The organism is Pseudomonas sp. DW-iso3 (assembly GCF_058725305.1).
In genome coordinates this window covers 1-111,357 of record NZ_JBZXDZ010000008.1, presented here as the reverse complement: position 1 = coordinate 111,357, position 111,357 = coordinate 1, and the positions used below count along the sequence as shown (strand labels likewise).

Here is a 111,357-nt window from a genome sequence, read left to right as displayed (position 1 = left end):
ATCGAGCCCTCGGATCTCTCTATACGCTGGGAACAATGGGCGGTTAACCCATTGAAAGTCCTCGATACCAATGTGGGAAAGATACCGGCTCCTGACCATAAGGAAAAGGATCAGCCGACGCATGCGCTGCCGTAAACTCCTGTGTCTGATGTCAGATGCCTTCTGGAACCCCCGACCTTGATGAGCGCCATGTCTGTTCTTCCCAATTACTTGCGCAGCGCACTTCCCTCTCTGTTGATCATGGTGGTGGGTTCGGCGGGCGCTGCCACAAAGGTTCGAGCGCCTTACATCGACGATGAGTTTCTGTGCCGGGTCCAGCCTCTGCCTGCGGTGGTCCAGCATCTCACTGGAGAGGCCTGGAAACTCGATACCAAGGGCAAGGCGACGCCTTTGCTGGAAGGCATGACTGTTGATGAACAGGAAGGTGTGAAGACTTCGGCTTCGGCGTTTGTCAGTCTGTTGCTCGGTGATGGATCCCGAGTGGTGTTGCCTTCTGACTCCCAGGTGCGGTTGCGCTTGGAGAAGAAACTGTCGATCCCCCAGGTGGTGCTCGAACAAGGCCAGGCGGAGGCGTATGTGATCAAGCGCGCCAGCGATCATGATCGCTTTCAGATCGTGACGCCGGTCGGTGTGCTGGGCGTGCGGGGCACGCATTTTCGGGTGCGCAATGACGCTGAGCGATCGCTTGTGGAAGTGTTGGACGGCCAGGTCGCCGTCAATCGCGATCGCACAAGCGAGATCAAAGTGGCCGCTCGCCAAGGTCTGCTCTTCAGGAAACTGGGCGACCTCAATCCTGTGGAGCTGCTTGCGGCGCCGAAGCTTATCGGCCAAGACGGCCAGAAAGGTGACGCGCCAGTCTGGAGTTTGTACCTTCGCCCGTTGCCCGGCGCCCAGCGATACCGTGCCCAGGTCGCCACCGACAAAGCCTTTATGAATATCAAGCAGGAAAACTTCTCCAGCATGCCGAAAATGAGCTTCACTGGGCTCAAAGCCTCGTTCTATCACGTGCGCTTGTCGGCTTACGACGAACACGGCCTTGAGGGAGAAACCGGGGTCTATGACATCTTCTATTACCCACCCACTGTTCAGGTGCGTTGACCGATGATGCTCTGGGGCAAGGCCGAAAAACGTCAACCTACCCATGCTCAGCGGCTGTTCCACGGCCTGGTGCGTGAGTGGTTGTGGATTGGTTTATTGCTGTTGCCTATCACCGCCTACCTGTCGTTGAGCCCCGGCTTGGCCTTGAACAATCCGTTATACGACAGTTTGCGTCGCCTCAGCCCGCTGCCGGTCGACCCACGCATCCTGCTGGTGACGATCGATGACGCCAGTTTGAAAAAGCTTGGCCGATGGCCTTGGCCACGCGGCTTGCACGCCGACCTGATCGATCGCTTGAGCGCCGCGCAACCGGCGGGCATTTTGTTCGATGTGATCTTCAGTGAGCCCGGTGACCCGGCCAATGACAAACGCCTGGCCGAGTCGGTCTGCAACGCTGGCAATGTCTTGCTGCCTCTGGTGCGTGAAGGTGCTGCGAACTACAGCCAACCGGACGCACAGATGATGCCGCTGCTCAAATGTGCCAAAGGCGTGGGCCACATCAATGTTGAAGCAGACAGCGATGGCGTGGTCCGCAGCCTCTATCTGCGTGAAGGCCCGCCTGATGCCAAGGCGCCGCAATTGGCCTGGTTGGCCTATGAGATGAGTGGCGAGCTGTCTGAGATGCCGGGCGAGCCTCAGCAATCGGTCACCCAGCAATGGCATCGCGAACATGCCATCCGTATCCCCTTCATCGCACCTCATACGCGCTTTCCCAGTGTGTCCTACGTCAGCGTCCTACACGGTGAAGTCGCGCCTGAGCGACTACGTAACCGCCTGATCCTCGTCGGCTCGACGGCTTCCGGCATGGGCGATCGTTTCGTCACGCCTCTTTCCTCCACGGTGGGCACCACAGCGGGTTTGGAGATACAGGCCAACGTGCTCAATGGTTTGCTCCAAGGCCGCAGCATCGTTGATCTACCGGGCTGGCTCGCCGCATTGATCGCTACCGCATGGGTGGCGTTACTGCTGGGGTTGCTGCTCTACCGGCCGCGCTATGCGCTGTGGATGACCCTGAGCTGCATGGCTGTCGCTTTGCTCGTGTCCTTGGCCTTGTTGCGCCTGGGCCACTGGTGGTCGCCTGCGGCCTGCCTGATTGGTTTGCTGCTCAGTTATCTGATCTGGAACTGGCGCCGCCTCAGCGTGATCCTCGCCTATTTCGGTTGGGAGCTGGCACGCCTGGACAATGAACCCAAAGTCCTGCCCGAACGGCGCCGTGCACCCGCCAGCAAAGGCGATGTACTGCAGGCGCGTATCTTCGCCCTGGAGCAAGCCGTCAGCCGTACGCGTGACACACGACGCTTTATGGCCGATGGCCTGGAATGCCTGCCGGTGGCGACGCTGATTACCGATCCCATGGGCAATATCCTGCTGGCCAACCGCATTGCCCGCGAGGTGTTCGGTAATGAGCTGGTCACGCAGAACCTGCTGGAGCAGTTGGCCGACTTGGGCTACCCGCCGCTGCACAATGGCGTGCGCCCTGCCCTATCAGCGCTGGAGCTTGTAGAGTTCCGGGACATCCACCAACGCAGCCTGCGCATGGAGCTTGCGCCCTTGCTGCCGGCTGAAGGCGATGTCGCCCTCGGTTGGCTGCTGAGCCTGACGGATTTGAGTAAGGAGCGCGACGCCCAGCAACACCGCGAGACCATGTTGCGGTTCCTCTCTCACGACCTGCGTGCGCCCCATTCAGCGATCCTCGCGTTGCTGGATGTGCATAACGGTGAATCCCCGGTCTTTGCCCAGATCGAACAGCAGGTTCGCCGCGCCTTGGGCCTCACCGAATCCTTCGTGCAACTGGCGAAGGCCGAGGCTGACGGTTATCAGTTCCAACCGACGTTGTTCGCTATGTTGGTCATGGATGCCTTTGATCAAGTAGCGCTGATCGCCCAACTTAAAGGTATTCACCTGGTCCACGATTTGGATGAGGCCGATGAAGGCATGGTCTCTGCCGACCAGTCACTGCTCACACGGGCGTTGTTCAACGTGCTGGAGAATGCCATCAAGTATTCGCCTTCCGGGACGACCGTGAGGTTGAGGCACAGTAGCGAGCAGGGTTGGTTGGAGTGCCGTATCAGCGACCAGGGCCCGGGGATTGCTGCAGAGGACCTGCCGGAGTTGTTCAACCAATACCGTCGTTTCGATTCGTCCCAAGGCAGTGAAGGACTGGGCTTGGGGCTGACGATGGTCAAGGCCGTGGTAGAGCGCCACGGTGGACGCATCAGCTGCGAAAGTGAGGTGGGGAAAGGCACCACATTCAGCCTTCGACTGCCGCTGCTGGACGACTGAAAAACGTACTTTTCAGTTGTGCATAAAAAACCGGTCGCAAGGACCGGTTTTTTTATGCGGAAAAAACTTATGCACCTTTTTCGTGATTTTATTATGTTGGGAAATATGTAATAAAATCAGATTCTTACAAGACAAAAAAGGCGATTCGCCAACAAACCGTGCACAGGTTATCCACAGATACTTAGATAATGGGCGTGTCGACTACAACCGGCTCCGGCGGCAGCGAACCCATGGCCCTCTGCTGTGCTTCATTCCAGGCCTGGGCACGGTCATTCAGCGCTGCAATGGCGCGGGGTCCTTCACCTTCGGCGTACATCGGTTTACCGATGACCACCGTGATGGTGCCTTCGCGCTTGGCCCAGCCCATCTTCGGCCAGAACTTACCGGCGTTATGCGCAATCGGTAGCACTGGCAGATGCGCATTGACCGCCAATGCCGTACCACCGCGTGAGAACTTGCCTACCGTGCCGAAGGGCACACGCGTGCCTTCCGGGAATATCAGCACCCAAACACCATCCTTGAGCAACTCGTCGCCCTTCTTGGCCACATGCTTGAGCGCAGCCTTGGGGTTGTCACGGTCGATGGCGATCGGACGCAACATGGCCATGGCCCAGCCGAAGAACGGCACATACAGCAATTCACGCTTGAGCACTTGGCTCAACGGGGAGAAGTACGCCGAGAGAAAGAACGTCTCCCAGGTGCTCTGGTGGTTCGACAGAATCACACAGGGCTGGTCCGGAACGTTTTCCGCACCCTTGACCTCAAAACGAATGTTCAGGAACACCTTGGTCAGCCACAACGCGCAGCGGCACCAATAAACGTTGATAAAGCGATAGCGCGCCTTGAACGGCAAAAAGGGCGCAATAAAAAAGCTCAGGGTGCACCAGAGAAACGAACTGGTGCCCAGCAGCAGGTAAAAGAAAAAGGTTCTGATGGCCTGCAAAATCGACATGGCGGCATTTACCGTTGCGGGACACGGCCCGCCTGCTAAAAGCGCACTCCCGAACACTCCTTGGTCAGGAAGTCGAGGGCGGCTAGTTGTTGATAAGTTCTGCGGCAACGGCCGCCAGATCGTCAAAAATCAAGGTGCCTACCGGCAGGTTTTTCGCCTGGGTCTTGTCGCCTTTCCCGGTCTTAACCAAAACTGGCTGAGAGTCGACGGCTTTGGCCGCCTCCAGGTCACCGAGGCTGTCCCCGACGAACCATATCCCAGCTAACGGCACGTTGTAATGTTCTGCAATGGTTTTCAACATGCCAGGCTTGGGTTTGCGGCAATCGCAGCCCTCATCCGGCCCGTGGGGGCAGTACACCACCAGCCCCACCTCACCGCCCTGCTCCGCCACCAACGTGCGCAAGCGCGTGTGCATGGCGTCCAGGGTGGCGATGTCGTAGTAGCCACGGGCGATGCCGGACTGGTTGGTGGCGATCGCCACCGTCCAGCCGGCTTTGCTCAACTGCGCAATGGCCTCGATCGAGCCAGGCAAAGGAATCCACTCCGCCACCGACTTGATGTAAGCGTCGGAGTCGTAGTTGATCACCCCGTCCCGATCGAGAATCAGCAGTTTCAACATGGTCAGCTCAGCGTCGAAATGTCAGCGATGTTGACGAACAAGCCACGCAGACGCGCCAGCATGGCGTAGCGGTTTTTCCGCACGCCGGCATCTTCGGCATTGATCATCACCGCCTCAAAGAACGCATCCACTGGCTCACGCAAGGTCGCCAGGCGAGCCAATGCTTCGGCGTAGTTGCGTTCAGCGATCAGCGGCTTCACGGCGTTTTCAGCCTTGGCGATGGCCGAGTTCAGCGAGAACTCCTTGGCATCCGCGAACAGGCCAGGGTCGACGTCGGCATTGCCCAGGCCTTCGGCCTTGCTCAGCAGGTTCGACACACGCTTGTTCACGGCGGCCAGGGCATCGGCTTCCGGCAGTTTGCGGAAGGCCTGCACGGCCTGTACGCGCTGGTCGAAGTCCAGCGCCGAACCCGGCTGCAGGGCACGCACCGACAGGTACACCGACACGTCCACGCCTTCGTCTTCATAACGCGCACGCAGGCGGTCGAACACGAACTCCAGCACTTGCTCGGCCAGGCCGGCCTGCTTGACCTTGGCGCCGAACTGGCCGACGGCAAACACCACGGCCTGGGTCAGGTCGAGGTCCAGCTTCTTGTCGATCAGGATGCGGAGTACGCCCAGGGCCGCACGACGCAAGGCATAGGGGTCTTTGCTGCCGGTTGGCAACATGCCGATACCGAAGATACCCACGAGGGTGTCCAGCTTGTCGGCGATCGCCACGGCTGCACCGGTCAGGGTGGTCGGCAGTTCAGCGCCGGCACCGCGCGGCATGTACTGCTCGTTCAGCGCCAGGGCCACATCGTCCGGCTCGCCGTCGTTGAGGGCGTAGTAGTAGCCGGCAACGCCTTGCATCTCCGGGAACTCGCCGACCATCTCAGTGGCCAGGTCGCATTTGGACAGCAGGCCTGCGCGCGCAGCCCAGGCGGAATCACCGCCAATGCGTGGCGCAATGTAGGCGGCCAGCTTGGAAACCCGTACGGCCTTGTCGTAGACGCTACCGAGTTTTTCCTGGAACACCACGTTTTGCAGGCGCTGGTTGAAGTCTTCCAGCTTCTGCTTCTTGTCTTGCTTGAAGAAGAACTCGGCGTCGGTCAGGCGCGGGCGAACGACTTTCTCGTTACCGGCGATGATCTGCTGCGGATCCTTGCTTTCGATGTTGGCCACGGTGATGAAACGCGGCAGCAACTTACCGTCCACGTCCAGCAGGCAGAAGTACTTCTGGTTGTCCTGCATGGTGGTGATCAACGCTTCCTGCGGTACGTCGAGGAAACGTTCCTCGAACGAACACACCAGCGGCACCGGCCATTCAACCAACGCCGTCACTTCGTCGAGCAGGTTTGGCGGCACGATGGCGGTGCCTTCCTGCAGACGGGCCAGCTCTTCGGTACGCTTGCTGATCAACTCGCGACGCTCGTTGGCGTCAGCCAGCACGTAGGCAGCACGCAGGTCGGCGGCGTAGTTGGCCGGCGAGGTGATGCGTACGGCTTCAGGGTGATGGAAGCGGTGGCCACGGGAATCACGACCGGCTTTCTGGGCGAGGAGGGTGCAGTCGATGACTTGGTCACCGAGCAGCATCACCAGCCACTGGGTCGGACGTACGAATTCTTCCTTGCGAGCACCCCAGCGCATGCGCTTCGGGATCGGCAGGTCGTTCAACGAGTCTTCAACGATGGTCGGCAACAGGCTGGCGGTCGGCTTGCCGGTGATGACCTGGCTGAAACGCAGTTTCGGTCCGCTCTGGTCGATCTCGCTCAGCTCGACGCCACACTTCTTGGCAAAACCAAGGGCGGCCTGGGTCGGGTTGCCTTCGGCATCGAAAGCCGCCTGGCGCGGCGGGCCGTCGAGGTTGATGCTGCGGTCCGGCTGCTGGGTTTCCAGCGCGGTCAGCAACACCGCGAGGCGACGCGGTGCGGCGTAGACTTTCTTCGTTTCGAACTTCAGGCCAGCGGTCTGCAGGCCTTTTTCGATACCGGCCAGGAAGGCGTCGGCCAAGGTGTTCAGTGCCTTGGGTGGCAGCTCTTCGGTGCCCAGTTCAACCAGGAAATCTTGAGCACTCATTGTGCAGCCTCCAGCTTAGCCAACACTTCATCACGCAGGTCCGGGGTTGCCATCGGGAAGCCCAGCTTGGCGCGAGCCAGCAGATAGGCTTGGGCGACGGAACGCGCCAGGGTGCGTACACGCAGGATGTATTGCTGGCGCGCGGTTACCGAGATGGCACGGCGGGCGTCCAGCAGGTTGAAGGTATGGGAGGCCTTCAACACCATTTCATAGCTCGGCAATGGCAGCGGCTGGTCGAGTTCGATCAGGCGCTTGGCTTCGCTTTCATAGAAGTCGAACAGTTCGAACAGCTTGTCGACGTTGGCGTGTTCGAAGTTATAGGTGGACTGCTCCACCTCGTTCTGGTGGAACACGTCGCCGTAGGTGACTTTGCCGAACGGGCCGTCAGCCCACACCAGGTCGTAGACCGAGTCCACGCCTTGCAGGTACATGGCCAGGCGCTCAAGACCGTAAGTGATTTCGCCGGTCACCGGGTAGCACTCGATGCCGCCCGCTTGCTGGAAGTACGTGAACTGCGTCACTTCCATGCCATTGAGCCAGACTTCCCAGCCCAAGCCCCAGGCGCCCAGGGTCGGCGACTCCCAGTTGTCTTCGACGAAACGGATGTCGTGGACCAGTGGGTCCAGGCCCACGTGCTTGAGCGAGCCCAGGTACAGTTCCTGGAAATTGTCCGGGTTCGGCTTCAGTACCACCTGGAACTGGTAGTAGTGCTGCAGACGGTTCGGGTTTTCGCCGTAGCGGCCGTCAGTCGGGCGACGACTGGGCTGCACATAAGCGGCGTTCCAGGTTTCCGGGCCAATGGCCCGCAGGAATGTTGCGGTGTGGAAAGTGCCGGCGCCTACTTCCATATCGTAGGGCTGAAGTACCACACAACCTTGCTCGGCCCAGTATTGCTGGAGGGCGAGGATCAAGTCTTGGAAGGTACGCACGGCTGGCGTAGGCTGGCTCACAAAATTCACCTGTTACTTGGGCTGCGATTTAAAGAGCGGGAGTATACCCGATTCGGCCCTGCCACCACTCCCTGGAGCCTTATGCCACGCTGCTTTTGGTGTTCTGAAGATCCGCTGTACATGGCTTATCACGATCAGGAGTGGGGAACGCCGCTGCGCGATGCGCAGGGTTTGTTCGAGTTGCTTTTGCTCGAAGGGTTCCAGGCGGGCCTTTCCTGGATCACCGTTTTACGCAAACGCGAGCATTATCGAAAGGTCTTGTTCGGTTTTGATGCGCAGCGTCTGGCCCAACTGAGCGACGCCGAGATCGAAGCGCTGATGCTCGATCCGGGTATCGTGCGTAACCGCCTTAAACTCAATGCCACCCGCCGCAATGCCGCCGCCTGGCTGGCGCTGGAGGACCCGGTGGGGTTGCTCTGGTCCTTCGTCGGCGGCAAACCCAAGGTCAATCACTTCAAGGACCGCAGCGAAGTACCGGCGATTACACAGGAAGCTGAAGCCATGAGCAAAGCCCTGAAAAAAGCCGGTTTCACCTTCGTCGGCCCGACCATTTGCTACGCGTTCATGCAGGCCTCGGGCATGGTCATGGACCACACTCAGGACTGCGACCGTTACGCGGACCTGGCCAACGCCGGTTAGAATGCCGGCTTTGCGCACCACACACGATCAGGAGTGACCTGTGGAAAAGTTGAAAGGCGCCTTGCTGGTAGGCGCTCTCCGGTTATTTGCCCTGCTGCCCTGGCGCGCCGTTCAGGCCGTCGGCACCGCGATTGGCTGGATCATGTGGAAAACCCCCAACCGTTCCCGTGACACGGTGCGGATCAACCTGTCCAAGTGCTTCCCGGACATGGACCCCGCGGAGCGCGAAGCGCTGGTCGGCCGCAGCCTGATGGACATCGGCAAGTCCCTGACCGAAAGCGCCTGCGCCTGGATCTGGCCGGCCCAGCGTTCCATCGACCTGGTGCGTGAAGTCGAAGGCCTGGAAGTGCTGCACGAAGCCCTCGCCTCAGGCAAAGGCGTGGTTGGCATCACCAGCCACCTGGGTAACTGGGAAGTGCTGAACCACTTCTATTGCAGCCAGTGCAAACCGATCATTTTCTACCGCCCACCCAAGCTCAAGGCGGTGGATGAGTTACTGCGAAAACAGCGCGTGCAGTTGGGCAACCGCGTGGCCGCGTCGACCAAGGAAGGCATCCTCAGTGTGATCAAGGAAGTGCGCAAAGGCGGCCAGGTGGGAATCCCGGCCGATCCCGAGCCGGCGGAATCCGCGGGGATCTTCGTGCCGTTCTTCGCCACCCAGGCGCTGACCAGCAAGTTCGTGCCGAACATGCTCGCCGGCCACAAGGCGGTGGGTGTGTTCCTGCATGCGCTGCGGCTGCCGGACGGTTCGGGTTACAAAGTGATTTTGGAAGCGGCGCCGGAAGACATGTACAGCACCGACACCGCCACGTCCTGCGCCGCGATGAGCAAGGTGGTGGAGCGTTATGTCGGCGCTTATCCGAGCCAGTACATGTGGAGCATGAAGCGCTTCAAGAAACGCCCGCCGGGTGAGGCGCGGTGGTATTGATTCCATACTGACTCCGGTTCGCCGCGAAACCCATGTGGGAGCGGGCTTGCTCGCGAAAGCGGTATGTCAGTCACTGAATGTGACGCTGATACACCGCTTTCGCGAGCAAGCCCGCTCCCCCATTGTTGATCGCCATTCACCCCTGGCGGTCGAGTTTTTTCAGGAACACGGTCATCTCTTTTTCGGCCTGTTTGTCGCCATGGGCCTGGGCGGCTTCTATGCCCTTCTGCCACGCCAGCCGCGCCGCAGCACTATCCCCCAGTCCCTGATGCGCCTTGCCCAGCAGCTTCCACGCCGCTGAATACTTCGGGTCGAACTCGACGCACTTGTGCAGATGCTCCGCTGCCTTGGCGTTGTCTTTCAGGTCCAGATAACCCTTGCCCAAACCAAAGCGCAGCAGGGAATTATCCGCACCTTTGGCGAGCATTTTTTCCAGGGACTCCAGCATCGGTTCTCTCCGTTCGATCAGAAAAAGCTCAGGCCCACGTGGAACAGTTTCTCCACATCGCGGATATGTTTCTTGTCCACCAGGAACAGAATCACATGGTCCCCGGTTTCGATCACTGTATCGTCGTGGGCAATGATCACTTCTTCGTCACGAATGATCGCGCCAATGGTGGTGCCCGGCGGCAAGCCGAGATCGCGGATGGCCTTGCCGATCACTTTGCTCGACTTTGAGTCACCATGGGCAATCGCCTCGATGGCTTCCGCCGCACCCCGGCGCAGGGAGTGCACGCTGACGATATCGCCACGGCGCACGTGGGCCAGCAAGGTGCCGATGGTGGCCAACTGGGGGCTGATGGCGATGTCGATATCGCCGCCCTGGATCAGGTCCACATAAGCCGGGTTGTTGATGATGGTCATCACCTTCTTCGCCCCCAGCCGCTTGGCCAGCAGGGAAGACATAATGTTGGCTTCGTCATCATTGGTGAGGGCCAGGAAAATGTCGGCGTCGGCGATATTCTCTTCCATCAGCAGGTCGCGGTCCGAGGCACTGCCCTGGAGTACGACCGTGCTGTCGAGGGTGTCGGACAAATGCCGGCAGCGTGCCGGGCTCATCTCGATGATCTTCACCTGGTAGCGGCTTTCGATGGCTTCGGCCAAACGCTCGCCGATTTGCCCGCCGCCGGCGATGACGATGCGTTTGTAGGTCTCGTCGAGGCGGCGCATTTCGCTCATGACTGCACGAATATTCGCTTTGGCAGCGATGAAAAACACTTCGTCGTCGGCCTCGATCACCGTATCGCCCTGGGGCAGGATCGGACGGTCACGCCGGAAAATCGCCGCTACGCGGGTTTCCACATTCGGCATGTGCTCACGCAACTGGCGCAGCTGCTGGCCCACCAGCGGGCCGCCGTAATAGGCCTTCACCGCGACCAGCTGCGCCTTGCCGCCGGCGAAGTCGATCACCTGCAGGGCGCCCGGAATTTCGATCAAGCGCTTGATGTAGTGGGTGACCACTTGTTCCGGGCTGATCAGCACGTCGACGGGAATCGCGTCGTTGTCGAACAGCCCGGCGCGGGTCAGGTAGGCCGCTTCGCGCACACGGGCGATTTTGGTCGGGGTGTGGAACAGAGTATGGGCAACCTGGCAGGCGACCATGTTGGTTTCGTCGCTGTTGGTCACGGCCACCAGCATGTCTGCGTCGTCGGCACCGGCCTGGCGCAGCACTGTTGGGAACGACGCGCGGCCTTGTACGGTGCGGATGTCGAGGCGGTCGCCAAGGTTGCGCAGACGCTCGCTGTCAGTGTCGACCACGGTGATGTCGTTGGCTTCGCTGGCCAAATGTTCAGCCAGCGTGCCGCCGACCTGCCCTGCCCCAAGGATGATGATTTTCATCCGGTCACTCCCTTAAATCATTCAGCCGCGCGCGGCGGCGATCTTGATCAGTTTGGCGTAGTAGAAGCCATCGTGTCCGCCTTCTTGCGCAAGCAATTGGCGGCCGTGGGGCTGCCTGATGCCGGCCGTGGTGGCGAGGTCCAGCTCCCGCGCGCCGCTGGTGCGGGCGAGGAAGGCTTCGATCACCTCGGTGTTCTCTGTCGGCAAGGTCGAACAGGTGGCGTAGAGCAGGATGCCGCCGACTTCCAGGGTGGGCCACAGGGCGTCGAGCAACTCGCCCTGCAGCACGGCCAAGGCGGCGATGTCGTCGGGTTGGCGGGTGAGCTTGATGTCCGGGTGGCGGCGGATCACGCCTGTGGCGGAGCACGGCGCATCGAGCAGGATGCGCTGGAACGGTTTGCCGTCCCACCACGTGGCGGTGTCACGACCGTCGGCCGCGATCAGCTCGGCGCTGAGGCCCAGGCGAGCCAGGTTCTCGCGCACGCGCACCAGGCGCTTGGCTTCCAGGTCGACGGCAACTACACCGACCAGGTCTTTTTCGACTTCCAGGATGTGACACGTCTTACCGCCCGGCGCGCAACAGGCGTCGAGTACGCGTTGGCCCGGTGCAAGGTCGAGCAGGTCGGCAGCCAGTTGCGCGGCTTCGTCCTGCACGCTGATCCAGCCCTCGGCAAATCCCGGCAGGCCGCGCACATCAGTGGCGGCTTCGAGCACGATGCCGTCGACGCTGTACACGCACGGCGTGGCGCCGATACCTGCGTCGGTGAGCAATTGCAGGTAGGCGTCACGGCTGTGATGACGACGGTTGACCCGCAGGATCATCGGCGGGTGCGCATTGTTCGCTGCGCAAATGGCTTCCCATTGCTCCGGCCAGAACGCCTTCAGGGACTTTTGCAGCCAGCGCGGGTGGGCGGTGCGCACCACCGGGTCGTGCTCCAGTTCAGCCAGCAGTGCTTCGCTTTCGCGCTGGGCGCGGCGCAGCACGGCGTTGAGCAGGGCCTTGGCCCAGGGTTTTTTCAGCTTGTCGGCGCAACCGACCGTTTCGCCGATAGCGGCGTGGGCGGGCACGCGGGTGTAGAGCAGTTGATAGAGGCCGACCAGCAGCAGCGCCTCGACATCCGCGTCGGCCGCCTTGAACGGCTTCTGCAGCAACGTGGCTGCCAGCGCCGACAAGCGTGGTTGCCAGCGCGCTGTGCCAAAGGCCAGGTCCTGGGTAAAACCGCGATCGCGGTCTTCGACCTTGTCCAGTTGGGTGGGCAACGAACTGTTCAACGACGCCTTGCCGCTGAGGACGGCGGCGAGAGCCTTGGCGGCGGCCAGACGTGGGTTCATTGGGCTACCACCCCAAGGACCGTGCCCAAGGCAAATTTCTCACGGCGGCTGTTGAACAAATCGCTGAAATTGAGCGCCTTGCCACCGGGTAATTGCAGACGGGTCAGACACAACGCCTGTTCACCGCAGGCGACCACTAGGCCGTCCTTGCTGGCGCCGATGATTTCACCGGGCGCGCCTTTGCCTTCGGCCAGGGTCGCGGCCAGCACTTTCAAGGCTTCGCCGTTAAGCGTGCTGTGGCAGATCGGCCATGGGTTGAAGGCGCGCACCAGGCGTTCAAGCTCCACGGCCGGGCGGCGCCAGTCGATGCGCGCTTCGTCTTTGTTCAGTTTGTGGGCGTAGGTGGCCAGGCTGTCGTCCTGCACGTCGCCTTGCAGGGTGCCAGCAGCCAGACCGGCGATGGCCTGGATTACAGCCGGTGGGCCCAGCTCGGCAAGGCGGTCGTGCAGGCTGCCGCCGGTGTCTTGGGCGGTAATCGGGGTGGTGACTTTCAGCAGCATCGGGCCGGTGTCCAGGCCTGCTTCCATGCGCATCACGGTCACGCCGCTTTCGCTGTCGCCGGCTTCCACGGCGCGCTGGATCGGCGCCGCACCGCGCCAGCGAGGCAGCAGCGAGGCGTGGCTGTTGATGCAGCCCAGACGGGGGATATCCAGCACGACTTGCGGCAGGATCAGGCCATAGGCCACTACCACCAACAGGTCCGGCTTCAGCGCCGCCAGTTCTGCCTGGGCTTCGGCGTTGCGTAGGGTCGGCGGTTGCAGCACAGGGATGTCGTGTTCCAGCGCCAGCTGTTTGACCGGGCTCGGCATCAGTTTTTGCCCACGACCGGCCGGGCGATCCGGCTGGGTGTATACCGCGACGATGTCATAAGGGCTGGCAAGCAGGGCCTTGAGGTGTTCGGCGGCAAATTCAGGAGTGCCGGCAAAAACTATGCGCAGTGGCTCGGTCATGGGAGGTCTCGGTTAAAAGCAGTCACAAAAGAAAAAGGCTTGCCGCAGCAAGCCTTTGGAAGGAGGGCATCAAGCTTGCTGGCGATGCTTTTTTTCCAGCTTCTTCTTGATCCGGTCGCGCTTGAGCGTGGACAGGTAATCGACAAACAGCTTGCCGTTGAGGTGGTCGCATTCGTGCTGGATGCACACCGCCAGCAGGCCTTCGGCAATCAGCTCGAACGGCTTGCCGTCGCGGTCCAGGGCCTTGATCTTCACGCGCAGCGGGCGCTCGACGTTCTCGTAGAACTCCGGCACAGAAAGGCAGCCTTCCTGGTATTCGCCCATCTCGTCGGTCAGCGGTTCGAACTCCGGGTTGATGTACACCTTCGGTTCGCTGCGATCTTCCGACAGGTCCATGACCACGACGCGCAGGTGCACGTTGACCTGGGTCGCGGCGAGGCCGATACCCGGGGCTTCATACATTGTTTCAAACATGTCATCGACCAACTGACGAACCTTGTCGTCCACTACGGCCACCGGTTTGGCGATCGTGCGCAGGCGCGAGTCGGGGAATTCGAGGATGTTCAAAATAGCCATAAGCGTAATTGCTGCACATGTGAGGTAGAGGCAAATCGGCGTTGGGATGGACCCACACGACCGGTGTGAAACCCTTAAAAGCCGCTAAGGCCCAGGCATTTCACGCGAACGCACATAATAAAGGAGATTCACCCTATGAGGAAATCGCTACTCGTCTTGCTGCTGTGGGCCCCGTTTTCCATGGCCCTGCTACCCCAGCCCATCCAGCGTCTGGACCCACCGACACAACACGCTATCCAGCGCTTCCTGCTGCATAACCGCATTCTCGATACACCCCAGGACCTGGACAACGCGCCCTACATCGTCGCTGCCGATGCTGGCCGCGTGCTTGGCGCCAATGGCGAGCGGGTCCACGCCAGGGGCGACCTGGAGCCTTCCCAGCCGAATTACGGCATATTCCGACGTGGCAAGGTCTACACCGACCCGCAGACCCGAGAGCTACTGGGGATCAACGCCGACGACATTGGCACCGCCCGTTTCGTCACGGCGGGCGACCTCACCACCCTCGCTGTGCAGCGTGTCACCCAGGAGGTGCGTCCCGGTGACCGCTTGCTGCGTGCGCAAACACCCGTCGACCCGGCAGCCTTTGCCGTCACGCCAGCAACGCGCTTTATCAAAGGGCAGATCATCGATATCCCCAAGGGCGTGACCCAGATCGGCGTGCTGGATGCCGTAACCCTGAATAAAGGCCGTCGTGACGGCCTGGTCGAAGGCCAACTGCTCAGCGTAATCAAGGCTGGCGCCACGGTACGCGACAGTCTGACGGGCACGCCGACCCAACTCCCTGATGAACGCGCCGGCACACTGTTGGTGTTTCGCACCTACGAAAAACTCAGTTACGGCCTGGTCCTCAATGCCTCACGGCCCCTGGCCGTAATGGACCGTTTCGAGACTGCCCATCAAACGCAATAAATAGCCTGCTAAATAAGTTACCAACAGAGTTATCCACAGCTTGTTCCGGTCAAGGATGATCAGATGTATCCGACAAAAAACCACGAAATCTCCCCCTCAGAACTGGAAGCGCGTCTACGCTTGCACAGGCTGCCGGAACTGGGTCCGAAGCGTTTTCGCTTGTTGATCGAGGCGTTCGGCTCTGCCTCAAAAGCCATCAGTGCGCCTGCCAGTGCCTGGCGTTCGCTCGGGTTGCCTTCCATCAGCGCCGATGCCCGACGCAGTCATGAAATCCGCGACGGTGCGAGCGACGCATTGGCCTGGCTGGCGCGTCCGGCCCAGCAATTGCTGATGTGGGACCAGCCGGACTACCCCGCACTGCTTGCCCAGATCGATGATGCGCCGCCACTGTTATTCGTCGCCGGTGACCCTTCGATCCTGGAAAAACCGCAACTGGCGATAGTCGGCAGTCGTCGTGCATCGCGCCCCGGCATGGACACGGCGGCAGCGTTTTCACGCAGTCTGGCGAGCGCCGGTTTTGTCATCACCAGCGGCCTTGCGCTGGGCATTGACGGTGCAGCCCATCAGGCGGCATTGGATGTGGGCGGCCAGACAATCGGCGTGCTCGGCACGGGGCTTGAAAATTTTTATCCACAGCGCCACCGGCGGCTGGCGGCGGCGATGATTGACCAAGGCAGCGCCGTGGTTTCCGAGTTCCCCCTGGACGCGCCGCCCCAAGCGGGTAACTTCCCCCGACGCAATCGGATCATCAGCGGGCTGTCCCTGGGGGTGTTGGTGGTGGAAGCCAGCATGGCCAGCGGTTCGCTGATTACCGCGAAACTGGCGGCCGAGCAGGGGCGCGAGGTGTATGCGATTCCAGGCTCAATCCATCATCCCGGCGCCAAGGGCTGTCACCAGTTGATCCGCGATGGCGCGGTGCTAGTGGAAACTATCGAGCACATCCTGGAAGGGTTGCGTGGCTGGCAGGCATTGTCTCGTCCGGCGCCGATGCCGGTGGTCCACCCGCTGGTGGCGCTGCTGCACGCGGCGCCCCACACCAGTGAAGCCCTGGCGATTGCCAGCGCAAGGCCGTTGTCCCAAGTGCTGGCGACCCTGACGGAGCTTGAGCTGGAAGGCCAGGTCATCTGCGAGAGCGGGCGCTGGCTTGCGCGCCGCTAGGTTTTGTAAAGAAGATCGGTAAACTGAGCAGAGCTTTAGTCTGGAGAGTGAACAATGGTCAACCGGTGGCGTGTGCTGGAAACCGCACGAGAAATTCGCGCAGGCGCGGTGATTGCCTATCCAACCGAAGCGGTTTGGGGCTTGGGCTGCGACCCGTGGAACGAAGAAGCAGTGGACCGTTTGCTCGCCATCAAGAACCGTTCGGTGGACAAGGGCCTGATCCTGGTGGCGGACAACATCCGTCAGTTCGACTTTCTGTTCGAAGATTTCCCACAGGACTGGATCGACCGCATGGCCAGTACCTGGCCAGGGCCGAATACTTGGTTGGTGCCCCATCAGGACTTGTTGCCGGAATGGGTCACGGGGGTGCACGACACCGTGGCGCTGCGGGTGACTGACCATCCGCTGGTGCGGGACCTGTGTTCGCTGGTAGGGCCGCTGATTTCCACATCGGCCAACCCGCAGGGCCGTCCGGCGGCGCGCTCGCGGATTCGCGTGGAGCAATACTTCCGTGGCCAGGTGGACCTGGTGTTGGGTGGCGCCCTGGGTGGGCGCAAGAACCCGAGCCTGATTCGTGATCTGGTGACGGGTGAGGTGGTGCGGCCCTCCTGAGACCGAGTCGTGGCCTTCGCGAGCAAGCCCGCTCCCCCGTTCGATCGAGTTCCTCCAGTGGGAATCCGATCAACATCTGGGAGCGGGCTTGCTCGCGAAGAGGCCTCACTGACCCCGGAGAGCTGTAGCCTTATGGCAGGAGAATGGTCGAACCGGTAGTCCGCCGCCCCGACAACTCGGTCTGCGCTTTGGCCGCATCCGCCAGCGCATACCGCTGGTTGATATCAATGCGCACCTTGCCGCTCTTGATCATCGAGAACAAGTCATCCGCCATCGCCTGCAGGTTATGTGGGTTGTTGGCGTAGGTCGCCAGGGTCGGCCGAGTGACGTAGAGCGAGCCCTTGGCTGACAGAATCCCCAGGTTCACCCCATCCACCGCGCCCGACGCATTACCGAAACTTACCACCAGCCCACGCGGCGCCACGCTGTCCAACGAGGTCAACCAGGTGTCCTTGCCGACGCCGTCATACACCACCGGTACCTTTTTACCGTCGGTCAATTCCAGCACGCGCTGTGCGACGTTTTCCTTGCTGTAGTCGATGGTTTCCCAGGCGCCGAGGGATTTGGCCAGGGCGGCTTTTTCCGGCGAGCTCACGGTACCGATCAACTTCACACCCAGGGCCTTGGCCCATTGGCAGGCCAGCGAGCCCACACCACCGGCAGCGGCGTGGAACAGGATGGTTTCACCGGCCTTCACTGCATAGGTCTGGCGCAGCAGGTACTGCACGGTCAGGCCCTTGAGCATGGCGCCGGCGGCTTGTTCGAAGCTGATCTCGTCCGGCAGATGCACCAGATTGGCGGCGGGCAGCACGTGCAGTTGGCTGTAGGCACCCAATGGACCACTGCCGTAGGCCACACGGTCGCCAACCTTGAATTGGGTGACTTCGCTGCCGACCGCATCGACCACGCCGGCGCCTTCTGCGCCCAAGCCCGATGGCAGGGCTGGCGGCGCGTACAGACCGCTGCGGAAATAGGTGTCGATGAAGTTCAGGCCGATCGCCTCGTTACGCACGCGCACTTGCTGCGGGCCAGGCTCCGCTGGGGTGTAGTCCACATACTCAAGCACTTCGGGACCGCCATGGGCGCTGAACTGGATACGTTTTGCCATCTGCCTTCTCCTTGGGTCGAACTCGCGTAGCCGCCTATCGAACTCCTAAGCTTGATCTTCGTCAACTGCGGCGCAACCGGGTGCAGTGGTATCCTGTGCGCCCATTTGCCGCCGACGCCCAATGGCCTCGCGTAGCTTTGCCCGATTCAAGGTGATGCCATGACTACCCGCACCGAGGCTGTAAAGGCCTACCTGCTTGACCTGCAAGACCGCATTTGCAGCGCCCTGGAAACCTTCGAGACGGACACTCGCTTTATCGAAGACGCCTGGACCCGGCCTGCCGGCGGCGGCGGTCGCACCCGTGTGATCGAAAACGGTTCGGTGATCGAGAAAGGCGGCGTCAACTTTTCCCACGTGTTTGGCAGCGGTCTGCCACCGTCCGCCAGCGCGCATCGGCCTGAGCTGGCCGGTCGTGGCTTTGAGGCCCTGGGTGTGTCGCTGGTGATCCACCCGCACAACCCCCACGTACCAACGTCCCACGCCAACGTGCGCTTTTTCATCGCTGAAAAAGAAGGCGAAGAACCGGTGTGGTGGTTCGGCGGCGGCTTCGACCTGACGCCTTACTACGGCAACGAAGACGATTGCATCCACTGGCACCGCGTGGCCGAGCAGGCCTGTGCGCCGTTCGGGCCGGACGTGTATTCGCGCTACAAAGCCTGGTGCGACACCTACTTCCACATCAAGCACCGCAACGAACCGCGCGGTATTGGCGGCCTGTTCTTTGATGACCTGAACGAGTGGGACTTTGACACCTGCTTCGCCTTCATCCGCGCCATCGGTGACGCCTACATCGACGCCTACCTGCCGATCGTGCAGCGCCGCAAGTCCACCGCGTACACTGAGCAGCAGCGCGAATTCCAGGAATTCCGCCGCGGCCGCTACGTTGAATTCAACCTGGTCTACGACCGTGGCACCTTGTTCGGCCTGCAATCGGGCGGGCGCACCGAGTCGATCCTGATGTCGCTGCCGCCGCAAGTGCGCTGGAGCTACGACTGGAAGGCCGAAGCCGGCAGCGAAGAAGCGCGTCTCACCGACTACTTCCTGCAAGACCGTGACTGGCTGGGCCTTGCCGCGCCCAAGGCGGCTGTCTGATGGACCGCTATGTCGTGTTCGGCAACCCCATCGGCCACAGCAAGTCGCCGCTGATCCACCGGATGTTCGCCGAGCAGACGGGCGAGCAACTGGACTACAGCACCCTGCTGGCGCCATTGGAGGATTTCTCCGGCTGTGCTCGTGAGTTTTTTCAACAGGGTCGTGGCGCCAACGTCACTGTGCCGTTCAAGGAAGACGCTTACCGCCTGGCCAACAGCCTCACCGAACGCGCTCAACGTGCGGGTGCGGTGAACACCCTGAGCAAGCTGGCCGACGGCAGCCTGCTGGGCGATAACACTGACGGCGCCGGCCTGGTGCGCGACCTCACGGTCAATGCCGGCCTGAACCTGCAAGGCAAGCGCATCCTGTTGCTGGGCGCCGGCGGCGCGGTGCGCGGCGCATTGGAACCGTTGCTGGCCGAACAGCCTGCTTCGCTGATCATCGCCAACCGCACCGTGGAAAAGGCCGAAATGCTCGCCGAGTTGTTCGACGATCTGGGCCCGGTGTCCGCCAGTGGTTTCGACTGGCTGCGTGAGCCGGTGGATGTGATCATCAACGCCACGTCCGCCAGCCTGTCAGGCGATGTACCGCCGATTGCCAGCAGCCTGATCGAACCGGGCAAGACGTTTTGCTACGACATGATGTACGCCAAGGAACCGACCGCGTTCTGCCGCTGGGCCACTGAGCATGGCGCATCCGTGGCGATGGATGGCCTGGGCATGCTGGTGGAGCAGGCGGCGGAAGCCTTCTACTTGTGGCGCGGTGTGCGTCCGGATTCTGCGCCGGTGCTGGCTGAGCTGCGCCGGCAGTTGGCTTGACGCTATTTGAGGTGGGCACGTCCAGCTCCCACAGCGTTAAGGGTGTTCAGTCTTGGCAATGGATGCTTGGAAATGGATGGGGCAATTGTCGGCCCCTTCCAGCTTCCTCAACTCCTCCACCACCTGCGGCCTGGCCCGGCGCAGCGTCAGACTGCGTCCCAACCCACGCAAGCGCCGCGCCTCCTGGTGCAGCATCTCCACCCCGGAATAGTCGATAAAGTTGATCTGCTGCGCCTCGATCACCACCCGTTTGCCCTGCAGGCTTTGCAGGCGCACTTGCAGGTAGTGGCTGGCGCCGAAAAAGATCGAACCGCCCACGCGCAGAACGTCCTCATCGCCATCGCGCCATTGCTGGACACGTGGCTGCGAAGTGCGCTTGAGGTAGAAAAACAGTGACGCCAGCACCCCGGCGTAAATCGCTGTTTGCAGCTCCAGCAGCAAGGTGGCGACGCAGGTCAGGCTCATCACCACAAACTCGGCGCGACTGACGCGGAATAACGCCCGAATACCGCGACGGTCCACCAGCCCCCAACTGATAAGCAAGATGCTCGCCGCCATGCTCGGGATCGGAATATGGGCGATCAGCGCCGCGCCAAACAGTGCAAACAGCGCCACCCATAAGGCAGAAAACACGCCAGCCAACGGCGAACAGGCGCCCGCCTCATAACTGAGGCCGGAGCGGGTAAAGGAGCCGGCTGACAGATACCCGGAGAAAAATCCGCCCACGATGTTGGAAAAACCCTGCGCACGGATTTCCTGGTTGGCATCGAGCAATTGCTGCGAGCGCGCTGACAGTGAACGGGCAATCGACAGGCTGGTGACCAGCCCCAGCATGCCCACCGCCACGGCGCTCGGCAGCAGACGCAGGATCACGTCCAGGTCCATTGGCAACGGGCTGAACGGCGGCAGCTTGCCGATAAAGGAACTGACCAGCGCCACATGCCCGAACATTGCCGGCCACAACCAGGTGACCAGGCTGCCCAGCGTCAGGGCGATCAACAGGGTCGGCCAGCGCGGTACGAGGTATTTGAGCAACGCACCCACCAGCAAGGTACCGAGCCCGAGAATGACGGACGCAGGGTCCCATTCGCCGCTGTGATGGATCAGTGTCAGCAGGTTGTTGATCGCCGTGGCCTGGCTCGGCAAATCCAGCCCCAGCAGATTGGGCAGTTGCCCGAGCGCAATCACCACAGCGGCTCCCAGGGTGAAACCGAGCACCACTGAATGGGAGACAAAATTCACCAGCGCACCAAAGCGCAGCATGCCCAGCAGCCACTGGAAAACACCGGCGAGAAAGGTGAGCAACAGGATCAGGGTGATGTAGTCCTGCGATCCCGGCACGGCCAGCGGGCTGACGCTGGCATAGAGCACAATGGAAATCGCCGCTGTGGGGCCGCAGATCAAGTGCCAGGAGGAACCCCAGAGGCAGGCGATCAGCACCGGGATGATCGCGGCGTACAGGCCGTATTCGGGTGGGAGGCCGGCGATCAGCGCGTAGGCAATAGACTGTGGCAAGGCGAGCACTGCGCCGCTGAGGCCCACCATCGCATCTCGGCCGACGCTGGCGCGGGTCTGGCGCGGGAGCCAGGCGAGGAAGGGGAAAAGTGTATGGCGGTTGGGCCAGGGCATCGGACTGCTCTAAATACTGTAGGAGCTGGCTTGCCAGCGAAGGTGGGTAACGATAACGCGGGTTGTGTGAAAAAACGCGGCGTTTTCGAGGGCTTCGCCGGCGAGCCGGCTCCTACAAGGGGTTGTGTATCGTTCAGAGTTTGGCTTTTACAGCGGCCAGCGCGTCCTTGCCATCCACGGTCTTCACGCCCTCCAGCCATTTATCCAACACCGCCGGATTGGCTTTGATCCAAGCTTTCGCCGCATCGGCATTGCTGACCTTGTTGTTGGCCACCTCGGCCATGATGCTGTTTTCCATTTCCTGGGTAAAACTCAGGTTGGTCAGCAGTTTTCCAACATTCGGGCAGGCCTGTGCGTAGCCCTTGCGGGTCAAGGTATACACGCTGCCGGTGTCACCAAAATATTTCTCGCCGCCTTTGAGGTAGCGCATTTTCAACTGCACGTTCATCGGATGCGGCGTCCAGCCGAGGAAGGTCACGAATTTCTGCTTCTTAACGGCCCGCGATACTTCGGCGAGCATCGCCTGTTCACTGGACTCCACCAGTTTCCACTGGCCCAGCTCGAAGTCGTTCTTCTTGATGATTTCCTGCAGGGAGATATTCGCCGGCGCGCCGGAGCCGATGCCGTAGATCTTCTTGTCGAACTTGTCGGCATGGTGGTTCAGGTCGGCAAAGTCATGCACCCCGGCATCCCATACGTAGTCGGGCACGGCGAGGGTGAACTCGGTGCCGTCGAGGTTTTTCGCCAGTTGAACCACGTCGCCATTGGCCACGAACTTGTCATAGAAGCCCTGCTGCGCCGGCATCCAGTTGCCCAGGAACACATCCACCTGGCCGTCCTTGAGCCCGCCAAAGGTGATCGGCACCGCCAGGGTGTCGACTTTGGGTTTGTAGCCCATGCCCGTCAGCAGAAAACCGGTGATGGCATTGGTGGCCGCGATATCGCTCCAGCCCGGATCGGCCATCTTTACCGTTTCACAACTGGCGTCGGCGTAAACATTGGCGCTTCCCAGCGCCAAGAGCCCCAGCATCACAGTTAACTTTTGCATGGCCTTCCCTCAGTGTTATTGGTTTTGGCAGGGTTGTGGATAACGTGCCTTGCGCTCCAGGTCGTCGAGGTCGATATGGTTGCGCATGTATTGCTGACTGGCGTCCACCAGTGGCTGGTGATCCCAGCTCTTCAGCTTGCCCTGGGTCAATGCTTCAAACACCAGACGGCGGCGGCGTTGGCTGGCGAGCACCTGTTGGTGGATCGCCGGGATGTCCCATTTGGCCCGCGCCTCGTCCAGGAAGGCTGCAAACAGCGCCTGATGGTGTGGCGACTGGCTGAGGTCTTCCTGCTCCCGTGGGTCGTTGTGTACATCGAACAGTAGGCAAGGGTCGTCTTCGCTGTAGATGAATTTGTAGGCGCCCCGGCGAATCATCATCAGCGGGCTGATGGTGCCTTCGGCCATGTACTCGCCAAATACTTCGTCATGGCCGCCCTGCCCCTGCAAGTGCGGGACCAGTGAACGGCCGTCCAGCGGCAGGCGCGGATCCAACTCGCCGCCGGCCAGTTCCACCAGCGTTGGCAGCAGGTCGGCGGTGGACACGGCTTTGCTCACGCGGCCTGCTGCGAATTGCCCCGGCGCGCTGACCAGCAGCGGTACGCGGGCGGCCATTTCAAACCAGTGCATTTTGTACCAGAGGCCGCGCTCGCCGAGCATATCGCCGTGGTCGCCTGAGAACACGATGATGGTGTCGTCGGCCAGGCCGGTGTCTTCCAGGGTTTGCAGCAGCTTGCCGACGTTGCTGTCGATGTAACTGCAGGCGCCGAAGTAGGCACGGCGTGCATCGCGGATTTTGTCCACAGGCAGCGGCTTGTCCCACAGGTCGTAGACCTTGAGCAGGCGCTGGGAATGCGGATCGAGATCGCCTTGCGCAGGTGTTGTAGGCAAAGGTATATCGGCGTTGTCGTACAGGTCCCAGAACGGTTTGGGAATGGTGTACGGGTCGTGGGGATGAGTCATCGACACCGTCAGGCAGAACGGCTGGTCGCCGTCCTCACGGATATGGTCGAACAGGTATTGCTGGGCCTTGAACACCACCTCTTCGTCGAAATCCAGCTGGTTGGTGCGCACGCACGGCCCGGCTTGCAGCACCGACGACATGTTGTGATACCAAGTGGGGCGGACGTCCGGCTCATCCCAGTTCACCGCCCAGCCATAGTCGGCGGGGTAGATGTCGCTGGTCAGGCGTTCTTCATAGCCATGCAACTGATCGGGGCCGCAGAAGTGCATCTTGCCCGACAGCGCTGTGCGATACCCGAGGCGGCGCAGGTAGTGGGCATAGGTCGGCACATCGGCGGGGAAATCGGCGGCATTGTCGTAGGCGCCGATCTTGCTCGGCAGTTGGCCAGTGACCAGGGTGAAGCGCGACGGCGCACACAACGGGCTGTTGCAATAGGCGGCATCGAACACCACGCCTTGCTCGGCGAGGCGACTCAGGTTGGGCAATTTGATAGGCGAAGAACCGTAGAACGGAAGCAACGGTGCGGCCATTTGATCGGCCATGATGAAAAGAATGTTCTTGCGCTTCATGATCTATCGGCATTCCATAGGCGGTGTTTATGCGAATGAGCATGCAGCCCATGAAAAGTGGGGTAAAGCCCATGAGAAGCAATGTCTAGGATAAGCACAGCTTATGTATGAAGCCCTCGGTGACCTGTCCCTCGATTTGCTGCGTGCCTTCGAAGCCGCCGCACGTCATCGCAGCTTTACCGCCGCCGCGATGGAATTGGGCACCACCCAACCGGCCATCAGCCAGCAGATCAAGCGCCTGGAAGAACAGTTGGCGATCCGCCTGTTTGACCGCATCTACCGAGGCATCGAATTGACCGACGCCGGCGCCCTGCTATTCGAGCACGTGCAAGGCGGGTTGCAGGGGATCAACCAGGGCCTGAGCCTCATCACCCAGCAGGACCAGCATGAAGTGCTGCAAGTCGCCACCGACTTCGCCTTCGCCGCCTATTGGCTGATGCCGCGCCTGCATCGCTTTCATAAGGCCAACCCGCAGGTCGATGTAAGCCTGGTGACCAGCGAGCGCAACCACGCCACCCTGCGTAGCGATATTGACGTGGCGGTGTTGTTTGGTGACGGCCGTTTCAAGCAGGGCGACAGCCTGTGGCTGTTCAACGAGGAGGTGTTCCCGGTGTGCAGTCCACAATGGCTCAAGGACCAGACCACGCCGCTGACTGTGCAAAATTTGCACGATTTCCCACTGTTGCACCTGCGCCAGGAAAACAACAGCCAGTGGTTCGACTGGAGCGGCGTGTTTCGCGAACTGGGCATCGCCAGTGCGCCGACGCCGGGCCAACTGCGTTTTGACAACTACACCCTGCTGATCCAAGCCGCGATTGCCGGCCAGGGCGTGGCCATCGGCTGGCGCCACTTGGTGGATAACCTGCTGGAGCAGGGTTGGTTGTGCCGACCGCTGAGCGACACCGTGATCTCGCGCTTCGGCTATTACGTGGTGCAACCCCAGCGCAAACGCAGGGGGCAGTTGGTCGAGCGCTTCGTCGAATGGTTGGTGGCGGAACAAGCCAGCAGCGCACAGTCGCTGACCGGGCTGGCCCTACCGTCCATTGCGGTCTAGCATCTGGCGCATAGGGGATCCGGAGTCCGTCATGCAACGTATCAAGGGCTATCACGCCCATATCTACTTCGACGCGAGCACTATCGACCAAGCGCGCAGCCTGTGTGAAGACGCTGCCAAACTCTTCCCGCTGCGCATGGGCCGTGTGCACGAACGGCCGGTGGGGCCGCACCCGGATTGGAGCTGCCAGCTGGCGTTCGATCCTGAATACATCGGTGTCGTGTTGCCGTGGTTGGTGATTCATCGCAACGGGCTGGTGGTTTTTTTGCACCCCGAAACCGGTGATGACCTAAAGGACCACACTGACTATGCCGTCTGGATGGGGGCGATGCGGGAGCTGAACCTGTCAGCCTTTTCTTAAATTCAATCCCTAAATATGGGATTGATATTTATATATTGAGACTTCCGCTCGCGTAGGTTTATATTCGCTGCATCCGCTCAGAACTCAGGTGAAGCGATGCAGGCGCAATTGATCGCGCTCGATTGGGGGACCAGCTCCCTTCGTGCTTATAAACTCGGCCTCGCAGGCGTGGTGCTGGAACAGCGCGCGCTGGCGTGGGGCATCATGCATTTGCCCAGCGAGCCCCGGGACATCGCCGGTGTGCGTTGCGGCAACGGCTTCGAGTTGGCGTTCGATGCGGCGTGCGGGGATTGGCTCGACGCCGAGCCGGGTTTGCCGGTGATCGCCTGTGGCATGGTCGGCAGCGCCCAGGGCTGGAGCGAAGCGGCCTACCGCCCTACCCCCGTCGATGTCGCCAGCCTCGGCCAAGCGCTGCATAAGGTGCGCAGCCTGCGTGGTGTGGACGTGCACATCGTGCCGGGCGTGATCGAGCAGGTCGGCTTGCCCAACGTGATGCGCGGCGAAGAAACCCAAGTGCTGGGTGTGCTGCAAGGGCTGGGCGCCGACATGTTGATCGGCCTGCCCGGCAGCCATTCCAAGTGGGTCGAGGTGGTCGAGGGCCGTATCACGCACTTCGATACCTTCATGACCGGCGAGGTGTTTGCGGTGTTGAGCAAGCACAGCATCCTCGGGCGTACCCAGCAACCCAGCGAACGATTCCAGGCCGAAGCCTTCGACCGCGGCGTACACGTGGCGCGCTCCAATGACGGTCAGCGCGGCGTGCTGTCCACCTTGTTCAGCGCCCGCACCCTTGGGCTCACCGGCGAACTCGCCCCAGACCAGCAGCCCGACTACCTGTCCGGCTTGCTCATCGGACATGAGCTCGCCGGCCTGCCCGACAGCGCCAAACACAAGCCGATCATCCTGGTCGGCGCCGCTCCTCTCTGCGCCCGTTATCAACGCGCCCTCGCCCTCTGCGGCTTTGCCCACGTCAGCCTGGCGCAGGAAGCTGCCGAGCGCGGCCTGTGGCAACTGGCCGTGGCGGCAGGGCTCACTCAACCTGTATTGGAGGCCTGACATGCTCAAGCAAGCACTCGCGCAAAACGGTTTGATCGCCATCCTGCGAGGCATTCGCCCGGACGAAGCCGAGGCTGTCGGCCAGGTGCTGTACCAGGCCGGGTTTCGTGTGATCGAAGTCCCGCTGAATTCGCCCGACCCTTACACCAGCATCCGCACCCTGCGCGCCAGCCTGCCCGCCGACTGCTTGATCGGTGCCGGCACGGTGTTGCTGCCTGAGCAGGTCGAGCAGGTGAAGGCGGCTGGTGGTCAGGTGGTCGTGATGCCCCACAGCGATGCCAAGGTGTTGCGTGCCGCGAAAGCCGCAGGCCTGTTCCTGTCGCCGGGTGTGGCCACGCCTACCGAAGCGTTCGCCGCCCTGGCTGAAGGCGCCGACGTGCTGAAGCTGTTCCCTGCCGAGCAAATGGGCCCTTCGGTGATCAAGGCGTGGTTGGCGGTGTTGCCGGCCGGCACCTTGTTGCTGCCGGTGGGCGGCATCACCCCGGACAATATGCAGGTGTTCATCGACGCCGGCGCCAAAGGTTTCGGGCTGGGTTCCGGGTTGTTCAAACCGGGTATGACAGTGGATCAGGTAGCGAGCCGCGCCCAGGCTTATGTCGCCGCCTGGAAAGCCCTGAACTGACTTCAAGTCTTGCGCCCCCAGGCGCCGCATCTATAAGAGAGATAACAGATGAAAATCACCAAACTGACGACCTTTATCGTTCCGCCGCGCTGGTGCTTCCTCAAGGTCGAGACCGACCAGGGCGTGACCGGCTGGGGTGAGCCCGTGGTCGAGGGCCGCGCCCACACCGTGGCGGCTGCCGTCGAAGAATTGTCCGACTACCTGATCGGCAAAGACCCACGCAATATCGAAGACATCTGGACCGTGCTCTATCGCGGTGGCTTCTACCGGGGCGGCGCCGTGCACATGAGCGCACTCGCCGGTATCGACCAGGCGCTGTGGGACATCAAGGGCAAGGCCCTGGGTGTGTCGGTCAGCGACCTGCTCGGCGGCCAGGTGCGTGACAAGATCCGCGTGTATTCGTGGATCGGCGGCGACCGCCCGGCCGACACTGCCCGCGCCGCCAAAGAAGCCGTGGCCCGAGGTTTTACCGCCGTAAAAATGAACGGCACCGAAGAACTGCAGTTCGTCGACAGCTTTGAAAAAGTCGACCTGGCCCTGGCCAACGTCGCCGCCGTACGTGATGCGGTAGGCCCGAACGTCGGCATCGGCGTCGACTTCCATGGCCGGGTGCACAAGCCCATGGCCAAAGTGCTGATGAAAGAGCTGGACCCGTACAAGCTGATGTTTATCGAAGAGCCGGTCCTCAGCGAAAACTACGAAGCGCTCAAGGAACTGGCGCCGCTGACCAGCACCCCGATTGCCTTGGGCGAGCGTCTGTTCTCGCGCTGGGACTTCAAGCGCGTGCTCAGCGAAGGCTACGTCGACATCATCCAGCCGGACGCCTCCCACGCCGGCGGCATCACCGAGACCCGCAAGATCGCCAACATGGCCGAAGCCTACGACGTGGCCCTGGCCCTGCACTGCCCGCTGGGCCCGATTGCCCTGGCGGCGTGCCTGCAACTGGACGCGGTCTGCTACAACGCGTTTATCCAGGAGCAAAGCCTGGGCATTCACTATAACGAGAGCAATGACCTGCTCGATTATGTGCGCGATCCGGGCGTGTTCGACTATGACCAAGGCTTCGTGAAGATCCCCAACGGGCCGGGCCTGGGCATCGAGATCAATGAGGAATACGTGATCGAACGCGCGGCCATCGGCCATCGCTGGCGCAACCCGATCTGGCGGCATGCCGACGGCAGCTTCGCCGAGTGGTGATTCCTGACTGACGGAGGGCGATCAGAAATGTGGGAGCGGGCTTGCTCGCGAATGCAGTGTGTCAATCAACACATCTGGGGCTGAACTAGCGCATTCGCGAGCAAGCCCGCTCCCACATGATTGATCCGGTTGCTTCAGTCAGATCCATTTCAGACCTCAATAAGCATAAGAAGAGGCACCCCCATGCACCCTGAATCCTTCACCGGGCAGGCTTCTTTAGTCACGCCTACCAGAAAGCGTTTTTTCATCATGGTGCTGCTGTTCATCACCGTGGTGATCAACTACCTCGACCGCAGCAACCTGTCGATTGCCGCCCCGGCGTTGACCAGCGAACTGGGCATCGATCCGGTGCACGTCGGGCTGATTTTCTCCGCGTTCGGTTGGACCTACGCCGCCATGCAAATCCCTGGTGGCTGGCTGGTGGACCGTGTGCCCCCACGCATTCTGTACACCGCTGCGTTGCTGCTGTGGTCCATCGCCACCGTCATGCTCGGCTTTGCCGCCAGCTTTATCGCGCTGTTTGTTTTGCGCATGGCGGTGGGTGCGCTTGAAGCCCCGGCGTATCCGATCAACAGCCGCGTGGTCACCACCTGGTTTCCCGAACGCGAGCGCGCCACAGCGATTGGCGTCTACACCTCCGGCCAGTTTGTCGGCCTAGCATTCCTCACACCGGTACTGGCCTGGCTGCAGCATGCATTCGGCTGGCACATGGTGTTTGTCGCGACCGGTGGCGTGGGGATTGTGTGGGCGGTGATCTGGTACGCGGTGTACCGCGAACCGAAGGAATTCAAAGGCGCGAACACCGCTGAAATCGACCTGATCCGTGAAGGTGGCGGGTTGGTGGACATGCAGGAAAAAGCCGCCAAGGCACCCTTCAGTTGGGTCGATTTGGGCATCGTGCTGAGCAAGCGCAAGCTCTGGGGCATCTACCTGGGGCAGTTCTGCCTGAACTCCACGCTGTGGTTCTTCCTGACGTGGTTCCCGACTTACCTGGTGAAATACCGCGGCATGGACTTCATCAAGTCCGGCCTGCTGGCGTCACTGCCGTTCCTTGCAGCGTTTGTCGGCGTGCTGTGCTCAGGGATCTTTTCCGACTGGCTGATTCGTCGCGGCGCGTCGGTGGGCTTTGCGCGCAAGTTGCCGATCATTGGCGGGCTGCTGATCTCCACGGCGATCATTGGCGCCAACTATGTGGACTCGACGGCGTGGGTGATTGCGTTCCTGGCGGTGGCGTTCTTTGGTAATGGGTTGGCGTCGATTACCTGGTCGCTGGTGTCGACCCTGGCACCGGCGCGCCTGTTGGGGCTGACCGGTGGGGTGTTCAACTTCATCGGCAACCTGTCGGCGATTGCCACGCCGATCGTGATCGGCTTTCTGGCCAGTGGCGACTCGTTTGCGCCGGCGATTACCTACATCGCGGTGCTGGCGTTGCTCGGAGCGCTGTCCTACGTATTGCTCGTAGGCAAAGTCGAACGCATCGAGCTCAAATAACCACAGCCCTTTAGGAGCCGGCTTACCGCCATCGCCGGCAAGCCGGCTCCTACAGTGGGTGGGTTTCAGTTGAGGACGCCGTCGAGGATCTCGTAGACGATGCCCGTACCCACGGCGATCAACACTACATCCGGCCCCGAACGGCGCCATTCATAACCGGGATACACCGGCAGGCGCGCCAGGGCGCGATTGTCGAGGCGTTCGCCGTAGTAGCCACGGGGCAGCGGCTGGCCACGCACCAGGCGCACATTCGGTGGTGGCGGTGCGCCACGGGCGAACTGGCCGTGGTTGTCGTGGATGATCTGCCGTACCGGGCCGAAGTCCTGGGGCGGGCCGCCGCGACGGTTGTCCTGCGGGCCGCGTGGGTCGTCGCGATGTTGTTCGTGCTGGCCCTGTGGGCCGCCACGGTCAGGGCCGCCTTGGTCATAAGGCGCGGCCTGCACCAGGGCGCTGGCGCCAAGCACCAGCACGCCAAGGCCGGCAATCACGGAGTTGGGCATTTTCATTGGGTATTCCTCAGGGCACGCAAACAAAAAAGGGATCTCGAACGAGGTTCGAAATCCCTTGGTCTTGCTGTTTAGGCCGTGCCTGGGCGGGTTGATTCCTCTGTATCAGGAACTTTACCCACTGCTTACGGGGCCTTTACTTACGGGCGTTACGCACGCCTTCCGACAGCGCCGCACACAGGGTCAACACGCCATCGATGGCTTGCTGGTCATTCTTGGCATTGGCGATGTGATCAATCAGTGCCGAACCTACCACCACACCGTCAGCCAAGCGCGCGATGGCCGCCGCTTGTTCCGGGGTGCGGATACCAAAACCGATGCTGATCGGCAGGTCGGTATGGCGACGCAGGCGGGTCACGGCTTCTTCGACGTGCTCCAGGGTCGCGGCGCCGGCACCGGTCACGCCGGCCACCGACACGTAGTACACAAAGCCGGAGCTGCCGTTGAGCACGGTCGGCAGACGCACATCGTCGGTGGTGGGCGTGGTCAGGCGGATGAAATCAATGCCAGCGGCCTGGGCCGGGTCGCACAGTTCGCCGTTATGTTCGGGCGGCATGTCGACCACAATCAGGCCGTCCACGCCGGCTTCCTTGGCGTCGGCGATGAACTGCGGCACGCCGTATTTGTGGATCGGGTTGAAATAGCCCATCAACACCAGCGGCGTGTCGTTGTTGTCTTTGCGGAACTCGCGGACCATCTGCAGGGTTTTTGCCAGGTTCTGCTTGGCTTCCAGCGCGCGGATGTTGGCCAGCTGGATCGCCGGGCCGTCCGCCATTGGGTCGGTGAAGGGCATGCCCAACTCGATCACATCGGCGCCGGCGGCTGGCAAGCCCTTGAGGATGGCCAGCGAGGTGTCATAGCCAGGGTCGCCAGCGGTGACGAAGGTCACCAGGGCGGCGCGGTTTTGTTCTTTAAGCTGTGCGAAGCGGGTTTGCAGGCGGCTCATCAGTGTTTCTCCTGCTGCGTTTTCTCTTGTAGAGAGAGTTCCATGTGGTGCATCACGGTTTGCATGTCTTTATCGCCACGGCCCGACAGGTTGACCACCATCAGATGATCCTTCGGCAGGGTGGGGGCGCGTTTGAACACTTCGGCCAGGGCGTGGGCGCTTTCCAGGGCAGGAATGATCCCTTCCAGGCGGCAGCATTTGTGGAAGGCGTCGAGGGCTTCGTCGTCCGTCACCGAGGTGTACTGAACGCGGCCGATATCATGCAACCACGCATGTTCCGGGCCGATGCCGGGATAATCCAGGCCTGCGGAGATCGAGTGGGCGTCGATGATCTGGCCGTCGTCGTCCTGCAACAGGAAGGTGCGATTGCCGTGCAGTACGCCGGGTACGCCGCCGTTGAGGCTGGCGGCGTGCTTGCCGGTTTCGATACCGTGGCCGGCGGCTTCAACACCGATGATTTCCACGCTCTGGTCATCGAGGAACGGGTGGAACAGGCCCATGGCGTTGGAACCGCCGCCGATGCACGCTACCAGGCTGTCTGGCAGGCGGCCTTCCTGAGCTTGCAGCTGGTCGCGGGTTTCCTTGCCGATCACGGCCTGGAAGTCGCGCACCATCGCCGGGTATGGGTGCGGACCGGCCACAGTGCCGATCAGATAGAAGGTGCTGTCGACATTGGTCACCCAGTCACGCAGGGCTTCGTTCATGGCATCTTTGAGCGTGCCGGTGCCGGCGACCACCGGGATCACTTCAGCGCCCAGCAGCTTCATGCGGAACACGTTGGCCTGTTGACGCTCAATATCAGTGGTGCCCATGTAGATCACGCATTGCAGGCCGAAGCGCGCCGCCACGGTGGCAGTGGCCACGCCGTGCATGCCGGCGCCGGTTTCGGCGATGATGCGTTTCTTGCCCATGCGCCGTGCCAGCAGGATCTGGCCGATGCAGTTGTTGATCTTGTGCGCGCCGGTATGGTTCAGCTCTTCACGCTTGAGGTAGATCTTGGCGCCGCCGCAGAATTCGGTCAGGCGTTCGGCGAAATACAGCGGGCTTGGGCGGCCGACGTAGTCGCGCTGAAAGTAGGCCAATTCTTCCTTGAATGCAGGATCTTCCTTGGCCGCTTCGTATTCGCGGGCCAGGTCGAGGATCAACGGCATCAGGGTTTCAGCGACGTAACGGCCGCCGAACGCGCCAAAGAGGCCGTTGGCGTCTGGGCCGTGGCGTAGATCGGTCTGGGACTGAGTCATAGGAGGCTCCAGGAAAGAAAGGATGTAGGAAGCAATGAGGGCCACTCTACCCCTGACGCTCTGCGCTGAAAACCGATAAGATCGCCGTAACCTGTCAGGAAAACTCACAGATGACCCGAGACCTTCCGCCCCTCCATGCCTTGCGTGCCTTTGAGGCGACTGCGCGCTTGAACAGCGTCAGCCAGGCCGCCGAGCAATTGCATGTGACCCACGGCGCTGTCAGTCGGCAGTTGAAGGTGCTGGAAGAGCATCTGGGGATCAGCTTGTTCGTCAAGGATGGGCGCGGCCTTAAACTCACAGATGCGGGCGTTCGCCTGCGGGATGCCAGCGCCGAAGCCTTTGAGCGGCTGCGCGATGTGTGCGCCGAGTTGACCCAGGCCAGCGCCGATGCGCCTTTCGTGCTCGGGTGTTCGGGCAGCCTGCTGGCGCGCTGGTTGATCCCGCGCCTGGGCCGCTTGAACGCTGACCTGCCGGATCTGCGCCTGCATTTGTCGGCGGGGGATGGTGATCTGGACCCTCGCCGCCCGGGCCTGGACGCGCTGCTGGTATTCGCTGAACCGCCTTGGCCGGCGGACATGCAGGTGTATGAGCTGGCGAGTGAACGCATCGGCCCGGTGATGAGCCCGCGCTTTGCCGGCTATGCACACTTGCGCGATGCACCTGCTGAGGCTTTGTGTGGCGAAAAGCTGTTGCACACCACGTCACGGCCGCAAGCCTGGCCCAGTTGGGCAGCGCAGCACGGCATTGAGCCCGGCGCGCTGAAGCACGGCCAGGGGTTTGAGCATTTGTATTACTTGCTGGAGGCGGCCGTGGCAGGGTTGGGCGTAGCGATTGCCCCGCAGCCGCTGGTGGCCGAGGACGTGCGGGCGGGTCGCCTTGTGGCGCCGTGGGGTTTCAGCGAAACCCCGGCGCACCTGGCGCTGTGGCTGCCCAAACGCGCCGCAGATGGGCGCGCCGGGCAACTGGCGCAGTGGCTCAAGGCTGAGCTACAGCGCGAACCTATTTAATCGACGCGTTTAATCGCCGCGCTTGCACAGCAGATAAGCCGCGAGCAGACCCAGTGCACCGACGGCAACGCCGGCCGTTGTCCATGGGTGCTCTTGTGCGTAGTCCCGGGTTGCAACACCGGTTTCGCGGATTTTGACTTTGCTTTCTTCGTAGGCGTCGCTGATCAGGTGGCGGGAGTGCTTGAGGGCATTCTCCGCATTGCTCTTCAGCGCCTTCAAGGTTTTGCGCGACTCGTCGGATGCATCGTCCTTGAGACTTTCCAGAGACTTGAGCAGGCTCGAAATCTCGGCTTCCATGCTTTCCAGCGACGCTTTGCGTAAAGAAGTGTTGGCCATGTGGACTCTCCTGAAGTGATTGAGTGGCGTGTGTAGATACCGACTGCGGCCGTTTCAGAAAGTGCAGTAAATATGAACTTTCAGGTAGAAACGGCCGCCAGAAGCAGTACGCACATTGACTGCTACGCTTGCTTTACGACCCCTAGGAGAGTTGCCATGAGTGATCATCACACCTACAAGAAAGTCGAACTGGTGGGCTCGTCCACCTCCAGCATCGAAGACGCCATCAATAATGCGCTGGCCGAGGCCAACAAGAGCATCAAGCATTTGGAATGGTTCGAGGTGACCGAAACCCGCGGGCACATCAAAGACGGCAAGGCCGCGCACTTTCAGGTCACCCTCAAGGTGGGGTTCCGAATTGCCAGTAGTTGATCGCACCGGTTGAACTTGCTGACTGGCCGATTGCCATAACCTGCGCTACAACCAATGGGTGCCGATGCCACAAGCGTCGGCACGCTCTTTTAGATCAGCGCAAGGAAAGTAACGGATGAAGAAGTTCCTGTTAGCGGTAGGTTTGTTGAGCATTGCAGGCACGGCCCTGGCGGCGGGCAAGCCTTGTGAAGAGCTCAAAAGCGAGATTGCGGCGAAAATCGACGCCAAGGGCGCTTCGGGTTATTCGTTGGAAGTGGTGGATAAAGGTGCTGCGCCGAGCGACCACACAGTGGTCGGCACCTGCGAAGCTGGCACCAAGGAAATCGCCTACAAGCGCGGTTAACCCTGTGTTGCGGACATAAAAAACCGACGCGATGCGTCGGTTTTTTTTGCCTGAGGGTTTTAGCCCTTCATTAACTGCGCCAGCAACTCGTAGGAATGAATCCGGTCGGCGTGCTCGTACAGGTCGCAGGTAAAAATCAGCTCATCAGCACCGGTTTGCTCGATCAGCACCTCCAGTTTGGCGCGGATCTTCGCAGGGCTGCCCACCATTGCCAGGCCGAGGAAGCTGCCGACGGCGTCTTTTTCGTGGGGCAGCCACAGGCCGTCCATGGTTTTCACGGGCGGGCGCTGCACCAGGCTTTGTCCACGCATGAGGGCGAGGATGCGCTGGTAGACCGAGGTTGCCAGGTAGTCGGCCTGTTCATCGGTGTCCGCCGCCACCAACGGAATACCGAGCATCACGTAGGGTTTGTCCAGCACGGCAGAAGGCTTGAAGTGATTGCGGTACACGCGAATCGCTTCATGCATCAGGCGCGGTGCGAAATGCGAGGCAAAGGCGTAGGGCAAACCGCGTTCGCCCGCCAACTGTGCGCTGAATAGACTGGAACCCAGTAGCCACACCGGCACGTTGGTGCCGGTGCCGGGAACGGCGATCACCCGTTGGTCGGGCGTGCGCGGGCCCAGGTAGGCCATCAGCTCTGCCACGTCTTCCGGGAAATCGTCGGCACTGCCGGAGCGCTCACGGCGCAGGGCGCGGGCGGTCATCTGATCGGAGCCGGGCGCGCGGCCCAGGCCCAGGTCGATGCGGCCGGGGTAGAGACTTTCCAGGGTGCCGAACTGTTCGGCGATCACCAGAGGCGCGTGGTTGGGCAGCATCACGCCGCCGGAACCGACACGAATCGTCGAGGTGCCGCCGGCCAGGTAACCGAGCAACACCGAGGTGGCCGAACTGGCGATGCCATCCATATTGTGGTGTTCAGCCACCCAGAAACGGTTGTAGCCAAACTTTTCCACATGCTGGGCAAGGTCCAGGGAATTGCGCAGCGACTGCGCCGGACTGCCGTTGGCCCGCACGGGCACCAGGTCGAGGGTCGAGAACTTTACGTCGGACAGCGATTTCATAAGCCTGCTTCTCCAAGGGGGCCGCAGGCTTTTTAGACGAACCAAAACCTGCCGCTTCATGTGCATACCCATGCAATGAGGGCATATACCCGAGATTCAATAGTGGGACCGGAAATTTCCTACTGAATCACTCGGTTTCTCCGACAAGATGAACTTTGCCACGCCGTCTATCCTCAGAACCCTTACTGACGCAAAACCACCGTTCGAGGAGACCGCTATGAGTATCGTTAAAAAAGCATCCGCGCATTGGGAAGGTGACCTGAAGACGGGCCTGGGTTCTATTTCCACGGAAACCGGTGTGCTACGTGAAGCGCCTTACGGCTTCAAGGCGCGTTTCGAGGGCGGCAAGGGCACCAACCCGGAAGAACTGATCGGTGCAGCCCACGCAGGCTGTTTCTCCATGGCCTTTTCCATGATTCTCGGCGATGCCGGGCTCAAGGCTGACAGCATCGACACCCAGGCCGAAGTAACCCTCGACCAGGTCGACGGTGGCTTCGCGATCACCGCCGTGCACCTGATCCTCAAGGCCAAGATCCCTGGCGCGAGCCAGGCGCAGTTCGAGGAGTTAAGCAAGAAAGCCAAGGAAGGGTGCCCGGTGTCCAAGGTACTGAATGCGAAAATCAGCCTGGATGCCACGCTCGTAAACTGACGCCCCTGTAGCGATAGGCGCCGGCTTTTGTCGGGGCTGGCTTGCCTGCGAACGCGTCACCTCGACGTCATTGCGAAACCGAGGCGACGCACCGCGGGCAAGTCCTGCTCCCACAGAGGTGTCTTCAGACATTTAGTTATGCGTTAAATCAGAACTCGTATTTCACCGATGTGGTCCTATAGCCTATGCAGTCTAGGCGCACATCCGTGCGCAGTGCATTCAGGGAGCTTCACACATGAAACGTTTTGCCTTGGCGATCATCTGCGGTGTATTGGCCACTTCGGCCGTGGCCGCTCCAAAAGATTGTGAAGAGCTCAGGAAAGAGATCGAGGTCAAGATCCAGGCGAATGCGGTTCCTTCGTACACCCTGGAAATCGTCAGCAAGGAAGAAGCCGACAAGCACGACAGCGCCATGGTCGTCGGCAGCTGTGAGAACGGCACCAAGGCCATCGTCTACCAGAAGAACAACGACTGATCAGATGCAGTTGACGCTGCGTTCTTCCGCGAGCAACTGACGCGCCGAGTCGTACAGCCGGATATTCGGCGTGAAGGCCAGCGAGCGGCCTTCCAGCACATAGCGCTGGCCGGCCTGGAAGTGATCGTATTCCAGGGTCATGAAGCAAGTGCGGTACATCATCTGGCTCAGCCCACCCAGCCCGCCGCCTGCCGGGACTTCAAAGTCGAAACGCACCATCAGTTCGTGATGGCCGGGCGGGAATTGGAAGAAACGTCCGTCAGCCAGGTTCTTGCCGTCCAGACGCTGCGCCATGACCAGCTTGGAGCCCGGTGTCGGCGTGGTGAAATCGACCCAGGCTTGCTGCGGGTCCACCGGTGGTACGGGCGTTGTGGTGCAGGCACCGAGAAACAGGGCGGCGACGGGAAGCAAGAGCTGGCGCATGGCAGGCACTCAATGGGAAGGAAGTATTGAGCCTGGCGCCGACGGCAACAGACTCCCTATGAGTATAAACACGTCATGCCATGGAAAAATTCCACACAGGCGCGATAGTCTGGCGAGCAAATTACCCAGGAGCGGTCGGGGCATGGTCAGGCGTTTTCTTCCAGGGTTGTTGGTTGTGCTGCTCAGCGGCTGCTCCAGTGTCAGTTATTACAGTCAGTTGGCCAGCGGTCAGTGGCAATTGCTGCGGGCTCGTGAGCCGGTGGCGCAGGTGATTGCCGACCCCACACGCCCTGCGTTATTGCGCGAGCACCTGGTGCAATCTCAGCGGGCGCGCACGTTCGCCAGTGAACATCTGCACCTGCCCGACAACCAGAGTTACAAGTTGTACGCCGATATCGGCCGGCCCTATGTGGTCTGGAATGTCTTCGCCACGCAGGAATTTTCCCTGTCCCCCGAAACCCATTGCTTCCCCATTGCCGGTTGTGTGGCCTATCGCGGCTACTACAACCAGGGCGCGGCGCGTGGCGAGGCAGCGTTGTTGAAGCAGCGGGGTATGGACGTGTCGATAGGTGGCGTCGAGGCTTACTCCACCTTGGGCTGGTTCAATGACCCGATCATGAATTCGATGATGAACTGGGGCGATGAGCGCCTGGCCACGCTGATCTTCCATGAGCTGGCGCACCAGCGTTTCTATGTGAAGGACGACACCGAATTCAACGAGTCGTTTGCCAATTTCGTTGAGCAGGAAGGTACACGCCAATGGCGCGCTGCGCGGGGGCTGGCGCCAGATAGCCTGTCGACGTCCAAGCAACGTGATCAGTTTATCCAACTGGTCCTCGATACCCGTCGACGCTTGGAAACGCTCTACGCCCAGCCGTTGGCTAAGGATGCGATGCGTCAGGCCAAGGCGGCTCAGTTCGAGCGTTTGCGCGCCGATTATCGACACCTGCGTGATAACCAATGGGGCGGGGATAAGCGTTATGACGCCTGGATAAACCAGCCCATGAACAATGCGCGGTTGTTACCGTTTGGGTTGTATGACCAGTGGGTACCGGCGTTTGCGGCGTTGTTTGCGCAGGAAGGTGGGGATTGGGTGCGGTTTTATGCGGCGGTGGAGAAGCTGGGCGGGTTGCCGGTGGAGCAGCGCAAGGCGGCGTTGAAACAGTTGGAAGGTGCCGGGCTTTAGGGCCTCATCGCAGACAAGCCAGCTCCCACATTGGTCCTGGGTACACCGGTCAAAATGTAGGGGCTGGCGTGCCTGCGAAAGCTATCTCAAGAACGCTGCATAAACGCCTGGTGCATTTCGGCCAATGTCTCAAAATGCCAGGTTGGCGCCTCGGCATTCAACTCTTCAAAACTGCCAAAACCATACCCCACCGCTGCCGAATCCAGCCCATTGCTGTGCGCACCGATTAGGTCATGCTTGCGGTCACCAATCATCAGGGTGGTGGTCGGGTCCAGGCCTTCCTCGCTCATCAGGTGGGCGATCAGTTCGACTTTGTTGGTGCGCGTGCCGTCCAGTTCGCTGCCGTAGATGACCTTGAAGTGCTTGGCGAAATCGAAGTGCCGGGCGATCTCGCGAGCGAACACCCAAGGCTTGGACGTCGCGACGTAGAGCTGGCGTCCCTGGCCGCTCAAGTCCTCCAGCAACGGCATCACGCCCTCGAACACGCGGTTCTCATACAGGCCGGTCACTTTGAAACGCTCGCGGTAGAAATTCACCGCCTCCCACGCCTTGGCTTCATCAAAACCGTAGAACTGCATGAACGCTTGCAGCAACGGCGGGCCGATGAAATGTTCCAGCTGGGTCAAGTCCGGCTCGTCGATTCCCAGTTTGCCGAGGGCATATTGGATCGAACGGGTAATGCCCTCGCGCGGGTCAGTGAGGGTACCGTCCAGGTCGAACAGCACGGTTTGGTAATGCAGAGTCATCGGTCGAATCCTTCAGCCAGGTGCAGGTCTTTGAGCTTCACGTAGTTCGCGGCGCTGTAGGTGAAAAAGGCGCGTTCCTTGTCAGTCAGCGGGCGGATTTGTTTAACCGGGCTGCCTACATACAAGAAGCCGCTTTCGAGTTTCTTGCCGGGCGGCACCAGGCTGCCGGCGCCGATGATCACGTCGTCTTCCACCACCGCCCCGTCCATTACGGTGCTGCCCATGCCGATCAGGATGCGATTACCCACAGTGCAGCCATGCAGCATGACCTTGTGGGCGATGGTCACATCATCGCCGATCAGCAATGGGAAGCCATCCGGATTGAAGGGGCCCGCGTGGGTGATGTGCAGCACGCAGCCATCCTGCACGCTGGTGCGTGCACCGATGCGGATGCGGTGCATGTCGCCGCGAATCACGGTCAGCGGCCAGACCGAGCTGTCGGCGCCGATTTCGACATCGCCGATCACCACCGCCGAAATATCGACAAAAGCCCCGGCGCCCAGGGTTGGCGTATGGTTTTGGTAGGTGCGAAGGGTCACGATAGCCTCTCTCTCTTCTGCTGATAGCTGCGGTGGGCGTTGATTGTAATTAAGATGGCCCCATCTTTGTTCTTACCTATTTCTTCAGCCAAGGTGCCAACCGTGAGCGCGAACAACCCGCTTCTGCAGTCCTACGACCTGCCGCCGTTCTCGGCGATCCGTGCCGAGCACGTCCAGCCGGCCATCGAACAGATCCTCGCCGACAACCGTGTCGCCATCGAAGGCATCCTGCAAAGCCAGGGTAAACATCCGACGTGGGCCGGGCTGGTCCTGGCGATGGATGAACTGAATGACCGCCTGGGTGCCGCCTGGAGCCCGGTCAGCCACCTCAATGCCGTGTGCAACAGCGCCGAACTGCGCGAAGCCTACGAAGGCTGCCTGCCGGCGTTGAGTGCTTACTCCACCGAGATGGGCCAGAACCGCGAATTGTTCCAGGCTTTCGAAGCCTTGGCCAACAGCCCGGAAGCCGCCGGTTTCGACGTGGCGCAAAAAACCATCCTGGAACACGCCCTGCGTGATTTCCGCCTGTCGGGTATCGATTTGCCGCCGGAGCAGCAAAAGCGTTACGCCGAAGTGCAGAGCAAACTGTCCGAGTTGGGCAGCAAATTTTCCAACCAGTTGCTGGATGCCACCCAGGCCTGGACCAAACACGTCACCGACGAAGCCACCCTCGCCGGCCTGACCGATTCGGCCAAGGCGCAAATGGCGGCCGCCGCACAGGCCAAAGGCCTCGACGGCTGGCTGATCACCCTGGAATTCCCCAGCTACTACGCGGTGATGACCTACGCCCAGGATCGCGCCCTGCGTGAAGAAGTCTACGCGGCCTACTGTACCCGTGCGTCGGACCAAGGCCCGAATGCCGGTCAGAATGATAATGGTCCGGTCATGGAACAGATCCTCGACCTGCGTCAGGAACTGGCCAAGCTGCTGGGGTATGCGTCGTTCTCCGAACTGAGCCTGGCCACCAAAATGGCCGAGTCCAGCGATCAGGTGCTGAACTTCCTGCGCGACCTGGCCAAGCGCAGCAAGCCGTTTGCCGCCCAGGACCTGCAACAGCTCAAGGCCTATGCCGCCGAACAAGGCTGCGCGGACCTGCAAAGCTGGGACAGCGGTTTCTACGGCGAAAAACTTCGTGAGCAACGCTACAGCGTTTCCCAGGAGGCCCTGCGCGCCTACTTCCCGATCGACAAAGTATTGGGCGGCCTGTTTGCCATCGTGCAGCGCCTGTACGGCATCGAAATCGCCGAGCAGAAAGGCTTCGACACCTGGCACCCGGATGTCCGCCTGTTTGAAATCAAGGAAAACGGCCAGCACGTCGGCCGCTTCTTCTTCGACCTCTATGCCCGCGCCAACAAGCGTGGCGGTGCCTGGATGGACGGCGCCCGCGATCGTCGTCGCACGATCGATGGCGTGCTGCAAAGCCCGGTGGCCAACCTGGTGTGCAACTTCACCCCGGCCGACAGTGGCAAGCCTGCCCTGCTGACCCACGATGAAGTCACCACGCTGTTCCACGAGTTCGGCCACGGCCTGCACCACCTGTTGACCCGTGTTGAACATGCTGGCGTGTCGGGCATCAATGGCGTGGCCTGGGATGCGGTGGAATTGCCGAGCCAGTTCATGGAGAACTGGTGCTGGGAGCCGGAAGGCCTGGCGCTGATCTCCGGTCACTACGAAACCGGCGAGCCACTGCCCCAGGACTTGTTGGAAAAAATGCTTGCGGCGAAAAACTTCCAGTCTGGTTTGATGATGGTGCGTCAGCTGGAGTTCTCGCTGTTCGACTTTGAACTGCACGCCACCCACGGTGATGGCCGCAGCGTGGCGCAAGTGCTGGAAGGCGTGCGCGATGAGGTGTCGGTGATGCGTCCACCGGCCTACAACCGTTTTCCGAACAGCTTCGCGCACATCTTCGCCGGTGGTTACGCCGCGGGTTACTACAGCTATAAGTGGGCCGAAGTGCTGTCGGCGGATGCCTTCTCCAAGTTTGAAGAAGAGGGCGTGCTCAACGCTGAGACTGGCCGCGCCTTCCGCGAGGCAATCCTGGCGCGTGGCGGTTCTCAGGAGCCGATGGTGCTGTTCGTCGACTTCCGCGGACGTGCGCCGTCGATTGACGCACTCTTGCGCCACAGCGGCCTGAGTGAGGACGCGGCAGCATGAGTGAAGGGCCTGTGATTACTAAAAAGCAATTTATCGCCGGGGCGGTCTGCCCGGCGTGCAGCGAGCCGGACAAGTTGAAGATGTGGACCGAGGACAACGTGCCGCATCGCGAGTGCGTGGCCTGCGGTTACACCGACACGCTGAATGACCAAGGGTTGTCGGTCCCCAAGGAATTGGGCACACGGGTGAACACGTCGGCGTTGAAAGCGCCTGCGGACCCCAAGGTGCAGGCGGTGCAGTTCTTTCCTAACCCGAAGCTGAAAAAGGACTAACGGATGGCCCACTGCAGGAGCCGGCAAGCCGGCTCCTACTGTTGTTTCTCTTCTTTTCCCGTTGTCGTGATCCAGTCCTTCATCGAGCACAACGCAAACGCGCGGGTGCTGTAATCGCCATTCCCCAAAGCCGTGCGCAATTTGTCGACATCGGCTCCCATCATGTAGCGAACACCGTCCTTGAAGCCATTGCTGGGGCCGAAGACCGGCAGCCCTTGATTCTTGAGCATTGTTGACATGGCCGAGCAGGAGCTCGGTGAATGGCACTCAGGTTGGGGCCCGTCAAAGGACTGTGAATACTCAGTCTTTAGTCGCTGAAACGCTTTTCCTGATACATAGCCTGCTATCATTTGTAACTATTGATTTCTTAAAAAGCCAAATCGCTCACTAGAAGCCGGCTGATAAACCCGTGACCACATGATGAGGTGCCACCATGTCTGATCAAGATCAAGACAACCCCCGGCGTGACTTTCTGCGCAAATCCTTGACCTTGATCCCGGTGGTCACGGTTGCCAGCACCGGCCTTGGCGGCTCGATGCTGATGGCGACGCCTGAGCCGGCCCAGGCCGCGCCCGTCCAGCCTGCAGCCAGCGAAAAGGCCTACGAGCCAACTTATTTCACGGCTGAGGAGTGGGCGTTTATCAATGCCGCCGTCGCGCAATTGATCCCCGCCGATGCCCAAGGCCCAGGCGCTCTGGAAGCGGGTGCGCCGGAATACATCGACCGCCAGATGAACACGCCTTACGCCAGCGGAGCCCTGTGGTTCATGCAAGGCCCATTCAACGCCGATGCGCCGCCGGAGATGGGGTGGCAGAGCAAATTGGTGCCCAAGGAGATCTATCGCCTGGGCATTGCCGCGACGGATGCATGGTCGAAAGCGTTCAACGGCAAAGTTTTTGCTGCGCAAGACAGCGCTACCCGAGACGACATGTTGCGTCGTCTGGAGGCGGGCGGCAGTGAGGTGACGGCGCATTTCGAGGCGGTGCCACCAAAGCTGTTCTTCAACCTGTTGCTGCAAAACACCAAGGAAGGCTTCTTCTGCGACCCGATCCACGGCGGCAACAAAGGCATGGTCGGCTGGACCATGATCGGTTTTCCCGGCGCCCGCGCCGATTTCATGGACTGGGTTGAACGCAACGAGCAATACCCCTTCCCGGCAGTTTCCATCCGCGGCGAGAGGGCATAAACGTGGCGACCATTATGAAGAAAGTGGATGCAGTGATCGTAGGCTTCGGCTGGACCGGCGCGATCATGGCCAAGGAGCTGACAGAAGCAGGCCTCAACGTGGTAGCGCTGGAGCGCGGTCCTATGCAGGACACTTACCCCGACGGCAACTATCCCCAGGTCATCGACGAATTGACCTACAGCGTGCGTAAAAAACTCTTCCAGGACATCTCCAAGGAGACAGTGACCATTCGCCATAGCGTGAATGACGTTGCCCTGCCCAACCGTCAGCTGGGCGCATTTCTGCCGGGCAATGGTGTGGGCGGAGCGGGCCTGCACTGGTCCGGCGTGCATTTCCGTGTCGACCCGATCGAGTTGCGCATGCGCAGCCACTATGAAGAACGCTACGGCAAACACTTCATTCCCAAGGACATGACCATCCAGGACTTCGGCGTGAGCTACGAAGAGCTGGAGCCGTTTTTCGACTACGCGGAAAAAGTCTTCGGCACCTCTGGACAGGCTTGGACCGTAAAAGGGCAATTGGTAGGCGAAGGCCGTGGCGGTAACCCGTATGCGCCGGATCGCTCCAACCCTTTCCCGCTGGAGTCGCAGAAAAACACCGTCTCCGCACAACTGTTTCAGAAAGCGGCTGCCGAGGTGGGTTACAAACCCTACAACCTGCCCTCAGCCAACACTTCGGGGCCTTACACCAATCCCTATGGCGCCCAGATGGGGCCGTGCAATTTTTGTGGTTTTTGCAGCGGCTACGTCTGCTACATGTATTCCAAGGCATCGCCGAACGTGAACATCCTGCCGGCGTTGCGCCAGGTGCCGAACTTTGAACTGCGGCCCAATTCCCACGTGCTCAAGGTCAACCTCGACAGCACCAAGAGCAAGGCCACTGGCGTGACGTACATCGACGCCCAGGGCCGGGAATGCGAGCAACCAGCGGAGTTGGTGATCCTCGGCGCATTCCAGTTCCACAATGTGCGCTTGATGCTGCTCTCCGGTATCGGCAAGCCCTACGACCCGATCACCAACGAGGGCGTGGTGGGCAGAAACTTCGCCTACCAGAACATGGCCACCATCAAGGCGTTCTTCGACAAGGACACCCACACCAACAACTTCATCGGCGCCGGCGGCAATGGCGTGGCCATCGATGATTTCAACGCCGACAACTTCGACCACGGGCCCCATGGCTTTGTGGGCGGTTCGCCGATGTGGGTCAACCAGGCCGGCAGTCGACCGATTGCCGGTACGTCCAACCCGCCGGGCACCCCGGCGTGGGGCAGCGCCTGGAAGCGCGCCACCGCCGATTACTACACCCACCAGGTGTCGATGGATGCCCACGGTGCCCATCAGTCCTACCGGGGTAACTACCTGGATCTGGACCCGGTGTACCGCGATGCCTACGGCCAGCCGTTGCTGCGGATGACGTTCGATTGGCAGGAAAACGACATCAAGATGAACCGCTTCATGGTCGAGAAAATGGGCAAGGTCGCTGAAGCGATGAACCCCAAGGCAATTGCCGTGCTCGGCAAAAAAGTCGGCGAACACTTCAACACGGCGTCGTACCAGACCACCCACCTCAACGGTGGCGCGATCATGGGCACCGACCCTAAAACCAGTGCATTGAATCGCTACCTGCAGTGCTGGGATGTGCACAACGTGTTTGTCCCAGGTGCATCCGCTTTCCCACAAGGCTTGGGCTACAACCCTACAGGCCTGGTGGCGGCGTTGACCTACTGGTCGGCGCGGGCGATCCGCGAGCAGTACCTGAAAAACCCCGGCCCACTGGTTCAGGCATAAGGAGCGATGACCATGAAAGCACTTGTTATCGCGACCTTCGCGTTTTTCAGCAGTTGCTCTGTCAGCGCCGCTGAAACTGACTTGATCAAGCAAGGTGAATACCTGGCCCGCGCGGGTGACTGCGTGGCCTGCCACACCGCCAAGGGCGGAAAACCGTTTGCCGGTGGCCTGCCAATGGAAACCCCCATTGGCGTGATCTATTCCACCAACATCACCCCGGACAAGAGCGGCCTGGGCGACTACAGCTTCGAAGACTTCGACAAGGCTGTGCGCCATGGCGTCGCCAAGAGCGGTAGTACGCTCTACCCGGCGATGCCCTACCCGTCTTACGCACGTGTCAGCGACAGCGATATGCAGGCGTTGTACGCGTACTTCATGAAGAGGGTGGAACCCGTCGCTCAAGAGAACAAGGACAGTGACATTCCGTGGCCCTTGAGCATGCGCTGGCCGTTGGCGGCATGGCGCTGGATGTTTGCGCCTGCCGTCGAGGAGCATCAGGCGCAAGCCGTCGTCGACCCGGTGATCAGCCGGGGTGCCTACCTGGTGGAGGGCCTTGGCCATTGCGGTGCGTGCCATACGCCACGGGCGTTGACCATGCAGGAAAAAGCCCTGAGTGCCACTGATGGCAACGCCTTCCTGGCCGGCAGCGCGCCGCTCGAAGGCTGGATCGCGAAAAGCCTGCGTGGCGATCACAAGGACGGCCTCGGTAGCTGGAGCGAGGAGCAACTGGTGCAGTTCCTCAAGACCGGCCGCAGTGACCGCAGCGCAGTATTTGGTGGCATGAGCGACGTTGTCGTCCACAGCATGCAGTACATGTCGGAAAATGACCTGACGGCTATCGCCCGTTACCTCAAGAGTTTACCGGCGGTGGACCCCAAGGACTCACCGCACACGTATGACAAGCAAGTGGCCGAGGCCTTGTGGAAAGGCGACGACAGCCAGCGGGGCGCCTCGGTGTATATCGACAACTGCGCGGCCTGCCACCGTACCGACGGCCATGGCTACACACGGGTGTTCCCAGCGCTGGCGGGCAACCCGGTGTTGCAGACGGCGGATGCCACGTCATTGATCAATATCGTGTTGAACGGTGGTACCTTGCCGGCCACTCACACGGCACCGTCCACGTTCACCATGCCGGCATTCGCTTGGCGCCTGTCGGATCAGGAAGTGGCTGATGTTGTCAGTTTTGTCCGGGGCAGCTGGGGTAATACAGGTAGCGCAATCAGTGCTGCTCAAGTTGCAGACATACGTAAAAAATCGGGCGATAAGAATTAACTACAGTTAGAGTGGGAAGCCCAACTTATAGGTTGTTGATATAAGTTGGGCGGCTGTAGTTAGTCGGTGTAATTAGTTTAATTCCGAGTTTTCTGGCAGGTCATTGCAAACGCGTTGGCCATGGTCAGAAAAATAGCCTTGTCCTCGTCGTCAAAGTCGCCGTCATTGTCCAGGTCCGTTGGCGATGATGTGGTGTCGTAGTGGCCGTCTTTCCTGGATGAAGAGGCGTACATGGCGTACGAAAGAACCCCATTGTTAAAACGTTCGAGCAACACTTCAGGGCTGTTATCTTTTTCAAAATCTTCACACGTTAAGCGCAGTTCGTCCTGAGACATATAGAGGTCCTTCTGGTTGGTTACTAAGTTGAGACTGGATCATAGTTGCAGAACAAAAGTTTAATCCACGACTCAAGTGTGGCGATTTATGTCGTGAAAGTTCGTATGTAATACGGTGCGTTTTCAGCTGTCAGGAGATGGCCTCGAAACTTCCCGCTCGACGGTGCTGGCGCGAAATGCCAGGTTCAAATACTGTATGTGGATACAGTATAGAGGTATGCCCATGAGTTCTCTCCTGCCGCCCCGTGGCCGAGGCACGGCCACCAACCTGCATAACCGCTTTGCGCCTACGGTGAGCGTGGCCGAGGACGATGGTTGGTTTCAGGAAGTGCCACCGACCCAGGGCACTGAAGTGCGTATCGAGACGGCCAAGAGCATCATCACCCGCAACAACTCGCCGGACCTGCCGTTTGATCGTTCGATCAACCCCTACCGTGGCTGCGAGCATGGCTGCATCTACTGCTATGCGCGGCCCAGCCATGCTTATTGGGACATGTCACCGGGGTTGGATTTCGAAACCAAACTGATCGCCAAGACCAACGCCGCCGATGTGTTGGAGCAGCAACTGTCGAGGCCGGGTTATGTGTGCGCGCCGATCAATCTGGGGTCCAATACCGACCCGTACCAGCCGATCGAGCGCGAGTACAAGATCACCCGGCAAATCCTGGAAGTGCTGCTGCGCTATCGCCACCCGGTGACCATTATCACCAAGGGATCGCTGATTTTGCGCGATCTGGACCTGCTCACTGAGTTGGCGCGCCAGCGGCTGGTGGCCGTGATGATCAGCCTCACCAGCCTGGACGACGAACTCAAGCGCATCCTGGAGCCACGCACGGCGGCGCTCAAGGCACGGTTGCGGGCGATTCGGGTGATGCGTGAGGCGGGGATTCCGGTGGGCGTGTTGTGTTCGCCGATGATCCCGATGATCAACGACAGTGAATTGGAGAGTCTGCTGACCGAAGCCCATGCCGCTGGCGCGCAAAGTGCCGCGTACATGATGCTGCGCCTGCCGCTGGAGGTGGCGCCGCTGTTCGAAGAGTGGCTGGCGGCGCATTACCCGCAGCGCGCGACCCATGTGATGAGCCTGGTGCGCCAGGTGCGTGGTGGTGAGGTGTATGACAGCCGCTTCGGCGTGCGCATGCGGGGTGAAGGGCCGTTTGCCGATTTGCTGGCTCAACGCTTCAGTAAAGCGATCAAGCGTCTTGGTCTTGATCGGCGGGAAGGTTTTAATCTGGATTGCACGGCCTTTTGCCCTCCGGGCAGACAGATGGCTTTGTTGTAAACTGAAGAGGTGAAACGCGAAACTCCTGTAGGAATGGTCGCGTTTTGATATCACTGAAACCCGCGATCTAGAGCGGTTCATTCAGTTTGAGTTAAGTTTCGACGGTTACCTTGTTCAGCGAGTGACTGATGAGTCGGCGCTCTGGCCTCTGGCGTATTACAACTTTTCCATTGGCTAAGCGTCGAACTGACCTGAAAACTCCCCTGCATTAATCAAGAGGATGAATCATGAGTGACAAGGATAAACAGCCGTTGGCTGCGTCGGCTTCTGCCTCTTCGGTGGCTGAAACCGCCGATGCAGCGCTAAAGCATATCGTTGACGGCTTTTTGCATTTCCATCACGACGTCTTCCCCCAGCAGGAAGAGCTCTTCAAAAAACTTGCCACGGCTCAGAGCCCACGGGCGATGTTCATTACCTGTGCCGACTCGCGCATCGTGCCCGAGCTGATCACCCAAAGTTCGCCTGGCGACCTGTTCGTGACGCGTAACGTCGGCAACGTGGTGCCGCCTTACGGCCAGATGAACGGCGGTGTGTCCACGGCCATCGAGTACGCGGTACTGGCCTTGGGCGTACAGCACATCATCGTCTGCGGGCACTCCGATTGCGGCGCCATGCGCGCGGTACTCAACCCCGACAGCCTGGAGAAGATGCCGACGGTCAAAGCCTGGTTGCGGCATGCCGAGGTCGCCAAGACCATGGTCCATGACAATTGCGACTGCGCCAACGAAGGCGAGAGCATGAAGGTGCTGACCGAAGAAAACGTCATCGCCCAGCTGCAACATTTGCGCACCCACCCCTCCGTGGCTTCGCGCATGGCCAACGGTCATTTATTTATTCATGGTTGGATCTACAACATCGAGACCAGTGAAATCCGGGCCTACGATGCGGACCAGTCTGCGTTCCGCCCATTGAGCGGCGACGGGCCGATTCCTTCCGCGACGCCTAAAGCGCGCTTCTAAAACACTTCCCTGCCGGGTAAAGCGGTGGCTGCCATGGACGCAGCCAGGCTTTGCCGCGCCCGGTAAATGCCTCGGGAGAGTCATCATGCGTGCTGCTCAATTGAAAGCTGTACTGCCACGGGAGCTGCTCGCCTCTGTGGTTGTGTTTCTGGTCGCCCTGCCGCTGTGCATGGGGATCGCGATTGCCTCAGGCATGCCCCCGGCCAAGGGCTTGATCACCGGAATCATCGGTGGCCTGGTGGTGGGTTGGTTGGCAGGCTCGCCGCTGCAGGTCAGTGGCCCGGCGGCGGGCCTGGCGGTGTTGGTGTTCGAGCTGGTGCGCCAGCACGGCATGCTGATGCTCGGGCCGATCCTGTTGTTGGCGGGTTTCCTGCAACTGGTGGCCGGGCGTTTGCGTCTGGGCTGCTGGTTCCGCGTCACGGCGCCGGCGGTGGTGTACGGTATGCTGGCGGGGATTGGCGTGTTGATTGTGTTATCCCAGATTCACGTGATGCTCGACGGCGCGCCCAAGCCTTCTGGGCTGGATAACCTGACGGGGTTCCCAGCGGCGTTGGCCGAGGCGATTCCTATCCTGGGCGGCGGCCTGGGTTGGCAGGCGGGATTGCTCGGTTTGTCGACGATGCTGGTGATGTACGCCTGGGACAAATTACGCCCGCAACGCCTGCGCTTTGTGCCGGGTGCCTTGTTGGGTGTAGGCCTGACCACGGTGGTCAGCCTGGTGCTGGCGTTGCAGGTCAAACGCGTGGAAGTCCCGGAAAACCTCGCCGACGCTATCGACTGGCTGCGTCCCAGCGACCTGCTCAACCTCGCTGACCCCCAGCTGCTGATTGCCGCCTTCGCTGTGGCGTTTATCGCGAGCGCCGAAACCCTGCTCTCCGCCGCGGCGGTCGACCGCATGCACAGTGGTCAGCGTTCTGATTTCGATAAGGAGTTGTCCGCCCAGGGTGTCGGTAACATGCTCTGTGGTCTGCTCGGTGCCTTGCCGATGACTGGAGTGATCGTGCGCAGCTCGGCCAACGTGCAGGCCGGTGCGACCACGCGTTTGTCGGCGATGTTCCACGGGCTGTGGCTGCTGGCGTTCGTGCTGTTACTGTCGAGTGTGCTGCAAAGCATTCCGGTGGCGAGCCTGGCGGGTGTGTTGGTGTACACCGGGATCAAGCTGGTGGACATCAAGGCGTTCAAGGCACTGGGGCGCTATGGGCGGATGCCGATGTTTACCTACGCAGCCACGGCGTTGGCGATCATCTTTACCGACCTGCTGACCGGCGTACTGGTGGGCTTTGGGTTGACGTTGGTCAAGCTGGCGTTCAAGGCTTCGCGGCTCAAGGTCAGCTTGATCGACTTGCCCCAGGAAGGAGAGATGGAGCTGCGTCTGACGGGGGCGGCGACCTTCCTGAAGGTGCCGGCGTTGACTCAGGTGCTCTCGACGGTACCTGCGGGCAGCACCGTGCACGTGCCGTTGAGCAACTTGAGTTACATCGACCATTCCTGCCTGGAGCTACTGGAAGAATGGGGGCGGGCCAATGCGGCCAAGGGCTCGACGCTGGTGATCGAAGCGCGCGGGTTGAAGCGCCGGTTGGAAGGTCGGGTGCGGACGACGACGGGGATAGGTTCGGCGCCGTCGGTGAGCTGACGAAACCGGATCAAAAATGTGGGAGCGGGCTTGCTCGCGAATGCAGGGTGTCAGTCACCGGAAATGTTGACTGAGTCACCGCATTCGCGAGCAAGCCCGCTCCCACGTGGGTTTTGTATTAGATCGAAGATCTAGGCGGGCTGATCCAACGCCAACTCAACCCCCAACTGCCGCGACAGGCACGGCCAGCGTTTCCACGCGGCTTCTGTGTCCGGGCTCTTCAGCTGTTCGCGATAGGCTTCGACCGACTCCAGCGCAAAGCTGTCTTCGTTGAGCATTTCATCCACGGCGTGGTGTACCGCTTCATCCAACTGGTTGGCGAAGGCTTCGCCGATCAGTTGGTGGGCGATGACATTAGCGACAGTCGTGTCGGCCGGAATCAATGGCTGGCCAAAATGCTTGATATAGAGATCGTTCACCTCTTCCACCAATCGATGCGCCAGGTAGGCCTCGTCCAGCAGGCCGTCGAGCCCTTCGTGGCCGGCGAGGATGGCGGGCGGTTGCAGGAAGAAATGCTCGGCGATCTTCAGCACCGGCTTGATCTGGCTTTCGATACCCGCTTCGCGGGCCACGTCGTTGGCGGCGTCGAGTAAATCGGGGACGAGATCGATGTAGGCGGTGACAAAGCGGGTCATGACAATGTGGCGATCACCGTCAGCCAGGGAGATGGCCGAATGCAGGTGCGGCAATTGTTTTTCCAGTTGCTGGGCAAGCTGGCCTGTGCTGGCTTCGTGTTGATGGGCACGGGAAATCTGCTCGCGCAATGCGGCGGTGTTCATGAAAGCTCCAGTGATGCAGGTGTAGGAAAAGGGAGAGGATAAGGTAGCTCGTTTATACGAGCGTCTAAGACGCATTTGTCATAATTATTTCATGGTTATGCGCCACCGTTATATCGAATTGCCATCGTTCGTCGGATAAACGATTCCGCTCCCGGTTTTATTGGCTATTTCCGGTCATTTCTACTCATTTGCCCCTACGCATTGCAGGGTTGCAGAGCGTGTCTATACTCGGGTTTGTACGCGATTAGCTGATGACGCCAGACTGCATAAGCAGGCAAGGCCAGGCGGTTGTAAGCAGTATGGAAGCCGCTCCCTTCGACGCAGGTGCAAACCGGCGGGATAACAAGAACGATAAGGGGAACCCGCAATGATGCGACATCCACACGTTTGGATGGGCCTCCTGTTGTGGTCGGTATTCGGCCAGGCACATGCCGCCTGGACAACGAATATGGCGCCAGGGGCGACAGAAGTCAGTCACGCTGTGTTCGACCTGCACATGACCATTTTCTGGATCTGTGTGGTGATCGGCATCATCGTGTTTGGCGCGATGTTCTGGTCGATGATCCTTCATCGCCGGTCCACGGGCCAGGTCGCGGCCAAGTTCCACGAGAGCACCACCGTGGAAATCCTCTGGACCGTCGTGCCCTTGTTGATCCTGATCGCGATGGCCATTCCTGCGACCAAGACCTTGATCAATATCTACGACAGCAGTGAGTCGGATATCGATATCCAGGTCACCGGCTACCAGTGGAAGTGGCATTACAAATACCTGGGCCAGGACGTGGAGTTCTTCAGCAACCTGGCCACGCCCGCCGAGCAGATCCACAACCAGGCGACCAAAGGTGAACACTACCTGCTGGAAGTCGACCAGCCCCTGGTATTGCCAGTGGGCGCCAAGGTGCGCTTTCTGGTGACGGCCGCCGACGTGATCCACTCCTGGTGGGTGCCGGCCTTTGCGGTCAAGCGCGACGCCATTCCCGGTTTCGTCAATGAGGCCTGGACCCGCGTTGAGAAACCCGGCATCTACCGTGGCCAGTGCGCCGAACTGTGCGGCAAGGACCACGGTTTCATGCCCATTGTGGTCGAGGTCAAGTCCAAGGCCGATTACGAGACCTGGCTTGGCGAGCGCAAGGCAGAGGCCGCCAAGCTCAAGGAGCTGACCTCTAAAGAGTGGACGTTGGAAGAGTTGGTGGCCCGTGGCGACAAGGTCTACCACACCACCTGCGTGGCCTGTCACCAGGCCGAAGGCCAGGGCCTGCCGCCGATGTTCCCGGCGCTCAAGGGCTCGAAGATCGCCACCGGCCCCGCAGCTGATCACCTGAGCATTGTCTACCACGGCAAGCCCGGCACCGCGATGGCGGCCTTTGGCAAACAGCTCTCGGAAGTGGATATCGCTGCCGTAGTGACCTACGAGCGCAATGCCTGGGGCAACAACAAAGGCGACATGGTCACGCCTAAAGACGTGCTGGCCATCAAGCAGGCGGAAAGCAAATGACCTACCTCAAGGCGTCTACCTCGACCCGCCCCGCCCACTCGCTTGCAGGAGAACGGCCATGAGCGCTGTGATCGATGACCATGGTCACGCCGACCATGCCCACGGCCCCGCCAAGGGGTTGATGCGCTGGGTGCTGACCACCAACCACAAAGACATCGGCACCCTGTACCTGTGGTTCGCTTTTGCCATGTTCCTGCTCGGCGGCTCATTTGCCATGGTGATCCGGGCCGAGTTGTTCCAGCCAGGCCTGCAGATTGTGCAGCCGGCGTTCTTCAACCAGATGACCACCATGCACGGGCTGATCATGGTGTTCGGCGCGGTGATGCCAGCGTTTGTAGGCCTGGCCAATTGGATGATCCCGTTGATGATCGGCGCGCCCGACATGGCCCTGCCGCGCATGAACAACTTCAGCTTCTGGCTGTTACCGGCGGCATTCCTGCTGTTGGTCTCAACGCTGTTCACGCCGGGCGGTGGGCCGAACTTCGGCTGGACCTTCTACGCCCCGCTCTCGACCACCTACGCGCCGGAAAGCGTGACGTTCTTCATCTTCGCGATCCACCTGATGGGCATCAGCTCGATCATGGGCGCGATCAATGTGGTCGCCACCATTCTCAACCTGCGCGCCCCCGGCATGACGTTGATGAAAATGCCGCTGTTTGTCTGGACCTGGCTGATCACCGCGTTCCTGCTGATTGCGGTCATGCCGGTGCTGGCCGGTTGCGTGACCATGATGCTGATGGATATCCACTTCGGCACCAGCTTCTTCAGTGCCGCTGGCGGCGGTGACCCGGTGCTGTTCCAGCACGTGTTCTGGTTCTTCGGCCATCCCGAGGTGTACATCATGATCCTGCCGGCCTTTGGCGCCGTCAGCTCGATCATCCCGACCTTCTCGCGCAAGCCGCTGTTCGGCTACACCTCGATGGTCTACGCCACGGCGAGTATCGCGTTCCTCTCGTTCATCGTGTGGGCGCACCACATGTTTGTGGTGGGCATCCCGCTGGTGGGCGAGCTGTTCTTCATGTACGCCACGTTGCTGATCGCCGTGCCCACGGGGGTGAAGGTGTTCAACTGGGTCAGCACCATGTGGCAAGGCTCGCTGACCTTCGAGACGCCGATGCTGTTTGCCGTGGCCTTTGTGATCCTGTTCACCATCGGTGGGTTCTCCGGGCTGATGCTGGCGATTGCTCCGGCGGACTTCCAGTACCACGACACCTATTTCGTGGTGGCGCATTTCCATTACGTACTGGTGCCCGGTGCGATCTTCGGCATCTTCGCTTCGGCCTACTACTGGCTGCCGAAATGGACTGGCCACATGTACGACGAAACCCTGGGCAAGCTGCACTTCTGGCTGTCTTTCGTGGGCATGAACATGGCGTTTTTCCCGATGCACTTCGTCGGGCTGGCGGGTATGCCGCGGCGGGTGCCGGACTACAACCTGCAGTTCGCCGACTTCAACATGGTCTCGTCGGTCGGCGCGTTCATGTTCGGCGCCACGCAGATCTTCTTCCTGTTCATTGTGATCAAGTGCATCCGTGGCGGTACGCCCGCGCCGGCCAAGCCTTGGGATGGCGCTGAAGGCCTGGAGTGGAGCATCCCTTCGCCTGCGCCGTACCACACGTTCACCACGCCACCGGAGGTCAAATGAACAGGACGATGGGAGGCTGCCATGGCTGAGTCCTTGCCCACCAAGCGCCTGGTCACGCGGCTGCTGATCCTGGTGGTGGCGATGTTCGCCTTCGGCTTTGCACTGGTGCCGATCTACGACGTGATGTGCAAGGCATTCGGCATCAACGGCAAGACGGCCGGGCAGTACGAGGGCGAGCAGATCGTCGATTCCTCGCGCCAGGTGCGAGTGCAGTTTTTGTCCACCAACGCCATCGACATGGTCTGGGATTTTTATGCCAAGGCTGACGAGGTAGTCGTTAACCCGGGCGCGGTGACCGAGATGCTGTTCGTGGCGCACAACCCTACCGATAAGCCAATGACTGCCCAGGCCGTCCCCAGTATTTCACCGGCCGAAGCGGCGATGTACTTCCACAAGACCGAGTGCTTTTGCTTCACCCAGCAAGTGCTGCAACCGGGCCAACGCATCGAGATGCCGGTGCGTTTTATCGTCGACCGCGACATGCCCAAGGATGTGAAGCATCTGACCCTGGCGTACACGCTGTTCGACATCACTGCGCGCCAACCGCCGGTGGCTGTCCACAGCGGCGGCTAGCTACTGTTTGCCCCCTCAATCAGGAGAGCGAATACATGTCGTCTCATGATACGTACTACGTACCAGCACAAAGCAAATGGCCAATAATTGCCACGTTTGGCCTGTTGATCACGGTGTACGGGTTGGGTCTGTGGTTCAACGACCTCAAGGCCGCGCGCGCGGAATCCCACGCCCCGTGGATCTTTTTCGTCGGCGGGCTGTTGCTGGCTTACATGCTGTTCGGCTGGTTCGGCGCGGTGATCAAGGAAAGCCGTGCCGGTTTGTACAGTTCGCAGATGGACCGCTCGTTCCGCTGGGGCATGACCTGGTTCATCTTTTCCGAGGTGATGTTCTTTATCGCATTCTTCGGTGCGCTTTTTTATGTACGGCACATGTCCGGTCCGTGGCTGGGTGGCGAGGGCCACAAGGGCATTGCGCACATGCTGTGGCCGAACTTCGAATTTGCCTGGCCGTTGCTGAACAACCCCGATCCGAAGATGTACCCGGCACCGGAAGGCACCATCAGCCCCTGGGGCCTGCCGCTGGTGAACACCATCCTGCTGGTGAGCTCCAGCGTGACCATCACCATTGCCCACCATGCGCTGCGCAAAGGTCATCGCGGCGCGCTGAAAATCTGGTTGGCGATCACCGTGCTGTTGGGCCTGGCATTCCTCGGGTTCCAGGCTGAGGAATACATCCACGCCTACAAAGAGCTGGGCCTGACCTTGGGCTCTGGCGTGTACGGCGCGACGTTCTTCATGCTCACCGGCTTCCACGGCGCCCACGTCACCATTGGCACCGTTATTTTGTTCGTGATGCTGATGCGCATCCTCAAGGGGCATTTCAATGCCGAGCACCAGTTCGGTTTCGAGGCGGCCAGTTGGTATTGGCACTTTGTGGATGTGGTGTGGATCGGGCTGTTTTTCTTCGTCTATGTGCTGTGAGGCGCCCTACCACGGCGCATGAGAAACCAGTTGGCCGCTGAAAAAGCCCCAGGCGATCAGCGCCACGGTGATCACGGCCAGCACGACACGTACGGTCAAGGCAGTGACGAGGCGGTTGGAGTTGCCCTCGTCCTTGACCAGGAAGAACAAGCCACTGAACAGGCTCACAACGGTCGCGATCAGCATCAGGGCAATAGCGGCTTTGAGCATGGTCTGGCTCCAATGGGATGGGCGGGCAATGAAAACAAGTATAGCCAGCGCCATAAAATGCTTTCGTCCAGGCGTCGCACCCACTGTGGTGGTGTTGGTGCTGCTGCCGTTGATGGTGGGTCTGGGGTTTTGGCAGCTGTCTCGCGGCCATGAAAAGCAGTTGCTGGTGGACAGTTATGCCGAGCGGCGCGCGGCTGACCCGATCAGCAGCGCGCAGCTCAACGACAGGGCTGACCCCGCCTTTCGCCGCGTGCGGTTGCGCGGTCAATTCGACGCTGAGCACAGCGTGTTTCTCGACAATCGCCTGCGCGACGGCAAAGCCGGCGTAGAGCTGTTGCAACCCTTCCACGACCAGGCCAGCGGCCTGTGGCTGTTGCTCAATCGCGGTTGGCTGCCCTGGCCGGATCGGCGCACGCCGCCCATCTTCACCACGCCGGATCAGCCTGTGAATCTTGACGCCTGGGTGTACATCGCGCCTGGCGAAACCTTCCAGTTGCGCGCGGACCCCACGACCGCGCAATGGCCGCGTCTGCTGACGGCCTTGCACCCTGCCGCGCTCTGGTCCGAGCTGGGCCGCAACGGATTCGCCTACGAACTGCGGGCCGAAGCCGGCCCCGGCACCTACGAAACCACCTGGCCAATCGTCGCCATGGGCCCGGAAAAACACGTGGCGTATGCCGTGCAGTGGTTCGCCATGTCGCTGGCGTTGCTGGCGCTTTATCTCTACCTCGGATGGCACAACAAAAAGGAGAAGCCCCATGGGAGCGGCCACCAATCCACTCAACATGTCTGAAACGCCCGATCGGCGCAAAGGCCGTTGGCAGTTGATCCTGATTCTGATGATGGTGATCGGCCCGATGGCGCTGGCCACCTTCATGTACAAGCTGCAGTTTTGGGTACCGCAGAGCCGCAGCTACCACGGAGAGATGATCGGTAATGGCCAGACCCGTGCTGATATAGGCGTACAGGCCGATGAGCAGCGCTGGCAACTGCTGGTGACCGCGCCCACCGCCTGTGCAGCCGATTGCCAGCAATTGGTGTATCTCGCACGCCAACTGCAAATCAGCCTGGGCCGTGATGCCTCCCGTGCCAGCCATGCCCTGGCCAGTGCGCAACCGGTGAGCGCGGAGTACGAGGCCAAGCTGAAAGTGGAATATCCACAGTTGCAACGCTACTCGCTGGACTTGTCGACCTTCACCAAGGACGCCGCCGCGCCGGGTGACGCGCAGCTGTGGATTGTCGATCCCCACGGCAACCTGGTGCTGCGCTATGACGCCAAGGTCAAGGGCAAGGACTTGCTCAACGACCTGCGCCTTCTGCTGAAACTGTCGAACATCGGATAAGGGCATCGTCATGGCCAAGCCTGGATTTCGCCTCGCGTTGTTTGCCACCCTGCTGGCACTGATCGTCGTGCTGCTCGGCGCCTATACGCGCCTGACCCACGCCGGTCTGGGTTGCCCGGATTGGCCGGGCTGCTATGGCTTCATCAGCGTGCCGAAGACCGAAGCCCAGTTGGCCCATGCCGAACTGCATTTCCCTGATACGCCGGTCGAGGCGGACAAGGGCTGGGCCGAGATGACCCATCGCTACTTCGCCGGCACCCTGGGCTTGCTGATCGTGCTGCTGGCCGCGCGTTCGTGGAGCCATCGGCGCGATCCAGGCCAGCCGGTGAAGTTGCCGCTCTTTGTGCTGGCGGTGGTATTCGCGCAGGCCGCGTTTGGCATGTGGACGGTGACGCTGAAGCTGTGGCCGCAGGTGGTCACCGGGCATTTGTTAGGCGGTTTTGCGACCTTGAGCCTGCTGTTTCTGCTGACCCTGCGCTTGTCCGGCGTATTGCCCGCCTTGATTGTGCCCAGGCGCCTGCAATATTGGGCGACGGCGGGCCTGGTGCTGGTGATCGGCCAGATCGCGCTGGGGGGGTGGGTCAGTTCCAACTACGCGGCGGTGGCCTGTATCGATCTGCCGACGTGCCATGGCGAATGGTGGCCGGCAGCGGATTTTGCCAACGGCTTTCATCTTACCCAGCACATCGGGCCCAACTACCTGGGCGGGCAACTGGACAGTGAGGCACGCACCGCCATCCACCTGACCCATCGCATTGGCGCCGTCATCGTCAGCCTGGTGCTGCTCGGCCTGGCCTGGCAACTGCGTGCAGTAGGTATGACTCGCTTGGCGGGCTTGCTACTGATCGCCCTGGTGGCGCAAATCTGCCTGGGCCTGAGCAATGTGTATTTCCACCTGCCGCTGCCGGTTGCGGTCGGGCATAACGCGGGTGGTGCGGCCTTGTTGCTGACGCTGGTTCTGGTCAACTACCACGCCCGCACCAGCCTGGTCCGGGTGCGCAACCAGTTGCCGTTCGGTTGGCGTTTCATTCCGCGTAAACACGTATCGGGCCTCATCACCCTTAAAGGAGAAATGCCATGGCGACCTTGATCGGCGCGCGTCAGGGTCAGGCGATCTGGCGTGATTACCTGGAGCTGACCAAGCCGAAGGTGGTGGTGCTGATGCTCATTACCTCGCTGGTGGGGATGTTCCTGGCGACCCGTGCCGGCGTGCCGTGGACGGTACTGGTATTTGGCAACCTGGGGATTGCCCTGTGCGCGGGCGGTGCGGCGGCGGTCAATCATGTGGTGGATCGGCGTATCGATGCGGTGATGGCGCGCACTCACAAGCGGCCGCTGGCAGAGGGACGGGTATCGCCGCTGGCGGCGTTGGCGTTTGCATTGTTTCTGGCTGTGGCAGGATTGGCGCTGTTGCTGGCGTTCACCAACCCGTTGGCGGCTTGGCTGACGCTGGCCTCGCTGCTCGGTTATGCGGTGATCTACACCGGCTTTCTCAAGCGTGCGACGCCGCAGAATATCGTTATCGGTGGCCTGGCCGGTGCTGCGCCGCCACTGCTGGGCTGGGTCGCGGTCACCGGGCATGTCAGCGCCGAGCCCCTGCTGTTGATGCTGATCATCTTCGCCTGGACGCCGCCGCACTTCTGGGCCCTGGCCATACACCGCAAGGAGGAATACGCCAAGGCGGATATCCCGATGCTGCCGGTGACCCACGGCGAGCACTACACCAAGGTGCATATCCTGCTCTACACCTGCGCCTTGCTGGCGGTGAGCCTGATGCCCTATGTGATCCACATGAGCGGCCCGTTGTACCTTGCGTGTGCACTGCTGTTGGGCGGGCGCTTTCTGCAATGGGCCTGGGTGTTGTACCGTGGCGGTCGGCCGCACGCGGCGATCAACACCTTCAAGTACTCTATCTGGTACTTGCTGCTGCTGTTTATCGCGCTGCTCCTTGACCACTACCTACTGTTGAACCTATGACTCGAACTCAAAAAACTGTCTTCATCCTGGTGGCCCTGGTGGCATTGATCATGGGCCTGACCGTTAACAAAGTGCTCTCGGGCAAAGGCCAGGGTGACCCTACCGCCTTGATTGACGCTGGCATCATCCTGTTGCCGCAAAGCCGTCAGTTGCCGCCGGTGACCATGACCAACCAGGACGGCCAGCCAGTGGTGGTCAACGAATTGAAAGGCAAGTGGAGCCTGCTGTTCTTCGGCTACACCTTCTGCCCGGATATCTGCCCGACCACCCTCGCCCAGCTGCGCCAGATCAAGAGCGAACTGCCCAAGGACGTTGTGGATAAGTTGCAGGTGATCCTGGTCAGCGTCGACCCGAACCGCGACACGCCGACTCAGCTCAAGCAGTACCTGGGCTACTTCGACCCGCAGTTCCAGGGCCTGACCGGCGCAAACGTGGAGGAGGTGCAGAAGGTGTCGAATGCGGTGAGCATTCCGTTCATTCCGGCCGATACCAGCAAGCCCAACTACACCGTCGACCACAGTGGCAACCTGGCGCTGATCGGACCGGATGGGACCCAGCGTGGGTTTATCCGGGCGCCGTTGAACAATCAGAAGCTGGTAGCGCAATTGCCCGGCTTGCTACTGCGTAAATAAGTCGGACGCCAACCCTGCCAACAACACAAAACAGATGTGGGAGCTGGCTTGCCTGCGATTGCGGGGGGCCAGCCAACATCTTCGTCGACTGACACTCCGCATTCGCGAGCAAGCCCGCTCCCACATTTTTTGATCTCCAGTGTTTGGGAGATCGAGTCAGATCAGAACGCCGGCTTGATCGCGCCTTTGTACTTCTCTTCGATGAATTTCTTCACTTCAGGCGTGTGCAGGGCAGCAACCAGCTTCTTCACGGCGTCCGAGTCTTTGTTGTCTTCGCGCGTCACCAGGATGTTCACGTAAGGCGAGTCGCTGCCTTCGATGACCAGTGCGTCCTTGGACGGATCCAGCTTGGCTTCCAGCGCGTAGTTGGTGTTGATCAGCGCCAGGTCGACCTGGGTCAGCACGCGCGGCAGGGTGGCGGCTTCCAGTTCGCGGAACTTCAGGTTCTTTTCGTTCTGGGTGATGTCCTTGATGGTCGACAGGATGTTGGTCGGGTCCTTCAAGATGATCAGGCCATTCTTGGCCAGCAGCAACAGCGCGCGGCCGCCGTTGGTGGCGTCGTTCGGGATCACGACGTTTGCGCCGCTAGGCAGCTCGTCCAGCTTCTTGTACTTGCTGGAGTAGGCGCCCAGGGGTTCCAGGTGCACGGCGCCGACGCTCACCAGGTGAGTGCCCTTGGCCTTGTTGAACTCATCCAGGTACGGCTGGTGCTGGAAGAAGTTGGCGTCCAGGCGCTTTTCAGCGACTTGTACGTTCGGCTGCACGTAGTCGGTGAAGACTTTGACCTGCAGGTCTACGCCTTCTTTGGCGAGCGCAGGTTTCACGAATTCCAGGATTTCCGCATGAGGCACCGGCGAAGCTGCGACCGTAATGGTCTCGGCGTGGGCGGAAAACGCGGCAACGGCGGCGAAAGCAACCAGTAGTTTTTTCATCCAACAAGCTCCTTGTTCGGGCATGTACCGGCTTGCGGCCGGCAATGGCCGTTATTTTCGAGAAAAGTGCACCACCAGCTTGTCGCCGACGGTTTGCAGAATTTGCACCAAGATCAGCAGCATCACCACGGTGACCACCATCACATCGGTCTGGAAGCGCTGGTACCCGAAACGGATCGCCAGGTCACCCAGGCCACCGGCACCGACGACACCGGCCATCGCCGTGTAGGACACCAGTGTAATCGCCGTCACCGTAATCGCCGCGAAAATGCCGGGACGGGCTTCGGGCAGCAAGGCGTTGGTGATGATCTGGCGCGTGCTGGCGCCCATGGATTGGGTGGCTTCGATGATGCCGCGGTCCACTTCACGCAGGGCGGTTTCCACCAGCCGCGCGAAGAACGGCGTTGCGCCCACGACCAGCGGTGGAATCGCCCCCGCCACACCCAGCGAAGTGCCGGTGATCAGTACGGTGAACGGGATCATCACGATCAACAGAATAATGAACGGCAGCGAACGCAGGATATTCACGATCAGCGACAGCAGCGCGTACAAGCCTTTCTGTTCGAACAGTTGGCGCGGGCTGGTCAGGAACAACAGCACGCCCAGCGGCAGACCGAGCACCACGGTGAAGAACAGTGAGCCGAACAGCATGGTCATGGTGTCGCCGGTGGCGAGCCAGATTTCGGACCAGTCGATATTGGCGAAGAAACTCAACAGGACGTCCATTAGCGCAGGATCTCCATGTGGACGTCAGCGGCGGTGAAGCGCGCAAACGCGGCTTCCATGTCGCCACCGGTGACGGCGAGGGTCAATTGCCCGTAAGGGATGTCTTTGATGCGGTCGATACGGCCGGCGAGGATGCTGTAGTCCACACCCGTTTCGCGGGCGACGGTGCCCAGCAGTGGCGCGTAAGTCGCTTCACCCTGAAACGTCAGGCGCACGATGCGGCCGGGTACGTGGGCGAAGTCGTCGCGTTGCTCGTTTTCGTCGACCTGCTCGGACTCTTGCACGAAGCGTTTGGTGGTCGGGTGCTTGGGGTGCAGGAACACGTCGGCCACCGAGCCTTGCTCGACGATCACGCCGGCGTCCATCACGGCCACCTGGTCGCACACGCGGCGGATCACGTCCATTTCATGGGTGATCAGCACGATGGTCAGCTTCAACTCGCGGTTGATCTCGGCCAGCAGCTGCAGCACCGAGGCGGTGGTCTGTGGGTCGAGGGCGCTGGTGGCTTCGTCGCACAGCAAAATCTTTGGCTTGGTCGCCAGGGCGCGGGCGATGCCGACGCGCTGCTTCTGGCCACCGGACAACTGCGCCGGGTACTTCTTGGCGTGGTCCGACAGGCCGACACGAGCGAGCAACTCTGCAACGCGCTGGTCGATCTCCTTGCGCGACAACTCGCCGGCCAGGGTCAGCGGCAGCGCCACGTTGTCGGCGACGGTCTTGGACGCCAGGAGGTTGAAGTGCTGGAAGATCATCCCGACCTGCTGGCGGAAACGGCGCAGGCCGTTGGCGTCCAGCGCGGTGACTTCTTCGCCGTCGACCGTGATCTTCCCGCCACTCGGTTCTTCGAGGCGGTTGATCAGACGCAGCAGGGTGCTTTTACCCGCACCAGAGTGGCCGATCAGGCCGAACACCTGGCCGTTTTCGACACTCAAGCTGGTGGAGTGCAGCGCGGGAATATCCTTACCGGCGACGCGGTAAGTTTTATGGACGTTTTGAAACTCGATCACGTAGCGAACCTTGTGGGGCGCATGGAAAAGGGATCAGCGGTTAGCCGGGCGCGCATTTTAGCCTGTCCGTATAGTGTTTCTTAGCATTTATTTCGCATTCAACCAGCGATTTGGCAATAACGCGATCAAAGGTCATAAAAAAGGAACGGCCCAAAACCCCATCAGTCACTACTTAAGCAACTCGATTTCCCAGGTGCCGTGCCTGGGGTTTTGCTCAAACGAGCCGGGGACCGCTCTGGCCACTTTGAATAAGGAGTTTTGTCTGATGAGTACCAAGAAGCCAGCCACCCCGCTGAAGAGTGAACTCGCGGGTACCGATACCCTGGACCGTGGCAACACCAACGCCAAGCTGCAGGCCCTGGAAGAATTCCGCTCCGATGCGACCGGCCAGGCCCTGCGCACCAACCAAGGCGTGAAGATCTCCGACAACCAGAACACCTTGAAAGTCGGTTCCCGTGGCCCATCGCTGCTGGAAGACTTCATCATGCGTGAAAAAATCACGCACTTTGACCATGAACGCATCCCGGAGCGCATCGTGCATGCCCGTGGCACCGGCGCCCATGGTTATTTCCAGACGTATGAGAACCATTCGGCGCTGACCAAGGCTGGGTTCCTGCGTGATCCTGGGCATAAAACCCCGGTGTTCACGCGCTTTTCCACCGTGCAGGGTCCACGTGGCTCGGGTGATACGGTGCGTGACGTGCGCGGTTTTGCGGTTAAGTTCTTCACCGAAGAAGGCAACTTCGACCTGGTGGGCAACAACATGCCGGTATTTTTCATTCAGGACGCGATCAAGTTTCCTGACTTCGTGCACGCCGTAAAGCCTGAACCACACAATGAAATTCCTACCGGCGGATCGGCGCACGATACCTTCTGGGATTTCGTTTCGCTGCAGCCCGAATCCGCTCACATGGTGATCTGGGCGATGTCTGACCGCGCCATTCCAAAGAGCCTACGCAGCATGCAAGGCTTTGGCGTGCATACCTTCCGCCTGGTGAATGCCGAGGGTCAATCCAACTTCGTCAAATTCCATTGGCGCCCTACCGCAGGCACCTGCTCGCTGGTGTGGGACGAGGCGCAAAAGCTGGCCGGTAAAGATACCGACTACCACCGTCGTGATCTCTGGGAAGCCATTGAGATGGGCGACTACCCCGAGTGGGAATTGGGCGTGCAGGTTATTCCCGAGGATAAGGAACATGCATTCGACTTCGATATTCTCGACCCGACCAAGCTGATTCCGGAAGAGCTGGTGCCGATCACGCCGTTGGGCAAGATGGTGCTGAATCGTAACCCGGATAACTTCTTCGCAGAAGTCGAGCAGGTCGCGTTTTGCCCTGGCCATATCGTGCCGGGTATCGACTTCTCCAATGACCCCCTGCTGCAAGGCCGTCTGTTTTCCTACACCGATACACAGATCAGCCGACTGGGCGGCCCGAACTTTCACCAGTTGCCGATCAACCAGCCCGTGACGCCGTTGCATAACAATCAGCGTGATGCCATGCACCGCAGCACCATCGACAAAGGCCGTGCGTCCTACGAGCCGAATTCGATTGATGGCGGCTGGCCTAAGGAAACCCCGCCGGCGGCACAGGATGGTGGCTTCGAGACTTATCCGGAGCGTATCGATGCCCACAAGATCCGTGAGCGCAGCGAGTCGTTCGGCGATCACTTCTCTCAGGCGCGCCTGTTCTTCCGCAGCATGAGCAAGCACGAGCAAGAGCACATCATCGCGGCTTATAGCTTTGAGTTGGGCAAGGTGGAGCGTGAGTTCATTCGCGCGCGTCAGGTCAACGAGATCCTGGCCAATATCGACCTGGAACTGGCCAAGCGCGTGGCACAGAACCTCGGGCTGCCAGCGCCGACTAAAGGCACCGTGCCGGAGCGTCAAACCAAGCCGGAACGTTCGCCGGCATTGAGCCAGGCGAACCTGCTGCCGGGCGATATCAAGACCCGCAAGGTCGCGATCCTGGCAGCCAATGGCGTGGACGGCGTAGCGATTGCCGCGCTGAAAAAGGCACTGGAAGCAGAGGGTGCGCACGCCAAGTTGCTGGGGCCCACCTCGGCGCCGGTGAAAACGGCCGATGGCAAGAGCCTGCCAGTGGATGCGTCGATGGAAGGTATGCCGTCCATTGCGTTTGATGCGGTGTTTGTCCCTGGCGGAAAGGACTCGGTGAAAGCCTTGAGCGGTGATGGGGTGGCGTTGCACTTCCTGTTGGAGGCGTACAAGCACCTGAAGGCGATTACCGTTGCCAGTGACGCCAAGCCATTGTTGGACCTGCTGAAGCTTGAGGTGGATGCGGGGCTGATCGTGGGGTCGGATGCCAAGGCGTTCAAGGCGTTTTTTGCCGCCATCGGCCAGCATCGGGTTTGGGATCGTGAGCCTAAGGCTAAGGCGATTCCGGCTTAAATCATTGGCTGTTTGTTAGATCGTCATCGCAGGCAAGCCAGCTCCCACACTTGAATGTGTTCACACTTCAAATGGGAACTGGCTTGCCTGCGATGCTTTTATTCCGCCTTGCGCGGAATCAGCACAACTTGCGCAGGAATATTCTTCAGAATCTGACGGTGAATCTTCAGGTCATAGTCCGAATCGATACGCTTCACCCGTTTGGTCAGCAACGTGGCCAGCCACGGGTAATCCTCTGTGCGCGGCGCCTGGATGCTCACGTCGCACTGGTAATTCACCACGTCGGTGGCAATTGCATCCAGCTGGTGTCGCAGTTCTTCGATATGGGTCAGGTTCAGCGCCACGGTGGTGCTGGGGGCTGCCGGGTCGATGACTTTGGCCGCGGGTTTGGCTTCGGCGGCTTTCAGGGCGGCCTCGGCTTGGTCCAGCTCGGCTTTGCGGGCGTGAGTGATGGCGCTGTTTACGCCACCGGTCAGCGCCGGGGCCTTGGGCATCAGGGCGCGGGCACGGCTCAGTGCGGTGGCGGCGGCGTTTACGTCACCTTTTTGCAGCACGATCTGGCTGCGCTGCAGATAGGCTTCGGCCAATTGACGCTGGTAGGCCTCCAGCGCCGGGTCGTTCGGCGACTGGGTCTGCAGTGCTGCCAGTTGATCTTCAGCGGTGGCCAACTCGCTGCTGGCCAGGTTTTGTTCCAGCTGCGCGATGGCCGCAGCGCGAGCGTCCGGGGCCTCGGGGGCGGCGGGCGGTGTGCTTTGACAGGCGCCCAGCAGCAGGGAAAATGCGGCAAGGAGCAGATAACGGGAGGTGAACGGCTTCATTCCTGCGACTCTCTATTTGCGCAAAAAGCGAGCAAGTCTACACCCCTCGACGGGGCAGGACAAAACTCAGCAAAAACAGGGCGGCGGCCGTGACCACAATCGATGGCCCGGCCGGCGTGTCCTTGAACCAGGACAGCGCCAAGCCCCCGCACACTGCAAGCATCCCCAGCAGGCTCGCGCCGATCGCCATCTGCTCCGGCGAACGGGCATGGCGCTGGGCGGCGGCTGCGGGAATGATCAACAGCGACGTGATCAACAATACGCCGACAATCTTCATCGCGACAGCAATCACCACGGCGATCAACAACATCAGGGCCATGCGCAGACTCGGCACAGGCAGGCCTTCGACCGTGGCCAGCTCTTCGTGCACGGTAATCGCCAGCAATGGGCGCCATAGCGCGACCAGCAACACCAGCACGGCGGCGCTGCCGCCGAGGATCCAGGCCAGGTCGGTGGTGCTAATGGCCAGCAGGTCGCCGAACAGGTAGGCCATCAGGTCGATGCGCACTTCGTGCATGAAGCTCAGCACCACCAGGCCCAGGGACAGGGTGCTCGGTGCCAGGATGCCCAGCAAGGTGTCGGAGGCCAGCGGCTGGCGCTGTTGCAGGGTCACCAGCAGCACCGCCAGCAACAGGCAGCCCACGGTCACGGCGATGGTCGGGCTCACATCCAGCAAGAAGCCCATGGCCACGCCCAGCAGCGCCGCGTGGGACAGGGTGTCGCCGAAATAAGCCATGCGCCGCCAGACCACGAACGAGCCCAGTGGGCCCGCCACCAGTGCCAAAGCCAAGCCTGCCAGCAGGGCGTAGAGCAGAAAATCAGCCATGCTTGCAGCTATCTCCATGAACGTGGGTGTGAGGGGCGGCGGGATCGTCGACCACGGCGCCATGCAAATCGTGGGCGTGGTCGTGATGGTGGTGGTAAATCGCCAAGCTTTGGGCGTTCTTACCGAACAGCTCGACGAACGCCGGGTCGCCGCTGACCTGCTCCGGGTGTCCGGAGCAGCACACGTGACGGTTGAGGCATACCACTTGGTCGGTGGTGCTCATCACCAGGTGCAAATCGTGGGAGACCATCAGTACGCCGCAACCATGACGGTCGCGCAGGCGGGTGATCAGGCTATACAGCTCGGCCTGGCCGGCGACGTCGACACCTTGCACCGGCTCATCCAGCACCAGCAGTTCCGGCTCGCGCAACAAGGCTCGGGCCAGCAGTACGCGCTGCATTTCGCCGCCGGAGATGCTTTGCACCGGGCTGTCGATCACCTGTTCGGCGCCGACTTCCTTTAGCGCAGCCTGGGCGCGGGCGCGGTCCACGCCCGGCACCAGGCGCAGAAAGCGCAGCACGGACAGTGGCAGGGTCGGGTCGACGTGCAGCTTCTGCGGCATGTAGCCGACGCGCAGCTTGGGTTTGCGCCACACGCTGCCGGTGTCGGGCTTGAGCAGGCCGAGTACGGCGCGTACCAGGGTGGTCTTGCCGGCGCCGTTGGGACCGATCAGGGTGACGATCTGCCCAGGTTCCACGCTCAGTGCGATGTTATCCAGCACGTGTTGCCCGGCGAACGTGACCCCGACCTGTTCCAGGCGGATTAACGCGTTGCTCATCAAACCCCCTGGCAACCCGAGCACAGGCCGACCACTTCGACCGTTTGCCCTTCGACCTGAAAGCCGACGTCGGCAGAGCTCTTGATGATGGCATCGCTGATGCTTTTTTGTTCAAGCTCGATGGCGGCGTGGCACTCGCGGCAAATCAGGAACTGGCCCTGGTGTGCGTGTTCCGGGTGGCTGCAGCCGACAAAGGCGTTCAATGAGGAGATGCGGTGCACCAGGCCGTTTTCCAGCAGGAAATCCAGGGCACGGTACACGGTCGGCGGTGCGGCGCGGCGGCCATCTTGCTCGCTGAGCACGCCGAGAATGTCGTAGGCGCCCAGCGGCTTGTGGCTCTGCCACACCAGTTCCAGCACGCGGCGACGCAGGGCGGTCAGGCGCAGACCCTTCTGTGTGCACAGGGTCTCGGCCTCCGACAGCGCGGTATGCACGCAGTGAGAGTGGTCGTGGGGACGGCTGGCAAGCGGTGTTTTAGGCATGAGCGGCGACAGATATTTGATAGAGACGTTATTATGTTACCCGTTCCTACGCCATTGAGTGGTCATCGTGTCCCGACTTTTTCCCGTTTTTGTCGTATTTGTCACCAGTTTGTTCATCACTGGCGCCGCTCAGGCCGAGGTCAAGGTACTGACCAGCATCAAACCGTTGCAGCTGATTGCCGCGGCTGTGCAGGATGGCGTGGCCGTTCCCGAGGTGTTATTGCCGCCGGGTGCATCGCCGCATAACTATGCGCTGCGTCCATCCGACGTACGGCGTGTGCAGTCGGTGGACCTGCTGTACTGGATCGGCCCGGATATGGAGAGTTTCCTGCCGCGCGTGCTGAAAGGTCGTACGGCTACGACAGTGGCAGTGCAGGATCTGCCAGGCATGAAGTTGCGTCGTTTCGCTGAAGATAACCACTCCCACGCCGATGATGCCGACGAACACGACCATGATCACCGCCCAGGCAGCCTGGATGCGCACTTGTGGCTGTCGACCGTCAACGCTCGGGTGATCGCTGCGCGCATGGCTGCTGACCTGGCTGCCGCCGATCCGGCCAATGCCGCGCGTTACCAGAGCAACGCTAAAGCCTTCGACGAGCGCCTGGATGCTCTGGATGCTCGCCTGAAAGCCCGCTTGGCGCCGATCGATGGCAAGCCTTATTTCGTGTTCCACGAAGCCTTCGATTACTTCGAAGAGGCTTACGGGCTTAAGCATGCCGGCGTGTTCAGCGTGGCTGCTGAGGTACAACCCGGCGCCCAGCATGTGGCGGCGATGCGTACGCGTTTGCAGGAAGTCGGCAAGACATGCGTGTTCAGCGAGCCGCCGTTGCGTCCGCGCCTGGCGGAAACGCTGGTCTCCGGTCTGCCGGTGAAGCTGGCGGAGTTGGATGCGTTGGGCGGTTATACCCCGGCTACCGCTCAGGGCTATGAGCAGGTGCTGGAGAAGTTAGGCAATGATTTGGCGGGTTGCCTGGAGTCGCTCTGACCTGTGGGAGCTGGCTTGCCTGCGATAGCGTTAGGTCAGCCAGCATCTCCGTTGCAGACCCGCCGCTTTCGCAGGCAAGCCAGCTCCCACATTGATCGAGTTTTATAGGGCGAACGGCAGTTGGATAGTCACTTGCTGACGCTGCACCAGCCGATGCTCGAACTCCGCCGGGTCATGGATCAACACGTCCTGCCCGGCGAACGACTCAGCCGCGATCAGGCGTGACAACCAGAATCGCACGCACGCCACGCGCAGCATCGTCGGCCATAACTCGGCCTCCTTGGCGGTAAACGGCCGCAGGCTCGCATAAGCCCCCAGCAATGCCCGGGCGCGTTGCCCATCGATCACGCCATCCGCGTCCGAACACCAGTCATTCAAGGCAATCGCCACGTCGTACAGCATCGGGCCGGAGCAGGCGTTATAAAAGTCGATCAGGCCGGTGAGGTGCGTGCCTTCGAACATCGCGTTATCGCGGAACAGGTCGGCGTGCACATTGGCGCGTGGCAGGGCAAGGATCCCAGCCTTGTGGGCTTCGATCTCGCTCAGTGCGTCCTGCAGCAGGCGCTGCTGTGCATCGTTCAGATGCGAAATCAGCTGCGCGCCTTCGCTGAGCATCCAGTCCAGGCCGCGATCGGTCTTGCGTTCCAGCACCTTTTCGCCCTGTGTTGCCAGGTGCAGATGGCCTAGCAGCTCACCGACCTGGGCGCAGTGTTGGGCGTTGGCCTCCTTGATGTGCTTGCCGGCCAGGCGCGGTTGCAACAGCGCCGGCTTGCCTTTCAGCTCGCGCAGGGCCACGCCATCGGTAGTGCGCAGCGCGTAGGGCACTGGCAGGTCGGCGTCGTGGAGCACGTCGAGCAGTTCGATGAAGAACGGCATTTCCGCGACCGGACCGCGTTCAACCAGGGTCAGGACGAACTCGCCCTGCTCCAGGCTGATAAAGAAATTGGTGTTTTCGCTACCGGCGGCAATCCCCTGGAAGTCGATCAGGCGGCCGAGCCCGTAAGGGGCGAGAAAGGTTTCCAGCTCGGGCCGAGCCAGGGGGGTGAACACAGACATGGTTAAAACTGCCAGTACGGGCGCCGCGGTGTGCGGCGCCAATTGAAGTTAAGAAATCATTTCCATTCGAAGATCTTCCATGACGGGATCAGCATATCCGGCTGGTCAGAGCGGATGAAGTTCGCGTCGGTTCCGTCCGCGCGCACCAGGAAATACGGGGGCGCACCCTTCGGGGTGACCTTGATTGCGTACAGAAAGCCGTTCTGGCGGTACTCCTGGATAGTCTTGTCACCTTCCGTGCGAATGGTCACTTCCGGATCACCCCCAGGCGCATCGTCTGCCGCCATGGCAGCCATCGGGGCGAGTGCGATCAAGCCGGTCAACAGCAGGCGTTTGAATGTACGCATGATAACCTTGTCCCTTTGTCGTCATTGGTCCGGCTATTCTAGCGCCTGACCCGCCGAAAAGGTTGATTCTGCTCATGAGCCAAGCACCCCTCGTCCTGGTGGACGGTTCTTCCTATCTGTACCGCGCGTTCCACGCGTTGCCACCGCTGACCACCTCCAAAGGCCTGCCCACCGGCGCGGTCAAGGGCGTGTTGAACATGCTCAAAAGCCTGCGCAAGCAGTACCCGAACAGTCCGTTCGCGGTGGTGTTCGACGCCAAGGGTGGGACCTTTCGCGATGAAATGTACGCCGAATACAAGGCCAACCGCCCAAGCATGCCTGATGACATGCGCCTGCAGATCGAGCCACTGCACCAGAGCGTGATCGCCCTGGGCTTCCCGTTGCTGTGCGTCGAGGGGGTCGAAGCCGATGACGTGATCGGCACTCTGGCCCGCAGCAGTGCGGCCGCTGACCGCCCGGTGGTGATTTCCACCGGGGACAAGGACATGGCACAGCTGGTCGACGGGCACATTACCTTGGTCAACACCATGACCGGTAGCGCGATGGACATCGAGGGCGTGAAGGAGAAATTCGGTGTCGCTCCCGAGCAGATCATCGACTATCTGGCGTTGATGGGCGATTCATCCGACAACATTCCAGGCGTTCCGGGCATTGGTCCGAAAACCGCTTCCGGCTTACTTGTCGGCGTGAATGGCGGCATCAAAGAGCTTTATGAGCAGTTGGACATCGTACCGTCCCTGCCTATTCGTGGCGCCAAAACGCTGCCCGCCAAGCTGGAAGAGCATCGGGAGATGGCGTTTCTTTCCTACCAGTTGGCGACGATCAAGTGTGATGTGCCATTGGATGTCGGCCTGGATGACCTGCACCTGATCGAGCCGGATCGCGAGAAGCTGCTGGAGCTGTACACGCTGCTGGAGTTCAAGAGCTGGTTTGATGAAATCCAGCGCGACGCCAAGCGCGTAGAACTCAAGGCGGCCCCTGCAGTTGAAGCCGTTGTTGAAACAGTGGCGCCAACAGAGGCGAGCTACACCACCATCCTCGACCAGGCGACCTTCGATATCTGGCTGAAAAAGCTCAACGAAGCGACGTTGTTTGCTTTCGATACCGAAACCACCGGTATCGACGCCCAACAGGCGCAGTTGGTGGGTGTTTCCTTCGCCGTCCAGCCCCATGAGGCGGCCTACATTCCGCTGACCCATTCCTACATAGGCGCGCCGCAGCAGTTGGATCGCGACACCGTGCTCCTGGCCCTCAAGCCACTGTTGGAAGACCCGACCAAGCTCAAGGTCGGCCAGCATGCCAAGTTCGACATGAATATCCTGGCCAACTGCGCCATCGGCGGCGACCCGGCACACGGCATTACCGTGCGCGGCATCGCCTTTGACACCATGCTCGAATCCTATGTGTTGAACTCCACCGCAACACGGCATGACATGGACAGTCTGGCCAAGAAGTACCTGGACTACGACACCGTCGCTTTCCAGGACATCGCCGGCAAGGGCGCCAAGCAGCTGACGTTCGACCAGATCGCGTTGGAGCAGGCTGGCCCGTATGCGGCGGAAGACGCCGATATCACCTTGCGCCTGCACCAGGAGCTGTTTGCACAACTTAGCGCGATCCCGAGCCTGGCGAGTGTGCTCACGGATATCGAAATCCCGTTGGTGCCGGTGCTGGCCCGTATCGAGCGTCAGGGCGCACTGGTCGACAAGGATCTGCTGGGCATCCAGAGCATCGAGCTGGGCAACAAGATGGTCGAACTGGAGCGACAGGCGTTCGAGATCGCTGGCGAGGAGTTCAACCTGGGCTCGCCCAAGCAACTTGGCGCGATCCTTTACGAAAAGCTCGGCCTGCCGGTACTGAAAAAAACCGGCAAGGGCCAAGCCTCTACGGCTGAAGAGGTGCTGGCCAAGCTAGCCGAGGATGATTACCCGCTGCCAAAGGTGCTGATGCAGTACCGCAGCATGAGCAAGCTCAAAAGCACCTACACCGACCGGCTGCCGGAGCAGATCAACCCGCGCACCGGGCGCATCCACACCTCTTATCACCAGGCGGTGGCTGCGACCGGGCGGTTGTCCTCCAGTGATCCGAACCTGCAGAACATTCCGGTGCGTACCGCCGAAGGGCGGCGGATCCGTCAGGCGTTCGTCGCGCCCAAGGGCTACAAGCTACTGGCGGCGGACTACTCGCAGATCGAGCTGCGGATCATGGCGCACCTGTCCAAGGACGAAGGCTTGATGAATGCCTTCCGCGACAACCTGGACGTGCACACCGCTACGGCGGCCGAGGTGTTCAAGGTTGAATTGGGCGACGTCACTTCGGATCAGCGTCGCAGTGCCAAGGCGATCAACTTTGGCCTGATCTACGGCATGGGGGCGCAGAAGCTGGGCAAGGACATTGGCGTCGATACCAAGACCGCCAAGGCGTATATCGATGTGTATTTCGCCCGTTATCCTGGCGTTCGCGAATACATGGAGCGCACGCGTGCCCAGGCGGCTGATCAAGGTTATGTCGAAACGTTCTTCGGCCGTCGCCTGTACTTGCCGGATATCAACTCCAACAAGCCCCAGGAGCGCGCAGCGGCAGAGCGTACCGCGATCAACGCGCCGATGCAGGGTACGGCGGCGGATATCATCAAGAAGGCCATGGTGCGGGTGGACAATTGGCTGACCGAATCCGGGCTAGATGCCAAAGTGATCCTGCAGGTGCACGATGAACTGGTGGTTGAGGTGCGTGAGGACCTGGTGGCGCAAGTCAGCGAGAAAATCCGCGAGCACATGAGTGCTGCTGCGCAGTTGGACGTGCCGCTGCTGGTGGAAGTGGGCGTGGGCAACAACTGGGACGAAGCGCACTGATTGCCGGGCTCTGCCATCACCTTGCGTGGTGGCAGAGTGCTTTAGTCCGAAAGTCGCCGTCGGTTATTTCAAATAGATTTTCGAACCTGCCGGAACTTAACCCGTGAATTGCTACTCAGAGTTACTGAATGGGTGGTGAAGCCCTTCAATGCTCCTATGTTGTGTTAAGTGTTGGCAGATATCTGGACCCCGCCCTAGCGGTCCGGAACTTGAACCCCGAACTTCCCCTCCCCATACGAAGTCCGGGGTTTTTTTTGCCTGCAGAAAAGTTACTCGGCCAATTCCGCGCCCTTGTCGGCCAATTCCATCCAGCCTGCCAACACGGTGTAGGCCTCTTCCAGACCCATGCGTTTTGGCGCCGAGAACAGCTGGATAGTGATCGCATCACCCCAACCTTTACGGATTTCGGACTGCACTTTGAGCAGGGTGTTCTTGGCCGCGCCGTAGGTCAGCTTGTCGGCCTTGGTCAGCAGGATGTGCATCGGCATGCCGCTGGCGACGGCCCAATCGAGCATCAACAGGTCGAAGTCGGTCATCGGATGGCGGATGTCCATCATCAGAATCAAACCCTTCAAACTCTCGCGGCCGCCCAGATAAGCTTCCAGGTGACGCTGCCAGTGCAGCTTCAGCGGGATAGGTACTTTTGCGTATCCGTAGCCCGGCAGGTCGACCAGACGCCGATCATCGTCTAGCTTGAAGAAATTGAGGAGTTGCGTGCGGCCTGGGGTTTTTGAGGTGCGTGCCAGGCTGGCGTGGGTCAGGGTGTTCAGCGCGCTGGATTTGCCAGCGTTGGAACGACCGGCAAAGGCGACTTCAAAGCCTTCGTCATCGGGGCATTGGTCAACTTTGGCGGCGCTGAGCATGAACGTGGACTGTTGGCACAGACCGAGGATGGGATTCTTGAGTTGCATGAGATTTCCGATGTGGGCGGTGCCGAAAAAGGGTGCGGCAAGCGGTGTCGTTTCCGTTTCAGTAGCGCCAGTATATAATGCCGCAGATTTTGTGTGTGCTTTGTCCCAGCGAAGGATGAAGTTCACGGGAGCGATAGACCTTTATTGCGCATTAGAACGCAAAACGCTCTCAAACCCTGAAATGGTCGACGTATGACCAAGTGGTTGCTCGCTATCGGTGTCCTGGTCCCGCTTTACAGCGCTCAGGCTACACAGGATCCGGAAGCGGTGTACAACCGAGTTTGCGTGGCTTGCCATGCTGGCCAGTTGCCCAGCGCCCCCAGACGGGGTGACCAGGCAGCCTGGGCGCCAAGACTGGCGCAGGGCATGGACACGCTGGTGCAACACGTGACCCAGGGTTTCAAGGCAATGCCGCCGCGTGGTTTGTGCATGGACTGCAGTACTGAGGATTACCAGGCCATCATTGAATTGATGGTGAGTAAACCCGGTAGATAACTCTTAAACCCCTTAGCCGTAGTTGGATTAGCTGATGAACAAACTGATCGTGAGTCTGCTGTTGACCTTGGGCATCACAGGCGCTGCCGTCGCTGCAGAGGGCCCCCTCAAAGGTGATGCCACTGCCGGTCAAGCGAAAGCCGCCGTATGTGGTGCTTGCCATGGACCGGATGGTAACAGCCCGGCGCCGAACTTCCCCAAACTGGCCGGCCAGGGTGAGCGTTACCTGACCAAGCAACTGCACGACATCAAGGATGGCAAGCGTACGGTCCTGGAAATGACCGGCTTGCTGACCAACCTCAGCGATCAGGACCTGGCAGACCTCGCGGCTTATTTTGCCAGCCAGAAAGGCAGTGTGGGAGCTGCTGATCCGAAACTGGTGGCCCGTGGTGAGAAACTGTTCCGCGGCGGTGACCTGGAGAAAGGCCTGCCTGCCTGCACCGGTTGCCACTCGCCCAATGGCGCGGGCATAGCGGCCGCCGGCTTCCCGCACCTGAGCGGCCAGCACGCTACCTACATCGCCAAGCAGCTGACCGATTTCCGCAAGGAAGAGGCAGGGCGAGCCAATGATGGCGACACGGCAATCATGCGCACCATCGCTCGCAAACTGAGTGATGAAGACATTGCGGCGGTCTCCAGCTACATCCAGGGCCTGCACTAAGGTGCATGTAACGTTAACACTCGATTAATCCCGCGATGCAAGCATAAAAAGGGTGGCCCAGGCCGCCCTTTTTTGTGGCCGGTGCCGTTACACTAACGAACTCATGCCCGCGTAGACCTGTCACAACAAAGGTCGCGTGAGGCGACTTTATTTGTCCAGGAGTAAAGCATGCGTAATCTGATCCTCAGCGCCGCTCTCGTCACTGCCAGCCTCTTCGGCATGACCGCACAAGCTGCCGACGTGCCGCTTGAAGCCGGTAAAACCTACGTTGAATTGGCTAACCCGGTTCCGGTTTCGGAACCTGGCAAGATCGAAGTGGTGGAGCTGTTCTGGTACGGCTGCCCGCATTGCTACGCCTTTGAGCCGACCATCAACCCATGGGTTGAGAAACTGCCCAAGGACGTGAACTTCCGGCGCATCCCGGCTATGTTCGGCGGCCCATGGGATGCCCACGGCCAGTTGTTCCTGACCCTGGAAGCCATGGGTGTGGAACACAAGGTCCACAACGCGGTATTCGATGCGATCCAGAAGCAGGGCAAGCGCCTGACCAAGCCGGACGAAATGGCTGACTTCGTCGCCACCCAAGGTGTAGACAAGGACAAGTTCCTGGCCACCTTCAACTCCTTCGCCATCCAGGGCCAGATCAAACAGGCTAAAGAACTGGCGCAGAAGTACGGCGTGCAGGGCGTACCGACCATGATCGTCAATGGCAAATACCGGTTTGACCTGGGCACCTCCGGTGGTCCTGAGCAGACCCTCAATGTTGCCGACCAACTGATCGCCAAAGAGCGCGCAGCCAAGTAAGGGGCCCGTCATGCGCCGCTGGGGTACCGAACGTGTGGTTGGCCTGCATGATCCGCAGGTCAACGAACATCACCTGGAATCCACGGGCCTGCCGGCAGACAGCCGCCTGCGCCTGCTGAGCTTCAATATCCAGGTAGGCATCAGTACCGAAAAGTACCGGCATTACCTCACCCGTGGCTGGCAGCACCTGCTGCCCCACAACGGGCGTGCCGGCAACCTGCAAAAGATCGGCAAGCTGTTGAACGATTTCGACCTGGTTGCCTTGCAGGAAGCCGACGGCGGCAGCATGCGCTCCGGTTACATCAACCAGGTGGAGCACTTGGCCCAGCTCGGTGCCTTCCCTTACTGGTACCAGCAACTCAATCGCAACCTCGGGCGTCTGGCGCAGCACAGCAATGGCGTGCTGAGTCGCTTGAAGCCCTCGGCTATCGAAGATCACCCGCTGCCAGGCCCCAAGGGCCGGGGTGCGATCCTCGTACGGTTTGGCGAAGGCCCGGAAGCCTTGGTGGTGGTGATGATGCATCTGGCGCTGGGGGCTCGCACCCGCACCATGCAACTGGCCTACATCCGAGAGCTGATTGGCAATTACAAACACCAGGTGCTGATGGGGGACATGAACACCCACGCCAGCGACCTGCTGCAGAATTCTCCGTTGCGCGACCTCGGGCTGCTGGCGCCGCAAGCCGAAGCCACGTTCCCCAGCTGGCGTCCGCAACGCTGTCTTGATCATATCCTGCTCAGTCCTACCCTCACACTTGAGAGTGTGCAGGTGCTGGCGCAGCCCATCTCCGATCACCTGCCGGTCGCGGTAGAGATTCGTCTGCCGGGTTCGCTCACGGCTGATGCATTGCCCGCGTTGAGCCCCGGCCCTCGCGGACCCCTTGCATGAGCGACGACGCCCAGCGCTGGAAAGAAAAATACCTTAAAAGCATCGAGCAACAAGAAAAGCTCGAACGCCGTTGGGCCGCCCGCCTCGACCTGCTGCGCCGTGGGCTGGTGCGCAGCACCCTGGCCGCTGAAGGCACCGACCGCGCGGTTGACCAATGCATGAAGGAAATGCGTGACGTTGTCCGCACTGATGATATGGACGCCGCCCTCGCCGCCTTGCTGCCGCGCCTGGAAAAGGCGGTGCTGGATTCAGAGCAGCGCCGCGAAACCCGAGTCGACCAGATCAGTACCGCGCTGACGGCCTTGGTCACCCAGCTGCAAAAACTGCCATTACCGCGTGAAGTGGCCCGGCCACTGAAAACGTTCGCCAAGCAGTTGGACGGTCGGGTCAGCCAGGCACGTGAGATCCCTTTGCTGCTCAGCGAGTTGAGCGGCCTGCAAGGCCAGGCGCTCAACAACCTGGAGCCGGATGGCGATACCGCGCGTTCGGGGCCGGGGCTTTTACAGCGCCTGTTTGGTTCCAAGGACGTCGCGAATGAGGTGGTGGCAAACGAACCGACACCTCGCCCGGCCCCGCAGCCTGCGCCGACCAAACCAGCCGCTGCCGAGGCACAGCCGCCCGAGCAATCCGAGGAACTGAAGCAAGCGTTGCGCGCCTTTACGCCACAGCCTCAAGAAACGGTCGCCCCTGTCATTGAGCACGCCGCGCCCATCAAGGTGGCTGACGCCTCCAGCGAAACGTTCGTCTACGAAGCCCCGCCTCGCTCCGCACCCATTGAAACACCCGTAGCGCGTGTCGAGCCCGAGCCCGAGCCTCAAGTCGAAGCGCCTGCAACGGAAAGCGCCCTCGCCGCCTTCATCGAAACACCTGAAATTCAGGTCGAAACCCCGGATGAGACTGCCATTGGCAGTCTGTCGCTCCCTCCGGTGCTGGAGGTCGAGGAGCCTGATCCCGACGAGCTGCAAGCGGACGGCACCTATGCCTTGCCCGACTCGCCGGAGCCGTCCTACAGCTCCGTGGCCAAACACATCGAGGACACCCTGCTCGGCCTGCTGGAAGAGCTCTCGCTGCCCGAACGCCACCGGCCGCAGGCCGAAGCGATGCGCGAACGCCTGGCCCATGGCCTGAACTGGTACGAGCTGCTGCCTATCCTTGATGACTTGGCGGTGTTGATGCTGGCGATCACCGACAGCGGCCAGCATGAGTTCGAGGCTTACCTCAAGCAGCTTAACGAGCGCCTAGAAGCATTCCAGGGGCACCTGCAGGTTGCCAGCGATGGCCACGCCGATAGTCGCTCCGCGGCCCGCGAGCTGGACACGCAGATCCGCGAACAGGTCGATGGCCTGCAAAGCAGCGTGCAGGGCGCGGCCGACCTGGACAGCCTCAAGCACGTACTGGAGAGCCATCTCGAAGGCCTGCTCGGGACGATGGACGAGCACCAACAGCAGCGTGACCAGCGCGAGCAGGAAACGGCAGCGCGTTTGAAAGGCTTGGCCGAGCGCGTTGCCAATATGGAGCAGGAGGCTCAGGGCTATCGCGAGCATCTGGAGGTCCAACGCCAGAAAGCCTTGATCGATCCGCTCACTGGGCTGCCCAACCGCGCAGCCTGGAGCGAGCGCCTCGATCAGGAGGTCAACACTTGGCACCAGCGTGGCAACAGCCTCTCGCTGGCGATGCTGGACCTGGATCACTTCAAGCGCATCAACGATGGCTATGGTCACTTGGCGGGTGACAAAGTGCTGAAAATCATCGCCAACGTACTGCGCAAGCGTCTGCGTTCGACCGACTTTATCGCGCGCTTTGGTGGGGAGGAGTTTGTATTGCTAATGCCGGACTCATCCCTGACGGATGCGCTGGCGGCGGGCGAAGTATTGCGCGCAGCGATTGAAGCGTGCCCGTTTCACTTCAAGGGCGAGCCGGTGACGATCACCGTTTCAATGGGTGTGGCGCAGTTCCAGCCGGGAGAGCGCAGTGACCTGGCGCTCAAACGTGCTGATGAGGCGTTGTATCGGGCCAAGGCGGCGGGAAGGAACCGGGTGCAGCCTGCCTAAAAGATGTTCCATTTTGTAATTTGACGGTCGGGTCACAAAGGGTACGTTACACTGTTGCATTATCGTCTTCAGTGTACTGTCTTCCGCCATGAAATCCTTGTACTTCGCCTTTGTGTTTCTTCTGCTTGCAGGTTGTGCCAGCGGCCCGCGCATGGACACCAGCCATCCTTCGGTGAATCACGACAATCGCGTGCAGTTCGTGATTGTCCACTACACCTCCACCAACCTTGAACGCTCCCTGGCATTGCTCACCCATGGCCAAGTCAGCAGCCATTACCTGATCGGCGACGATGCCTCCGGCACCATCTACAAGCTCGTTGATGAGAGTCAGCGCGCCTGGCATGCCGGCGAAAGCGAATGGATGGGGCGCACCTGGCTCAACTCCAGCTCCATCGGCATCGAGATCGTCAATCCTGGCTACAAAGACACCCCGACCGGTCGCGTGTGGTACCCGTACTCGGAGGCGCAGGTTAAATCCCTGGTGGTGCTGCTCAAGGACATCAGCAAGCGCAACGGCATCGATCCCAAGAACATCATTGGCCACAGTGACATCGCACCGTTGCGCAAACTGGACCCGGGCCCTTTGTTTCCCTGGAAGCGCCTGGCCGATGAAGGGTTGGGCGTATGGCCGAATGCCCAGGCTGTTGCGCGGTTCCAAGTGCAATATGCCGCTGAGCTGCCGAGCATCACCTGGTTCCAGGAAGAATTGGCACGCCTGGGCTACCAGACGCCCCAGACCGGCGAACTGGATGTCGCCACGCGTCATGTCATTGCGGCGTTTCAGATGCGTTTCCGGCCGTCACTCTTCGACGGCACACCGGATGCGGAAAGCGCCGCAATCCTGCGTGCGTTGAACCGAAATTAAAGCGGCAACGCCATATAGAATTGAGTGCCCTGCCCCGGCCGCGAATACACGCCCATGCGGCCGCCGTGCAGTTGCACGATTTCCTTGCACAGCGCCAGGCCCAGGCCGGCGCCACCTTTCTTGCGGCCCACCTGGACGAACGGCTCGAAGATTCGTCCCTGTTGCCCATAAGCGATGCCTTCGCCGTTGTCCTCGACGCTGACAATCACTCGCTCGCCATGACGGCGCGCCTGCAGGCGAATCTGCCCACCGGCCGCCGTGTGGCGCAGGGCGTTGCCCAGCAGGTTGTCGAGCACCCGTTCCAGTTGTGCCTGGTCCGCATACAAGCGGGGCAGGTCGGATTGGGCTTCTACCAGCAGTTCGATGTTTTGCGCATTGGCCGGCTCGACGAAGCGCGCACGGGCGTGTTCCAGCAGGTCAGTCACATCGCATGGCCCCAAGGTGAGTTTCTGCAGGCCGTTCTGGTAGCGCGAGAAGTTGAGCAGGTCATTGATCAACTGCATCAGGCGTTGCATTTCTTCATTGACCGTATCCAGCAAATCCGCTTCACGGGACTCCGCCGGAAACTTCGCACGCTCGCGGAACAGCCCGAAGGCCATGTGCATTCCGGTCACCGGCGTACGCAGCTCATGGGAAGCGCGTAGTACAAACTCGCTGCGTACCCGTTCGAAGGCGCGTTGTTCGGTGACGTCATGCAGCACCATCACCGCACCGAGAATATGCCCCTGGGTATGACTGACGGGGGTCAGGCTGTAGGTCAGCAGGCGCAATTCACCTTCGACCTCCACCTCCAAATCCTCCGGCGCTCGCTCCAGGCTGCCGCCACGCAGTACCAGTTGCAGCTGCTCATCCAACTCGGGGCGTACCAGTGCTTCGCCAAGGCCTTGACCGAGGCGTTCCTCATCCCAGCCCAATTGGCGCTGGGCTACAGGGTTGAGGTGTTCCAGGCGGCCCTGACGGTCGATCATCAGCAGGCCATCGTCGATGCTGTCGAGTACAGCTTGCAGGCGCTGTTGGCCGGCCAGCAGTTCATCGACATTGGTCGCCTGATGCTGGCGCAACGCTTCGGCCATGATGCCGAACCGGCGGGTCAGTAGGTTCATTTCTGCTGCGGACGAGATCGGCAGCGTCACTTCGAAATCGCCCTGGCCGATCTTGTCGGCGGCTTTGGCCAACGCTTCGATCGGGCCGCCGAAACGCCGGGCAATGCCGTGGGCTGTGACAAATCCAATGATTAACACCGCAAGCCCCACCAATCCCAGCAAACCGGCGATCAGCAAAGCGCGCTCGCGAGACTTGTGTTCGCTGTTGCTGATGTTTTCCAGTGCCTGCTTGTGCTCGTTGATCAGGCCATTGCGCAAGGCATTGAAGGTTTCAGTGAGCTTTTCCTTGGCGCCTGGAGGGGGCGTCGGTTGCTGGGATTCGTCAAACGCATCCAACAGGTCCTGATACTGGCTTCGGGCCAGGCTGAATCCACTCCCACGATTGTCGCGCTGTTCATGGGCAATGCCCTGGTCCAGCAGGTCGAAGTAATGTTGCTTGGAGGCTTTCAGTGCCTCGGGGTCGGGGCGGTCCTCCAGCATCATGATCAATTGATCGCCCAGGCTCTGGCGTAGCTTCAGCCCCAGGTCCAGTGTAATGAAGTTGCTGCGAATCAGGGATTCCTGGGTCTTGGCCATTTGCATGACGCTGACCAGGCCCAGGATCAAACCCAACAGGGCGACCGTGATCAACGCTGAGATACTCAGGAACAGCCGAGTGCGCAGCTTCATCGCTAACTTCATAAGGTACAGCTCACAGGTTGTACTGTTTGCGTTTGCGGTACAAGGTCGACGCGTCGATGCCCAAGGTGCGGGCTGCCTGGTCCAGGGTGTCGCTGGTGGCAAGTACGGCGCCGATATGGGCTTTTTCCAGCTGGTCCAGGCTCAGCGCCGCGCCAATGCGTGGCGCGTTGTTGCCAGGCTGCTCGGCCATCCCCAGGTGGGTGATTTCCACCTTCTCTTGCGGGCAAATGATGCTGGCGCGCTCCACCACGTTACGCAGCTCGCGGATATTGCCCGGCCAGCGGTAGTTGAGCAGTGCTTCACGCGCTTCATCACTGAAACCGCGCGCGGGGCGAGCGTATTCCTTGACGAAGCGTGCCAGGAAGCGGTCGGCCAGGGTCAGGATGTCTTCACTGCGCTCGCGCAGCGGCGGCAGGTGCAAGGTGATCACGTTGAGGCGGTACAGCAAGTCTTCGCGGAAACGGCCGTCGCGGACCATGTCTTCCAGGTTCAGGTTGGTGGCTGCAAGGATGCGCACATCGGCGCGGCGGGTGACCGGGTCGCCGACGCGTTCGTATTCCTTGTCCTGAATAAATCGCAGCAATTTGGGTTGCAACGTGAGGGGAAAGTCGCCGATTTCGTCGAGAAAAAGCGTGCCGCCGTCTGCCTGGTTGACGCGGCCCAAGGTGCTTTCACTCGCGCCGGTAAATGCACCGCGGCTATGACCAAACAATTCACTTTCCATCAACTCTGCCGTCAGCGACGGGCAGTTGATGGTGACGCAGGATTTTTTCGAACGCTTGCTCCAGCCGTGAATAGCGCGGGCCAACTCGCCTTTACCGGTGCCGGATTCGCCCAGGATCAGAATGTTGGCATCTGTGCCGGCCACCTGGCGCGCGGTTTCCAGCACCACCATCATCGACGGGCTGTGGGAGTCGAGGCCGTCTTTCGGCTGGCGTACTTCGCCCTCAAGGGCTTCGAGGCGCGCGGAGAGCTGACGCACTTCCAACTGCTTGGCGGTGGCCAGGCGCAACTGGTCGGGGCTGCAAGGCTTGACCAGATAGTCGGCAGCACCGGCCTGGATGGCATCAACGGCGGTATCGACTGCCGAATGGGCGGTGACAATCACTACGCGCATCCATGGCGCCTGGATTCGCATCTGAGCCAGCACATCCAGGCCGTTGTCTTCGCCCAGTCGCAGGTCGAGGAAACAAAGGTCGAAGACCTGGCGCTGCATCAGGGCATCGGCCTGGGCCGCGCTGTTCGCAGTGGCAACGGTGTAGCCTTCATCTTCCAGGCAATAGCGGAAGGTGCGGAGGATCGCGGACTCGTCATCCACTAAAAGAATGCGGCCTTGAAGTTCCTTGGCTGATTCCATCTGTCCCGCGCTCCTTAAACTATGAATGATGGTGTTTAGTCCCGTAATAATCGGGCAAGTTGCATGGTTTATTCTGATCGATAAAAGGCCGCGTCGCGCAGATATCTGCATCCCTTTCTACAAAGCCCCGCTTGATGGCGTTTCATGCCGTCTTGCTACTTCGGCAACTCGCTTTGCCGGTTCTATCCCTCGATCCGACCGCTGGACATCGTGCATTTCGCACGGCCTCCGAGAGGGCATCGTGCAGGATGCTGTGCTCTAGTTGGATTGAGAATATTTAACTCATTGATTTTATTGGGTTTTATTTTGTAAAAAAGCTGGCATGCGCTCTGCAATAGCTCTCCCAACGAATAATCAAATGCGGGAGAACAGCAGCATGACTCGCCAAAGCCTCAACCAACTGCGTGTATCGCCACTGCGCTTGCAGCAAGGTCTGTTTGCCAGCCTGGCCCTGATGGTCACGTTGATTGGCGGCCAGCAGCTGCAACATTGGCAGCAGAGTCAGCAGCAGATTCCCCAGTTTGAACGACCAGTCATGACCCAGACCCATTTCCGTTCCGTTGGCAGCGTAGCTGCCGATGCAACAGCCCCGCAATTGCGGATGGTTGACCAGGGCTCTTCCCTGAGTGAGCTGCCATCCCAAGACCGTTGGGTGTTCTAGGCACCAAACGGCCACTCGTGTTGAGTGGTCGCACGGCACTACCGCTGTTACCTCTTAAAGAAGCGTAAGGAGAATCACCATGTTGAGTTGGGCAATCACATTTCTGATCATCGCCATTGTGGCTGCAGTCCTGGGCTTCGGTGGTATCGCGGGCACCGCCACGGGTATCGCAAAAATTCTGTTTGTGGTCTTCCTGGTGATGTTCATCGCTTCCTTCTTCTTTGGTCGTCGCGGCCGAGGCTGAAAATGACCACTTTGTCCTTCAAAGCCATTACTGCCGCCCTGCTTCTGGGCGGTAGCGGCTTGGCAATGGCCGCCAACGACGGTCAGTCCCGAGCCAACGAATTGCTCAGCGCGGATCCGCAATACCGTGAGACCTGGCAAGGCGTGGTGAAGAAAGAAGAGCGTCTGCCGGAATGGGTCATGAACCTGTCAGGCACCGCCGAGCAGATGAATGCCGTGGAAGAAGACGGCGACAAGTACTTGGTCGGGCCGCTCTGCGAAACCGCGGACACCTGCCTGAACAAGCGCCTGATCGTTGCCTTCAGCCTAGACAAGGAAGATGCCTACGCCATGTTGGTGGAAGTCCCTGCCGGCCTGCCGGCGGATAAATCCCCGACGCGGCATGCCGATTACCGGTTTATCGGTAAGCCGGATGAAGGCATGCAGAAGTTGCTCATGGAGCAGCTGAAGAAAGATCCTAATTGGTACTAGGTTCCGTCTGACGCGAGTGTCGTCTACGGGGCGAGCGTCCATAGAAAGAAGCCCCACGCTTCTTTCTGTCTGCACCGCCTGAAAAGAGGGGGTGCATGACCAGGGGGCCGGGTTGCTCTGATCAATTGCGATCGGCGTGACCTACGGGTACAGGGAGTGCCTGCGCAAGGGCCGGGTCAGGCGAAAAGCTGCGGCGCAGGTTCACAAGCTCATGGCTTGCTGAACCTGCGACGGGCTTATCAGGCTCATTGCCGCTTCTTATGTCCCTCATAGCCGCAAAATTCCTTTCTGCACTTTCCCAACCATTACTTAGTGTGTCGGGTCGACCATCTATCGATAAAATTTGGCCAGGCCCATCGGACATTTCCGACGCTAAGCAGCGGTAATCCCAGGCATTTCTGCCAACGCTCCAGAGACGTCCTGATTCTCTGCGCGAGCCGGGTTTGGCAGGTTCACGGCATGTTTGCTGGACAAAATGTCACATTTGAACTGACCGTTCGGACAGTTATTATTAAAAAAAGCCATGCCGATTCGGCATAGGGTAGGCGTTTACGGCATTAGACGTCGCCCCCTTGCATGGGAATAGTTGCGCCTTTTTTCGCCTGCCAGTAAGCCATTTCGGCCACGCTGCGGTGACCTTCCATGGAGGCAGATGCACACACTTTTTCGCTCTCGAGCGTTGCAGCTGGCGCATTTGCCTTAAGTTCACTTGAAGTAAGGGTAATGACATGAAGAAGGCAAAGCTAAGCCTCGCCTGGCAGATCCTCATCGGTTTGGTGCTGGGGATCGCAATCGGTGCAGTGCTCAACCATTTCAGTGCTGAAAAGGCCTGGTGGATCAGCAATGTGTTGCAGCCAGCGGGCGATATCTTTATCCGCCTGATCAAGATGATCGTGATCCCGATTGTGATTTCCTCGCTGATCGTCGGCATTGCCGGTGTCGGTGATGCGAAGAAGCTCGGGCGTATCGGCGTCAAAACCATCCTTTACTTCGAAATCGTCACCACCATCGCCATCGTGGTCGGACTGTTGCTGGCCAACCTGTTCCACCCGGGTGCAGGCATCGACATGAGTACCCTGGGTACCGTCGACATCTCGAAGTACACCGCCACTGCCGCCGAAGTGCAGCATGAGCATGCGTTCATCGAGACCATCCTCAACCTGATCCCGTCGAATATCTTCGCTGCTGTTGCCCGTGGCGAGATGTTGCCGATCATCTTCTTCTCCGTGCTGTTCGGCCTCGGCTTGTCGAGCCTCAAGCCTGATCTGCGCGAGCCGCTGGTGACAATGTTCCAGGGCGTGTCCGAGAGCATGTTCAAAGTCACCCACATGATCATGAAGTACGCCCCGATCGGCGTATTCGCACTGATCGCCGTGACCGTCGCCAACTTCGGCTTCGCCTCCTTGCTGCCGCTGGCCAAGCTGGTGATCCTGGTTTACGTCGCTATCCTGTTCTTCGCCTTCGTGATCCTCGGCCTGATTGCCCGCCTGTTCGGCTTTTCGGTGGTCAAGCTGATGCGCATCTTCAAGGATGAATTGGTCCTGGCCTACTCCACCGCCAGCTCTGAAACCGTGCTGCCGCGCGTAATTGAGAAGATGGAAGCCTACGGCGCGCCGAAAGCCATTTGCAGCTTCGTGGTGCCGACCGGTTACTCGTTCAACCTCGACGGTTCGACCCTGTACCAGAGCATCGCGGCCATCTTCATTGCCCAGTTGTATGGCATCGACCTGTCGGTCGGCCAGCAATTGATGCTGGTTCTGACCCTGATGGTCACCTCCAAAGGTATCGCCGGTGTCCCGGGCGTGTCGTTTGTGGTGCTGCTGGCCACCCTGGGCAGCGTGGGCATTCCGCTGGAAGGCCTGGCGTTTATCGCCGGTGTCGACCGCATCATGGACATGGCGCGTACCGCCTTGAACGTGATCGGCAACGCCCTGGCCGTGTTGGTCATCTCCCGTTGGGAAGGCATGTACGACGACGCCAAGGGCGAGCGCTACTGGAACTCGCTGCCGCACTGGCGCAGCAAGGACGCCGCGCCGGTTGCTCAAGCAACCCGCAGCTGATAGGCCGACAGCGCTAAGACAAACCCCGGACAATTCCGGGGTTTGTCGTTTCTGCCAGCCCCGCTATCATTCGCTCCATTCTTCGGGGGATTCAACTGATGCTCAATGGCCTGTGGCTTGGCTTCTTTGTCGTGGCAATGGTGTCGGCACTGGCGCAATGGCTGGTCGGCGGTAACGCCGGGATTTTCGCGGCAATGGTCGAAAGCATTTTCGCCATGGCCAAGCTGTCCGTGGAAGTGATGGTGCTGCTGTTCGGCACCCTGACCTTGTGGCTGGGTTTCCTGCGCATCGCCGAGAAGGCCGGGATCGTCGATTGGCTGGCCAAGGCCCTCGGCCCGCTGTTCCGCCGCCTGATGCCGGAAGTGCCAGCCGGCCACCCCGCCATCGGCTTGATCACCCTCAACTTCGCCGCCAACGGTCTGGGCCTGGATAACGCGGCAACGCCCATCGGTTTAAAAGCGATGAAGGCGCTGCAGGAGCTCAACCCAATCCCCAACACCGCAAGCAACGCACAGATCCTGTTTCTGGTGCTCAACGCGTCGTCGCTGACGCTGTTGCCGGTGACCATCTTCATGTACCGCGCCCAGCAAGGCGCGGCGGATCCGACGCTGGTGTTCCTGCCGATCCTGCTGGCGACCAGCGCCTCAACCCTCGTCGGCCTGCTCTCGGTGGCGATCATGCAGCGCCTGCGGCTATGGGACCCGGTGGTGCTGGCCTATCTGATTCCGGGCGCACTGGTCTTGGGCGGCTTCATGGCGTTGCTGGCGACACTTTCCGCGACTGCGCTGGCGGGCTTGTCGTCGATCCTCGGCAACCTCACGCTGTTCGGCTTGATCATGTTGTTCCTGGTGATCGGCGCATTGCGCAAGGTGAAGGTCTACGAGGCCTTCGTCGAAGGGGCTAAAGAAGGCTTCGACGTTGCGAAGAACCTGCTGCCGTACCTGGTGGCGATGCTGTGCGCCGTCGGTGTGTTGCGCGCTTCCGGCGCGCTGGATTTCGGCCTGGAAGGCATTCGCCATGTGGTCGCCTGGACCGGCATGGACACGCGCTTTGTCGATGCCTTGCCGACTGCGATGGTCAAGCCGTTCTCCGGCAGTGCCGCGCGGGCGATGCTGATCGAGACCATGCAGACCCAGGGCGTGGACAGCTTCCCGGCGCTGGTGGCGGCGACGATTCAGGGCAGTACGGAAACCACCTTTTATGTGTTGGCGGTGTACTTTGGTTCGGTGGGGATTCAGCGCGCCAGGCATGCGGTGGGATGTGCGTTGCTGGCAGAGTTTGCCGGTGTCGTGGCGGCGATTGCGGTGTGCTACTGGTTCTTTGGCTGAGGCTTGTACCGCTTTCGCGAGCAAGCCCGCTCCCACATTAGACCGTGTTCATCCTGACGAAACGCGGTCGATTGTGGGAGCGGGCTTGCTCGCGAAGAGGCCCTCAGCGTTTCGCTGATGCATTGCCCTGCGTAACCACCCAATCCACCACCTGCTTGTTCAATTGATCCCCCGCCAGCCCAAACCCGGCCACCACCGCCGGCACCTGGGTGTCGTTCACCGGCTGCCTCACCTCAAAGCGTCGGCTGGCGATAATCCGCTGATCACGCCCACGCACCAACCTCGCATCCAGGCGAATCACCACCTCCACCGTACTGCCGTGGTACTCACTCTGGAACGCCTGCAATTGCCCGCCCAGCTCATAGTCGGCCTGCAGATTGGTATCGTCGGTGCTCAGCAGCGTCACCCGGCCATCGCGCTGGAAGCCATCCATAAAGCGGTTGCGCAGCAACACCGGCGACGGGTCGCTCCAGCGCGAGTTGGCATAACTGCTGATCAGGTCGCCATTGGGCACCACGGCAATGCGCGGGCTGTCGAGAAACTCGCTGGTCTGCGGCTTGTTCACACGCAGTGACCAACTGACCGGCGCGGCCTGGCTGGTGGTCTGCGCGGTGGCCAGGCGATACACATCCGAAGGGTCGGCCTTGGGCAGGATCGAGCACGCGCTCACCAGCGCCAAGGCTACAGGGGCGATTATTTGGTAAGCACGCTTCATGGCGTGAACTCCTTGTTCTTGTCGCTGCCCAGCAGGTAACCGCTGGGGTTGGCTTCCAGGCGGCGGGAGATGGCGCGCAGCGAACCGAGGGTTTCGCGCAGTTCGCGCACGGCCGGCGCCAGTTCGTTGAGGCCTTGCATGCCGCTGTTCACCGAGTCCTTGTTGTTGGTCAGCAAGGTGTTGAGGGTCGCGGTGCTTTGTTCAAGGGATTTCATGGCCTGCTCGGCACTGCCGAAGGCCTGCTTGCCTTGTTCATTGAGCAAGCCGTTGGCGTTGCGCATCAGCACGGTGGTCTGTTCCAGGGCGGCGCTGGCTTGTTTGCTCACCTGCATCAGTTGTTGCATCACCACCTTGATATCGCCGCGTTGGTCGGCGATGGCACCGGTGGTTTGCTGCAGATTGTCCAGGGTGTTGCTCAGGCGTTCGACGTTCTCGCGGGAGAACATGTGGTTGGCGTTGTGCAGCAACAGGTTGATGCTGGTCATCAGGTCGTTGCTGTTGTTCAGCAAGCGCGCGATGGGCGATGGTGACGCAATGATCTGCGGCAGCTCACCGTTCTTGCCCTTGAGCTCGGCACTTTGCGGAGTACCGCCGCTGAGCTGGATGATCGAGGTGCCGGTGATGCCGGTCAGCGCCAGTTTGGCCTGGGTGTCTTCCTTGATCGGTGTCTGTCCGGCTAGGCGGATGCGTGCCAAAACGCGGCGCGGGTCTTTAGGGTCCAGGCGCAGGCTGGTGACGTCGCCCACCTTGATCCCGCTGTACTGCACCGCGCTGCCCTGGGACAGGCCGCTGACCGCCTCGTTGAAGATCACTTCGTAGTCCTGGAAGGCGCTGTCGACGCTGGACTTGGCCAGCCACAGGCCGAACAGCATCGCGCCGACCACCACGATCACGCTGAACAGACCGATCATCACATGATGGGCTCGGGTTTCCATGTCATACCTCGTCTAGCGATTGAGCGGCATCCAATGCCGCGCGGCCACGGGGGCCGTGGAAATATTCGTGAATCCACGCGTCGTCGGTTTCCGAAACGATATCGATGGCATCGGCCACCAGCACTTTCTTCTGTGCCAGCACCGCCACGCGGTCGGTGATGGTGTACAGCGTGTCCAGGTCGTGGGTGACCAGGAACACACTCAAGCCCAACGCATCGCGCAGGGTCAGGATCAGTTGGTCGAATTGCGCCGCACCAATCGGGTCGAGGCCGGCGGTGGGTTCGTCGAGAAACAAGATATCCGGGTCCAGCGCCAGCGCGCGGGCCAGGGCGGCGCGCTTGATCATGCCGCCGGACAGCGACGATGGGTACTTGTCGGCTGCCGACAGCGGCAGCCCGGCCAGGGCCAGTTTCACCGCGGCCAGATGCTCGGCGTCACGGCGGCTGAGGCCCGCGTGTTCGATCAACGGCAGTGCAACGTTCTCGGTGACAGTCAGCGAGGAAAACAGCGCGCCCTTCTGGAACAACACGCCGAAGCGCCGTTCCACCAGTGAGCGCTCATGTTCCGGCAGGCTCGGCAGGTTCTTGCCGAACACCCGCACCTCACCTTCAGTGGGGCGACGCAGGCCGACGATGCTACGCAGCAGCACCGACTTGCCGCTGCCGGAGCCGCCGACCACTGCGAGGATCTCGCCTTTGTACAAGTCCAGGTCGAGGTTCTCGTGCACGCTCTGGCTGCCAAAGCGATTGCACAGGCCGCGCACTTCAATCACCGCCTCGGCGGGCGCTCGGTGTAGGCGACTCACCAGTCCATCTCCATGAAGAACAGCGCGGCCACCGCATCCAGCACGATCACCACGAAGATCGATTGCACCACGCTGGAGGTGGTGTGGGCGCCGACGGACTCAGCACTGCCGCTGACCTTGAAGCCTTCCAGGCAGCCGATGGCCGCGATCAGGAAAGCGAAGATCGGCGCTTTCACCATGCCCACCAGAAAATGCTGCACACCAATGTCAGATTGCAGCAGCGAGAGAAACATCGCTGGCGAAATATCCAGCGCTACAGCGCACACCACACCACCGCCGACTATCCCTGAGAGCATTGCCAGGAAGGTCAGCATCGGCAAGGACACCAGCAACGCCAGCACGCGCGGCAATACCAACAGTTCCATTGGGTCCAGGCCCAGCGTGCGGATAGCGTCGATTTCTTCGTTGGCCTTCATCGAGCCGATCTGCGCGGTAAACGCACTGGCCGTACGACCGGCGATCAGGATCGCGGTGAGCAGTACGCCAAACTCGCGCAGAAAAGAGAACGCCACCAGGTCCACGGTAAAAATCGTCGCGCCGAAGCTCTTGAGCACCGTGGCCCCGAGGAACGCCACCACCGCGCCCACCAGAAAGGTCAGCAAGGCTACGATAGGCGCAGCATCGAGGCCGGTCTGTTCGATATGCGCGACCATCGGCGTGATGCGCCAGCGCTTGGGTCGGAAAATGCCACGGGCGAAGGTTTCGAGAATCAGGCCGATAAAGCCCAGCAGTTTCTTGCTGTCCTGCCAGACGGTGTCCACGGCTCGACCGATGCGGGCCAGCACCTGAATCCCGGCAGCTTCTTCCGGTGCCTTGTCCGGCACGCAAAAATCATTCAGGGAACGGTAGACGGTCTTGAGCAGTGCGCGGTCGGCGGCAGACAAACTGCAATCGGTCTGCTCCGCAGATTGCTCGATGCGGGTCGGCCCCAGCAACTCCACCAGCAGCGAGGCGCCGGCGGTATCCAGGGCACCTAGGCCGTTAAGGTCGATGCGCGCGCCAGCGTCGTATTGGCCGTCGAGCTTGTCTGACAGCTTCTTCAGACTGGCATAGTGGGCAAGCGTCCAGTCCCCCGTAATCCTCAGCTGTGGCGGGGTGGTGGACGTATCGAGGTGGGCTGCACCGGCCGTCGTAGGGGGGGTCATAAGCTCCGAGCTTGTTTGGCTATCCGCAATTCTTACGTAATAGCATGAACCTGCCTACTTTGGGTTGTCCGTTTGTGCTGAGTCCGTCACTTTGAAGCGCAGCACGCCGATCACCTGCCCGTCTTCGGTCAGCACCCGTACCTGCCAGCGGCCTACGGCGTCGCCGGGGAAGTTCTGCTTGTGGGTCCAGGCGCGATAGCCCTCTTTGCGCCCGCCGTGAATATCCAGGGCGATACGGTCGACCTCTTTACCGTTGAATTGCCACACGTGATAGATCCGCTCGTCCAACCCGCGCGGCGCGTTGATCGCGGTGTAGGCGTACAGCCCGCCGCTGCGCAGTTGGGCGGCCGTGACTTCCTTGAGATCGTCGCCTGGCGTGCGGTCTTGCAACTCAGTGCTGATGGCCACTTCGGTCATCCACAAGGTGGCCGGTGGCACCCAACTGCGCAGGAACCACCCGGCGCAACCAATCGCAGCCGTGACCCCGAGCAACATCGCCCAGCCTTTGATACTGCGCAGCGGCAAGCTCACTGCCAGGCTTGGAATCGACAATGCCATGGCCACGCCCAAGGCGAGTTTGTAACTCTCGGCAGTGGTCAGGTGCAGAATGATCGGCAACGCGGTGAGCAGCGCGGCGAACAGGGTGAAGGTGTGCAGCGCGAGAAACAGTGAGCGTTTGGGCGCCAGCCATTTGTAGTACAGCGGGTCGACGATCGACACCAGCGCCGCCGCGCCGAGAAGGCCGGTGAAAATCGATTGGCCGCTGTTCCACGCTGTGGTGATGAAAAAGAACGGCAACACAAAAAACAGACTTTCCTGGTGGATCATCTGGGTCGCGTAGCGCAGCAGCGGTTCGGGGATTTCGCGCTTGAAGACCTGGGCGAACAGCTGGGTGAAGCTGTTTTCCAACATCAGCCACAGCCAGCTCACCAGCATGATCACCGCGATCCAACTGGCCATGCCCTGCTGGCGATCCACCAGGATGAAGCTGCCCACACCCGAGATGAAGCCGCCGAGTGCAATCACCCCTGGGTAACGCTTCATCAGTTCGAGGATGCGGGTGATCAAGCGGGTCAGGGTTTGCATTCGACAGTTCGCAGTCTTTGTAGGAAAAAATCCCAGACAGAATAGCGTCTTAGCCTGGCGTTCGGTGCCTCATTACGCGATCCGTTTGCGATAACTCCGTAGCCCGATCAATACAATAGCGATGAAGCCGAGCAGCCCGGCGCCGATCCAGCTCAGAGCATCGTAGCTCAGCAGCGGTTTTTCGATGCGCCAGTAGCCCGGCTGCTTGAACACGTCGCGCATGGCCTGGTTGGTCTGGTCCAGGCTCACGGCTTTGATGCGTTTGACCGGGTCGCTGAAGTGACCTTTGTTGTAATCCCCGGATGCGCTCCAGTAGTAATCGGCCAACGCGCTGTTGCCCTGCACCGCCCAGGCCTGACGGGCGATGGCGGCTTGTTGCAGGCGGGCGAATACCGCCGGGTCGAGACCGTCCTTGAGCAGGTGTGCCTTGAGGTCCTGGAGTACCTGTTCGGCTTCGGGGAGATTTTCCCGCTCAAGGTCGGCATTCAGGCTGAGGAAACCAACGCCGCCGAGTACTTCGCGCTCGCTCCACGGGCCGTAGGACAAACCATGCTTGAGGCGCAGTTGGCGGTACAACGCCCAGTCGAGGTAGTCCTTGAGCAGGTCGTAGGTTTCGTCATGCCCGTCGTCCAGCACAGGTTCAGGGAACAGCCAGTGCAGCTTGGCACCGTCGCCGACCCAGCCGTGGATGAGTTCACGATGGCTGGCGGCGGCGTGCTGGATCTCAGGCAGCGCCAAATGTTCGCTGGGCTCGACCGGTTCGAGTTGGCCGTAGGTGCGTTCCAGATAGGCCGGCAGCAGTTTGTCGAGGTCGCCGACGATGATCAGGGTCATGTTGTTGGGCGCGTACCAGTGTTTGCGCAGGTTCTCCAACTGGTCGCGGGTCAGGTGGTCGACCTGGGCGCGTTCGGCGCACTTGAGCCCCAGTTCAACGGCCAGCTGGTTGCTGGCCGTGTGGCCCAGGTCCTGACGGTCCAGCAGGCGTTGCAGGTGTGAGTAGTGGCCGCCGTCTTCGCGTTCGACCACGCGCTTGGCGGCGTTGATATTGGCGTCGGTCAGTTCGGTGCGAGTGATGATCGCCAGCAGCAGGTCCAGCACCTTGCGCTGGTTCTGCGCGGGCGCCTCGATCACGAAGGTGGTATCGGCGTTGCTGGTGTAGGCGTTCCACTCGCCACCCAGGGCCTGCATGCGGTCTTCCAGCTCGCCTTCGCCGCCACCGTCGATACCGCTGAACAGCAAGTGTTCCAGCAGGTGTGGCAATTCCTTGTCTTCGCAGCCGAAGTCATCCAGGCCCACGCCTACCACCAGGCGGATCGCCACATGCCCGCGCTCGGTGCCCGGTTTGAGCAACAATTGCAGGCCATTGGGCAAGGTGTAGCCCTCGACTTGCAGACGGTCAAAGGCAAAGGCGTGGGCAGAACCCATGAGTAGGCAAGCGAACAACAGGCGACGCATAACAAGCTTCCTGGCGTGTGAGGTCAATGTTAACTGACTTCACGGGCCATCATCCGTTCAGGGCGAATGTGTGATGTCGGCAATATCTTCGGCGGAGAGCGCGCCGGTGTCGGACGTTTCCAACACTACATAAGCACTGCTGCAAAACAACGAGTTGAGGCGTTTCATGTCCGCAATCAGTTCCAGGTGCAGGGAACTGGTCTCCAGACTCTGTACGATTTTTCGCTGCAATCGGCTCACGTGGGCATGGGCCAGGCGGCGTTCCTGGGCGCGGAAGCGGCGTTTTTCGCGCAGCAATTGGCGAGCGCTTTCCGGGTCGGCGCTGAGGAATACCGAAAGGCCCAGGCGCAGGTTGGCGATCAACTGGCCGTGCAGGCCGGTGAGTTCTTCCAGGCCGACTTCGGAAAACTGGCGACGCTGGGAGGTTTTCTGCTGCTGGACTTTGCGCAGCATGCGTTCGATCAGGTCGCCGGCCAGTTTCAGGTTGATCGACAGCTCGATGATTTCAGCCCAGCGCCGGCTGTCTTGCTCGCTGAGGTCTTCGCGGGGCATTTGCGCCAGGTAGAGTTTGATCGCGCTGTACAGCGATTCGACGTCGTCGCTGAGGCTGCGCATTTCCTGGGTGATGGCCGTCTGTTTGCCGCGCAGTACTTCCTGCATGGCGGTGAGCATGTTGTCTATCAGGTCGCCCAGGCGCAGTGTTTCCCGAGCAGCGTTGGCCAATGCCAGGCTCGGCGTGGCGAGCGCGGCCAGGTCAAGATGACGGGGTTTGGCCTTGCCATTGGTTTCTTCGCGCTCGGGCAGCAGCCAGGCACACAGCCGTGCCATCGGCCCGATGGTGGGCAGCAGAATGAGGCAACGCGTGACGTTGTAGAGCAGGTGGAAGGTGATGACCATGCCTTGGGCGCTGTAGTCCAGGCCGTCCATCCACAGCACCAGCGGGTCGAGTACCGGAATGATCAGCAACAGGCCGATCAATTTGTACAACAGGCTACCCAGCGCGACTTGGCGACCGGCGGCGTTCTGCATGCTGGTGCTGAGGAAGGCCAGCACACCGCTGCCGATATTGGCGCCGATCACCAGGCCGATGGCTACGTGCAAGCCGATCACACCGGCGCCGGCCAGGGTGGCGGTCAGTAGGACGGCGGCCAGGCTGGAGTAGGAGATCATCGCGAATAAGGCGCCGACCAAGGCGTCGAGCAGGATGTCGCCGGTCAAGGAAGCGAACAGCACCTTGACGCCCTGGGCATGGGTGATAGGCCCAGCGGCTTCGACGATGAGTTGCAGCGCGAGAATGATCAGCCCGAGGCCGATCCCCACGCGTCCCAACTGCCCTGCCCGCGTCTGTTTGCGCGACAGGAAGAAAATCACCCCGAGAAAGATCAGCAGTGGCGATAGCCAGGACAAGTCGAACGTCAGCACCCTCGCCATCAGCGCCGTACCGACGTCGGCGCCGAGCATCGTCGCCAGGGCGGGCATCAGCCCCATCAAGCCCTGGCCGACAAAGGACGTCACCAGCATCGCCGTGGCGTTGCTGCTCTGCACCATGGCAGTCACCAGGATACCGGCGATAAACGCCAGCCAGCGCTTGGACATGTTCTGCCCGATGACTTGGCGCAAGTTGGAACCGTAGACCCGCAGGATGCCGGTACGGACGATGTGCGTGCCCCAGATAAGCAGGGTCACGGCGGAAAGCAGATTGAGCAAGGTCAGCATGCTCGGCCCCCCGTATGGGTGTGCGCCAATCGACGCAAATGAGAATTGCCGCTGCCGTTCTACGTCTAGTGATTAAGCTGTAGTTGGCGAATGGGTTCTGCGCCAGCATCGCATAGCTAAACTGGGGATTGAAACAAAACTGTCATGAAATCAGCTTTTTGCAGACGAGAAAAAGGGGCTCGAAAGCCCCTTTTTCAGCAGCGAGTCAGTGTTATTGACCCGGGATATCTTTGCGCAGTTTCACAGGATCCTGCTGTTTCTTCTTTTTCGCGATGGCAGTGCGCATCTTGATGTTCACCGCTTCCACCGCCAGCGAGAACGCCATGGCGAAGTAGACGTAGCCTTTTGGCACGTGCACATCGAAGGATTCGGCGATCAGCACGGTACCGACGACCAGCAGGAACGACAGCGCCAGCATCTTCAGCGAAGGGTGCTTGTCGATGAACTCGCTGATGGTGCCGGCAGCCAGCATCATCACCAGTACCGCCACGACGATCGCTGCGACCATCACCGGTACGTGCGAGACCATGCCCACCGCGGTGATCACCGAGTCCAGGGAGAACACGATGTCGATGATCGCGATCTGAATGATGGTGTAGATGAACTTGCCACCGGCGCCCTTCGGCTCGTCGTGGGTTTCGTCTTCACCTTCCAGCGCGTGGTACATCTCCTGGGAGCTTTTCCACAGCAGGAACAGGCCACCGAAGAACAGGATCAGGTCGCGACCGGAGATGCCCTGGCCGAACACCACGAACAGGTCGTTGGTCAGTTGCATCACCCAGGTGATCGACAGCAGCAACAGGATGCGCGTGACCATCGCCAGCGCCAGGCCGAAGATCCGAGTACGCGCCTGCATATGCTTGGGCATGCGGCTGACCAGGATCGAAATCATGATGATGTTATCGATGCCCAGGACGATCTCGAGGGCCGTCAGGGTGAAGAAGGCAATCCAGATTTCCGGATTGGTCAGCCATTCCATGTTTATTCCTTTGAGCAAGTGTTAAACCGCGCAAGCTGCAGCGCCGCGCGGTGGGTGAGTCGGTACGATTATAGAGTGCTGAACAGCGGAAAAATCCCCATCAGCAATGCGGCGAACATTATGCACAGGCACACGAGCACTGCCCACTTCAGGGTGAAGCGCTGGTGATCGCCAAATTCGATACCGGCCAGGGCCACCAGCAGGTAAGTCGAAGGGACCAGAGGGCTGAGCAAGTGTACCGGCTGGCCAACGATGGAGGCGCGAGCCATTTCCACGGCAGTGATGCCGTAGTGGCTGGCAGCTTCGGCCAGTACGGGCAGCACGCCGTAGTAGAACGCGTCGTTGGACATGAAGAAGGTGAACGGCATGCTCACCAGCGCGGTGATCACGGCCAGGTACGGGCCCATGGCTTCCGGGATGACCGCCAGCAGGCTCTTGGACATGGCATCGACCATGCCGGTACCGGACAGGATGCCGGTGAAGATACCTGCGGCGAAGATCAGCCCGACTACCGCCAGTACGCTGCCGGCGTGGGCGGCGACGCGGTCTTTCTGCTGTTGCAGGCACGGGTAGTTGACGATCATCGCGATGCTGAACGCCACCATGAACAGCACCGGCAGCGGCAACAGGCCGGCGATCAGTGTGCACATCAGTGCCAGGGTGAGCGCGCCGTTGAACCAGATCAGCTTCGGACGGCGGGCATCCGGGAATTGCGACACGCTGATTTCACTGTGGTCGATCTCGTCACCTTGCAGGTGCAGTTCACCCAAGCGCGCACGCTCACGCTTGCCGTACCAGTAGGCGATCACCAGGATCGCGACCACGCCGGCGGCCATGGCCGGGATCATCGGAACGAAAATATCCGATGGGTCCACATGCAGCGCACTGGCGGCTCGGGCAGTCGGGCCGCCCCAAGGGGTCATGTTCATCACGCCACCGGCGAGAATGATCAAGCCGGCCATGATCCGCGGGCTCATGCCGATGCGCTGGTACAGCGGCAACATGGCGGCCACGCAGATCATGTAGGTGGTCGCGCCGTCACCGTCGAGGGACACGACCAGGGCCAGCACAGCGGTGCCGACGGAGACTTTGAGCGGGTCACCTTTGACCATCTTGAGGATCTTGCGCACGGCCGGGTCGAACAGGCCAGAGTCGATCATCAGGGCAAAGTAGAGGATGGCAAACATCAGCATCACGCCGGTCGGCGCGAGCTTGGTGATGCCTTCGAGCATCATCGGGCCGATCTTCGGTGCGAAACCACCGAACAGCGCGAACAGGATCGGCACGATGATCAAGGCGATCAGCGCGGACAGGCGCTTGGTCATGATCAGGAACATGAACGTGATGACCATGGCAAAGCCAAGGAAAGTCAGCATAGGAATACTCCAGGCGTAGCGCGGCTAGGGAAAGGCGGACCGGGTGGAGGTCAGCGCAGAACGAAAGGCACGAGGCGTACGGGTGGAGTTGGGGCAAACAGGCGGGTACGGGCGGACATCGGGAATCACCATTGTTGTTGTTAACAGCCGGTCTGTTGCCGGCAGTGGGGGCGATCCTAGACGGGTAAGCTTTCAGCCAGCTTTCGCTGGAAAAACAGGTGATGAAGGCCAGACATACGGTCTTCAGGTTTACACAGTTCAACTGTGGGAGCTGGCTTGCCTGCGATGCAGACACCTCGGTCGTTCAGTTGAACAGAGGTGATGCGATCGCAGGCAAGCCAGTTCCCACATTCGAATGGTGTTTGGCGTGAGACTCTTACGGGAGCTCCAGGCCGCCCGCCGCTTTATGCAATGCCCGCAAGTGCTCGCCCACCTGCTTGAGGTTGGCTTCGCAAGCGGCAATCTCGGCGGAACGGGAGGGATCCAGCAACGCCCTCACCTCTTTATCGAGTTCGCCCGTAAGGGATTGCAGCTGCTTCTGACGCTCGGCGCTTTCCGATTCCAGGCGCTCGGCCTCCGACGGTTGCGGCAGGCCATAGCCGCCACTGCCCAGCAGTTCTGCCGGGCGGCTGAGGAAGCCACTGTTGGCGAGGATTTGTTGCAGCGTGGCGTTGGCCTTCTCCATGCCGCCGTTTTTCAGCTCACGGGCGCCGAGGTAGCGTTGTTTGACTTCGTCCTGGGCCAGCATCAACTGTTTGCGAAAGCTCGCCTGCTCAAGCAGCAACAATGCGGCGCTGGTGCGCAGATCAGCCTGGCCGAACCACTGGCGACGCTCCTCGGCACTGAGGGACAGCCAGTCTTCGACTTGGGTCTGTTTGATCGGCAAGTGTTTGCGCAGCACATCGAACATCGCCTGATAACGCTCGCGGAAGGAATCGAAGTGATAGCCCAGGCGCAATGCCCTGCGTTTGTCGTCCAGCACGCTGGTGTCGGCCAGGCCACGGGCACTCAATACCTCAAGCAAGCCGTTGGGGGTGATGTTGTCCAGGCCGGTCAGTTGCGGGTTGGCGCTGCCGCTGCGCAACAGTTTCAGGCTCTCTACTGCACAGTTGTTGGAAATAAAGAAGTAGTTGCCGTCGTAGCTCCAGTGCATCTCGGCGGCATGTTCGACGGTGTCGTTGATTTCCTGGCGGGTCAGTTTCAGCGGCACGGAGGCCAGGCCGCGCAACTCGGTCTTGGTGTACTCGTCGATCACTTGCGCCAGCGGTAGCACAAACAGGCGAGACGGGTATTTGCCGACCAGTCCGTCCCAGCTCGACAGCTGTACGTCGCCGACGAACGCGCGGTAGGACAACACCAGATGCTGGTCCAGATCCAGCCGACAATCCGGCCCACGCGGACGACCTGGCGCGCAGATCACCAGGCGCAACATGCTGTGGCCCCAGCGGCTCACCAGGTTCTGGTTGGCTTCGGCCAGCAGGTAGTCGATTTCGTAGACGCGCTCCGGGTCCACGTGGCCCAGTGGCGTCTTGGCGAAGTCGTTGCCGGCGTTCAGGAATGCGTAGGTGTTGGCGCAGGCGCTTTGATTCGGCGGCGCCCAGCCAAAGTGTTCTTTGTAGTAACGGAACAGCGAGGGACGGCGGCAGGCGTAGCTCGGGTCAAGCAGGAAATACTCCATATTGACCGCCACGAACTCCAACGGGCTGGTGGTTTCGTAGATGTCCGGGCTGCGGGCAACCTGATGGTTGTTTTGTTCACGCTCACCGCGGCGGCCGACGTATTGCGGCCAGCCGGCAAGGTCCAGCAGGCGTGGGTCATCGCTGAGGGTAAAGCGTCGGTCATTCTGGCCGCGGCATTGATCAGGCAGGCCGATCAAGCCAGTGATGCTGTTCTGGCGGCTGCAGCGGTTGATCAGTGCGCGGTCTGCTTTGGACCACAAGCGTGCACGGTCATAAATGTGGGTCAATTCATGCAGCACGGTAGCGAGCATTTCCCGGCGCACAGTACCGTGGGGGCGATTGGTTTTCTGGGTGGCGGCGCTGCCGTCGGTCAGGCTGGCGAGCAGGTTGCGGTTGAGGTCCAGCTCGGACACCAGGGAGGCTTGCCCATAGGCGTTCTCGGGCATCTTGTCGGTCCAGCCGACATCGATGCGTCGATCCAACTGCTCGATGAAGCGCGGCGGCAAAGCGCGCAGCGCTTCGTCGAGCAACGCCTGGCTGGCCTGTTGTTCAGCCGGGCTCAAGCCATCGGTCTTGAGCCGCAGTTGCAGGTCGGCCTGGGCTGCACTGGCACACAGCAGCACAACCCCGGCCAGGAGCCAGGCGGCAATTCGCCTCACAGTGCGAGGATAGCTTCGGCGAGGGTCTGGTCACTGGCGTCGCGGGCTTCCGGCAAACGGGTGCGCAGGGTGTCGAAGGCGGCTTCCAGCTGCGCGCCACGGATCTCGCCGTTGGTAGCCACGAAGCTGGCAGCGTCGTCGTGGGCATCGCGCACGACTTTGGAGTCGCGGATGGAGGTGGTGGTGTCCGAGGTGAAATCAATCGTGCGGCCAGAGGCGCGAACAATGATGTTACTGGTGGCCACCAGGGTCTGTGCCTGGGCAACGTCGGCCAACAACAGCAGGCCAAGGGTGGCGGCAATCAGCGGGCTACGCATGAGATGACTCCGGAATACAAAGATGATTATTGGACGAGAATTGCTTGCGCCAGTTCAAGGTCACTGGCGTTAAGTTTTGGTTGGCTGCGGCGCAGATAATCCAGCGCCGACTCCAGCCGTGCCCCTCGCCGTTGGCCGTCAGTGGCGATAAACGCGGCAGCGTCATCCTGAGCAGCCATTATCACTTTTCTGTCGAAGGGAGCGGAAGTCACCTTGCTGGTGGCATACGCGCTGACGACGGTGCTTTGGGTGCTCAGGTCGAAGGCGAACGCCACTGGCGACCAAGCCGTGCAAAGCAATACGGGAACTCGTAAAAGGCGGTATGAAAAAGCCATGGGACTCGACAACTGAAAACGAGCGCCAAGGCTAGCTTAATGCCCGGGCTAGAGCCAGCGCCCAGGCATCAACCCTGCATTCAGATAGTCAGGATCGCCTGCGCCAGCTGTGCGTCTGTCGCGCTGTTCAGTTGTGGTGCTTGTTGGCGGATCTGTGCCAGTGCGCTTTCCAGTTTCACGCCACGGATGGCGCCTTCGCTGGCAACAAAGCTGGCAGCGTCGTCGCGGGCGGCACGCACGACTTTGTTGTCCCGCAGGGACGACGTGGCATCGGAACTGGCGTCGGAGGTGGCCTTCAACGCGCCGACGATGGAGTCGGTGGTCACGATGAAGCTGGTCGCGTTGGCGTTGGCAGCCATGGCCAACAGGGCAGCGGCACTCAGCAGGCGAAGACGGGACATGGGATGACTCCTGTAGATGAACGAATAAGGCGGCGCAGGGCAGCCATTGGGGATCAGACGCCTGTACTACGTGGTTCGCCACGTGGTGACTGGATATTAAGCCGCCGCTTATCCGTTCGGGAAGCGTCTTGACTGCCTAGTCACGCCAGAACGGTTTGGACAGCTCTGCCATCCGGTCGCCGTGGCTGATGCCCAAATCGGACAGTTCCCGGCTATCAAGCTGCGACAGTTGGCGGCGTTCATAGGCCAGGCGCAGCCACTTGGCGAGCGTGGAGGCCGTATGGCGTAACAACCGTTTATAACGGAGGGGTGGCGTATCCATGGCGTGCACCTTTCATGAGGTCTTGGAACACCATGTTGAGCGAGGGGACGTGACCGATACAGATACACTCGGGTTAAATTGTACTGCTTAACTGTTGTATTTTTTAAACTGTACTTGTCGCCGATTGAAGCCACTGTTTTCCCGTTGAAAACCTTCACCTCGGAAACAACAAAGCCCGCCTCCAGTATCCCGGGGCGGGCTTTGCTTTGACAAATCTGGGTGCTGGCGGTGGACCCGTTAGGTCAGGGCCAGCGGGCGCTAAATCAGCGCCAGAACGGCTTGCTCAGCTCTTCGTAGCGTTGAGCTTCGCTGATGCCTGCGTCAGCCAGCAGACGCGAATCCAGGCGAGCCAGTTGGTGGCGGCTGGAGATGCGGCGCTGCCACAACATCAGGTTGGCGATAACGCGCAGAGGCAGGGAAGCCTGGGTGTTTACAGCTTTTTCTTCAAAGAACAGATCGGAACTGAGTGTACGTTCCATGATGACATCCTTCCGCTTGTGGCGGGATTAGGTAGTGGTTTAACTGATGCCAATGATCCTCTTCCGGCGCAAGACTCTCTAGATACAGTTCACCTGTATTGTGAGGGGCCAGTTAACTGTTTATAGGCGCTGTACTGTACGGAAATGGGGCAACTGTACCTGTCCGCACTGAAATAGTGCGAAATTGGCTTTTTAGAGGAGGTATGTGGGAGATTTCGGTAGGAAATGACCGGTACAGCAGTACAGTTTTTCAAGAAGTGGCAGGGAAAGCGTCGAGCTGATGAAACTGTGTTTGCATCAGCACGACTCTGTATCAATCACGCCTTGAGCATGTGCCCGGTTTCTTCCAGGTTGATGTGCCAGCTCAGTGCTTCGCGCAGGATATGCGGCGTGTGCCCGCCGATGGCGCAGGCAGCGTTAAAGTAACTGTTCAAGGCATCCCGGTAGGCGGGGTGAACACAGTTATCGATGATCACCCGGGCCCGCTCCCGTGGCGCCAAGCCACGCAGGTCGGCAAGCCCAACCTCGGTGACCAGGATATCGACGTCATGCTCGGTGTGGTCCACATGGCTGACCATCGGTACCACGCTGGAAATCGCCCCGCCCTTGGCAATGGATTTGGTAACAAAGATTGCCAGGTGTGCGTTGCGCGCAAAATCCCCGGATCCGCCGATGCCGTTCATCATCCGCGTACCGCAGACGTGGGTGGAGTTGACGTTGCCGTAGATGTCGAACTCCAGCGCGGTGTTGATGCCGATGATACCTAGGCGACGCACCACTTCAGGGTGGTTGGAGATCTCTTGCGGGCGCAGTACCAGTTTGTCCTTGTACTTCTCCAGGTTACCGAACACGTCGGCATTGCGGCGTTCCGACAAGGTGATCGAGCTGCCCGAAGCGAAACTCAGTTTGCCCGCGTCGATCAGGTCGAAGGTCGAATCCTGCAACACTTCCGAATACATGGTCAGGTCTTCGAACGGCGATTCGATCAAGCCACACATCACGGCGTTGGCGATATTGCCGATACCGGCCTGCAACGGACCGAGTTTGTTGGTCATGCGGCCTGCATCGACTTCCTGCTTGAGGAAGTTGATCAGGTGATTGGCAATGCCTTGCGTATCGCTGTCAGGCGGCGTCACGGTGGAGGCGGAGTCGGCCTGGTTGGTGATGACGATAGCGACGATCTTTTCCGGCGGGATCGGGATTGCGGTACTGCCAATCCGGTCATCGACCTTCACCAACGGGATCGGCGTACGGGTTGGCCGGTACGTCGGAATATAAATGTCGTGCAGCCCTTCCAGGTTCTGGTTGTGGGCCAGGTTGATCTCGACAATCACCTGCTTGGCGAAAATCGCAAAGCTGGCCGAGTTGCCTACAGACGTTGTCGGTACGATGTGGCCTTGCTCAGTGATCGCGACCGCTTCAATCACGGCGATATCCGGGAGCTTGAGCTGGTTGTTGCGCAGTTGCTCGACGGTTTCCGACAGGTGCTGGTCGATAAACATCACTTCGCCGGCGTTGATTGCCTTGCGTAAGGTGCTGTCGACCTGGAACGGCATGCGCCGGGACAGTACGCCCGCTTCGGTCAGTTGCTTGTCTAGGTCATTGCCCAGGCTGGCGCCGGTCATCAGGGTGATTTTCAGCGGAGAGGTCTTGGCCCGTTCGGCCAGGGCGTGCGGGACGGCCTTGGCTTCACCGGCACGGGTGAAGCCGCTCATGCCGACGGTCATGCCGTCCTCGATCAGTGCGGCGGCGTCTGCCGCGCTCATGACCTTGTTCAACAACGAAGGCAAGCGGATACGATCACGGTACATGGATTGTTATCTCAGGCTACGGAAGCAAGGTGCGCAGTTTAGTGATTTCAGAAAAATTCGGCCCGCTACCATGGTCGAATGCCAGGCAGCGATTTAGAGCCTTTGGTCGGGTTTCATGCGGTGATAAAAAACCCCAGCCTATCGCAGGCCGGGGTTTCGAGTATTGCGCTGAAGCAGTGTTACTCGACGGCTTTGACCATGTCTTCGATAACCTTCTTGGCATCACCGAAGACCATCATGGTCTTGTCCAGGTAGAACAATTCGTTATCCAGACCGGCGTAGCCGCTGGCCATCGAACGCTTGTTGACGATGATCGTCTTGGCCTTGAAGGCTTCGAGAATCGGCATGCCGGCTATCGGTGAGTTCGGGTCGTTCTTGGCGGCCGGGTTGACCACGTCGTTCGCGCCCAGCACCAGCACCACGTCGGCTTGGCCGAACTCGGAGTTGATGTCTTCCATCTCGAACACTTGGTCGTAAGGCACTTCGGCCTCGGCGAGCAGGACGTTCATGTGGCCAGGCATACGGCCCGCGACCGGGTGGATCGCGTATTTCACCGTGACGCCGTGGTGAGTCAGCTTCTCGGTCAGTTCCTTGAGCGCGTGTTGTGCCCGCGCCACCGCCAGGCCGTAGCCCGGGACGATGATCACGGTATCGGCGTTCGTCAGCAGGAAGGTAGCGTCGTCAGCCGAGCCGGATTTGACCGGGCGTGCTTCTTTGGAGCCTGCCGCTGCACCGGCATCCGGCGCATTGCCGAAACCGCCCAGCAGTACATTAAAGAAGGAGCGGTTCATCGCCTTGCACATGATGTACGACAGGATCGCGCCGCTGGAGCCTACCAGTGAGCCGGCAATGATCAGCATCGAGTTGTTCAGCGAGAAGCCGATGCCCGCCGCCGCCCAGCCGGAGTAGCTGTTGAGCATCGAGACGACCACGGGCATGTCCGCACCGCCGATCGGGATGATGATCAGCACGCCGAGCACGAAGGCCAGGGCCAGCATCAGCGCGAAGGCGGTGAGGTTGCCGGTGAACATGAACGCAAGGCCCAGGCCCAGTGTTGCTAGACCAAGCACTAGGTTCAGCTTGTGCTGGCCGCCGAACTGTACCGGCGCGCCCTGGAACAGGCGGAACTTGTACTTGCCCGACAGTTTACCGAACGCAATCACCGAACCGGAGAAGGTGATGGCGCCGATGGCTGCGCCGAGGAACAGCTCCAGGCGGTTGCCGGCAGGGATCGAGTCACCCAGGTGTTTGACGATGCCCAGGGATTGCGGCTCGACCACGGCGGCGATCGCAATGAACACCGCGGCCAGGCCGATCATGCTGTGCATGAACGCTACCAACTCCGGCATCTTGGTCATTTCTACGCGCTTGGCCATGATGGAGCCAGCGGTACCGCCGACCAGCAGGCCGACAATCACATAGCCAATGCCAGCCGTTGCCAGCTCGGCCCCCAACTTATAGATGAGGCCGACGGTGGTAAGGACGGCCAGCGCCATGCCGAGCATGCCGAACAGGTTGCCGCGCCGCGAAGTGGTTGGGTGCGACAGGCCCTTGAGCGCCTGGATGAAGCAGATCGACGCGATCAAGTAGAGCGTCGTGACGAGATTCATGCTCATTACTTAGGCGCCTCTTCTTTTGCTTTCGGGGCTTTCTTCTTGAACATCTCAAGCATCCTGCGGGTTACTAGGAAACCACCGAACACGTTGACCGCTGCAAGTGCCACGGCCAGGGTGCCCATGGTCTTGCCCAGTGGCGTGACGGTGAGGGCTGCGGCCAGCATGGCGCCGACGATCACGATCGCGGAAATCGCGTTGGTTACCGCCATCAAGGGCGTGTGCAGCGCGGGGGTAACGTTCCAGACCACGTGGTAGCCGACATAAATGGCCAGCACAAAGATGATCAGATTGTAGATACCGGGGGAGATAAGCTCTTCCATCGTCTGAATCCCTGCTTAGGCGTTTTTGCGGATGACTTGGCCGTCGCGGCACATCAGGCACGCGGCGACGATGTCGTCTTCAAGGTTGATTTCGAACTGCCCTTCCTTGGTGAAGACCAGCTTCAGGAAGTCCAGCAGGTTGCGCGCGTACAGGGCCGAGGCGTCGGCGGCGACAGCGCCGGCCAGGTTGGTCGGGCCGCAGATGATCACGCCGTTCTCGACGACCACCTGGTCGGCAACTGTCAGCGGGCAGTTGCCACCTTGGGCGGCGGCAAGGTCGATCACCACTGAGCCGGGCTTCATCTGTGCGACGGTTTCAGCACTGAGCAAGGTCGGTGCCTTGCGGCCTGGGATCAGAGCGGTGGTGATGACAATGTCTGCTTGCTTTGCGCGTTCGTGCACGGCCAGGGCCTGGCGCTGCATCCAGCTGGTCGGCATGGGACGGGCATAACCACCGACGCCGACGGCGCACTCGCGTTCTTCATCGGTCTCGTAAGGCACGTCGACAAACTTGGCGCCGAGGGATTCGATCTGCTCTTTAACGGCCGGGCGCACGTCAGACGCTTCGATCACCGCACCCAGGCGTTTCGCCGTGGCGATGGCCTGCAGGCCTGCCACGCCGGCGCCGAGAATGAGTACGCGTGCAGCCTTCACAGTGCCTGCGGCTGTCATCAGCATCGGCATAAAGCGCGGATAGTGATGAGCCGCCAGCAACACGGCTTTATAGCCGGCGATGTTGGCCTGGGAGGACAGCACGTCGAGGCTTTGGGCCCGCGAGGTGCGTGGTGCTGCTTCAAGTGCGAAGGCCGTGATGCCACGCTCTGCGAGCTTGGCAATGGTTTCGTTGCTGAACGGATTGAGCATGCCCACCAACACGGTGCCGCTTTTGATCAGCGCCAGTTCGCTGTCGCTAGGGGCAACCACCTTGAGGATCAGCTCGGCGCCGAACGCATCGTTGGCACTGCCAATGGTTGCGCCTGCCGTTTCATAGGCACTGTCGACGACACTGGCTTTAATGCCGGCTCCGCTTTGTACAGTGACCTTATGGCCCTGGCCGATCAGCTTCTTGATGGTTTCCGGGGTGGCAGCCACCCGCGTTTCACCGGTCTGGGTTTCGAGAGGAACACCAATGTGCACGTCAAATCTCCTGCATGATCTTTTTGCTTTTGATCTTTTTGTAAAAAGGCCAGTGCACCGCGAGTGGCGCAACTGGGGCGGCCGATCAGCACGATCCCGCTGAAATGACAGCGGGGCGCGGCATTTTGCAGGCGAACTTTACGGCCTTCAAGGGATTATGACGGGTGACGAAAAATTAACTACAAGTCACCCTGTGACTGATTGTCGCAACGCCCTGAAATAACCTCTTCAAATACAGGGATTTAAAGAGCTGCAGGCGTTTTTTTAACCTTTTGACATCGTTGGTGTGAATAGTCGGTTATTGGCTTGTATTAGTCGCTGCAAGCCATATGGATCATGGCTTCTAGCCTTATTTTTGCTCGACAGATACAGTCTGTTTAAATGCGACATATTTGTATATCTGTAGGGCTGTAGATTTGCTGACTACAGAGTCAATAAGTCAGTGCGGGCCTTTAAATACTATGGTTGTAGCGCTGTGACTGGTCGATTAGCCAGTCCCTGAATGCATGCAATGAGGCTGATTCGACCTTTCTGTCAGGAATCATCAAGTAATAAGCCTTTGAGCTGCTCAACGCCTCGGGGCTTGCAATCACCAGTTGACCTTCCTCCAGTTCGCGTTGGATGAGGAACGGCGGGATCAGCGCGATTCCCATGTCATGCATGGCGGCCTGAGACAACATCGAGAATAGCTCGTAACGCGGTCCTGTCATGTCGCGGGGTATGTTCAGTTGCTGTGCGTTGAACCATTGGCGCCAGGCGTAGGGTCTCGTCGTCTGCTGCAAGAGGGGCAGCTCTGCGATTTCCTGGGGGCTGAATTGTGTGGTGTTAGCCAGCAGTCTTGGGCTGCACACGGGGACAGGGTTTTCTCCCATCAGGCGGTGCGATTCCGTACCCGACCAGTCGGCATCGCCGAAGTAGATAGCGGCGTCGAATTCGGTGTCGGCAAACAGGAAGGGCCGTGTTCGGTTCGTCAGGTTTACTGTGACTTCAGGGTGCTTGCGTTGGAAATCCTTGAGGCGAGGGATCAGCCATTGAGTGCCAAATGTCGGGACCACGGCCAGTTCGATGGTGTTGGCGCCTTGCTGACCCATGACGGAAAGCGTGTCGCGTTCCACTGCGTCCAGTTGCGTGGCAACGCGGCGGCTGTACGAAAGCCCGGCTTCCGTCAGTTTTACCCCGCGCCGTGAGCGCCGAAACAGCTCGACACTCAAAAACTCCTCAAGGCTGGCGATCTGTCGACAGATGGCGCCTTGAGTGATCGAAAGCTCGTGTGCGGCCTTGGTAAAGCTCTCGTGGCGGGCCGCCGCTTCAAAACTGACCAGCGCGGTGGTACTGGGAATTTTTCTGCGCATATACCGTGTCCTCACATGTAAAGCGCATATGCGCGCTTCTCGGCTATTTCGAAGTGAGAAATTAGCACAACCCTATGCGGAAACCTCGTTTGCCCTACACGTCGGTCGGGCCTAGGCTGGTTGCACGACTTCCGTTTCTTTCCGCGAGGACTTATTCATGGCTGGCAAGGCAAGCTTCAACTGGATTGATCCGCTACTGCTGGATCAACAGCTCACCGAAGAAGAGCGCATGGTGCGCTACAGTGCTGAGCAGTTCGCCCAGGACAAGCTGGCCCCGCGTGTGCTTGAAGCCTTCCGCCATGAAAAGACCGACCCCGCTATTTTTCGCGAGATGGGCGAGACCGGTTTGCTCGGTGCGATGATTCCTGAGCAGTACGGCGGCAGCGGCTTGAATTACGTCAGTTACGGGTTGATTGCCCGCGAAGTGGAGCGTGTCGACTCCGGCTATCGCTCGATGATGAGTGTTCAATCGTCCCTGGTCATGGTGCCAATCAACGAATTCGGTACTGAAGCACAGAAACAGAAGTACCTGCCGAAGCTGGCTTCTGGCGAATGGATCGGCTGCTTTGGTCTGACAGAGCCTAACCATGGTTCCGACCCAGGCGCGATGATTACCCGTGCCCGCAAAGTGGAGGGTGGTTACAGCCTCACGGGCGCAAAGATGTGGATCACCAATAGCCCGATCGCGGATGTGTTTGTGGTGTGGGGCAAGGACGATGCCGGCGATATCCGTGGCTTTGTCCTGGAGAAAGGCTGGAAGGGGTTGAGCGCACCGGCGATTCACGGCAAGGTCGGGCTGCGTGCTTCCATCACCGGTGAAATCGTGATGGATAACGTGTTTGTCCCGGAAGAGAACATCTTCCCGGACGTGCGTGGTTTGAAGGGGCCTTTCACCTGCCTTAATTCTGCACGCTACGGCATCTCCTGGGGCGCATTGGGTGCCGCCGAATTCTGCTGGCATACCGCTCGCCAATACACCCTTGATCGTCAGCAATTCGGACGTCCCCTGGCGGCGACCCAGTTGATCCAGAAAAAGCTGGCTGATATGCAGACCGAGATCACCCTGGCCCTGCAGGGCTGCCTGCGCCTGGGGCGTATGAAGGATGAAGGCACGGCGGCGGTTGAGATCACTTCGATCATGAAACGCAACTCCTGCGGTAAATCCCTGGATATCGCGCGTATGGCGCGCGACATGCTCGGCGGCAATGGCATTTCCGATGAGTTCGGGGTGGCGCGTCACCTGGTCAACCTCGAGGTGGTCAACACCTATGAAGGTACTCATGACGTGCATGCCTTGATTCTGGGGCGTGCGCAAACCGGTCTTCAGGCGTTCTATTAATAGGAGCACGGCATGGGCGCGCTTTCGCATCTGCGGGTACTGGACTTATCGCGAGTACTGGCGGGCCCCTGGTCCGGGCAGATCCTTGCGGACCTTGGTGCTGAAGTGATCAAGGTTGAGCGGCCGGGCAGCGGCGACGATACGCGCGCCTGGGGGCCACCCTTCCTTAAGGATGCTTATGGCGAGAACACCAGTGAGGCTGCGTACTATCTGTCTGCCAATCGCAATAAGCAGTCGGTGACCATCGACTTTACGCGGCCGGAGGGGCAGGCGCTGGTGCGTGAGCTCGCGGCCAAGTCGGACATCCTCATTGAAAACTTCAAGGTGGGCGGGCTTGCTGCGTATGGGTTGGATTATGAGTCGCTCAAAGAGATCAACCCCGAGTTAATTTACTGCTCGATCACGGGTTTTGGTCAGACCGGGCCCTATGCGACGCGAGCGGGCTATGACTTCATGATTCAGGGGTTGGGCGGGCTCATGAGCCTGACCGGCCGTCCCGAAGGTGATGATGGGGCTGGGCCGGTTAAGGTGGGTGTGGCGCTGACTGACATTCTTACGGGGCTGTACTCGACGGTGGCGATTCTGGCGGCACTGGCTCATCGGGATCACGATGGTGGTGGGCAACACATCGATATGGCGCTACTGGATGTGCAGGTGGCATGCCTGGCAAACCAGGCGATGAATTATCTGACGACAGGGGCATCGCCAAAGCGGCTGGGCAATGCACATCCGAATATCGTGCCTTATCAGGACTTTCCCACCGCCGATGGTGATTTCATCCTGACGGTAGGCAATGACGGGCAATTTCGTAAGTTTGCCGAAGTGGCTGGTCAGCCACAGTGGGCGGATGATCCGCGCTTCTCTACTAACAAGGTGCGGGTGGCAAATCGGGCGGAGCTGATTCCGCTGATTCGTCAGGCAACGGTGTTCAAGACGACGGCCGAGTGGGTGTCGCAGTTGGAGCGTGTGGGTGTGCCGTGCGGGCCGATTAATGATTTGGCTCAGGTATTTGCCGACCCCCAGGTCAAGGCGCGTGGGTTGGCGATGGCATTGCCTCACGCATTGGCGGGGATGGTGCCTCAGGTCGCCAGTCCGATACGCTTGTCCAAGACGCCCGTGGAGTACCGCAATGCGCCTCCTCTGCTGGGAGAGCATACGGCTCAGGTGCTTCAAGATGTATTGGGGTTGGCGGGCGTGAATGTGGCTGCTCTGAAGGCGGCAGGTGTTATCTGAATCCCTTCCTCTATATAGAAGATGCTGGTGGCCCTGTATTGGTGGTTTTTTAATCAATTCTAAGTAATTGATAGAAAAGCAAAATCAAGGGTTGACGGCAGATTCCAGACGTCTATAATTCGCCCCACTTCCGGCGCAGTCGAAA

The 111,357-nt window shown here is 60.4% G+C and carries 110 protein-coding genes and 1 pseudogene; 54 read left to right on the top strand and 57 right to left on the bottom strand.

The annotated features are described in order from the left end of the window. Positions 1–180: 180 nt before the first annotated feature. Positions 181–1,098: a FecR family protein gene (locus AC4PS7_RS23060; RefSeq protein WP_492179763.1), complete on the top strand. Its 918-nt coding sequence runs from the start codon at positions 181–183 to the stop codon at positions 1,096–1,098. A gap of 3 nt (positions 1,099–1,101) precedes the next feature. After that, complete coding sequence (locus tag AC4PS7_RS23055) at positions 1,102–3,381, top strand: CHASE2 domain-containing protein (RefSeq protein WP_492179762.1); 2,280 nt, start codon at positions 1,102–1,104, stop codon at positions 3,379–3,381. 181 nt (positions 3,382–3,562) lie between these two features. Here the strand turns inward: AC4PS7_RS23055 and AC4PS7_RS23050 are convergent, their stop codons facing one another. The 4 genes from AC4PS7_RS23050 to glyQ form a co-directional block, all read right to left on the bottom strand. Continuing rightward, positions 3,563–4,333 (bottom strand): lysophospholipid acyltransferase family protein, encoded by a 771-nt coding sequence (locus AC4PS7_RS23050; protein ID WP_010207729.1) that lies wholly within the window; start codon positions 4,331–4,333, stop codon positions 3,563–3,565. Between the two features lie 82 nt (positions 4,334–4,415). After that, entirely contained in the window at positions 4,416–4,952 is a 537-nt protein-coding gene (gene gmhB, locus AC4PS7_RS23045) for a D-glycero-beta-D-manno-heptose 1,7-bisphosphate 7-phosphatase (protein ID WP_021491428.1), read from the bottom strand. A gap of 2 nt (positions 4,953–4,954) precedes the next feature. After that, positions 4,955–7,009 (bottom strand): glycine--tRNA ligase subunit beta, encoded by a 2,055-nt coding sequence (gene glyS, locus AC4PS7_RS23040; protein WP_010207731.1) that lies wholly within the window; start codon positions 7,007–7,009, stop codon positions 4,955–4,957. Beyond that, positions 7,006–7,959, bottom strand: coding sequence for a glycine--tRNA ligase subunit alpha (gene glyQ / locus AC4PS7_RS23035; protein ID WP_003187265.1), 954 nt, complete (start codon positions 7,957–7,959; stop codon positions 7,006–7,008). The genes glyS and glyQ overlap by 4 nt, the downstream gene beginning before the upstream one ends. Before the next feature lie 81 nt (positions 7,960–8,040). On the opposite strand from glyQ, the gene AC4PS7_RS23030 reads away from it, so the two are divergent. Then, positions 8,041–8,598, top strand: a complete 558-nt coding sequence (locus AC4PS7_RS23030) for a DNA-3-methyladenine glycosylase I (RefSeq protein WP_010207732.1) — start codon at positions 8,041–8,043, stop codon at positions 8,596–8,598. Between the two features lie 40 nt (positions 8,599–8,638). Further along, the gene (locus AC4PS7_RS23025; protein ID WP_010207733.1) at positions 8,639–9,526 is read left to right on the top strand and encodes a lysophospholipid acyltransferase; all 888 of its coding nucleotides are present in this window, start codon (positions 8,639–8,641) and stop codon (positions 9,524–9,526) included. Positions 9,527–9,662: 136 nt separating this feature from the next. On the opposite strand, the gene AC4PS7_RS23020 is transcribed toward AC4PS7_RS23025, so the two are convergent. The 5 genes from AC4PS7_RS23020 to def all read right to left on the bottom strand — a co-directional run bounded on the left by AC4PS7_RS23020 (position 9,663) and on the right by def (position 14,223). Continuing rightward, complete coding sequence (locus tag AC4PS7_RS23020; protein WP_010207734.1) at positions 9,663–9,974, bottom strand: hypothetical protein; 312 nt, start codon at positions 9,972–9,974, stop codon at positions 9,663–9,665. A gap of 17 nt (positions 9,975–9,991) precedes the next feature. Further along, entirely contained in the window at positions 9,992–11,365 is a 1,374-nt protein-coding gene (trkA, locus tag AC4PS7_RS23015) for a Trk system potassium transporter TrkA (RefSeq protein ID WP_492179761.1), read from the bottom strand. Between the two features lie 21 nt (positions 11,366–11,386). After that, the gene (gene rsmB / locus AC4PS7_RS23010; protein WP_044286387.1) at positions 11,387–12,697 is read right to left on the bottom strand and encodes a 16S rRNA (cytosine(967)-C(5))-methyltransferase RsmB; all 1,311 of its coding nucleotides are present in this window, start codon (positions 12,695–12,697) and stop codon (positions 11,387–11,389) included. After that, positions 12,694–13,647 carry a methionyl-tRNA formyltransferase gene (gene fmt, locus AC4PS7_RS23005; protein ID WP_010207737.1) on the bottom strand — a complete coding sequence of 318 codons (954 nt, stop codon included), beginning with the start codon at positions 13,645–13,647 and terminating at the stop codon, positions 12,694–12,696. The genes rsmB and fmt overlap by 4 nt, the downstream gene beginning before the upstream one ends. Positions 13,648–13,716: 69 nt before the next feature. Further along, on the bottom strand, positions 13,717–14,223 hold the full coding sequence (gene def, locus AC4PS7_RS23000) for a peptide deformylase (RefSeq protein WP_010207739.1): 507 nt from the start codon (positions 14,221–14,223) through the stop codon (positions 13,717–13,719). Positions 14,224–14,358: 135 nt separating this feature from the next. Here def and AC4PS7_RS22995 point away from each other — a divergent pair, with 135 nt between their 5' ends. The 3 genes from AC4PS7_RS22995 (at position 14,359) to tsaC (ending at position 16,905) form a co-directional block, all read left to right on the top strand. Continuing rightward, the gene (locus AC4PS7_RS22995) at positions 14,359–15,135 is read left to right on the top strand and encodes a hypothetical protein (protein ID WP_042571106.1); all 777 of its coding nucleotides are present in this window, start codon (positions 14,359–14,361) and stop codon (positions 15,133–15,135) included. Between the two features lie 63 nt (positions 15,136–15,198). Then, positions 15,199–16,293: a DNA-processing protein DprA gene (dprA, locus tag AC4PS7_RS22990; RefSeq protein WP_021491424.1), complete on the top strand. Its 1,095-nt coding sequence runs from the start codon at positions 15,199–15,201 to the stop codon at positions 16,291–16,293. Positions 16,294–16,347: 54 nt separating this feature from the next. Next, positions 16,348–16,905, top strand: a complete 558-nt coding sequence (tsaC, locus tag AC4PS7_RS22985; protein ID WP_010207742.1) for an L-threonylcarbamoyladenylate synthase type 1 TsaC — start codon at positions 16,348–16,350, stop codon at positions 16,903–16,905. Positions 16,906–17,035: 130 nt separating this feature from the next. Here the strand turns inward: tsaC and AC4PS7_RS22980 are convergent, their stop codons facing one another. Next, a complete protein-coding gene (locus tag AC4PS7_RS22980) occupies positions 17,036–18,013 on the bottom strand; it encodes a quinone oxidoreductase family protein (RefSeq protein ID WP_010207743.1) in 978 nt (325 codons plus the stop codon). 159 nt (positions 18,014–18,172) lie between these two features. On the opposite strand from AC4PS7_RS22980, the gene hemF reads away from it, so the two are divergent. Both hemF and aroE read left to right on the top strand, forming a co-directional pair. Continuing rightward, a complete protein-coding gene (hemF, locus tag AC4PS7_RS22975; RefSeq protein ID WP_010207746.1) occupies positions 18,173–19,105 on the top strand; it encodes an oxygen-dependent coproporphyrinogen oxidase in 933 nt (310 codons plus the stop codon). Then, on the top strand, positions 19,105–19,923 hold the full coding sequence (gene aroE / locus AC4PS7_RS22970) for a shikimate dehydrogenase (protein ID WP_010207747.1): 819 nt from the start codon (positions 19,105–19,107) through the stop codon (positions 19,921–19,923). The genes hemF and aroE overlap by 1 nt, the downstream gene beginning before the upstream one ends. A 36-nt stretch (positions 19,924–19,959) precedes the next feature. On the opposite strand, the gene AC4PS7_RS22965 is transcribed toward aroE, so the two are convergent. From AC4PS7_RS22965 to betC, 3 genes are all read right to left on the bottom strand, one after another. Further along, positions 19,960–21,552, bottom strand: a complete 1,593-nt coding sequence (locus tag AC4PS7_RS22965) for a SulP family inorganic anion transporter (protein ID WP_021491421.1) — start codon at positions 21,550–21,552, stop codon at positions 19,960–19,962. Between the two features lie 133 nt (positions 21,553–21,685). Further along, entirely contained in the window at positions 21,686–22,600 is a 915-nt protein-coding gene (choX, locus tag AC4PS7_RS22960; RefSeq protein WP_187516898.1) for a choline ABC transporter substrate-binding protein, read from the bottom strand. 15 nt (positions 22,601–22,615) lie between these two features. Further along, on the bottom strand, positions 22,616–24,130 hold the full coding sequence (gene betC / locus AC4PS7_RS22955) for a choline-sulfatase (RefSeq protein ID WP_021491420.1): 1,515 nt from the start codon (positions 24,128–24,130) through the stop codon (positions 22,616–22,618). A 103-nt stretch (positions 24,131–24,233) separates the two neighbouring features. On the opposite strand from betC, the gene AC4PS7_RS22950 reads away from it, so the two are divergent. The 6 genes from AC4PS7_RS22950 to AC4PS7_RS22925 all read left to right on the top strand — a co-directional run bounded on the left by AC4PS7_RS22950 (position 24,234) and on the right by AC4PS7_RS22925 (position 29,911). After that, positions 24,234–25,184: a choline sulfate utilization transcriptional regulator gene (locus AC4PS7_RS22950; protein ID WP_010207751.1), complete on the top strand. Its 951-nt coding sequence runs from the start codon at positions 24,234–24,236 to the stop codon at positions 25,182–25,184. 31 nt (positions 25,185–25,215) lie between these two features. Then, complete coding sequence (locus AC4PS7_RS22945; protein WP_010207752.1) at positions 25,216–25,545, top strand: DOPA 4,5-dioxygenase family protein; 330 nt, start codon at positions 25,216–25,218, stop codon at positions 25,543–25,545. Between the two features lie 96 nt (positions 25,546–25,641). Continuing rightward, entirely contained in the window at positions 25,642–26,601 is a 960-nt protein-coding gene (locus AC4PS7_RS22940; RefSeq protein ID WP_010207753.1) for a 2-dehydro-3-deoxygalactonokinase, read from the top strand. Position 26,602: 1 nt separating this feature from the next. After that, entirely contained in the window at positions 26,603–27,223 is a 621-nt protein-coding gene (locus AC4PS7_RS22935) for a 2-dehydro-3-deoxy-6-phosphogalactonate aldolase (RefSeq protein WP_045791469.1), read from the top strand. Positions 27,224–27,271: 48 nt separating this feature from the next. Further along, positions 27,272–28,420: a galactonate dehydratase gene (gene dgoD, locus AC4PS7_RS22930; protein WP_003170741.1), complete on the top strand. Its 1,149-nt coding sequence runs from the start codon at positions 27,272–27,274 to the stop codon at positions 28,418–28,420. Positions 28,421–28,603: 183 nt separating this feature from the next. Then, complete coding sequence (locus tag AC4PS7_RS22925; RefSeq protein WP_010207758.1) at positions 28,604–29,911, top strand: MFS transporter; 1,308 nt, start codon at positions 28,604–28,606, stop codon at positions 29,909–29,911. Between the two features lie 65 nt (positions 29,912–29,976). Here the strand turns inward: AC4PS7_RS22925 and AC4PS7_RS22920 are convergent, their stop codons facing one another. From AC4PS7_RS22920 to trpB, 3 genes are all read right to left on the bottom strand, one after another. Further along, entirely contained in the window at positions 29,977–30,417 is a 441-nt protein-coding gene (locus AC4PS7_RS22920) for an anti-virulence regulator CigR family protein (RefSeq protein WP_236266991.1), read from the bottom strand. Between the two features lie 136 nt (positions 30,418–30,553). Next, entirely contained in the window at positions 30,554–31,363 is an 810-nt protein-coding gene (trpA, locus tag AC4PS7_RS22915; protein WP_010207762.1) for a tryptophan synthase subunit alpha, read from the bottom strand. Then, positions 31,363–32,604: a tryptophan synthase subunit beta gene (gene trpB, locus AC4PS7_RS22910; protein ID WP_010207764.1), complete on the bottom strand. Its 1,242-nt coding sequence runs from the start codon at positions 32,602–32,604 to the stop codon at positions 31,363–31,365. The genes trpA and trpB overlap by 1 nt, the downstream gene beginning before the upstream one ends. Positions 32,605–32,714: 110 nt before the next feature. Here trpB and AC4PS7_RS22905 point away from each other — a divergent pair, with 110 nt between their 5' ends. Next, on the top strand, positions 32,715–33,611 hold the full coding sequence (locus AC4PS7_RS22905; protein WP_492179760.1) for a LysR family transcriptional regulator: 897 nt from the start codon (positions 32,715–32,717) through the stop codon (positions 33,609–33,611). 9 nt (positions 33,612–33,620) lie between these two features. Here AC4PS7_RS22905 and AC4PS7_RS22900 read toward each other — a convergent pair whose 3' ends face one another. Then, positions 33,621–33,947, bottom strand: a complete 327-nt coding sequence (locus AC4PS7_RS22900) for an ElaB/YgaM/YqjD family protein (protein WP_003170746.1) — start codon at positions 33,945–33,947, stop codon at positions 33,621–33,623. 156 nt (positions 33,948–34,103) lie between these two features. Between AC4PS7_RS22900 and AC4PS7_RS22895 the strand changes: the two genes are divergently transcribed. After that, positions 34,104–34,319, top strand: a complete 216-nt coding sequence (locus AC4PS7_RS22895) for a dodecin (protein ID WP_007953919.1) — start codon at positions 34,104–34,106, stop codon at positions 34,317–34,319. A 115-nt stretch (positions 34,320–34,434) separates the two neighbouring features. Continuing rightward, on the top strand, positions 34,435–34,662 hold the full coding sequence (locus AC4PS7_RS22890) for a DUF1161 domain-containing protein (RefSeq protein ID WP_010207766.1): 228 nt from the start codon (positions 34,435–34,437) through the stop codon (positions 34,660–34,662). A 59-nt stretch (positions 34,663–34,721) separates the two neighbouring features. On the opposite strand, the gene AC4PS7_RS22885 is transcribed toward AC4PS7_RS22890, so the two are convergent. After that, the gene (locus tag AC4PS7_RS22885) at positions 34,722–35,723 is read right to left on the bottom strand and encodes an LLM class flavin-dependent oxidoreductase (RefSeq protein ID WP_021491416.1); all 1,002 of its coding nucleotides are present in this window, start codon (positions 35,721–35,723) and stop codon (positions 34,722–34,724) included. Positions 35,724–35,940: 217 nt separating this feature from the next. Between AC4PS7_RS22885 and AC4PS7_RS22880 the strand changes: the two genes are divergently transcribed. Together AC4PS7_RS22880 and AC4PS7_RS22875 are read left to right on the top strand one after the other, a co-directional pair. Beyond that, a complete protein-coding gene (locus AC4PS7_RS22880) occupies positions 35,941–36,372 on the top strand; it encodes an OsmC family protein (RefSeq protein WP_021491415.1) in 432 nt (143 codons plus the stop codon). A gap of 235 nt (positions 36,373–36,607) precedes the next feature. After that, positions 36,608–36,847 (top strand): DUF1161 domain-containing protein, encoded by a 240-nt coding sequence (locus tag AC4PS7_RS22875; protein WP_010207769.1) that lies wholly within the window; start codon positions 36,608–36,610, stop codon positions 36,845–36,847. Here AC4PS7_RS22875 and AC4PS7_RS22870 read toward each other — a convergent pair whose 3' ends face one another. Next, positions 36,848–37,270, bottom strand: coding sequence for a PA0061/PA0062 family lipoprotein (locus AC4PS7_RS22870; protein WP_010207770.1), 423 nt, complete (start codon positions 37,268–37,270; stop codon positions 36,848–36,850). A gap of 142 nt (positions 37,271–37,412) precedes the next feature. Here AC4PS7_RS22870 and AC4PS7_RS22865 point away from each other — a divergent pair, with 142 nt between their 5' ends. Then, the gene (locus tag AC4PS7_RS22865) at positions 37,413–38,456 is read left to right on the top strand and encodes an aminopeptidase (protein WP_021491414.1); all 1,044 of its coding nucleotides are present in this window, start codon (positions 37,413–37,415) and stop codon (positions 38,454–38,456) included. Positions 38,457–38,542: 86 nt separating this feature from the next. Here AC4PS7_RS22865 and AC4PS7_RS22860 read toward each other — a convergent pair whose 3' ends face one another. Next, positions 38,543–39,202, bottom strand: a complete 660-nt coding sequence (locus tag AC4PS7_RS22860; RefSeq protein ID WP_044286397.1) for an HAD family hydrolase — start codon at positions 39,200–39,202, stop codon at positions 38,543–38,545. Continuing rightward, on the bottom strand, positions 39,199–39,741 hold the full coding sequence (locus AC4PS7_RS22855) for a gamma carbonic anhydrase family protein (RefSeq protein ID WP_010207773.1): 543 nt from the start codon (positions 39,739–39,741) through the stop codon (positions 39,199–39,201). The genes AC4PS7_RS22860 and AC4PS7_RS22855 overlap by 4 nt, the downstream gene beginning before the upstream one ends. Before the next feature lie 102 nt (positions 39,742–39,843). On the opposite strand from AC4PS7_RS22855, the gene prlC reads away from it, so the two are divergent. After that, positions 39,844–41,895: an oligopeptidase A gene (gene prlC / locus AC4PS7_RS22850; protein WP_010207774.1), complete on the top strand. Its 2,052-nt coding sequence runs from the start codon at positions 39,844–39,846 to the stop codon at positions 41,893–41,895. Then, the gene (locus AC4PS7_RS22845; RefSeq protein WP_010207776.1) at positions 41,892–42,167 is read left to right on the top strand and encodes a YheV family putative zinc ribbon protein; all 276 of its coding nucleotides are present in this window, start codon (positions 41,892–41,894) and stop codon (positions 42,165–42,167) included. Before prlC ends, AC4PS7_RS22845 begins: the two co-directional genes overlap by 4 nt. A gap of 35 nt (positions 42,168–42,202) precedes the next feature. Here the strand turns inward: AC4PS7_RS22845 and AC4PS7_RS22840 are convergent. Further along, positions 42,203–42,379 (bottom strand): annotated as a pseudogene (locus AC4PS7_RS22840) (protein tyrosine phosphatase); the annotation flags it as partial. Positions 42,380–42,600: 221 nt separating this feature from the next. Between AC4PS7_RS22840 and AC4PS7_RS22835 the strand changes: the two are divergent. The 3 genes from AC4PS7_RS22835 to AC4PS7_RS22825 are packed head-to-tail and all read left to right on the top strand — an operon-like array spanning position 42,601 to position 46,415. After that, positions 42,601–43,353, top strand: a complete 753-nt coding sequence (locus AC4PS7_RS22835; RefSeq protein WP_021491411.1) for a gluconate 2-dehydrogenase subunit 3 family protein — start codon at positions 42,601–42,603, stop codon at positions 43,351–43,353. Between the two features lie 2 nt (positions 43,354–43,355). After that, positions 43,356–45,140: a GMC family oxidoreductase gene (locus AC4PS7_RS22830; protein WP_010207781.1), complete on the top strand. Its 1,785-nt coding sequence runs from the start codon at positions 43,356–43,358 to the stop codon at positions 45,138–45,140. Positions 45,141–45,152: 12 nt separating this feature from the next. Continuing rightward, a complete protein-coding gene (locus AC4PS7_RS22825) occupies positions 45,153–46,415 on the top strand; it encodes a c-type cytochrome (RefSeq protein ID WP_492179759.1) in 1,263 nt (420 codons plus the stop codon). A 77-nt stretch (positions 46,416–46,492) separates the two neighbouring features. Here AC4PS7_RS22825 and AC4PS7_RS22820 read toward each other — a convergent pair whose 3' ends face one another. Next, the gene (locus tag AC4PS7_RS22820; RefSeq protein ID WP_021491408.1) at positions 46,493–46,750 is read right to left on the bottom strand and encodes a hypothetical protein; all 258 of its coding nucleotides are present in this window, start codon (positions 46,748–46,750) and stop codon (positions 46,493–46,495) included. A gap of 223 nt (positions 46,751–46,973) precedes the next feature. Here AC4PS7_RS22820 and AC4PS7_RS22815 point away from each other — a divergent pair, with 223 nt between their 5' ends. The 3 genes from AC4PS7_RS22815 (at position 46,974) to AC4PS7_RS22805 (ending at position 50,624) form a co-directional block, all read left to right on the top strand. Beyond that, the gene (locus tag AC4PS7_RS22815) at positions 46,974–48,032 is read left to right on the top strand and encodes a PA0069 family radical SAM protein (protein ID WP_492179758.1); all 1,059 of its coding nucleotides are present in this window, start codon (positions 46,974–46,976) and stop codon (positions 48,030–48,032) included. Positions 48,033–48,259: 227 nt separating this feature from the next. Beyond that, the gene (locus AC4PS7_RS22810) at positions 48,260–48,991 is read left to right on the top strand and encodes a carbonic anhydrase (protein ID WP_010207792.1); all 732 of its coding nucleotides are present in this window, start codon (positions 48,260–48,262) and stop codon (positions 48,989–48,991) included. Positions 48,992–49,076: 85 nt separating this feature from the next. Then, on the top strand, positions 49,077–50,624 hold the full coding sequence (locus tag AC4PS7_RS22805; protein WP_010207793.1) for a SulP family inorganic anion transporter: 1,548 nt from the start codon (positions 49,077–49,079) through the stop codon (positions 50,622–50,624). A 131-nt stretch (positions 50,625–50,755) separates the two neighbouring features. Here the strand turns inward: AC4PS7_RS22805 and AC4PS7_RS22800 are convergent, their stop codons facing one another. Continuing rightward, the gene (locus AC4PS7_RS22800) at positions 50,756–51,403 is read right to left on the bottom strand and encodes a hypothetical protein (protein WP_021491407.1); all 648 of its coding nucleotides are present in this window, start codon (positions 51,401–51,403) and stop codon (positions 50,756–50,758) included. A 367-nt stretch (positions 51,404–51,770) separates the two neighbouring features. On the opposite strand from AC4PS7_RS22800, the gene coxB reads away from it, so the two are divergent. The 4 genes from coxB to AC4PS7_RS22780 are packed head-to-tail and all read left to right on the top strand — an operon-like array spanning position 51,771 to position 56,039. Then, positions 51,771–52,898: a cytochrome c oxidase subunit II gene (coxB, locus tag AC4PS7_RS22795; protein WP_010207796.1), complete on the top strand. Its 1,128-nt coding sequence runs from the start codon at positions 51,771–51,773 to the stop codon at positions 52,896–52,898. 58 nt (positions 52,899–52,956) lie between these two features. Further along, the gene (ctaD, locus tag AC4PS7_RS22790; protein WP_010207801.1) at positions 52,957–54,543 is read left to right on the top strand and encodes a cytochrome c oxidase subunit I; all 1,587 of its coding nucleotides are present in this window, start codon (positions 52,957–52,959) and stop codon (positions 54,541–54,543) included. 21 nt (positions 54,544–54,564) lie between these two features. Continuing rightward, a complete protein-coding gene (locus tag AC4PS7_RS22785; protein ID WP_010207802.1) occupies positions 54,565–55,116 on the top strand; it encodes a cytochrome c oxidase assembly protein in 552 nt (183 codons plus the stop codon). A gap of 35 nt (positions 55,117–55,151) precedes the next feature. Next, positions 55,152–56,039 carry a cytochrome c oxidase subunit 3 gene (locus AC4PS7_RS22780; RefSeq protein WP_492179757.1) on the top strand — a complete coding sequence of 296 codons (888 nt, stop codon included), beginning with the start codon at positions 55,152–55,154 and terminating at the stop codon, positions 56,037–56,039. Positions 56,040–56,045: 6 nt separating this feature from the next. Here AC4PS7_RS22780 and AC4PS7_RS22775 read toward each other — a convergent pair whose 3' ends face one another. Next, positions 56,046–56,249 carry a twin transmembrane helix small protein gene (locus AC4PS7_RS22775; RefSeq protein WP_016978774.1) on the bottom strand — a complete coding sequence of 68 codons (204 nt, stop codon included), beginning with the start codon at positions 56,247–56,249 and terminating at the stop codon, positions 56,046–56,048. Between the two features lie 28 nt (positions 56,250–56,277). Between AC4PS7_RS22775 and AC4PS7_RS22770 the strand changes: the two genes are divergently transcribed. Genes AC4PS7_RS22770 through AC4PS7_RS22750 form a run of 5 tightly spaced genes read left to right on the top strand, consistent with a single transcriptional unit; the run spans position 56,278 to position 60,201 of the window. Continuing rightward, the gene (locus AC4PS7_RS22770; RefSeq protein ID WP_021491406.1) at positions 56,278–57,042 is read left to right on the top strand and encodes an SURF1 family protein; all 765 of its coding nucleotides are present in this window, start codon (positions 56,278–56,280) and stop codon (positions 57,040–57,042) included. Next, positions 57,008–57,592 (top strand): PA_0111/PP_0108 family redox-active disulfide protein, encoded by a 585-nt coding sequence (locus AC4PS7_RS22765; RefSeq protein WP_010207807.1) that lies wholly within the window; start codon positions 57,008–57,010, stop codon positions 57,590–57,592. The genes AC4PS7_RS22770 and AC4PS7_RS22765 overlap by 35 nt, the downstream gene beginning before the upstream one ends. Positions 57,593–57,602: 10 nt before the next feature. Further along, positions 57,603–58,682, top strand: a complete 1,080-nt coding sequence (locus tag AC4PS7_RS22760) for a COX15/CtaA family protein (RefSeq protein ID WP_010207809.1) — start codon at positions 57,603–57,605, stop codon at positions 58,680–58,682. Then, positions 58,670–59,569, top strand: coding sequence for a heme o synthase (cyoE, locus tag AC4PS7_RS22755; protein WP_021491404.1), 900 nt, complete (start codon positions 58,670–58,672; stop codon positions 59,567–59,569). Before AC4PS7_RS22760 ends, cyoE begins: the two co-directional genes overlap by 13 nt. Next, entirely contained in the window at positions 59,566–60,201 is a 636-nt protein-coding gene (locus AC4PS7_RS22750; RefSeq protein WP_010207811.1) for an SCO family protein, read from the top strand. Before cyoE ends, AC4PS7_RS22750 begins: the two co-directional genes overlap by 4 nt. Before the next feature lie 161 nt (positions 60,202–60,362). On the opposite strand, the gene AC4PS7_RS22745 is transcribed toward AC4PS7_RS22750, so the two are convergent. From AC4PS7_RS22745 to AC4PS7_RS22735, 3 genes are read right to left on the bottom strand one after another with little or no spacing between them, the layout of a single operon-like run. Next, positions 60,363–61,133: a MetQ/NlpA family ABC transporter substrate-binding protein gene (locus AC4PS7_RS22745; RefSeq protein WP_492179754.1), complete on the bottom strand. Its 771-nt coding sequence runs from the start codon at positions 61,131–61,133 to the stop codon at positions 60,363–60,365. A gap of 51 nt (positions 61,134–61,184) precedes the next feature. Next, positions 61,185–61,859, bottom strand: coding sequence for a methionine ABC transporter permease (locus AC4PS7_RS22740; protein WP_010207814.1), 675 nt, complete (start codon positions 61,857–61,859; stop codon positions 61,185–61,187). Continuing rightward, on the bottom strand, positions 61,859–62,866 hold the full coding sequence (locus tag AC4PS7_RS22735) for a methionine ABC transporter ATP-binding protein (RefSeq protein ID WP_010207815.1): 1,008 nt from the start codon (positions 62,864–62,866) through the stop codon (positions 61,859–61,861). Before AC4PS7_RS22735 ends, AC4PS7_RS22740 begins: the two co-directional genes overlap by 1 nt. A 73-nt stretch (positions 62,867–62,939) precedes the next feature. Here AC4PS7_RS22735 and katE point away from each other — a divergent pair, with 73 nt between their 5' ends. Then, a complete protein-coding gene (gene katE, locus AC4PS7_RS22730) occupies positions 62,940–65,273 on the top strand; it encodes a catalase HPII (protein ID WP_306413610.1) in 2,334 nt (777 codons plus the stop codon). A gap of 98 nt (positions 65,274–65,371) precedes the next feature. Here the strand turns inward: katE and AC4PS7_RS22725 are convergent, their stop codons facing one another. Genes AC4PS7_RS22725 through AC4PS7_RS22710 form a run of 4 tightly spaced genes read right to left on the bottom strand, consistent with a single transcriptional unit; the run spans position 65,372 to position 68,177 of the window. Continuing rightward, positions 65,372–66,091, bottom strand: a complete 720-nt coding sequence (locus AC4PS7_RS22725; RefSeq protein WP_038452470.1) for a PA5502 family lipoprotein — start codon at positions 66,089–66,091, stop codon at positions 65,372–65,374. Between the two features lie 37 nt (positions 66,092–66,128). After that, complete coding sequence (gene znuB, locus AC4PS7_RS22720) at positions 66,129–66,917, bottom strand: zinc ABC transporter permease subunit ZnuB (RefSeq protein ID WP_010207821.1); 789 nt, start codon at positions 66,915–66,917, stop codon at positions 66,129–66,131. Beyond that, a complete protein-coding gene (gene znuC, locus AC4PS7_RS22715) occupies positions 66,910–67,695 on the bottom strand; it encodes a zinc ABC transporter ATP-binding protein ZnuC (protein ID WP_010207823.1) in 786 nt (261 codons plus the stop codon). Before znuC ends, znuB begins: the two co-directional genes overlap by 8 nt. Then, the gene (locus AC4PS7_RS22710) at positions 67,695–68,177 is read right to left on the bottom strand and encodes a Fur family transcriptional regulator (protein WP_010207825.1); all 483 of its coding nucleotides are present in this window, start codon (positions 68,175–68,177) and stop codon (positions 67,695–67,697) included. The genes znuC and AC4PS7_RS22710 overlap by 1 nt, the downstream gene beginning before the upstream one ends. 58 nt (positions 68,178–68,235) lie before the next feature. Between AC4PS7_RS22710 and AC4PS7_RS22705 the strand changes: the two genes are divergently transcribed. Continuing rightward, positions 68,236–69,165 (top strand): zinc ABC transporter substrate-binding protein ZnuA, encoded by a 930-nt coding sequence (locus AC4PS7_RS22705; protein WP_021491401.1) that lies wholly within the window; start codon positions 68,236–68,238, stop codon positions 69,163–69,165. 102 nt (positions 69,166–69,267) lie between these two features. Here the strand turns inward: AC4PS7_RS22705 and AC4PS7_RS22700 are convergent, their stop codons facing one another. Together AC4PS7_RS22700 and AC4PS7_RS22695 are read right to left on the bottom strand one after the other, a co-directional pair. Then, the gene (locus AC4PS7_RS22700; RefSeq protein WP_010207829.1) at positions 69,268–70,221 is read right to left on the bottom strand and encodes a homoserine kinase; all 954 of its coding nucleotides are present in this window, start codon (positions 70,219–70,221) and stop codon (positions 69,268–69,270) included. Between the two features lie 56 nt (positions 70,222–70,277). Continuing rightward, entirely contained in the window at positions 70,278–70,568 is a 291-nt protein-coding gene (locus AC4PS7_RS22695; protein WP_010207830.1) for a DUF2782 domain-containing protein, read from the bottom strand. A 74-nt stretch (positions 70,569–70,642) separates the two neighbouring features. Between AC4PS7_RS22695 and polA the strand changes: the two genes are divergently transcribed. Further along, on the top strand, positions 70,643–73,420 hold the full coding sequence (gene polA, locus AC4PS7_RS22690) for a DNA polymerase I (RefSeq protein ID WP_010207831.1): 2,778 nt from the start codon (positions 70,643–70,645) through the stop codon (positions 73,418–73,420). A 269-nt stretch (positions 73,421–73,689) separates the two neighbouring features. Here the strand turns inward: polA and yihA are convergent, their stop codons facing one another. Further along, positions 73,690–74,331 carry a ribosome biogenesis GTP-binding protein YihA/YsxC gene (gene yihA, locus AC4PS7_RS22685; protein ID WP_010207832.1) on the bottom strand — a complete coding sequence of 214 codons (642 nt, stop codon included), beginning with the start codon at positions 74,329–74,331 and terminating at the stop codon, positions 73,690–73,692. A 192-nt stretch (positions 74,332–74,523) separates the two neighbouring features. Here yihA and AC4PS7_RS22680 point away from each other — a divergent pair, with 192 nt between their 5' ends. From AC4PS7_RS22680 to AC4PS7_RS22655, 6 genes are all read left to right on the top strand, one after another. Continuing rightward, positions 74,524–74,826, top strand: coding sequence for a c-type cytochrome (locus AC4PS7_RS22680; RefSeq protein ID WP_021491398.1), 303 nt, complete (start codon positions 74,524–74,526; stop codon positions 74,824–74,826). A gap of 34 nt (positions 74,827–74,860) precedes the next feature. Continuing rightward, the gene (locus AC4PS7_RS22675; RefSeq protein WP_010207834.1) at positions 74,861–75,487 is read left to right on the top strand and encodes a c-type cytochrome; all 627 of its coding nucleotides are present in this window, start codon (positions 74,861–74,863) and stop codon (positions 75,485–75,487) included. Positions 75,488–75,655: 168 nt separating this feature from the next. Then, on the top strand, positions 75,656–76,291 hold the full coding sequence (gene dsbA / locus AC4PS7_RS22670) for a thiol:disulfide interchange protein DsbA (protein WP_010207835.1): 636 nt from the start codon (positions 75,656–75,658) through the stop codon (positions 76,289–76,291). A gap of 10 nt (positions 76,292–76,301) precedes the next feature. Continuing rightward, entirely contained in the window at positions 76,302–77,180 is an 879-nt protein-coding gene (locus tag AC4PS7_RS22665) for an endonuclease/exonuclease/phosphatase family protein (RefSeq protein ID WP_010207836.1), read from the top strand. Continuing rightward, positions 77,177–79,231, top strand: a complete 2,055-nt coding sequence (locus AC4PS7_RS22660; protein ID WP_042571121.1) for a GGDEF domain-containing protein — start codon at positions 77,177–77,179, stop codon at positions 79,229–79,231. The genes AC4PS7_RS22665 and AC4PS7_RS22660 overlap by 4 nt, the downstream gene beginning before the upstream one ends. A gap of 88 nt (positions 79,232–79,319) precedes the next feature. After that, positions 79,320–80,096, top strand: coding sequence for an N-acetylmuramoyl-L-alanine amidase (locus AC4PS7_RS22655; RefSeq protein ID WP_010207840.1), 777 nt, complete (start codon positions 79,320–79,322; stop codon positions 80,094–80,096). On the opposite strand, the gene AC4PS7_RS22650 is transcribed toward AC4PS7_RS22655, so the two are convergent. Together AC4PS7_RS22650 and algB are read right to left on the bottom strand one after the other, a co-directional pair. Then, entirely contained in the window at positions 80,093–81,880 is a 1,788-nt protein-coding gene (locus AC4PS7_RS22650; RefSeq protein ID WP_069672986.1) for an ATP-binding protein, read from the bottom strand. The genes AC4PS7_RS22655 and AC4PS7_RS22650 overlap by 4 nt on opposite strands. A gap of 10 nt (positions 81,881–81,890) precedes the next feature. After that, entirely contained in the window at positions 81,891–83,237 is a 1,347-nt protein-coding gene (gene algB, locus AC4PS7_RS22645; RefSeq protein ID WP_010207843.1) for a sigma-54-dependent response regulator transcription factor AlgB, read from the bottom strand. A 376-nt stretch (positions 83,238–83,613) separates the two neighbouring features. Between algB and AC4PS7_RS22640 the strand changes: the two genes are divergently transcribed. From AC4PS7_RS22640 to AC4PS7_RS22620, 5 genes are all read left to right on the top strand, one after another. Then, positions 83,614–83,898 (top strand): hypothetical protein, encoded by a 285-nt coding sequence (locus AC4PS7_RS22640; RefSeq protein ID WP_029529043.1) that lies wholly within the window; start codon positions 83,614–83,616, stop codon positions 83,896–83,898. 79 nt (positions 83,899–83,977) lie between these two features. Further along, positions 83,978–84,142, top strand: coding sequence for a DUF1328 domain-containing protein (locus AC4PS7_RS22635; protein WP_003170804.1), 165 nt, complete (start codon positions 83,978–83,980; stop codon positions 84,140–84,142). A 2-nt stretch (positions 84,143–84,144) separates the two neighbouring features. Beyond that, on the top strand, positions 84,145–84,612 hold the full coding sequence (locus AC4PS7_RS22630) for an inhibitor of vertebrate lysozyme family protein (RefSeq protein ID WP_010207846.1): 468 nt from the start codon (positions 84,145–84,147) through the stop codon (positions 84,610–84,612). Positions 84,613–85,340: 728 nt separating this feature from the next. Further along, on the top strand, positions 85,341–86,672 hold the full coding sequence (gene gltP, locus AC4PS7_RS22625; RefSeq protein WP_492179753.1) for a glutamate/aspartate:proton symporter GltP: 1,332 nt from the start codon (positions 85,341–85,343) through the stop codon (positions 86,670–86,672). Between the two features lie 98 nt (positions 86,673–86,770). Further along, complete coding sequence (locus AC4PS7_RS22620) at positions 86,771–88,000, top strand: nucleoside recognition domain-containing protein (protein ID WP_010207849.1); 1,230 nt, start codon at positions 86,771–86,773, stop codon at positions 87,998–88,000. 103 nt (positions 88,001–88,103) lie between these two features. Here the strand turns inward: AC4PS7_RS22620 and AC4PS7_RS22615 are convergent, their stop codons facing one another. The 20 genes from AC4PS7_RS22615 to AC4PS7_RS22520 all read right to left on the bottom strand — a co-directional run bounded on the left by AC4PS7_RS22615 (position 88,104) and on the right by AC4PS7_RS22520 (position 108,640). Continuing rightward, a complete protein-coding gene (locus AC4PS7_RS22615; protein WP_042571123.1) occupies positions 88,104–88,715 on the bottom strand; it encodes an ABC-type transport auxiliary lipoprotein family protein in 612 nt (203 codons plus the stop codon). Beyond that, entirely contained in the window at positions 88,712–89,650 is a 939-nt protein-coding gene (locus tag AC4PS7_RS22610; RefSeq protein ID WP_010207852.1) for an MlaD family protein, read from the bottom strand. Before AC4PS7_RS22610 ends, AC4PS7_RS22615 begins: the two co-directional genes overlap by 4 nt. Position 89,651: 1 nt before the next feature. Further along, positions 89,652–90,455: an ABC transporter ATP-binding protein gene (locus AC4PS7_RS22605; RefSeq protein WP_044286413.1), complete on the bottom strand. Its 804-nt coding sequence runs from the start codon at positions 90,453–90,455 to the stop codon at positions 89,652–89,654. Further along, the gene (locus AC4PS7_RS22600; RefSeq protein ID WP_047542361.1) at positions 90,452–91,600 is read right to left on the bottom strand and encodes an ABC transporter permease; all 1,149 of its coding nucleotides are present in this window, start codon (positions 91,598–91,600) and stop codon (positions 90,452–90,454) included. The genes AC4PS7_RS22605 and AC4PS7_RS22600 overlap by 4 nt, the downstream gene beginning before the upstream one ends. Before the next feature lie 54 nt (positions 91,601–91,654). After that, the gene (locus AC4PS7_RS22595) at positions 91,655–92,686 is read right to left on the bottom strand and encodes a DUF5924 family protein (protein ID WP_010207857.1); all 1,032 of its coding nucleotides are present in this window, start codon (positions 92,684–92,686) and stop codon (positions 91,655–91,657) included. 72 nt (positions 92,687–92,758) lie between these two features. Then, on the bottom strand, positions 92,759–94,141 hold the full coding sequence (locus AC4PS7_RS22590; RefSeq protein ID WP_010207858.1) for a M16 family metallopeptidase: 1,383 nt from the start codon (positions 94,139–94,141) through the stop codon (positions 92,759–92,761). Positions 94,142–94,198: 57 nt separating this feature from the next. Further along, positions 94,199–95,857: a Na/Pi cotransporter family protein gene (locus AC4PS7_RS22585; protein ID WP_038452474.1), complete on the bottom strand. Its 1,659-nt coding sequence runs from the start codon at positions 95,855–95,857 to the stop codon at positions 94,199–94,201. A 211-nt stretch (positions 95,858–96,068) separates the two neighbouring features. Continuing rightward, the gene (locus AC4PS7_RS22580) at positions 96,069–96,836 is read right to left on the bottom strand and encodes a TerC family protein (RefSeq protein ID WP_010207863.1); all 768 of its coding nucleotides are present in this window, start codon (positions 96,834–96,836) and stop codon (positions 96,069–96,071) included. A gap of 68 nt (positions 96,837–96,904) precedes the next feature. After that, positions 96,905–98,212: a CitMHS family transporter gene (locus tag AC4PS7_RS22575; protein ID WP_010207864.1), complete on the bottom strand. Its 1,308-nt coding sequence runs from the start codon at positions 98,210–98,212 to the stop codon at positions 96,905–96,907. Between the two features lie 376 nt (positions 98,213–98,588). Continuing rightward, complete coding sequence (locus tag AC4PS7_RS22570; protein ID WP_021491391.1) at positions 98,589–100,550, bottom strand: DUF7844 domain-containing protein; 1,962 nt, start codon at positions 100,548–100,550, stop codon at positions 98,589–98,591. Further along, positions 100,547–100,867, bottom strand: a complete 321-nt coding sequence (locus tag AC4PS7_RS22565) for a DUF2388 domain-containing protein (protein ID WP_021491390.1) — start codon at positions 100,865–100,867, stop codon at positions 100,547–100,549. Before AC4PS7_RS22565 ends, AC4PS7_RS22570 begins: the two co-directional genes overlap by 4 nt. A gap of 26 nt (positions 100,868–100,893) precedes the next feature. After that, positions 100,894–101,202 carry a DUF2388 domain-containing protein gene (locus tag AC4PS7_RS22560; RefSeq protein WP_029529044.1) on the bottom strand — a complete coding sequence of 103 codons (309 nt, stop codon included), beginning with the start codon at positions 101,200–101,202 and terminating at the stop codon, positions 100,894–100,896. A gap of 80 nt (positions 101,203–101,282) precedes the next feature. Continuing rightward, the gene (locus AC4PS7_RS22555) at positions 101,283–101,603 is read right to left on the bottom strand and encodes a DUF2388 domain-containing protein (RefSeq protein ID WP_010207868.1); all 321 of its coding nucleotides are present in this window, start codon (positions 101,601–101,603) and stop codon (positions 101,283–101,285) included. A 136-nt stretch (positions 101,604–101,739) separates the two neighbouring features. Then, on the bottom strand, positions 101,740–101,925 hold the full coding sequence (locus tag AC4PS7_RS22550; protein WP_010207870.1) for a DUF1127 domain-containing protein: 186 nt from the start codon (positions 101,923–101,925) through the stop codon (positions 101,740–101,742). Positions 101,926–102,188: 263 nt separating this feature from the next. Continuing rightward, positions 102,189–102,404 (bottom strand): DUF1127 domain-containing protein, encoded by a 216-nt coding sequence (locus tag AC4PS7_RS22545; RefSeq protein ID WP_010168694.1) that lies wholly within the window; start codon positions 102,402–102,404, stop codon positions 102,189–102,191. Positions 102,405–102,721: 317 nt separating this feature from the next. Continuing rightward, complete coding sequence (scpC, locus tag AC4PS7_RS22540; RefSeq protein ID WP_045791454.1) at positions 102,722–104,215, bottom strand: succinyl-CoA:acetate CoA-transferase ScpC; 1,494 nt, start codon at positions 104,213–104,215, stop codon at positions 102,722–102,724. 179 nt (positions 104,216–104,394) lie between these two features. Further along, the gene (locus AC4PS7_RS22535; RefSeq protein WP_021491387.1) at positions 104,395–105,831 is read right to left on the bottom strand and encodes an NAD(P)(+) transhydrogenase (Re/Si-specific) subunit beta; all 1,437 of its coding nucleotides are present in this window, start codon (positions 105,829–105,831) and stop codon (positions 104,395–104,397) included. Beyond that, positions 105,831–106,151 carry an NAD(P) transhydrogenase subunit alpha part 2 gene (locus AC4PS7_RS22530; RefSeq protein WP_003220416.1) on the bottom strand — a complete coding sequence of 107 codons (321 nt, stop codon included), beginning with the start codon at positions 106,149–106,151 and terminating at the stop codon, positions 105,831–105,833. The genes AC4PS7_RS22535 and AC4PS7_RS22530 overlap by 1 nt, the downstream gene beginning before the upstream one ends. 15 nt (positions 106,152–106,166) lie before the next feature. After that, on the bottom strand, positions 106,167–107,288 hold the full coding sequence (locus tag AC4PS7_RS22525) for a Re/Si-specific NAD(P)(+) transhydrogenase subunit alpha (RefSeq protein ID WP_010207879.1): 1,122 nt from the start codon (positions 107,286–107,288) through the stop codon (positions 106,167–106,169). Positions 107,289–107,740: 452 nt separating this feature from the next. Continuing rightward, positions 107,741–108,640, bottom strand: a complete 900-nt coding sequence (locus tag AC4PS7_RS22520; protein WP_038452478.1) for a LysR family transcriptional regulator — start codon at positions 108,638–108,640, stop codon at positions 107,741–107,743. 157 nt (positions 108,641–108,797) lie between these two features. Between AC4PS7_RS22520 and AC4PS7_RS22515 the strand changes: the two genes are divergently transcribed. Further along, entirely contained in the window at positions 108,798–109,979 is a 1,182-nt protein-coding gene (locus AC4PS7_RS22515) for an acyl-CoA dehydrogenase (protein ID WP_431480262.1), read from the top strand. Positions 109,980–109,991: 12 nt separating this feature from the next. Further along, positions 109,992–111,212 carry a CaiB/BaiF CoA transferase family protein gene (locus AC4PS7_RS22510; protein ID WP_044286423.1) on the top strand — a complete coding sequence of 407 codons (1,221 nt, stop codon included), beginning with the start codon at positions 109,992–109,994 and terminating at the stop codon, positions 111,210–111,212. Positions 111,213–111,357 lie beyond the last annotated feature (145 nt).

Coding starts and splice junctions, on each gene's coding strand:
- AC4PS7_RS23060 (WP_492179763.1), top strand. CDS start 181: ATGAGCGCCATGTCTGTTCTTCCCAATTACTTGCGCAGCGCACTTCCC.
- AC4PS7_RS23055 (WP_492179762.1), top strand. CDS start 1,102: ATGATGCTCTGGGGCAAGGCCGAAAAACGTCAACCTACCCATGCTCAG.
- AC4PS7_RS23050 (WP_010207729.1), bottom strand. CDS start 4,333: ATGTCGATTTTGCAGGCCATCAGAACCTTTTTCTTTTACCTGCTGCTG.
- gmhB (WP_021491428.1), bottom strand. CDS start 4,952: ATGTTGAAACTGCTGATTCTCGATCGGGACGGGGTGATCAACTACGAC.
- glyS (WP_010207731.1), bottom strand. CDS start 7,009: ATGAGTGCTCAAGATTTCCTGGTTGAACTGGGCACCGAAGAGCTGCCA.
- AC4PS7_RS23030 (WP_010207732.1), top strand. CDS start 8,041: ATGCCACGCTGCTTTTGGTGTTCTGAAGATCCGCTGTACATGGCTTAT.
- AC4PS7_RS23020 (WP_010207734.1), bottom strand. CDS start 9,974: ATGCTGGAGTCCCTGGAAAAAATGCTCGCCAAAGGTGCGGATAATTCC.
- trkA (WP_492179761.1), bottom strand. CDS start 11,365: ATGAAAATCATCATCCTTGGGGCAGGGCAGGTCGGCGGCACGCTGGCT.
- rsmB (WP_044286387.1), bottom strand. CDS start 12,697: ATGAACCCACGTCTGGCCGCCGCCAAGGCTCTCGCCGCCGTCCTCAGC.
- fmt (WP_010207737.1), bottom strand. CDS start 13,647: ATGACCGAGCCACTGCGCATAGTTTTTGCCGGCACTCCTGAATTTGCC.
- def (WP_010207739.1), bottom strand. CDS start 14,223: ATGGCTATTTTGAACATCCTCGAATTCCCCGACTCGCGCCTGCGCACG.
- AC4PS7_RS22995 (WP_042571106.1), top strand. CDS start 14,359: ATGAGGAAATCGCTACTCGTCTTGCTGCTGTGGGCCCCGTTTTCCATG.
- dprA (WP_021491424.1), top strand. CDS start 15,199: ATGTATCCGACAAAAAACCACGAAATCTCCCCCTCAGAACTGGAAGCG.
- tsaC (WP_010207742.1), top strand. CDS start 16,348: ATGGTCAACCGGTGGCGTGTGCTGGAAACCGCACGAGAAATTCGCGCA.
- AC4PS7_RS22980 (WP_010207743.1), bottom strand. CDS start 18,013: ATGGCAAAACGTATCCAGTTCAGCGCCCATGGCGGTCCCGAAGTGCTT.
- hemF (WP_010207746.1), top strand. CDS start 18,173: ATGACTACCCGCACCGAGGCTGTAAAGGCCTACCTGCTTGACCTGCAA.
- aroE (WP_010207747.1), top strand. CDS start 19,105: ATGGACCGCTATGTCGTGTTCGGCAACCCCATCGGCCACAGCAAGTCG.
- AC4PS7_RS22965 (WP_021491421.1), bottom strand. CDS start 21,552: ATGCCCTGGCCCAACCGCCATACACTTTTCCCCTTCCTCGCCTGGCTC.
- choX (WP_187516898.1), bottom strand. CDS start 22,600: ATGCAAAAGTTAACTGTGATGCTGGGGCTCTTGGCGCTGGGAAGCGCC.
- betC (WP_021491420.1), bottom strand. CDS start 24,130: ATGAAGCGCAAGAACATTCTTTTCATCATGGCCGATCAAATGGCCGCA.
- AC4PS7_RS22950 (WP_010207751.1), top strand. CDS start 24,234: ATGTATGAAGCCCTCGGTGACCTGTCCCTCGATTTGCTGCGTGCCTTC.
- AC4PS7_RS22945 (WP_010207752.1), top strand. CDS start 25,216: ATGCAACGTATCAAGGGCTATCACGCCCATATCTACTTCGACGCGAGC.
- AC4PS7_RS22940 (WP_010207753.1), top strand. CDS start 25,642: ATGCAGGCGCAATTGATCGCGCTCGATTGGGGGACCAGCTCCCTTCGT.
- AC4PS7_RS22935 (WP_045791469.1), top strand. CDS start 26,603: ATGCTCAAGCAAGCACTCGCGCAAAACGGTTTGATCGCCATCCTGCGA.
- dgoD (WP_003170741.1), top strand. CDS start 27,272: ATGAAAATCACCAAACTGACGACCTTTATCGTTCCGCCGCGCTGGTGC.
- AC4PS7_RS22925 (WP_010207758.1), top strand. CDS start 28,604: ATGCACCCTGAATCCTTCACCGGGCAGGCTTCTTTAGTCACGCCTACC.
- AC4PS7_RS22920 (WP_236266991.1), bottom strand. CDS start 30,417: ATGAAAATGCCCAACTCCGTGATTGCCGGCCTTGGCGTGCTGGTGCTT.
- trpA (WP_010207762.1), bottom strand. CDS start 31,363: ATGAGCCGCCTGCAAACCCGCTTCGCACAGCTTAAAGAACAAAACCGC.
- trpB (WP_010207764.1), bottom strand. CDS start 32,604: ATGACTCAGTCCCAGACCGATCTACGCCACGGCCCAGACGCCAACGGC.
- AC4PS7_RS22905 (WP_492179760.1), top strand. CDS start 32,715: ATGACCCGAGACCTTCCGCCCCTCCATGCCTTGCGTGCCTTTGAGGCG.
- AC4PS7_RS22900 (WP_003170746.1), bottom strand. CDS start 33,947: ATGGCCAACACTTCTTTACGCAAAGCGTCGCTGGAAAGCATGGAAGCC.
- AC4PS7_RS22895 (WP_007953919.1), top strand. CDS start 34,104: ATGAGTGATCATCACACCTACAAGAAAGTCGAACTGGTGGGCTCGTCC.
- AC4PS7_RS22890 (WP_010207766.1), top strand. CDS start 34,435: ATGAAGAAGTTCCTGTTAGCGGTAGGTTTGTTGAGCATTGCAGGCACG.
- AC4PS7_RS22885 (WP_021491416.1), bottom strand. CDS start 35,723: ATGAAATCGCTGTCCGACGTAAAGTTCTCGACCCTCGACCTGGTGCCC.
- AC4PS7_RS22880 (WP_021491415.1), top strand. CDS start 35,941: ATGAGTATCGTTAAAAAAGCATCCGCGCATTGGGAAGGTGACCTGAAG.
- AC4PS7_RS22875 (WP_010207769.1), top strand. CDS start 36,608: ATGAAACGTTTTGCCTTGGCGATCATCTGCGGTGTATTGGCCACTTCG.
- AC4PS7_RS22870 (WP_010207770.1), bottom strand. CDS start 37,270: ATGCGCCAGCTCTTGCTTCCCGTCGCCGCCCTGTTTCTCGGTGCCTGC.
- AC4PS7_RS22865 (WP_021491414.1), top strand. CDS start 37,413: ATGGTCAGGCGTTTTCTTCCAGGGTTGTTGGTTGTGCTGCTCAGCGGC.
- AC4PS7_RS22860 (WP_044286397.1), bottom strand. CDS start 39,202: ATGACTCTGCATTACCAAACCGTGCTGTTCGACCTGGACGGTACCCTC.
- AC4PS7_RS22845 (WP_010207776.1), top strand. CDS start 41,892: ATGAGTGAAGGGCCTGTGATTACTAAAAAGCAATTTATCGCCGGGGCG.
- AC4PS7_RS22835 (WP_021491411.1), top strand. CDS start 42,601: ATGTCTGATCAAGATCAAGACAACCCCCGGCGTGACTTTCTGCGCAAA.
- AC4PS7_RS22825 (WP_492179759.1), top strand. CDS start 45,153: ATGAAAGCACTTGTTATCGCGACCTTCGCGTTTTTCAGCAGTTGCTCT.
- AC4PS7_RS22820 (WP_021491408.1), bottom strand. CDS start 46,750: ATGTCTCAGGACGAACTGCGCTTAACGTGTGAAGATTTTGAAAAAGAT.
- AC4PS7_RS22815 (WP_492179758.1), top strand. CDS start 46,974: ATGAGTTCTCTCCTGCCGCCCCGTGGCCGAGGCACGGCCACCAACCTG.
- AC4PS7_RS22810 (WP_010207792.1), top strand. CDS start 48,260: ATGAGTGACAAGGATAAACAGCCGTTGGCTGCGTCGGCTTCTGCCTCT.
- AC4PS7_RS22805 (WP_010207793.1), top strand. CDS start 49,077: ATGCGTGCTGCTCAATTGAAAGCTGTACTGCCACGGGAGCTGCTCGCC.
- AC4PS7_RS22800 (WP_021491407.1), bottom strand. CDS start 51,403: ATGAACACCGCCGCATTGCGCGAGCAGATTTCCCGTGCCCATCAACAC.
- coxB (WP_010207796.1), top strand. CDS start 51,771: ATGATGCGACATCCACACGTTTGGATGGGCCTCCTGTTGTGGTCGGTA.
- ctaD (WP_010207801.1), top strand. CDS start 52,957: ATGAGCGCTGTGATCGATGACCATGGTCACGCCGACCATGCCCACGGC.
- AC4PS7_RS22785 (WP_010207802.1), top strand. CDS start 54,565: ATGGCTGAGTCCTTGCCCACCAAGCGCCTGGTCACGCGGCTGCTGATC.
- AC4PS7_RS22780 (WP_492179757.1), top strand. CDS start 55,152: ATGTCGTCTCATGATACGTACTACGTACCAGCACAAAGCAAATGGCCA.
- AC4PS7_RS22775 (WP_016978774.1), bottom strand. CDS start 56,249: ATGCTCAAAGCCGCTATTGCCCTGATGCTGATCGCGACCGTTGTGAGC.
- AC4PS7_RS22770 (WP_021491406.1), top strand. CDS start 56,278: ATGAAAACAAGTATAGCCAGCGCCATAAAATGCTTTCGTCCAGGCGTC.
- AC4PS7_RS22765 (WP_010207807.1), top strand. CDS start 57,008: ATGGGAGCGGCCACCAATCCACTCAACATGTCTGAAACGCCCGATCGG.
- AC4PS7_RS22760 (WP_010207809.1), top strand. CDS start 57,603: ATGGCCAAGCCTGGATTTCGCCTCGCGTTGTTTGCCACCCTGCTGGCA.
- cyoE (WP_021491404.1), top strand. CDS start 58,670: ATGGCGACCTTGATCGGCGCGCGTCAGGGTCAGGCGATCTGGCGTGAT.
- AC4PS7_RS22750 (WP_010207811.1), top strand. CDS start 59,566: ATGACTCGAACTCAAAAAACTGTCTTCATCCTGGTGGCCCTGGTGGCA.
- AC4PS7_RS22745 (WP_492179754.1), bottom strand. CDS start 61,133: ATGAAAAAACTACTGGTTGCTTTCGCCGCCGTTGCCGCGTTTTCCGCC.
- AC4PS7_RS22740 (WP_010207814.1), bottom strand. CDS start 61,859: ATGGACGTCCTGTTGAGTTTCTTCGCCAATATCGACTGGTCCGAAATC.
- AC4PS7_RS22725 (WP_038452470.1), bottom strand. CDS start 66,091: ATGAAGCCGTTCACCTCCCGTTATCTGCTCCTTGCCGCATTTTCCCTG.
- znuB (WP_010207821.1), bottom strand. CDS start 66,917: ATGGCTGATTTTCTGCTCTACGCCCTGCTGGCAGGCTTGGCTTTGGCA.
- znuC (WP_010207823.1), bottom strand. CDS start 67,695: ATGAGCAACGCGTTAATCCGCCTGGAACAGGTCGGGGTCACGTTCGCC.
- AC4PS7_RS22710 (WP_010207825.1), bottom strand. CDS start 68,177: ATGCCTAAAACACCGCTTGCCAGCCGTCCCCACGACCACTCTCACTGC.
- AC4PS7_RS22700 (WP_010207829.1), bottom strand. CDS start 70,221: ATGTCTGTGTTCACCCCCCTGGCTCGGCCCGAGCTGGAAACCTTTCTC.
- AC4PS7_RS22695 (WP_010207830.1), bottom strand. CDS start 70,568: ATGCGTACATTCAAACGCCTGCTGTTGACCGGCTTGATCGCACTCGCC.
- polA (WP_010207831.1), top strand. CDS start 70,643: ATGAGCCAAGCACCCCTCGTCCTGGTGGACGGTTCTTCCTATCTGTAC.
- yihA (WP_010207832.1), bottom strand. CDS start 74,331: ATGCAACTCAAGAATCCCATCCTCGGTCTGTGCCAACAGTCCACGTTC.
- AC4PS7_RS22680 (WP_021491398.1), top strand. CDS start 74,524: ATGACCAAGTGGTTGCTCGCTATCGGTGTCCTGGTCCCGCTTTACAGC.
- AC4PS7_RS22675 (WP_010207834.1), top strand. CDS start 74,861: ATGAACAAACTGATCGTGAGTCTGCTGTTGACCTTGGGCATCACAGGC.
- dsbA (WP_010207835.1), top strand. CDS start 75,656: ATGCGTAATCTGATCCTCAGCGCCGCTCTCGTCACTGCCAGCCTCTTC.
- AC4PS7_RS22665 (WP_010207836.1), top strand. CDS start 76,302: ATGCGCCGCTGGGGTACCGAACGTGTGGTTGGCCTGCATGATCCGCAG.
- AC4PS7_RS22660 (WP_042571121.1), top strand. CDS start 77,177: ATGAGCGACGACGCCCAGCGCTGGAAAGAAAAATACCTTAAAAGCATC.
- AC4PS7_RS22655 (WP_010207840.1), top strand. CDS start 79,320: ATGAAATCCTTGTACTTCGCCTTTGTGTTTCTTCTGCTTGCAGGTTGT.
- AC4PS7_RS22650 (WP_069672986.1), bottom strand. CDS start 81,880: ATGAAGTTAGCGATGAAGCTGCGCACTCGGCTGTTCCTGAGTATCTCA.
- algB (WP_010207843.1), bottom strand. CDS start 83,237: ATGGAATCAGCCAAGGAACTTCAAGGCCGCATTCTTTTAGTGGATGAC.
- AC4PS7_RS22640 (WP_029529043.1), top strand. CDS start 83,614: ATGACTCGCCAAAGCCTCAACCAACTGCGTGTATCGCCACTGCGCTTG.
- AC4PS7_RS22635 (WP_003170804.1), top strand. CDS start 83,978: ATGTTGAGTTGGGCAATCACATTTCTGATCATCGCCATTGTGGCTGCA.
- AC4PS7_RS22630 (WP_010207846.1), top strand. CDS start 84,145: ATGACCACTTTGTCCTTCAAAGCCATTACTGCCGCCCTGCTTCTGGGC.
- gltP (WP_492179753.1), top strand. CDS start 85,341: ATGAAGAAGGCAAAGCTAAGCCTCGCCTGGCAGATCCTCATCGGTTTG.
- AC4PS7_RS22620 (WP_010207849.1), top strand. CDS start 86,771: ATGCTCAATGGCCTGTGGCTTGGCTTCTTTGTCGTGGCAATGGTGTCG.
- AC4PS7_RS22615 (WP_042571123.1), bottom strand. CDS start 88,715: ATGAAGCGTGCTTACCAAATAATCGCCCCTGTAGCCTTGGCGCTGGTG.
- AC4PS7_RS22610 (WP_010207852.1), bottom strand. CDS start 89,650: ATGGAAACCCGAGCCCATCATGTGATGATCGGTCTGTTCAGCGTGATC.
- AC4PS7_RS22600 (WP_047542361.1), bottom strand. CDS start 91,600: ATGACCCCCCCTACGACGGCCGGTGCAGCCCACCTCGATACGTCCACC.
- AC4PS7_RS22595 (WP_010207857.1), bottom strand. CDS start 92,686: ATGCAAACCCTGACCCGCTTGATCACCCGCATCCTCGAACTGATGAAG.
- AC4PS7_RS22590 (WP_010207858.1), bottom strand. CDS start 94,141: ATGCGTCGCCTGTTGTTCGCTTGCCTACTCATGGGTTCTGCCCACGCC.
- AC4PS7_RS22585 (WP_038452474.1), bottom strand. CDS start 95,857: ATGCTGACCTTGCTCAATCTGCTTTCCGCCGTGACCCTGCTTATCTGG.
- AC4PS7_RS22580 (WP_010207863.1), bottom strand. CDS start 96,836: ATGGAATGGCTGACCAATCCGGAAATCTGGATTGCCTTCTTCACCCTG.
- AC4PS7_RS22575 (WP_010207864.1), bottom strand. CDS start 98,212: ATGCTGACTTTCCTTGGCTTTGCCATGGTCATCACGTTCATGTTCCTG.
- AC4PS7_RS22565 (WP_021491390.1), bottom strand. CDS start 100,867: ATGCGTAGCCCGCTGATTGCCGCCACCCTTGGCCTGCTGTTGTTGGCC.
- AC4PS7_RS22560 (WP_029529044.1), bottom strand. CDS start 101,202: ATGGCTTTTTCATACCGCCTTTTACGAGTTCCCGTATTGCTTTGCACG.
- AC4PS7_RS22555 (WP_010207868.1), bottom strand. CDS start 101,603: ATGTCCCGTCTTCGCCTGCTGAGTGCCGCTGCCCTGTTGGCCATGGCT.
- AC4PS7_RS22550 (WP_010207870.1), bottom strand. CDS start 101,925: ATGGATACGCCACCCCTCCGTTATAAACGGTTGTTACGCCATACGGCC.
- AC4PS7_RS22545 (WP_010168694.1), bottom strand. CDS start 102,404: ATGGAACGTACACTCAGTTCCGATCTGTTCTTTGAAGAAAAAGCTGTA.
- scpC (WP_045791454.1), bottom strand. CDS start 104,215: ATGTACCGTGATCGTATCCGCTTGCCTTCGTTGTTGAACAAGGTCATG.
- AC4PS7_RS22535 (WP_021491387.1), bottom strand. CDS start 105,831: ATGAGCATGAATCTCGTCACGACGCTCTACTTGATCGCGTCGATCTGC.
- AC4PS7_RS22530 (WP_003220416.1), bottom strand. CDS start 106,151: ATGGAAGAGCTTATCTCCCCCGGTATCTACAATCTGATCATCTTTGTG.
- AC4PS7_RS22520 (WP_038452478.1), bottom strand. CDS start 108,640: ATGCGCAGAAAAATTCCCAGTACCACCGCGCTGGTCAGTTTTGAAGCG.
- AC4PS7_RS22515 (WP_431480262.1), top strand. CDS start 108,798: ATGGCTGGCAAGGCAAGCTTCAACTGGATTGATCCGCTACTGCTGGAT.
- AC4PS7_RS22510 (WP_044286423.1), top strand. CDS start 109,992: ATGGGCGCGCTTTCGCATCTGCGGGTACTGGACTTATCGCGAGTACTG.